The sequence below is a fragment of the Aquimarina sp. MMG016 genome (genome assembly GCF_018100805.1).
In the GTDB taxonomy this organism is placed as follows: domain Bacteria; phylum Bacteroidota; class Bacteroidia; order Flavobacteriales; family Flavobacteriaceae; genus Aquimarina.
Genome location: NZ_JAGJEA010000010.1, coordinates 57672 through 167499, shown reverse-complemented (window position 1 = coordinate 167499; position 109828 = coordinate 57672). Strand labels below are relative to the sequence as shown.

At 32.8% G+C, this 109828-nt stretch carries 95 protein-coding genes and 1 pseudogene; 53 read left to right on the top strand and 43 right to left on the bottom strand.

Going from position 1 to position 109828, the window contains the following annotated elements; translation table 11 throughout:
• Positions 1–123: 123 nt before the first annotated feature.
• The 4 genes from J8M14_RS17510 (at position 124) to J8M14_RS17495 (ending at position 3243) form a co-directional block, all read left to right on the top strand.
• Positions 124–813: an ankyrin repeat domain-containing protein gene (locus tag J8M14_RS17510; protein WP_211076110.1), complete on the top strand. Its 690-nt coding sequence runs from the start codon at positions 124–126 to the stop codon at positions 811–813.
• Between the two features lie 88 nt (positions 814–901).
• A complete protein-coding gene (locus J8M14_RS17505; RefSeq protein ID WP_211076109.1) occupies positions 902–1420 on the top strand; it encodes a GNAT family N-acetyltransferase in 519 nt (172 codons plus the stop codon).
• A 202-nt stretch (positions 1421–1622) separates the two neighbouring features.
• Positions 1623–2024 carry a hypothetical protein gene (locus tag J8M14_RS17500; RefSeq protein ID WP_211076108.1) on the top strand — a complete coding sequence of 134 codons (402 nt, stop codon included), beginning with the start codon at positions 1623–1625 and terminating at the stop codon, positions 2022–2024.
• A gap of 172 nt (positions 2025–2196) precedes the next feature.
• The gene (locus J8M14_RS17495) at positions 2197–3243 is read left to right on the top strand and encodes a M14 family metallopeptidase (RefSeq protein ID WP_211076107.1); all 1047 of its coding nucleotides are present in this window, start codon (positions 2197–2199) and stop codon (positions 3241–3243) included.
• Positions 3244–3462: 219 nt separating this feature from the next.
• Here the strand turns inward: J8M14_RS17495 and J8M14_RS17490 are convergent, their stop codons facing one another.
• Positions 3463–4353 (bottom strand): LysR family transcriptional regulator, encoded by an 891-nt coding sequence (locus J8M14_RS17490; protein WP_211076106.1) that lies wholly within the window; start codon positions 4351–4353, stop codon positions 3463–3465.
• Positions 4354–4488: 135 nt separating this feature from the next.
• Between J8M14_RS17490 and J8M14_RS17485 the strand changes: the two genes are divergently transcribed.
• The 15 genes and pseudogenes from J8M14_RS17485 to J8M14_RS17410 all read left to right on the top strand — a co-directional run bounded on the left by J8M14_RS17485 (position 4489) and on the right by J8M14_RS17410 (position 14487).
• The gene (locus J8M14_RS17485) at positions 4489–4878 is read left to right on the top strand and encodes a nuclear transport factor 2 family protein (RefSeq protein WP_211076105.1); all 390 of its coding nucleotides are present in this window, start codon (positions 4489–4491) and stop codon (positions 4876–4878) included.
• A gap of 209 nt (positions 4879–5087) precedes the next feature.
• Positions 5088–5507 carry a helix-turn-helix transcriptional regulator gene (locus J8M14_RS17480; protein ID WP_211076104.1) on the top strand — a complete coding sequence of 140 codons (420 nt, stop codon included), beginning with the start codon at positions 5088–5090 and terminating at the stop codon, positions 5505–5507.
• A gap of 91 nt (positions 5508–5598) precedes the next feature.
• Positions 5599–6132 (top strand): DUF4199 domain-containing protein, encoded by a 534-nt coding sequence (locus J8M14_RS17475; protein ID WP_211076103.1) that lies wholly within the window; start codon positions 5599–5601, stop codon positions 6130–6132.
• 160 nt (positions 6133–6292) lie between these two features.
• Positions 6293–6496, top strand: coding sequence for a DUF1801 domain-containing protein (locus J8M14_RS17470; protein WP_211076102.1), 204 nt, complete (start codon positions 6293–6295; stop codon positions 6494–6496).
• Positions 6493–7353: an NAD(P)H-binding protein gene (locus tag J8M14_RS17465; protein WP_211076101.1), complete on the top strand. Its 861-nt coding sequence runs from the start codon at positions 6493–6495 to the stop codon at positions 7351–7353. Before J8M14_RS17470 ends, J8M14_RS17465 begins: the two co-directional genes overlap by 4 nt.
• A gap of 161 nt (positions 7354–7514) precedes the next feature.
• Positions 7515–7853: a hypothetical protein gene (locus J8M14_RS17460; protein WP_211076100.1), complete on the top strand. Its 339-nt coding sequence runs from the start codon at positions 7515–7517 to the stop codon at positions 7851–7853.
• A gap of 177 nt (positions 7854–8030) precedes the next feature.
• Positions 8031–8732 carry a hypothetical protein gene (locus tag J8M14_RS17455; RefSeq protein WP_211076099.1) on the top strand — a complete coding sequence of 234 codons (702 nt, stop codon included), beginning with the start codon at positions 8031–8033 and terminating at the stop codon, positions 8730–8732.
• Positions 8719–9477: a hypothetical protein gene (locus tag J8M14_RS17450; protein WP_211076098.1), complete on the top strand. Its 759-nt coding sequence runs from the start codon at positions 8719–8721 to the stop codon at positions 9475–9477. The genes J8M14_RS17455 and J8M14_RS17450 overlap by 14 nt, the downstream gene beginning before the upstream one ends.
• A gap of 106 nt (positions 9478–9583) precedes the next feature.
• The gene (locus J8M14_RS17445; RefSeq protein WP_211076097.1) at positions 9584–10009 is read left to right on the top strand and encodes a GNAT family N-acetyltransferase; all 426 of its coding nucleotides are present in this window, start codon (positions 9584–9586) and stop codon (positions 10007–10009) included.
• A 218-nt stretch (positions 10010–10227) separates the two neighbouring features.
• On the top strand, positions 10228–10605 hold the full coding sequence (locus J8M14_RS17440; RefSeq protein WP_211076096.1) for a DUF2200 domain-containing protein: 378 nt from the start codon (positions 10228–10230) through the stop codon (positions 10603–10605).
• Positions 10606–10772: 167 nt separating this feature from the next.
• A pseudogene (locus tag J8M14_RS23115) lies at positions 10773–11276 on the top strand (GrpB family protein).
• A 137-nt stretch (positions 11277–11413) separates the two neighbouring features.
• On the top strand, positions 11414–11884 hold the full coding sequence (locus J8M14_RS17425) for a cyclic nucleotide-binding domain-containing protein (protein WP_211076094.1): 471 nt from the start codon (positions 11414–11416) through the stop codon (positions 11882–11884).
• A 79-nt stretch (positions 11885–11963) separates the two neighbouring features.
• The gene (locus tag J8M14_RS17420) at positions 11964–12509 is read left to right on the top strand and encodes an NAD(P)H-dependent oxidoreductase (RefSeq protein WP_211076093.1); all 546 of its coding nucleotides are present in this window, start codon (positions 11964–11966) and stop codon (positions 12507–12509) included.
• Between the two features lie 6 nt (positions 12510–12515).
• Positions 12516–12974, top strand: a complete 459-nt coding sequence (locus J8M14_RS17415; protein WP_211076092.1) for a hypothetical protein — start codon at positions 12516–12518, stop codon at positions 12972–12974.
• A gap of 160 nt (positions 12975–13134) precedes the next feature.
• Positions 13135–14487: an alginate export family protein gene (locus tag J8M14_RS17410; protein ID WP_211076091.1), complete on the top strand. Its 1353-nt coding sequence runs from the start codon at positions 13135–13137 to the stop codon at positions 14485–14487.
• 530 nt (positions 14488–15017) lie between these two features.
• On the opposite strand, the gene mog is transcribed toward J8M14_RS17410, so the two are convergent.
• Entirely contained in the window at positions 15018–15545 is a 528-nt protein-coding gene (gene mog / locus J8M14_RS17405; protein WP_211076090.1) for a molybdopterin adenylyltransferase, read from the bottom strand.
• 148 nt (positions 15546–15693) lie between these two features.
• On the opposite strand from mog, the gene J8M14_RS17400 reads away from it, so the two are divergent.
• From J8M14_RS17400 to J8M14_RS17365, 8 genes are all read left to right on the top strand, one after another.
• Positions 15694–16407 (top strand): hypothetical protein, encoded by a 714-nt coding sequence (locus tag J8M14_RS17400; RefSeq protein ID WP_211076089.1) that lies wholly within the window; start codon positions 15694–15696, stop codon positions 16405–16407.
• A 47-nt stretch (positions 16408–16454) separates the two neighbouring features.
• Positions 16455–16952: a hypothetical protein gene (locus tag J8M14_RS17395; protein ID WP_211076088.1), complete on the top strand. Its 498-nt coding sequence runs from the start codon at positions 16455–16457 to the stop codon at positions 16950–16952.
• A gap of 7 nt (positions 16953–16959) precedes the next feature.
• Positions 16960–18624: an alkaline phosphatase PhoX gene (locus tag J8M14_RS17390; RefSeq protein ID WP_211076087.1), complete on the top strand. Its 1665-nt coding sequence runs from the start codon at positions 16960–16962 to the stop codon at positions 18622–18624.
• A gap of 626 nt (positions 18625–19250) precedes the next feature.
• Positions 19251–19772: a DinB family protein gene (locus J8M14_RS17385; RefSeq protein ID WP_211076086.1), complete on the top strand. Its 522-nt coding sequence runs from the start codon at positions 19251–19253 to the stop codon at positions 19770–19772.
• A gap of 401 nt (positions 19773–20173) precedes the next feature.
• Positions 20174–20647 (top strand): DinB family protein, encoded by a 474-nt coding sequence (locus tag J8M14_RS17380; RefSeq protein ID WP_211076085.1) that lies wholly within the window; start codon positions 20174–20176, stop codon positions 20645–20647.
• 107 nt (positions 20648–20754) lie between these two features.
• Positions 20755–22905, top strand: a complete 2151-nt coding sequence (locus J8M14_RS17375; RefSeq protein ID WP_211076084.1) for a molybdopterin-dependent oxidoreductase — start codon at positions 20755–20757, stop codon at positions 22903–22905.
• 59 nt (positions 22906–22964) lie between these two features.
• Positions 22965–23702: a class I SAM-dependent methyltransferase gene (locus J8M14_RS17370; protein ID WP_211076083.1), complete on the top strand. Its 738-nt coding sequence runs from the start codon at positions 22965–22967 to the stop codon at positions 23700–23702.
• A gap of 11 nt (positions 23703–23713) precedes the next feature.
• Entirely contained in the window at positions 23714–24754 is a 1041-nt protein-coding gene (locus tag J8M14_RS17365; protein WP_211076082.1) for an MBL fold metallo-hydrolase, read from the top strand.
• Between the two features lie 13 nt (positions 24755–24767).
• Here the strand turns inward: J8M14_RS17365 and J8M14_RS17360 are convergent, their stop codons facing one another.
• Both J8M14_RS17360 and J8M14_RS17355 read right to left on the bottom strand, forming a co-directional pair.
• Complete coding sequence (locus J8M14_RS17360; RefSeq protein WP_247672685.1) at positions 24768–25697, bottom strand: alpha/beta hydrolase-fold protein; 930 nt, start codon at positions 25695–25697, stop codon at positions 24768–24770.
• Positions 25698–26025: 328 nt separating this feature from the next.
• A complete protein-coding gene (locus J8M14_RS17355; protein ID WP_211076081.1) occupies positions 26026–27366 on the bottom strand; it encodes a M28 family peptidase in 1341 nt (446 codons plus the stop codon).
• A gap of 418 nt (positions 27367–27784) precedes the next feature.
• On the opposite strand from J8M14_RS17355, the gene J8M14_RS17350 reads away from it, so the two are divergent.
• Genes J8M14_RS17350 through J8M14_RS17335 form a run of 4 tightly spaced genes read left to right on the top strand, consistent with a single transcriptional unit; the run spans position 27785 to position 34385 of the window.
• On the top strand, positions 27785–28534 hold the full coding sequence (locus J8M14_RS17350) for a hypothetical protein (protein WP_211076080.1): 750 nt from the start codon (positions 27785–27787) through the stop codon (positions 28532–28534).
• A gap of 4 nt (positions 28535–28538) precedes the next feature.
• On the top strand, positions 28539–31304 hold the full coding sequence (locus tag J8M14_RS17345; RefSeq protein ID WP_211076079.1) for a carboxypeptidase-like regulatory domain-containing protein: 2766 nt from the start codon (positions 28539–28541) through the stop codon (positions 31302–31304).
• 6 nt (positions 31305–31310) lie between these two features.
• Complete coding sequence (locus tag J8M14_RS17340) at positions 31311–32540, top strand: DUF4249 domain-containing protein (protein WP_211076078.1); 1230 nt, start codon at positions 31311–31313, stop codon at positions 32538–32540.
• A 54-nt stretch (positions 32541–32594) separates the two neighbouring features.
• Positions 32595–34385 (top strand): hypothetical protein, encoded by a 1791-nt coding sequence (locus J8M14_RS17335; RefSeq protein WP_211076077.1) that lies wholly within the window; start codon positions 32595–32597, stop codon positions 34383–34385.
• 14 nt (positions 34386–34399) lie between these two features.
• Here the strand turns inward: J8M14_RS17335 and J8M14_RS17330 are convergent, their stop codons facing one another.
• The 3 genes from J8M14_RS17330 to J8M14_RS17320 are packed head-to-tail and all read right to left on the bottom strand — an operon-like array spanning position 34400 to position 37939.
• The gene (locus J8M14_RS17330) at positions 34400–36121 is read right to left on the bottom strand and encodes an amidohydrolase family protein (RefSeq protein ID WP_211076076.1); all 1722 of its coding nucleotides are present in this window, start codon (positions 36119–36121) and stop codon (positions 34400–34402) included.
• Between the two features lie 24 nt (positions 36122–36145).
• A complete protein-coding gene (locus J8M14_RS17325) occupies positions 36146–37666 on the bottom strand; it encodes a nuclear transport factor 2 family protein (RefSeq protein ID WP_211076075.1) in 1521 nt (506 codons plus the stop codon).
• 51 nt (positions 37667–37717) lie between these two features.
• A complete protein-coding gene (locus tag J8M14_RS17320; RefSeq protein ID WP_211076074.1) occupies positions 37718–37939 on the bottom strand; it encodes a hypothetical protein in 222 nt (73 codons plus the stop codon).
• Positions 37940–38287: 348 nt separating this feature from the next.
• On the opposite strand from J8M14_RS17320, the gene J8M14_RS17315 reads away from it, so the two are divergent.
• Positions 38288–40408, top strand: coding sequence for a lantibiotic dehydratase family protein (locus J8M14_RS17315; protein WP_211076073.1), 2121 nt, complete (start codon positions 38288–38290; stop codon positions 40406–40408).
• Entirely contained in the window at positions 40395–41261 is an 867-nt protein-coding gene (locus tag J8M14_RS17310; protein WP_211076072.1) for a thiopeptide-type bacteriocin biosynthesis protein, read from the top strand. The genes J8M14_RS17315 and J8M14_RS17310 overlap by 14 nt, the downstream gene beginning before the upstream one ends.
• 177 nt (positions 41262–41438) lie before the next feature.
• On the opposite strand, the gene J8M14_RS23320 is transcribed toward J8M14_RS17310, so the two are convergent.
• From J8M14_RS23320 to J8M14_RS17300, 3 genes are all read right to left on the bottom strand, one after another.
• Positions 41439–41573 carry a hypothetical protein gene (locus J8M14_RS23320; protein WP_282100266.1) on the bottom strand — a complete coding sequence of 45 codons (135 nt, stop codon included), beginning with the start codon at positions 41571–41573 and terminating at the stop codon, positions 41439–41441.
• 14 nt (positions 41574–41587) lie between these two features.
• Positions 41588–41800, bottom strand: coding sequence for a class I lanthipeptide (locus J8M14_RS17305; protein WP_211076071.1), 213 nt, complete (start codon positions 41798–41800; stop codon positions 41588–41590).
• 133 nt (positions 41801–41933) lie between these two features.
• On the bottom strand, positions 41934–43631 hold the full coding sequence (locus J8M14_RS17300) for a helix-turn-helix domain-containing protein (RefSeq protein ID WP_211076070.1): 1698 nt from the start codon (positions 43629–43631) through the stop codon (positions 41934–41936).
• 301 nt (positions 43632–43932) lie between these two features.
• Between J8M14_RS17300 and J8M14_RS17295 the strand changes: the two genes are divergently transcribed.
• The 5 genes from J8M14_RS17295 (at position 43933) to J8M14_RS17275 (ending at position 47280) form a co-directional block, all read left to right on the top strand.
• Positions 43933–44145 (top strand): hypothetical protein, encoded by a 213-nt coding sequence (locus J8M14_RS17295; protein ID WP_211076069.1) that lies wholly within the window; start codon positions 43933–43935, stop codon positions 44143–44145.
• Positions 44146–44389: 244 nt separating this feature from the next.
• A complete protein-coding gene (locus J8M14_RS17290; protein ID WP_211076068.1) occupies positions 44390–44875 on the top strand; it encodes a hypothetical protein in 486 nt (161 codons plus the stop codon).
• Between the two features lie 793 nt (positions 44876–45668).
• Positions 45669–45902: a hypothetical protein gene (locus tag J8M14_RS17285; protein ID WP_211076067.1), complete on the top strand. Its 234-nt coding sequence runs from the start codon at positions 45669–45671 to the stop codon at positions 45900–45902.
• 144 nt (positions 45903–46046) lie between these two features.
• The gene (locus J8M14_RS17280; protein WP_211076066.1) at positions 46047–47105 is read left to right on the top strand and encodes a hypothetical protein; all 1059 of its coding nucleotides are present in this window, start codon (positions 46047–46049) and stop codon (positions 47103–47105) included.
• 7 nt (positions 47106–47112) lie between these two features.
• The gene (locus J8M14_RS17275) at positions 47113–47280 is read left to right on the top strand and encodes a hypothetical protein (RefSeq protein ID WP_211076065.1); all 168 of its coding nucleotides are present in this window, start codon (positions 47113–47115) and stop codon (positions 47278–47280) included.
• Between the two features lie 187 nt (positions 47281–47467).
• Here the strand turns inward: J8M14_RS17275 and J8M14_RS17270 are convergent, their stop codons facing one another.
• The 15 genes from J8M14_RS17270 to J8M14_RS17200 form a co-directional block, all read right to left on the bottom strand.
• Positions 47468–48784, bottom strand: a complete 1317-nt coding sequence (locus tag J8M14_RS17270) for a DUF4302 domain-containing protein (protein WP_211076064.1) — start codon at positions 48782–48784, stop codon at positions 47468–47470.
• Between the two features lie 12 nt (positions 48785–48796).
• Entirely contained in the window at positions 48797–49693 is an 897-nt protein-coding gene (locus tag J8M14_RS17265; RefSeq protein WP_211076063.1) for a substrate import-associated zinc metallohydrolase lipoprotein, read from the bottom strand.
• A 10-nt stretch (positions 49694–49703) separates the two neighbouring features.
• The gene (locus J8M14_RS17260; protein ID WP_211076062.1) at positions 49704–51185 is read right to left on the bottom strand and encodes a RagB/SusD family nutrient uptake outer membrane protein; all 1482 of its coding nucleotides are present in this window, start codon (positions 51183–51185) and stop codon (positions 49704–49706) included.
• An 11-nt stretch (positions 51186–51196) separates the two neighbouring features.
• Positions 51197–54655, bottom strand: coding sequence for a SusC/RagA family TonB-linked outer membrane protein (locus J8M14_RS17255; RefSeq protein ID WP_211076061.1), 3459 nt, complete (start codon positions 54653–54655; stop codon positions 51197–51199).
• A gap of 613 nt (positions 54656–55268) precedes the next feature.
• Positions 55269–56396: an MFS transporter gene (locus J8M14_RS17250; RefSeq protein WP_348772857.1), complete on the bottom strand. Its 1128-nt coding sequence runs from the start codon at positions 56394–56396 to the stop codon at positions 55269–55271.
• Between the two features lie 99 nt (positions 56397–56495).
• A complete protein-coding gene (locus J8M14_RS17245) occupies positions 56496–57284 on the bottom strand; it encodes a CBM9 family sugar-binding protein (protein WP_211076060.1) in 789 nt (262 codons plus the stop codon).
• A gap of 131 nt (positions 57285–57415) precedes the next feature.
• The gene (locus tag J8M14_RS17240) at positions 57416–59692 is read right to left on the bottom strand and encodes a starch-binding protein (protein ID WP_211076059.1); all 2277 of its coding nucleotides are present in this window, start codon (positions 59690–59692) and stop codon (positions 57416–57418) included.
• 723 nt (positions 59693–60415) lie between these two features.
• Positions 60416–62227, bottom strand: coding sequence for an acyl-CoA dehydrogenase family protein (locus J8M14_RS17235; RefSeq protein ID WP_211076058.1), 1812 nt, complete (start codon positions 62225–62227; stop codon positions 60416–60418).
• 33 nt (positions 62228–62260) lie between these two features.
• A complete protein-coding gene (locus J8M14_RS17230) occupies positions 62261–63451 on the bottom strand; it encodes an acetyl-CoA C-acyltransferase (RefSeq protein WP_211076057.1) in 1191 nt (396 codons plus the stop codon).
• Between the two features lie 80 nt (positions 63452–63531).
• Entirely contained in the window at positions 63532–65937 is a 2406-nt protein-coding gene (locus J8M14_RS17225) for a 3-hydroxyacyl-CoA dehydrogenase/enoyl-CoA hydratase family protein (protein WP_211076056.1), read from the bottom strand.
• Between the two features lie 17 nt (positions 65938–65954).
• Positions 65955–66410 carry a MarR family transcriptional regulator gene (locus tag J8M14_RS17220; protein ID WP_211076055.1) on the bottom strand — a complete coding sequence of 152 codons (456 nt, stop codon included), beginning with the start codon at positions 66408–66410 and terminating at the stop codon, positions 65955–65957.
• A gap of 193 nt (positions 66411–66603) precedes the next feature.
• Positions 66604–68376, bottom strand: coding sequence for an AMP-dependent synthetase/ligase (locus J8M14_RS17215; RefSeq protein ID WP_211076054.1), 1773 nt, complete (start codon positions 68374–68376; stop codon positions 66604–66606).
• A 237-nt stretch (positions 68377–68613) separates the two neighbouring features.
• Positions 68614–72285 (bottom strand): phosphoribosylformylglycinamidine synthase, encoded by a 3672-nt coding sequence (gene purL / locus J8M14_RS17210; protein ID WP_211076053.1) that lies wholly within the window; start codon positions 72283–72285, stop codon positions 68614–68616.
• A 142-nt stretch (positions 72286–72427) separates the two neighbouring features.
• Entirely contained in the window at positions 72428–74344 is a 1917-nt protein-coding gene (locus J8M14_RS17205; protein ID WP_211076052.1) for an endonuclease, read from the bottom strand.
• A 23-nt stretch (positions 74345–74367) separates the two neighbouring features.
• A complete protein-coding gene (locus tag J8M14_RS17200) occupies positions 74368–75579 on the bottom strand; it encodes a methyltransferase domain-containing protein (protein WP_211076051.1) in 1212 nt (403 codons plus the stop codon).
• A gap of 76 nt (positions 75580–75655) precedes the next feature.
• Here J8M14_RS17200 and J8M14_RS17195 point away from each other — a divergent pair, with 76 nt between their 5' ends.
• Complete coding sequence (locus J8M14_RS17195; RefSeq protein ID WP_211076050.1) at positions 75656–76732, top strand: oxidoreductase; 1077 nt, start codon at positions 75656–75658, stop codon at positions 76730–76732.
• A 42-nt stretch (positions 76733–76774) separates the two neighbouring features.
• Here J8M14_RS17195 and J8M14_RS17190 read toward each other — a convergent pair whose 3' ends face one another.
• The 7 genes from J8M14_RS17190 to J8M14_RS17160 form a co-directional block, all read right to left on the bottom strand.
• A complete protein-coding gene (locus J8M14_RS17190; protein ID WP_211076049.1) occupies positions 76775–77221 on the bottom strand; it encodes a sensor of ECF-type sigma factor in 447 nt (148 codons plus the stop codon).
• A gap of 10 nt (positions 77222–77231) precedes the next feature.
• The gene (locus J8M14_RS17185) at positions 77232–77750 is read right to left on the bottom strand and encodes a hypothetical protein (protein WP_211076048.1); all 519 of its coding nucleotides are present in this window, start codon (positions 77748–77750) and stop codon (positions 77232–77234) included.
• A gap of 31 nt (positions 77751–77781) precedes the next feature.
• A complete protein-coding gene (locus J8M14_RS17180) occupies positions 77782–78327 on the bottom strand; it encodes an RNA polymerase sigma factor (protein ID WP_211076047.1) in 546 nt (181 codons plus the stop codon).
• 1566 nt (positions 78328–79893) lie between these two features.
• The gene (locus tag J8M14_RS17175; protein ID WP_211076046.1) at positions 79894–81621 is read right to left on the bottom strand and encodes a phospho-sugar mutase; all 1728 of its coding nucleotides are present in this window, start codon (positions 81619–81621) and stop codon (positions 79894–79896) included.
• Between the two features lie 119 nt (positions 81622–81740).
• A complete protein-coding gene (locus tag J8M14_RS17170) occupies positions 81741–82685 on the bottom strand; it encodes a glycosyltransferase family 2 protein (protein WP_211076045.1) in 945 nt (314 codons plus the stop codon).
• Positions 82686–82691: 6 nt separating this feature from the next.
• Positions 82692–83216, bottom strand: a complete 525-nt coding sequence (locus J8M14_RS17165; RefSeq protein WP_211076044.1) for a DUF4199 domain-containing protein — start codon at positions 83214–83216, stop codon at positions 82692–82694.
• Between the two features lie 106 nt (positions 83217–83322).
• Positions 83323–83826, bottom strand: a complete 504-nt coding sequence (locus J8M14_RS17160) for a DUF4199 domain-containing protein (RefSeq protein ID WP_211076043.1) — start codon at positions 83824–83826, stop codon at positions 83323–83325.
• Between the two features lie 321 nt (positions 83827–84147).
• On the opposite strand from J8M14_RS17160, the gene J8M14_RS17155 reads away from it, so the two are divergent.
• The 3 genes from J8M14_RS17155 to J8M14_RS17145 all read left to right on the top strand — a co-directional run bounded on the left by J8M14_RS17155 (position 84148) and on the right by J8M14_RS17145 (position 86297).
• Positions 84148–84624 carry a hypothetical protein gene (locus tag J8M14_RS17155; protein WP_211076042.1) on the top strand — a complete coding sequence of 159 codons (477 nt, stop codon included), beginning with the start codon at positions 84148–84150 and terminating at the stop codon, positions 84622–84624.
• A gap of 139 nt (positions 84625–84763) precedes the next feature.
• Complete coding sequence (locus tag J8M14_RS17150) at positions 84764–85015, top strand: type B 50S ribosomal protein L31 (RefSeq protein ID WP_211076041.1); 252 nt, start codon at positions 84764–84766, stop codon at positions 85013–85015.
• A 106-nt stretch (positions 85016–85121) separates the two neighbouring features.
• Positions 85122–86297 carry a GlmU family protein gene (locus J8M14_RS17145; protein WP_211076040.1) on the top strand — a complete coding sequence of 392 codons (1176 nt, stop codon included), beginning with the start codon at positions 85122–85124 and terminating at the stop codon, positions 86295–86297.
• A gap of 93 nt (positions 86298–86390) precedes the next feature.
• Here J8M14_RS17145 and J8M14_RS17140 read toward each other — a convergent pair whose 3' ends face one another.
• Positions 86391–87482 carry a hypothetical protein gene (locus J8M14_RS17140; protein WP_211076039.1) on the bottom strand — a complete coding sequence of 364 codons (1092 nt, stop codon included), beginning with the start codon at positions 87480–87482 and terminating at the stop codon, positions 86391–86393.
• A gap of 128 nt (positions 87483–87610) precedes the next feature.
• Positions 87611–89242, bottom strand: a complete 1632-nt coding sequence (locus J8M14_RS17135; RefSeq protein ID WP_247672684.1) for an ABC transporter substrate-binding protein — start codon at positions 89240–89242, stop codon at positions 87611–87613.
• Between the two features lie 104 nt (positions 89243–89346).
• On the opposite strand from J8M14_RS17135, the gene mtaB reads away from it, so the two are divergent.
• Entirely contained in the window at positions 89347–90657 is a 1311-nt protein-coding gene (gene mtaB, locus J8M14_RS17130) for a tRNA (N(6)-L-threonylcarbamoyladenosine(37)-C(2))-methylthiotransferase MtaB (protein ID WP_211076038.1), read from the top strand.
• A gap of 79 nt (positions 90658–90736) precedes the next feature.
• On the opposite strand, the gene J8M14_RS17125 is transcribed toward mtaB, so the two are convergent.
• Positions 90737–91039 (bottom strand): N-acetyltransferase, encoded by a 303-nt coding sequence (locus J8M14_RS17125; RefSeq protein ID WP_211076114.1) that lies wholly within the window; start codon positions 91037–91039, stop codon positions 90737–90739.
• 226 nt (positions 91040–91265) lie between these two features.
• Here J8M14_RS17125 and J8M14_RS17120 point away from each other — a divergent pair, with 226 nt between their 5' ends.
• The 3 genes from J8M14_RS17120 (at position 91266) to J8M14_RS17110 (ending at position 93425) form a co-directional block, all read left to right on the top strand.
• The gene (locus tag J8M14_RS17120) at positions 91266–91994 is read left to right on the top strand and encodes an alpha/beta hydrolase (RefSeq protein ID WP_348772856.1); all 729 of its coding nucleotides are present in this window, start codon (positions 91266–91268) and stop codon (positions 91992–91994) included.
• Between the two features lie 64 nt (positions 91995–92058).
• Positions 92059–93006, top strand: a complete 948-nt coding sequence (locus J8M14_RS17115; RefSeq protein WP_211076112.1) for a lytic transglycosylase domain-containing protein — start codon at positions 92059–92061, stop codon at positions 93004–93006.
• 50 nt (positions 93007–93056) lie between these two features.
• On the top strand, positions 93057–93425 hold the full coding sequence (locus tag J8M14_RS17110; RefSeq protein ID WP_211076037.1) for a sulfite exporter TauE/SafE family protein: 369 nt from the start codon (positions 93057–93059) through the stop codon (positions 93423–93425).
• 5 nt (positions 93426–93430) lie between these two features.
• On the opposite strand, the gene J8M14_RS17105 is transcribed toward J8M14_RS17110, so the two are convergent.
• Positions 93431–94297, bottom strand: a complete 867-nt coding sequence (locus J8M14_RS17105) for a redoxin domain-containing protein (protein ID WP_211076036.1) — start codon at positions 94295–94297, stop codon at positions 93431–93433.
• Positions 94298–94435: 138 nt separating this feature from the next.
• Complete coding sequence (locus J8M14_RS17100) at positions 94436–94951, bottom strand: DUF2892 domain-containing protein (protein ID WP_211076035.1); 516 nt, start codon at positions 94949–94951, stop codon at positions 94436–94438.
• A 170-nt stretch (positions 94952–95121) separates the two neighbouring features.
• Between J8M14_RS17100 and rpmH the strand changes: the two genes are divergently transcribed.
• The 6 genes from rpmH to J8M14_RS23110 all read left to right on the top strand — a co-directional run bounded on the left by rpmH (position 95122) and on the right by J8M14_RS23110 (position 101795).
• Positions 95122–95280 (top strand): 50S ribosomal protein L34, encoded by a 159-nt coding sequence (rpmH, locus tag J8M14_RS17095; RefSeq protein ID WP_073314535.1) that lies wholly within the window; start codon positions 95122–95124, stop codon positions 95278–95280.
• A 99-nt stretch (positions 95281–95379) separates the two neighbouring features.
• Entirely contained in the window at positions 95380–98232 is a 2853-nt protein-coding gene (gene carB, locus J8M14_RS17090; protein WP_211076034.1) for a carbamoyl-phosphate synthase large subunit, read from the top strand.
• Between the two features lie 282 nt (positions 98233–98514).
• Positions 98515–99492, top strand: coding sequence for a hypothetical protein (locus tag J8M14_RS17085; RefSeq protein ID WP_211076033.1), 978 nt, complete (start codon positions 98515–98517; stop codon positions 99490–99492).
• A complete protein-coding gene (locus tag J8M14_RS17080; RefSeq protein ID WP_211076032.1) occupies positions 99492–101240 on the top strand; it encodes a carbamoyltransferase N-terminal domain-containing protein in 1749 nt (582 codons plus the stop codon). Before J8M14_RS17085 ends, J8M14_RS17080 begins: the two co-directional genes overlap by 1 nt.
• On the top strand, positions 101227–101634 hold the full coding sequence (locus J8M14_RS17075; protein WP_211076031.1) for an SxtJ family membrane protein: 408 nt from the start codon (positions 101227–101229) through the stop codon (positions 101632–101634). The genes J8M14_RS17080 and J8M14_RS17075 overlap by 14 nt, the downstream gene beginning before the upstream one ends.
• Positions 101635–101636: 2 nt before the next feature.
• Positions 101637–101795, top strand: coding sequence for a DUF5989 family protein (locus J8M14_RS23110; protein ID WP_247672682.1), 159 nt, complete (start codon positions 101637–101639; stop codon positions 101793–101795).
• Here J8M14_RS23110 and J8M14_RS17070 read toward each other — a convergent pair.
• The 3 genes from J8M14_RS17070 to J8M14_RS23405 are packed head-to-tail and all read right to left on the bottom strand — an operon-like array spanning position 101792 to position 105122.
• Positions 101792–102943, bottom strand: a complete 1152-nt coding sequence (locus tag J8M14_RS17070) for an SGNH/GDSL hydrolase family protein (RefSeq protein WP_211076030.1) — start codon at positions 102941–102943, stop codon at positions 101792–101794. The genes J8M14_RS23110 and J8M14_RS17070 overlap by 4 nt on opposite strands.
• On the bottom strand, positions 102927–103601 hold the full coding sequence (locus tag J8M14_RS17065; protein WP_211076029.1) for a methyltransferase: 675 nt from the start codon (positions 103599–103601) through the stop codon (positions 102927–102929). The genes J8M14_RS17070 and J8M14_RS17065 overlap by 17 nt, the downstream gene beginning before the upstream one ends.
• On the bottom strand, positions 103602–105122 hold the full coding sequence (locus J8M14_RS23405; protein ID WP_211076028.1) for a radical SAM protein: 1521 nt from the start codon (positions 105120–105122) through the stop codon (positions 103602–103604).
• A 134-nt stretch (positions 105123–105256) separates the two neighbouring features.
• On the opposite strand from J8M14_RS23405, the gene J8M14_RS17055 reads away from it, so the two are divergent.
• Entirely contained in the window at positions 105257–106261 is a 1005-nt protein-coding gene (locus tag J8M14_RS17055; RefSeq protein ID WP_211076027.1) for a hypothetical protein, read from the top strand.
• 54 nt (positions 106262–106315) lie between these two features.
• Here J8M14_RS17055 and J8M14_RS17050 read toward each other — a convergent pair whose 3' ends face one another.
• Genes J8M14_RS17050 through J8M14_RS17040 form a run of 3 tightly spaced genes read right to left on the bottom strand, consistent with a single transcriptional unit; the run spans position 106316 to position 109825 of the window.
• Entirely contained in the window at positions 106316–107815 is a 1500-nt protein-coding gene (locus J8M14_RS17050) for an arylsulfotransferase family protein (RefSeq protein ID WP_211076026.1), read from the bottom strand.
• Positions 107816–107834: 19 nt separating this feature from the next.
• Entirely contained in the window at positions 107835–108914 is a 1080-nt protein-coding gene (locus tag J8M14_RS17045) for a radical SAM protein (protein WP_211076025.1), read from the bottom strand.
• 17 nt (positions 108915–108931) lie between these two features.
• The gene (locus J8M14_RS17040; RefSeq protein ID WP_211076024.1) at positions 108932–109825 is read right to left on the bottom strand and encodes a glycosyltransferase; all 894 of its coding nucleotides are present in this window, start codon (positions 109823–109825) and stop codon (positions 108932–108934) included.
• Positions 109826–109828 lie beyond the last annotated feature (3 nt).

Genomic DNA, 109828 nt, shown 5'->3' with positions numbered 1-109828 from the left:
ATGCATTAATGCATATGCACCCTTCGGGATGCAAACACACCATACAATAGCCGTTATATGCAATTACGAGAATATAATAATGTGTAATAAATTTGACTAATATTAAGAACTACATCATAGGAAATGAGTGAAAAAATTGAACAGTTGACTGAAATGGTTTATGAACAAGATTATGGTTCATTAAAAGAAGAAATTAAAAATACTAACATAAATCTATTTAATGAAGGAGGGCAAACTTTACTTCATATTGCATCATCAATTGAAAACTCTTCAGAAATAATTAGGATTCTTGTTAATGGTGGAATTAATGTTAATACACTTGATAAGGATGGGTGTACTTCATTGCTAGAGGCTGTGAAATATGATTGTCCTAATAATTTGAAGGTGCTTTTTGACCTTGGGGCTGACCCTCGAATTCCAAATTCGGAAAAACAATCACCTCTTCAAATTGCTTGTGCGGGAGATAATTTGGAGTGTGTTCAGACTTTAATAGAAAACGGCGTTTCCGTTAATGATGATTCAGAAACAAATAAAACACCTTTGCATTATGCCGTTTATAGCAGATCAAGTATTGATTTAATCGAATACCTATTAGATAATCGCGCAGATATTAACGGTGGAGATGGTTATGGTACGCCATTAATGAGTGCGATTTCTCGTGAAGATACAGAAATGGTCAAATATTTAATTGGAAAAGGAGCCAAAGTCGATGGCCCTAAAAATCTTAATGGAGAAAGTACGATTGAGTTTGCAAAACGAGTGGGTAATGCTCAAATAGTTAAATATCTTGAAAAAATAGAAAAAAGCATATAACACTGCATAAAAATGCATTAAAACGCATTTTACACTAAACGTTGTGCGTCATACCCGAAAAACTGAATTATAAGAAGCAAACTTCAAAATGACAAAAATATCATACGGAAAAGCTAAACTTTCGGATTCGTTGAGAATATCCGTTTTATTGAAAACAGTTTATATCCAAACTTATGCGGTTGATGGAGTTACATTTGAGTTTGCAAATTTTATTACAAAGCGTTTTTCACCTGAACTCATTGAGAATATAATAAAGGAGAATCCTAGCCGACTAATCATTGCTTATCAAAATGGAAATCCTATTGGAGTGGCTGAAATAATTTACGATAGTAATTGTCCAATTAGAAAAATACCTGTTCCCGAATTAAGTAAATTGTATGTATTGGAAAGATTTTACGGAAAAGGAATTGGGTACGGACTTATGAATGAAGCGGAGAAAGAAGTACGTGAAAATGGATTTTCTGAATTTAATCTTGAGGTTTATATTAATAATGCGAGAGCAATCGCTTTTTATAAAAGACAAGGTTATGTTTCATTAGGTAATGTAGATTTTCCAATGGAATTTAATACCTATGAAAATTTGGTAATGAATAAAGCGCTGAACTGAAAAATTACGAACGCACAACACTATCTATGTGATCATAGCAGTAAAGTGATAAATCGAATGGTTGTTGTATTTTTAGTAAGGCGCAATGCTTGCAGAAAGTAAAAGTTAGGAACCATTGTGCAGAAAGATCGAAAAGCAAGGTAACATTTTGCTCTGCTACGACACATATATTAAACGTCGTCTACCATTAAACCAAAAATTATTGAAACTCAAAATTCTATCTTTTATAGTTAATAATGGACTTGTTTTCGGAGGGTTTATTATGGTTCTTGTTAGCGGAATAATAATTAGAAATGGATTCATTGATAAAAAAATAACGGAACAAAATATTTTGGTTGAAGTAACTGTTATAGACTGCTCCGAATTCGGAAAACGGAATTACTTTCTTGATTTAGAATACAACGGTAAAACTTTTACGAAACGAACAAAAAAACAATATTGTGAAAGGCTAAACAAAAGAGATAAGATAGAAATGCTAGCCAACAAAACCAAAGATGAATTTATTTTTATTAATGAATATAAAAATGATAATGATTTTGTCTATGGTTTTATTTTGTTGGGTATAGGATTAATAATCACTTATAAAGGGTGGGCAAAAAAATAAATATTAAAAACAGTAGACAACACGGTGTATAGCAAATCTGCAATGAATTCCTTAACGGAATTCATTGCAGATTTGCTACCTTGGTGACTTATCGGAATGTTTCCTTCGGAAAATTCCGCAACAAGCCATACACAGAACGTTAGCGAAAATCTTAAACAGAATTTATAATTAAATGAGAAGAATTATTTTATCCTTTTTGATGTTTTTTGTGGTTCCGTTTATTTTTGCACAAAATTCCTTTCAAAAAGCTTTCGATTCCAAAAGTAAATCAACAAAAGAAAATATTCGGATAGAGTTTTCTGATGATTTAGGAAATTCTGGTCACTTGCCGATATCCATTATAAAGGGTAAAACTCAAGGACCAGTTTTCACAATTATTGCAGGCGTCCATGGGTATGAGTACCCACCCATTGTGGCAACACAAGAAATACTAAAGGAAATCAATCCAAAGGAGCTCAAAGGAACAATCGTTATTATTCCAATTGCTAATATGGTTTCTTTCTTCACAAGAACACCTTTTATTAATCCTCAGGATCAGAAAAATTTAAACAATGCTTTTCCTGGAAAAAAAGATGGTAGTATAACAGAACAAATAGCTTTTTTTATTACAGCAAATATAATTGCTGTTAGCGATGTTTTTTTGGATGTTCATGGAGGAGATGCCCCTGAAGATTTACTTCCCTTTGTTTGTTATTACGACAACAACAAAAAACCAAAGCAAACTGCTTTAGCAAAAAAGCTTTCTGAAAATAGTGGATTTCAATATGTCGTCTCCTATCCATATACCATCTCAGAAACTGAGCCAGCAAAATATACCTTCAAACAAGCTGTTCAAGATGGAAAAACTGCAGTAAGCATTGAATGTGGTAAGTTGGGTAATGTACAAAACGAGAATGTCTATTTGATTAAAAAAGGGGTATACAATATGCTTGAAACTATGGATATGTACTCTAATGGAACGGGAGCCCATAAAAATGTAATTTACCGTAATAGTCAGACTTATATAAAGGCTAATGTAATGGGTATTTTTTATAGTAAATATAAAGCGGGAGATATGGTGAAAAAAGATGAGGTTGTTGGTTACACTACTGATGAATTTGGTGTTATTCTGGAGGAATACAGAGCAACTAATGATGGTATTATTTTGTATATGCTCGCTACACCTCCTATAAATGTTGATGATACCGTTATGTGTATTAGCGCCTATATAGATAACTAAACTTTTGCTAACATAGGGTATAAACATAGCTAAGTAGCTACTAAACCAATAAGGACGTGCCTATTTACAGGGTTCACCAAGTTTTTAAAATTACCATTTACAATTGATAAGTTAAAAACAAAATATAAAAATTCAGTTCTGTGTTTATCCGAAAAATTAGCGGCTTTTTTGCACGCTACAAAATCATACATTAAACGTTACCTGTAAGCTGTAAATTATTCAAACCTTCGAAAAATTATCTTCAAAGTTTGAAATAAAATCATTAATATATTTCTTTGCTTTATCAGATTTACGAAAAACTAAATGATGTACTCTTTTTAGTCCACTTCTACCAATTCGTTTGAAAATCAAATCATCAGATAACTTAAATGATTTTAAAGCCCATTTAGGCATACACATTATTCCCATATTTGCGTTGACCATTTCTAGGGCAACTTCGGTAAGAGGGATAGCGGAAATCTTGAGAGGAGTAATTTTATTAGGTTTTAAAAATTGGTCATATACCGAGACCGTTTCCAAAGGAAAAGAATGGATTATCAAATGTGTTTCTGAAAAATCATTTGGATCTAAAAAATCAGTTTTATTCAAGGTATTTTCTTTATGCATAATTGCAAAAATTTCATCTTCGTAAATTTCAATACTTGATAAAGTTTCATTTTCAGGTTTTGAAGTAATTATTGCTATGTCAATTTCATTAGATAAAATTTTTGGTATTGGTTGGTGCGTTGCTTCAAGAATTAAATCAACATTAATACCAGGATATAAAAGCCCTATTTTTTGTATAAAAGCAGAAAGGCCTTGATAAAAACTATAACATTCTGTACTTACTTTGATAGTGCCAACAGAACCAGTTCTCAACTGCTCAATATTTTGAAAACCTTTTTCAATACTTTTAAGAATTGTATTCCCTAATTTATATAATTCAATACCTTCATCTGTCAATTTCCATTTATTTCGGGTTCTAAGAAAGACCTTAAATCCCAATCTTTCTTCCAGTTCTCTTAATTGGTGACTCAAAGCCGATTGCGTTAAAAACAATTTCTCAGCAGAATTAGCAATACTACCTTCTTCTACAATAGTCTTTATAAGTCTAAAATATTTGATTTCCATAAGTAACAAAGTTAACGATTTGTGGTTATGGCGTAGTTGATAAAATTTCAGCTAAAAATTAAAAAAGCTCAATTTCAAGATTCTAAATAGTACAATACCTAAACTAATTTTGACAAAAAACAAATTCTAAAAATTATGCAAAAACAAAAAATGAATTCAACTACCGATTTACTAAGTGCAGTACAAACTTATTTCGATGCCCTTTATTATTGTGATACTGAAATACTCAATAAAATATTTCATAAAAGTTCTAGTCTATTTGATGTCGATGAAGGAAAGGTTTTCGTTGAACCCATAGATAGTTTTAGCAAAGATGTTGGAGGAAGAGTATCACCTGAGAGCAAAGGACAGGAACCTGAAGCAGAAATTTTATTGATTGATTGGCTATCACCTTCTTGTGCAACAGTAAAAATAAGAATTAGAGCACATCAGAATGTGTTTGTAGACCATCTTGGCTTTGTTAATGGAGAAGATGGATGGCAGATAGTTTCCAAAATATGGCATTTGGAAAAAGTAATAGCCTAAGCCTTTAATCATTTTTGACTTCATTTTTATGAGCATCTAACAGAAAAAGTCAGCAGGTAACAAAGTATAAAAGTAATAGCAATTTAAGTGCAAACACGAACTGTTTTTTGTATTTATTTAATTATATTATAATCGATACGTAAGAGAACCTAAATTCGCTATTGCTTTTATACAAACCGTTAGGTTCATTGCAAGTGACAAAGAATAAAATGACAGATATAATCAAGAAAAACAGAGTTTTAATAATCCTAACAGTTGTTGTGGTGTTAGGAGTACTAATTTTTAATGTTTTTTACTTCTCATCAAGCTATGGAATTGTTGAAATCAACAATGTGAACTCCTTGTTTTTAGTTCCGTTTATACTTTTAGTCTGTTGGCTTGGGATGATACTTGGGACCACAAAGAAAAAGGAAGATTTTGAACTAGCATATAATAATCGGATTACCGAAAGAGAAAAGAACGTTTTAGAATTAATTGCCTTAGGTAAAAAGAATCAAGAAATTGCAGACCAATTATTCGTTGATATTTCTACTATTAAAACACATATTAACAATATTTACAAAAAAACAGGTCTTAAAAACAGGAAAGAACTTTTTTCATTGAGTCAAAAACTATTAGAAAAAGGTTGAGACCATTAAATCCACCTTTTTTTCCATCCTTGTATGCTTGGGATATTATAGGATTACATTGATTTTTGTTTAAGATTTAAAACAAATGAAAATGATGAAATTCAAAACACCAATAATTTACGGATTTGTGGTTGCCCTTGCTGGCAGTATATTAATGCTTACACTTATTGAGCTTAAACTACTTGGGCCTAAAGCTATTTTGTTAGACAAGGAAATGGTGGGAGGTACTGTTCTATTCCTAATGCTTTATCTTTTTTTACTGTTTGCTATTTATTTCGCAATCAGAAAGAGAAAAGAATTGAATGGGCAAATTATATCCTACAAAGAAGCTCTTTTACAAGGACTTGTCTTAAGTTTATCAACAGCGATATTTAGTATACTATTTACGTATCTTTTTTATGAATTACTCTACCCGAACTATGTTGCGGATGTACTTAATGCTCTAAAAATAAAAATGGAAGACACAAATGTTCCATTAAAAAAACTTGAAGCAAAACTATTGGAAAAACAAGAATATTACAGTACTTCAACGCAAAGCTTTTATTCCTTTGTTGGTAATCTCATTACAGGAATAGCTTTTACACTACTATTAAGTTTCTTTTTAAAGTCAAGTAATAGAAAATGAATCTAAATAAAAAAATACAGATTATATTCGCAAAGCAACTGAAGACCAAATTCCGTTACTTGAAGAAATCAGACGACTTATGCATATAACGATTGACGAAGTAGGTGAAGAAATGAAATAGGGTTTCCCAGTTTTTTCGAATGGAAAAGATTTTGCTTATTTGCGTTTTGCAAAAAAACACATCACTCTTGGTTTTTATAACATCGACAAAATAAAAGCCCCAGATAATTTATTAGAAGGTAAGGGTAATACCCTGAAACACATAAAAATAAAAAGAGCAGAAGACATAAAAATAGAAATGTTTATCAATTGGTTAAACAAATTACAGACTAAAGAAGATGATAGAAAATGGAAAGGAATATGAATATAATAGTTGGAGCATCAGGACAAGTAGGTACACATTTAATTAATAGACTATCACAAAAAGGTGTCCCCACAGTGGCAGTTGTTCGTGACCCAAACAAAGTTAAAAGTTCTAATATTCAGATTAGACAAGCAGATTTATTTGTTACAGACCAAGTTGTGAATGCTTTTGAAGGAGGAACAACAGCATTTCTGTTGACACCTGAAAACCCAACTTCAAATGATATCATAGGAGATACTAGCAGAATAGTTGAAAATTATAGAATAGCTGTTGAAAAAAATGGAATAAAACGAATAGTTTGCTTGTCTAGTATCGGTGCTCATCTCGAAGGAAAAACGGGTAATCTGTTAATGTCAAGAATTTTAGAGCAGGGTTTTAATGAATTGAACATTGAGAAAATAATTGTCAGGCCGTCATATTATTTCAGTAACTGGCTTGGTTATTATGATACAGTCGAGCAATATGGCGTTTTACCAACTTTTTTCCCTGGAGACTTAAAAATTTCGATGCATTCGCCTATTGATTTAGCAGATTTTCTTGCTAATATCATAGCTAAACCAGATCAAACAGGGACTACTAAGGTATACGAATTAGTAGGACAAGAAAAATACAATTCGCAGGACATTGCTAAAGCTTTTTCAACCATATTAAGAAAAGATGTATTTGCACAATCTATTCCAAGTCATAAATGGAAAGAAACACTAATGTCAGTAGGTTTTACAGAAAACACTGCCAATAATCTCATAGATATGACACAAACAGTAATTGACGGACGGACAATTCCAGAATTTCCGAATGAAACAATAGAATTAAATACAACTATTGAAAGTTACTTAAAGACACAACTTAGGAAATAATAACAAATGCTAACAATGACTCCTATAGTTAATACGGGTTTTGGAGTTTAATTCAAAGTGTAACCACAAAGCAAAGGTCGGAGCAAAACAGAAAGGTTGGTGATTAGCGATCCCGTACTACTCATATATGAGACCGTTTTAGTCTATTAAAAACAAGAACTATGCTTAACCTCAATGACAAAAAATCTGTAACTACTGAAAATAAAAGTGGATTATCATCAGATGAAACGATTTTTCATTATTCTCAGAACGGAACTACGATTACTGGAAAATATAAAGGAGGTTCGATACTGGAGGGACTTATAATCGGAAAGCAAACTCAAGATTCAAAAATTGAGCTCTTGTATCAGTGTCTTACAACCGAAGGTGAATTGAAAGCGGGTGAATCAAAAGGGACGATTTCAGAAACTCAAAATGGAAAACTGAAATTAGCATTTGACTGGAATTGGCTGAATGGAGATTTATCGGGAGGAAAATCGGAATATATAGAAATTGAATAAAACTGGATACAACATCAAATATATGATGATAGTAGCTAAGTGATTTATCTATTGGTTGTTGTATTCCTGCCTGCCTAGTACCAAATAGATAAGAAAAATTGGAAATTAAGGTAACATTTTACCCAGCTAAGACACCTATATAAAAGTTGTAGTCAATTATGAAAAATAAAAAGACGGATGAATGAAAATTTAATAGCTATCATAATTTTACTTACTTATTTTTCACCTGTTTTTTATCAATTAGGAATAGTTATAAAGGAGAACAAAAAAGGAAACAAAATACCGTTAAAAAAATTCAAAAAGTTTCTAAGGTATAGTAGTGCTATTTTAATACCTGCAATAATTGGATTTGGGATCTTAAGTCATACGAATTTTTTAAACTATGAGAAGCCTTTGACCTTTGACAAATACGACCAAATAACGTTTGAGAATTTTAGAGGTTTAGAATTTTTCAAGAAATCACTTTATGGTAACGAAAGATTTGCTTACGTCGTTACTTCTATAGAAAGTGACATTGATAAAAATTTTGTTATGGTTCAATCTCTTTTTTACCCATCTCGTTCATTCGTTTATAAAAAAAATACAAATAGTAAAGAATTGCTAACTCATGAGAAGTACCATATAAAAATAACTGAGCTCTTCGCTCGTAAAGCAAAAGAAAAAATATCAAAACTCGATAGGTTTGAAAAAGATAAAATCGAGGAAATAATTCGACAAGCTGAAAAAGAAGAACGAAAATTTCAAAGAGAATATGATTACAATACCTTCCATAGTTATGTTTTAAGTGAACAAAAAAGATACGAGAAAGAAGTAGATAGTTTACTAAATTTGCTAACCGATTATGAAAAACCAAAAATTCGATTTAATGACAAAAATTAGACTTATCATCTTCGTTTTAATAAGTATAGCATTAACAAACTGCAAACCAGAAAAACGCGAATTCCCCATTGATAAACGATATTGGGACTTAAACGATTATGATAAAGTGGTTTTGGAATTGAATTATGGTTACAAAGCGGATGAAAAACTTCCAACTTTTGATGACCCTGAAACGAGAATTATTATTGAAAAACTTACTGATCAACAAAATTTTAATGTAGTACTTGAGGACAATGAATTAGGACTTAAACATAAAAACAATGTAGCAGAAAAATTCTTTAGTGAATGGAAGGATATGAATAATATCTATGATGCTCTAGACAGGAAAGATCAATATCTATACGACAAAGAAATGCTTGCGGTTTGGCATTTTGGATTAGGACTTCAACTAAAATATTTTAGATTAGGAAATGAACAGATAAAAGAAAGTGCTGATGATCCTAACTCTTCAGTAGTTAAGAACAATATTAATTCGAATGTAAGAACTCTAATTAAAAATTATTTGATCTATCTGGATGAAATAAATAACGAAAAAGCCTTTACGGAAGAGGGAAAGACAAAACTTGCAGGTGGTATTGATAAATATTTTTCCGCATTAATTGAACTTTATCCAGAAGCTAATTACAGCGGAATGAAAAACAAAGCTGAGTTAATGATAAAAAAAAGTAAATCGGATAAAATAAGATCTTCGCTTAACAATTTAATAGAATTAATTGATTCGAAAAAAGAAACCGAAAAAAAATAAACGCCTACAACACAGTTTGTATCATGCATATACTACCTTCGGGAAACAAACGCAATAGACAAGATACTTTACAAGCGAGCAGAAAAGTAAAATTCGAACTAAAAGAATGCCAAATAAATTATTGAAACCTGTTGAATACAAAATTACTAAACCTGGTATTGATCAGTATTGGACTTTATTTGATTCAACCGGTTGGAATGATGTATGTAAATTCACAATCGAAGAATTGGATATTGCCATTGAAAATAGTTGGTATTCTGTTTCTGCATATTTAGAAGGAATTTTGATTGGTTTTGGTCGAATTATATCCGATGGAATTCATCACGCACTAATTGTTGATTTAATTATATCTCCTGATTACCAAGGAAAAGGAATTGGAAGTGAAATATTGAAAAGATTATTGGAGAAATGTACTGGAAATAACATTCGAGATATTCAATTGTTTTCAGCTAAGGAGAAGTTTAAATTTTATGAAAAGTTTGGGTTTCAAAAGCGAGCCGAAAATGCTCCTGGAATGGAATATAAATATTGAATACTGAAAATTGCAAGCTTGTAACATTATCATATAAAAAATCAGAGCAAAGTTTAGTGGCGAAATCGAGAAATTATTTCCTTTTTGTAATAACGCTCAATTTTTATAAATTGAATAAGAAATAAAATGAGCAAATAAATCAATTGGCTCAGGTGTGTTTACCTTGCTCCAATTCATATCTTTGGTGTTAGTGACAATCAATTCAAAATCGAATAAAAATGAAAGTTACAGCGGAAAAAAATGAAAAGGTTGCCAATATGATATTTGCATCCATTTATCCACATTATCTGAATAGATTAGAGAAAAATGGTAGAACAAAAGAAGAGCTCAACCAAGTAATTAAATGGTTCACTGGTTTTGATCAGGATGCTTTACAAGCACTTATTGATGAAAAAGCAACTTTTAGAACATTTTTTCAAAAAGCCAAAATAAATCCAAACGCCCACTTGATTAAAGGAGTCGTTTGTGGTTATCGAATTGAAGAAATAGAGGATGAATTTGAATTGTATAAACAATGTAGGCGTATGGAAAAGTTGATTGATGAATTGGCAAGAGGTCGTAAAATGGAGAAAATTTTGCGTGAAGAAAAAAAGTAGAAACAGGTGCTAACAAAACCTAAACTACGTTAAAACGCAGCTTAGCCAAAACGTTGTATACAGCGAAAATTTTGAGATTAATGAGGATAAACATTCAAAATTATAACCCGAAATGGAAAGAACAATTTGAAAGTTTGCGAGAATACCTATTCCCACATTTTAAGTGAATAGTTTCAAAAATTGAACACGTTGGAAGCACTTCAGTACCGGGAATGGCTGCAAAACCGATTATTGATTTAGACTTAATTATTGAAAATGATAAGGAGGTTTTAAAAAAGGTAATAAGTAAACTTAAAGACCTTGGATATACTCACTTGGGAGAAATGGGAATTTCTGGGAGAGAAGCATTTAAAAGGAATAGTTGTCAAACACCATTTACCAATTCTAAAAAAGAATGGTTTGAACACAATCTTTATGTATGTAAAAAAGGAAGTACAGGATTAAAAAACCACTTAGCTTAAAAAAACCATCTTTTAGAAAACCCGGAAAAAATAATAGAATATAGCAATCTGAAAAATGTTCTTGCGAAAAAATTTCCCAATGACATTAACTCTTATATTGATGGAAAAACTGATTTTATTTTGGACATTCTGAAAAAAGAAGGAATTAAAAATTCCGAAACCGAATTAATTGAAAATGAAAACAAAAAGCCAACGCACAGCAATATATAGCCGTAATTACTGTGGATTCGACTACATCCGAATTTACGTGGATTTGCTAAGGCCAATACCAAACCAAGAATTAAATTAGATTAACCCGTAGCAGACGGTTATACGAGACCGTGGTACGCCATTGAGAAATTAAAATTTTGAAAGAATTATTAATAAAAAAAGGAGAGATATTGCAACGAAGTGGTGAACTAAACACAAAAGTTTACCATGTCAAGTCTGGTTTACTAAGAAGCTATTCTATCGACAAAAACGGCAAAGAAAATATTTTCATGTTTGCTCCAGAGTCATGGGTGATAGCAGACAACTGTAACCCGGAATCACCTGCAGATCTATTTATAGATGCTTTAGAGGATTCAAAAATAATTGTTCTACAAAAGGACCTTGAAAGAGAAAGACAGAATGTAGTTGCTTTTACGAAAAGGTTAAACGCATTGCAAAAACGAGTTTTAATGCTAATCAGTACGAATGCCATTGAACGTTACGAATTTTTTGTTCAAACCTATCCTGACATAGCTCAGCGGGTACCTCAGCGAATGATCGCTTCATATATTGGTGTTAACCCTGAAACTTTGAGCGCTGCTAAGTCAAAACACCTACAAAAAAAATAGCTTTTTTCATTTCTTATGAAATCATAATGCAAAGCATTTTTGAATACTAGACATTTGTTTTTGAACAAAGTACGAATCAATGACTCAAAATGTTATTGCCTTTGGGGCTTCAAACAGTAAACAATCCATTAATAAGCAATTTGCTCAATTTACAGCTAACAAATTAAGAAATACAGAAGTAATTATTCTTGATCTAAATGATTTTGAATTACCTATTTATTCAATTGATTTAGAAAAAAAGTCAGGCATACCCGACAATGCAATTAGATTTTCAAAATTTATTAAAGAATCTGATGCCATAATCATTTCACTAGCAGAACATAATGGCCTTTACACCAGTGTGTTTAAAAATTTATTAGACTGGATTTCAAGGATTGATGGTGTGAATATCTGGAGTGACAAGGCTATGTTTCTTCTTTCTACCTCACCTGCTAAAAAAGAAAGAAACTATGTGATGAAAGTTTCTCTAGATCTATTTCCGGCTTTTGGAGCTAATATTATTGCCAGTTATATCTTACCCTCATTCAATCATTATTTCAAAGACAATCAAATAATAGAAAAAAATCATGCTCGAAAATTTGATTCAGAACTACGCAAATTTCAGGAACATATTAATCAAATATAATTTACTATGAATTACAAGACTTTTTTTAAAATCGCCACAGTACTATGGATCATTTGGGGTTTGGTGCACATGTTTGCAGGCATTATGACCATTTATTTTATAACGTCTGGTAACATAAGCGGAGCAGTAGGTGGAATAGCAGATGCTGTTGATCCTAATACCCTACAAATGGATTATCCAACTGCATCTGGGGCAATTATTGGTCAACATGGTTTCAATCTTCTTTGGGTAGGTACTGTGACACTTATTTGTGCATTTTATATCTGGAAAGGCAATAAGAATGCTATCTTCCTGGCAGCTATTGCCGGTGGTTTAACCGATTTAGGATACTTCATCTTTTTAGATTTAGGAGGTTTTGTACACTTTGTTCCGGGAACTGTCATGACCTTGGTCTCTTCAGCGGCTATTGTTTTAAGTTTTGTAGCTCACTTTAAAACCAAAATTTCGACAGATTCCAGTTCCTAAAAATGAGTTAATGAGATCAGTATTTAGTTTTTCTCTTAATACTGATCTTATTGATTTTAGGTTGTGTCATCTTTTCTGATTTATTCTCAACTGGCAAATTATCATGGTAAAAACTTTTAGTATATTCTTTATTATTACATTTTGTTTGCCTTATAACATCATGACACAAGAGGAAGAAAAGGAAACCCAAAAAGTACCTGCTATTAGCATTTTAAGAGCAGAGGAGTCATACATATATCTAGATTCAATAGAGAAAAATCTTTTTTTTCTGCAACCTCTTAAACTATTAACCATTAATAGGAAAAATAATATTTTTCTTACATTGGGTGGAGAATATCGTGCAAGAGTAGAACATTACACAAACGAGAATTATACTGACAGAGACCTGACATATTATTCTCAAAGAGTCAATTTACACGCCTCTTTAATGCTAGGTACTAAGTTTCGCCTTTTTGGCGAACTATACAGTGGTTACGTAACGGGTAATGAAAACTTATTTCTCGAATCTGATGAAATTGATGTTCATCAAGGTTTTTTGGAGTGGAAACCTATCAATTCTTCTGGCCTTAAGACAACCATCAGATTGGGAAGACAAGAAATTGGATATGGTGCTTCTCGTATTGTTGGCATAAGAGAAGGACCTAATATGAGAAGGACTTTTGATATGGTAAGAGTTATTGCTCAAAAAAACAGTTCGTCTATGGATCTGTTTTATGGAAAAGAAGTCAACATTTCTCCTTTCAGTTTTGACAATAAATCCAATATTTTTAAAGGTAATAAATCCAATCCTGTTTTTTGGGGAGCATACTATAGACGTCCTTTTTTAAGCGGTAAAGGTAAATTAGATTTTTACTACTTTGGCTTTTATGCTAACTCCTCCCGATTCAATGATGTTTTAGGTAAAGAAACTAGACATTCTATCGGGGTTAGATCATTTGGCACTAAAGGTCGATTATCCTACAATACCGAAATCATCATACAATGGGGCAAACTTGATAACAGTGATATTTTTGCTTATAACATAGAAACTGATTGGAAATACACGATTATCAAAAATGACTGGAAACCTAAACTAGGAATTAAAACGGACTGGTCAAGCGGTGACCAACATGTTGGAGATGGAAAAGTAGGAACATTTAATCCAATATTCGTCAATCCGGCGATTTACAGTCTTGCTGCGGTAAATACACCGGCAAATATCACAAGCCTGCATCCGAACTTCACTTTTTATCCTTTAAGAGATTTAACGATTTACTTGGATTACGCCTTCTTCTATAGAACTCAATCAAATGATGGTTTGTACACTCCGCCACGCTTTTTAACACGAGAAGCAAATGGAATTCGTACAAAACATGTTGGAGATGTATTTGGTTTGAAAGTATCATATGAGGTCAATCGCAATATTTCTTTTGATCTGCGGAGCTCTTATTTTATAGCTGGCGAATTTATTAAAGCGTCAGGCGATTCAGAAAATACTTTCTACATAGCTCCAACAATGAGTTTTAAATTCTAAGTTTCCCACTTAATGAATAAAAAAACAACATACATTATTATGATGAAAGCCAAGATTCATTTTTACACAAAAGTGTTTACAGCGAAAAAAATACAACGCACATCATTGATCTTTTAATCGAGAAGGGGTTTCGGTTAACGTTCAGAATTTATCCGGTTATACACCATTATCTCTTGCAGCCTATAGCGCTGACGTAAAAACATTAAACTATTTGTTAAATAACAAAAAAGTTGATGTATCTATCTCTATTAACCATCCAAAGAATCAATAATCAGTTATAAAAAAAATATAATTGACTTTATCTTAGTCAACTATAGTTTATCAAAAAATTAGATGCCTTATTATTCTAAATACATAATAAAGTAGAGATATTATCTAAATAAAAACGGTTTACAACAAAGATTTGTATGATGCATATGCACCCTTCGGGATACAAACCCAACATATAATAGATGTTGTATCCAATACTAACTAGGGAAATTATCTAAAACCTTCCCTTTTTTCATATAGGTTATCGACGAATTAGAATATCATTTAGGTCTAAATACTTTAATATTCTTTTCATTTGTATTCAAGATATATTCACCGATCAATTCCAAACAATATGGAATTGCTGGAAATACGGCTTGAATACATTCTCGTATTGATTTAGGCTTTCCAGGAAGATTTACAATTAATGTTTTATTACGTATACCCGCAGTTTGTCGAGACAATATAGCTGTTGGGACATAATTCAAACTTTCTTGTCTCATCAACTCTCCAAATCCTTGGAGTATTTTATGACACACTCTTTCAGTTGCTTCAGGCGTAACATCTCTTGGCGCAGGCCCAGTCCCTCCAGTTGTAAAGATGAGGCAGCAACTCTCTTTATCACTAAGCATTATTAGTTTTTGTTCGATAATATTTTGCTCATCAGGAATTATCTCGTATACAGCATTCCACTCTGAAGAGATATACTCATTTAAAACATTGATAATCTCCTTGCCAGATACGTCTTTATAAATCCCCTTACTAGCCCTATCTGAAACTGTAAGTATTCCAATCTTTATTAAGTTCATTGAGTTGTATTGATTCAGTTTTGCGACAATGATAAGAAGATATTAAATTAAAAGCAACAATGTTGCATTAATAAAATTATCTATTATATTTACACATAAAGAAGTATTAAAACTCACAAATATATTTCACTCTAAATTCAATAGTATTATGCTGCAAAGAAAATTCGACCAAGTTGTAAAAAAATATTTTCCTAATGCGATGGATGCAAAAGATACGTCTATTCATTATTTAGGGAAAATGCAAAATGATCACAAAATTGATGTTTCAAAAGTATTGATGGCGACATCTGTATGCTCAGATGATATCAACGTTCCTTCTACAACATTCTTTAATGTATTGTTTGGTCCATTTATTATGGGAGGATTAGGAGGCTTACCTTTTGCAGGGCAGACCGGTATGACTGCTTTTGCACATCACATTCCTGATGAAGGTAGTGCATTCATATTTTATGGCCCTCATATAGGACTTACCCTTGAAGGGGATTTGGGTAAAATGTATAGACCCCGTCAAGAGGAAACCGGTAACTCCTGCGGAGCACTCATGTTGGCATTAAGCCGGCTCAAAGATGATAATTACAAACCTATATTGAATGAAAATGACTATCAACAAATGAAACTTGAAGAAAGTTTGCTTCCTCACCGTAAACAAATATTGGATAGTGATCATCCTCAAAAAGCGATTACCGAGGCAACATACGAAATCATAGACAAAAAGGTTCACGAATATATTAAAACCTGTAAAGATGAATTCCATGTTGAAAAGGTAGCCCTTTTAGGAGGAATTATTATCAATACCGATTATGGATTAGATGATTATTTTGATACTAGAAACTTCGAAATTATTGATGTCAAAAATCTTTAATCTTACTCTTATTGATATCATTCATCTTTTTATCTATATTAAATATAATGCAGAAGCGCCTATATTTTATTTGCCCTACTGATCATCTTGAATCTGTTATAAATAAAGCTTTCAAACAAGAAAACTACTATTGTACCTCGTTGGGTAATTCTATTAGATTTACTTCAGAAATGGTAGGACAGATAAATGCTTTAATAACGACAAAAGAGATTAAAGAAATTACGTTTGTATTATCGAGTAACAATCACATCATTACAGATGCTTTAAAGAATCATGATTTCATGAATATAAGAGGGCTAGCTAATTTTTATAATGAAATTCATAAACAAAAGTTGCATTCTGAAGTATTATGGCAGACCAATCATCGTCAATTTTTAATTCTTTCATATTATTTAAATATGAAAATAAAAGAATTGCATTTTGAATTAAGTAATCTGTCATGTATTCCTGTCAAAATAAATGGTAAGATTTATAGTAGAGAAGAGAATGTTTTTAAGAATATATATTCTGATCTGATTTGTATAGAAAAGCATTACGTTAATTAAGAATGGTATGAAATACAATCGAAGAAAATTTATTTCTTTTATAGGAAAGGCTAGCTTGGGTACAATGATAACTCCACCTTTTTTAGTTGGCTGTGGTAATACCAGCAACCCTTCTGGCTTGAAGGAAGAATCTAAACAAAACCTTGACTCTCTAAAGCAACTAATACTAAAAGCTTTACCGGCATCTGATCAAGATGACTTACTGCTTACCAAAGGGTTGGATTATCACGTTATCATAAAATGGGGTGATAAAATCAACGACGAAGATACTTTTGGGTTTAATAATGATTTTACTTGCTTCATTCCTTTTGATGAAAACAACCCTAAAGATGGATTGTTATGGGTAAATCATGAATATATTAATCCGCTTTTTGTTTCTGACTATAATAAAAACCTGAAACAGCATCGTACTATAGAACAGATAAATAAAGAGATGTACAATGTTGGGGGAACGATCATTAGAATTAAAGAAGAAAATGGAAAGTGGAGCGTCGTAGAAAATGATCCTCATAATAGACGAATTACTGCTCAAACACCCATTCAATTAAACTGGGATAGTTCGATTAAAGAAACATCTACAGTTATGGGAACACTCAGTAATTGCTCAGGTGGTATTACACCTTGGAATACTTTTCTGACTTGTGAAGAAAACTATGATGCATTTTTTGGCGAGACCGTATACGATGAAAACAATGTAGCTACACATAAACCAAGTTGGTATGGTTGGGAAAATTTCTATGATTACCCTCCAGAACATTATGGTTGGGTGGTAGAAGTAAATCCAAAAGACGGAACAGCCCAAAAACATATTGCTTTAGGTAGATTTGCACACGAATGTTGTACACTGTATGAACTAAGTGATAAGAGAGTGGTTGCTTATACGGGAGATGACAAAAACAACGAACACTTGTATAAATTTATTTCTTCAGAACCTGGTTCTTTAAAAGAAGGAACGTTATATGTTGCAGATACCAATAAAGGGAAATGGCTAGCTTTGGATTGGGAAAATCAATCTGTTTTAAGAAATAAATTTAAAGATCAGACAGAGGTACTAATTAGAGCAAGAGAAGCTGCAAAACTATTGGGCGCAACTGAGTTAAATCGTCCTGAAGATATTGAAATTGATCCAATTACGGGAAATATATTGGTTTCATTAACTAACAACAAGAGTAAAAATGATTTTCATGGTTCAATTCTAAAAATTGAAGAAACCAATGGAGATTTCGATGCTTTGAGCTTTAAAGCTTCTACATATATGGCTGGCGGTGAAGAAAATGGATTCTCTTGCCCGGATAACTTAGCATTTGATTTATCCGGAAATCTCTGGATTACTTCAGATATTTCAGGAAGTAGTATGAATAAACGGGATAAACCTTACATGCCTTTCAAAAACAATAGTTTATTTGTAATTCCTAGATATGGCCAAGATGCAGGAAAAATAATCCGAGTTGCCTCTGCTCCCAGAGATGCAGAACTCACAGGTCCTTGGTTCTCTCCTGATGGAAAAACTTTATTTTTAAGTGTTCAACATCCTGGTGAACAAACTATGGATTTAAACAATCCCAATAGTACTTGGCCTTTTGATAAGGATAATATCCCAAAACCTGCAGTCGTGGCAATTACAGGTGATTTAATTGAAAAGATAAATAAACTAAAACAAATCGAAGGTTAACTTCTTAAGCAAAGAAAAGTTATAATATTTCACCCTAATTAATTTTGTGCCTCAAATGAGATTATGTAGGATCTAAAGTCATTTAATTTGGATTTGTATTGTAATTTGTATAAAAAAAACACTGGACAAACGGTGTATATGGAATCATAGCCTCCTTCGGGAAGCAAATGTATCATTCAAAGACCGTTCGTAAGAACAGAAGGCCATAATTCAATTAAAAAGCTGTTTAGCATCATTAGGGAAATAAACCGATTCAATAGAATACGGTTATAAAAAACAATTACGAATTTGGTTTCATTAATGGCATGGTAGTACAAAATTGCATATATTTACTACACATAAATAATTCATATTTTGAGAGTGATTTTGAAATTTATAGTAGCTTAATAATTAGCCATTAAACTCTAAGGCTAATAATTCTTTGTTCGGATATTCTTCCGAATGAATTTTCATTTAATCAATTTATTCGTGTGTTGTTTTATCGTTACTGATAACGGCTTTCTAGGTTTTTTAGCTTAGTTATTCATATGCTTTATCACTATAGATGACTAGCTCTGAATTAATAGGGTTTAGACCTACTATCACATACGAATCTTACACCAATTAAATATAAAATATAATTATTCGTGAAAAATCAAGAAGTTAAAAAGAACCCGGAATTTTTAGAGTACGTTTTGAAATTGAATGGAGGCATAGAACTTAATAAAGCATTACAAATAAGCCTGAATCAAATTAATGAATTAGATATAGCTCAATTAAACAGAATTGGCTTGAAAACTTATAAAGAAGGCAAATGGACAATTCATAAAATATTACAACATCTCATAGATTGGGAAAGAATTTGGTGTTTTAGAGCTATAATTTTTGCTCGAGGAGAGGGAACCGTTCCTGATGCGCATGACCAAGAAATAATGGGCGAAAATTCAAATACAGATGAACTGTCAATTGATCAGTTGATAAATGAACTTCGAATTGTACGCCAATCGACAATGATGATGTTTGAATCTTTCAATAAGAAAATACTTGAAACCAACTGTAAGTTTTTTGAATATGAAATGCCTTTGTACACAATTGGATTGACAATAACAGCACATCAAATCCATCATTTTAGTATAATAAAAGATAGATATATTCCTTTGTATGGATAAATGGTAAACTTCAAGTGCTTTTTTAGATTGTAGACAATAGCAGATAAAGGAATATATAAGCTTCCCCTAATTATTTGCCTGAATTTATTAGGATTGAAGTCAATAACCGTAACAAATAGCAAGATTTCTTGATTACAATTTGTATGTGTTTGATAAAGAAAGCAAGGTTGTCCATATTAACTTTTGAAAAAATACCTTGTATACATTATCAGTTTATAATGGTAGGGCTTTATTCAGTAATCCAACAAACAGAATAAGCTTGTGCGGTTACTCATTGCTTTATATTCAAAACCTTAGCTGTTTTTTATTAACTTAGTTCCTAATACTATGATCCCACGAGGTTGTTTTTATTAATTAAAGAACTATCAATGGTTGTAAACTGAATATATAATTTATAATACATGGAACGAACAAAACAAATTGCAGATCGATTTAGAGAAGTTATTTTGGATGGTAAATGGGTTGTAAATACTAATTATAAAGATCAGATAGTAAACTTATCCTGGAAACAAGCTACAAAAAAAGTAGGGTCTTTAAATACAATTGCAGCACTTACTTTTCATATCAATTATTACATAGCAGGTGTACTAAATGTTTTAGAAGGGGGAGCTCTGGAAATTAGAGATAAATATAGTTTTGATATGTCTCCTATTACATCACAGGAAGACTGGGAGAAACTATGCGGAACTCTTATGAGCAATTCGGAAAAATTTGCCGATTTAGTTGAATCTCTGCCAGATAAAAAACTGGATGAAGTATTTGTTGATCCTAAGTATGGAAGTTATGAAAGAAATATTGAAGCTATGATTGAGCATAGTTATTATCATTTAGGGCAGATTAGCTTAATCCATAAGATGTTGTTAGAAACCGATTGATAAATGATGAAAGTATTGGAGATATTATCTGGATTACGATTAGCATAATATAAATTATGTGAATACATATGTAAATATGATTTCATTAATAAATACCAACACAAATCATGTCAGAAACAATAAAATACCGTACGTGTCACTTATGTGAGGCAATGTGCGGCTTAGAGATTGAGGTAAAGAATAATGAAGTAATCGCTATTAAAGGGCATAAAGAAGATGTTTATAGCCGTGGACATATTTGTCCTAAAGGAGTAGCGCTTAAAGATTTGCACAATGATCCAAACCGATTAAAACGACCTGTAAAAAAAACAGCGGAAGGTTGGCAAACAATATCTTGGGAAGAAGCCTTTGATATAGCAGAGCAATCTTTTAAAAAAATCCGAAAAAAATATGGTAATGATGCAATTGGTACCTATACCGGAAATCCTACAGTTCATAATACAGGTACCGCAATAACATTATACGACACGATCAATGCTTTGAATACCCGAAATCGTTTTGCATCCCATAGCCTGGATTCTGTTCCTGTTTTTTTAGTAAATCAAATGATGTTTGGCCATGCAATGATGGCTCCAATTCCGGATATAGATCATTTGGACTACCTGCTTATTATTGGAGCTAACCCTATGGCATCTAACGGTAGTTTTATGTCTACACCTAATATTAGAGAAAAAATAAAGGCTATCCAGGAAAAGGGTGGGAAAGTGGTGGTTATTGATCCTCGTAAAACAGAAACGGCGGATAAAGCTAGTGCACATTATTTTATTCACCCTGAAAAAGATGTGTTGCTACTATTATCAATTATAAATGAATTGGTATTACGTAATGCAATCCCGAATTCTAAAGCGCTTTCACTGGCAGATCATTTAGATGAACTAAAAGAAATGGTTCAGCCATATACCAAAGAAGTAGTTGCTCCTATGACTGGTATGAGCACTGAACAAATAAAAAATGTTGTAGATGATCTCATAAAATACCCTCATAGTGTGGTTTATGGAAGATTAGGCGTCAATACTCAATCTTATGGTACGCTATGCCAATGGCTAATTACTAGTATTAATATTTTGCTTGGGCAATTAGATATAAAAGGAGGGCTCCAGTTTACTTTACCAGCTATTGATTATGTGACTTTAATGGCACATGAGTCAAAAATGTTTCGTTATAGTAGCAGAGTTAAATCTTACAAAGAGATTGTTGGCGAATTTCCAACCGCTACATTAGCGGATGAGATATTGACTAAAGGGAAAAATCAAATCCGGGGCTTTATCAGTATTGCCGGAAATCCTGCTCGTTCTGCACCTAATTCACAATTGGTAGAAAAAGCATTGGCTGATCTGGAATTTATGTTGGCAATTGATATGTATGTAAATGAGACGACACAGTATGCAGATCTTATTATGCCTCCTGGAGTAGGGTTGGAAACTATGCATTACTCCTTTGTACTTCATATGATCGCGACCCGTAATACGACTAAGTTTAGTCCAGCTCCTTTACCAATTTCTAAGGATCAACGCTATGATTGGCAAATTATGGGCGAGTTACAACGACGTTTGTTTACGGGTAACCTATTTCAGAGAATAAAGAGCAATATTATGTCTAGGATTCATCCTAAAACGAAATTAGATTTAGCTTTAAAAACTGGTCCTTATGGAGTATGGGGCGGTCGCTTTTTGCGAAAAGATGGGTTAAGTTTAAAACGTTTAGAGAAGCATCCTGGAGGCATAGAATTATCAGAATTAAGCTCGGTTTTACCCAAGCGATTATTCACCAAAAACAAACGTATTGAATTGATGCCAGAAATTTTTGTTAAAGAAATGGAAAAAGTAAAAGAGCTTTTAATTCCAGAAAAAGTGGAGCAATATCCACTAAAACTAATTGGGCGAAGACATTTACGCAGTAACAATTCCTGGATGCATAACTTACCGGTTTTAGAAGGAGGTTCTAGAACCTGTACCATGATGATACATCCTGATGATGCCACAACTCATGGAATCCAACCGGAAGAGGTGGTAGAAGTATATTCTGAATTCGGTTCCATCTCTATTGAAGCAGAAGTCACTACAAATATTATGCAGGGCACCATTAGTATTCCGCACGGTTGGGGGCATGATAGTGAAGGTGTACAAATGCAAACTGCAAAACGCAATGCCGGAGCTAATATTAATCAACTCATGGATCATGATCGATTAGACCCATTGTCTTATAATATGGCATTTAATGGTCACCCGGTAGCAGTTAGGAAAATAGAATCTGTATAAACAACTTTCTGTAGAAAAAATAATTATGATTTATTAAAAATAAACCTATAAATAAGGAGATGGGAAAGTTATATTCTGATTTAGCTGTAGTTTATGAAGCAATGTATGCGACCTTTATTGACTATTTAGAGGAGTACAATTTTTATAGTAAAATCATTAATAGATATAATAAAAAGAATCTTTTGGAGATCGGAAGCGGAACAGGTAATCTAGCTTCATATTTTGTCAAAAAAAGTTTTGATTATCAAGGGTTAGATTTTAGCAAAGAAATGATTGCTATAGCAAAGGCTAAAGTTCCTAACTGTAAATTTATTGAGGGTGATATGCGGAATTTTAAGCTAGAAAAACCTATTCAGAGTATTATCATGACTGGTAGAACGATTAGTTATCTAGTAACCAATGAAGATGTGAAATCAACTTTTTTAACGGTAAATAAAAATTTAGAAAAAGGAGGGGTTTTTTGCTTTGATTTCATAGATGCTTATCGGTTTATACCTGAAATTTTTAATGAAAAAAGGATTACACATAAAGCAACTTATAACAATATAAATTACATGCGGAAAAGTATTTGGGAGTTGAACTTAGAATCTGGAATGGATGTTCAATGGACTTCAAAATACTATAAAGAAGTAAAAAATGAATGGATAGAAATAGGTGAAGACCATGCTAATGTTCGGACTTTTCTAAAAAGTGAACTAGAGATTTTTCTAACCATCAATGGTTTTGCAATCAAAGATATTATTGAAAGAAAATCTTACTTTTTCCCTACATATGTTATTGTTGCAGAGAAAAAATAATTTACAGATATATGAGAAAACAATTTGGTGGAAGAATTACTAAGGCACATATAGAGAAATATAGCCAATCTAGGAATTGGGATGGTAAGAAATTTGTGAACCTGGAAGAAACTACGATGGATATTAATATTCAGAAATTACCGAAATTATTATATAAACAGTTTTGCGAAAAAGAAAACAGAGAACCCAAAGAAAAACTTCCCATTATTCAATTCGATAAAGATGAATTTTTGAATCAATCTGAAGGAGCTAAATTTATTTGGTATGGACATTCGGTAGTATTAATGAGAATAAATGATCAGACGATTTTAATAGACCCTATGTTAGGAGGTAACGCTGCTCCTGTTTCTCCTTTTGCTATGAATAGGTTTAGTGAAGATACCTTAGATTTGATTCATGATTTTCCTGAAATCGATATATTGTTGCTTACTCATGATCATTATGATCATTTAGATTATGATAGTATTCAACTACTTAAATCTAAAACAAAAAAATACGCGGTTGCAATGGGTGTAGCTCGTCATTTGGTGAAATGGGGAATTCCGCAAGATGATATTGTGGAATTCGATTGGTGGGATGATATGAGTTTTGGAGATATCAAAATTACTTTTACACCGACTCGTCATTTTTCTGGACGTGGATTGACCGATCGAGCAAAATCACTTTGGGGTGGTTGGGTGTTTAAAACATCAAAAGAGAATATTTGGTTTAGTGGGGATGGTGGTTATGGAGAACATTTTAAAGAAATAGGAGAGAAGTTAGGACCGTTTGATTTTGCATTTTTAGAATGTGGGCAATACAATGAAAACTGGCATCAGATACATATGTACCCTGAAGAATGTATACAAGCTAATTTAGATACAAAAGCACAAATAATAATGCCTGTCCACTGGTGTGGTTTTGCGCTAGCACAACATTCTTGGAAAGAACCAGTAGAACGGTTTGTTACAGAAAGTAAAAGAATGAATATGCCATATATGACCCCTAAATTAGGGCAGCTTATCACTATAAACAAGATACCGGAAAATGTTTCGTGGTGGAAAGAATATTAATTTGCTAAATTCTTTATTTCAAAAGAAACTCCAGAGGGATATGAATTCTGGCATTCCAACTCTTTTCATCATGAGAAGCTCCTTCAAATTTTTTAGTAACCCAGTTATTTCCTTTAACATATCCTTTAGCAACCATCATTTCATCTACCTTTATTTGAAAGGGTTCATATTGAGCATCTAAAGTTTTTGTTCCGAAGTCAAAATATATTTTATGCGTACTTGGATCAGGAAGAGTAGCTGGTAGCGTATTCATATAGGCTTCTCCTAATATTTGAATTGGCCAATGTGTAGATACGCAACCTGCAGCTCCAAATACTTCTGGATATTTACATATAGCGTATAAAGAGATTAACCCTCCCATAGAAGATCCCATTACTGCAGTATCCTCTGTTTTAGTAGATACATTATAAGTTTTGTCAATGAATGGTTTTAACTCTTCTACTAAAAACTTAAGATATTCATCAGAAAATAGAGAGTCAAAACCAGTGAACTCTTTTAACCCTTTTTTTGCCTCAGCATTCTCAGTAGCTTCAGCAGGAGCTTTTGGCATATATTCAGAAAAGCGTTTTTTTCCATTATTCCAGGCAGCGACAACGATAGTGTTTTTGATTTTATCACCTTTAATTAAACTGTCCACTGCTTCATCCACACCCCAATCAATACCTGTATAAGATGTTTTAGGATTAAATACATTTTGCCCATCGTGCATATATAATACTTTGTATTTTTCCGGAGAAGCGGCTTCATATCCTGTAGGTAAAAAGACTTCTACATTACGCGCATCCACATATTTTGATGGAAAATTTTCGTGTAGTACAATTTTATGCCCTTCAATAGTTGAGCTTGGCGTGATTACCTCGGCGGTCTTACTTGTTTTAGCTTGTTGATTACATGAAAACAACATAGGAATAATAAGGACTAAAACGTATTTATATATATGCATAACTATAATTTATATTACCCTAAAAGTAGGTAAATAATTGAATATTGTATCTTTTATGAATGAGATTTTAGATTATTTTCATAAAAACAATAACCCATAATGAGTATAAAAAAATCAAGAAAAGATGTAAACTATATTGGCGTATTATTTTCTTCATAGGCGATCTGTATAAGGGGAATGAAGCTTTGGTATAAAGTAGGTTTTGTTAGAATATTGAAATATAGTTATTTATGAGCTTTTAAAGCGTTGGCGAAATTACAAGAAACAAAGATTCCATAAATAGAAGCTGTTATTAAGGTTGTGTTAAAATTACTGGTGTAAAACCAAATTATTTCCTAAATATTCCTGTAGGAAACGCAACTGGGCTTTCGTGTCCGTTTTTACTAACAGTTGCAATTCCGAATAAATAGTTGTCAATTACAATTCCTTTCAGGACAAAATTATTAACATCACCCACAAATCTGCTGTGATCCCAGGTTGGAGAAGTAGTGTCACGCCAATATATTTTATATCCTGCTATGTTTTGATCCTTAACTTTCTTCCATCTGAATTTTGCCGAAGGTTCTACGATACCTCCAATTTCTAGCTCAGTCACAGTCGGTGGTGCCCAGGCAATACTGGCCATATTGATAGCATTTACTGCGGTGAGCTTTGCAGCATAGTCAAAGTTAACGTGTTCCACAACATCACCATATTTGATTCCGTTTTCTTCTCTAATATCCTGATGCTGCTGAGTATAATTTTCATGGGCTTCCATAATTCGAATACCGGCAAAACCAGCATCATTAAATGGTCTATGATGCCCACCACGGCCAAAACGATCTAATCGGTATACTAACATCGGGTTCATCTCAGGCATATAGGTTTTAGTAGTTTTATGAACATATCTGGCTAATTGTCTGGAGATACCGTCTACCTCTCCTCCATAAAAGCGTCTTCCTCTTCTTTGGCTATCAGTCTCGGTTGGAGGAACAGGTTCTGAGAATATTCTGAAGGTTCTGTTATCAATTACACCATCAACACCTTTGATATTACCTATCATATCATTGTTCATCACCCCAATGATATTCCAGTTATTTTCTTTGGCATATTTTGCTAATCCTTGTCCACCGAATAATCCTTGTTCTTCTCCTGATAATCCAACATAGATAATACTGCTTTCGAACTGATATTTGGATAATACTCTGGCAGCTTCAATAGCTCCAGCCATACCACTAGCATTATCATTAGCACCCGGAGAATCATCGGTATAGTTTGTTGGATCAGTAATACGAGAATCAATATCACCGCTCATGATTATAAAACGATTTGGATACTTTGTTCCTCTCTGAATTGCAACTACATTTACTACCCAAACGTCTTTTACAATTCGTTGATTAGCACCTTTTTTTACTAGATCTTTTTGATAAAAAACTTCCAGGCAATTATTACAGTTTGCTGAGATTTTATCGAATTCTGATTTGATCCATCTTCTGGCAGCACCAATCCCTCTGGTTTTAGACACAGTATCACTTAGCGTATGACGAGTACCAAAATCCGCTAACGTTTTAATATCTTTTTCTATACGTTCAGCAGAAACAGCATCAATAATATTATATATTCTTTGATCAGTCTGGGCTATTAAAATTGTAGATAGTAAAAGTAAAGCAGAGGTAAAAAATGTTTTCATCTGTATGATTTTGATCGCCTAATTTAGATAAAAGAGACAAAGTAGTAAGGTATCTTAACAAATTTATAAGACGATGTATCACAGAATATTTTTGAAACAAAAATCAATTTATCAGATTTAGATTTGTTATTGTTGCTAGAAATCGAGTGTTATATAATATTTTAACTATTACTTATTAACACGAAAACGTTGTAGTACAATCAGTGAATGGTCTAGCTATATAATTCCTTATATATTCGATAAAATAAATCATACTAGTAAATAGTAAGGAATACATTAAGAATACTATGTCCCCGGTTTTCTTAACTGATTTATAGGAAAGCGACACCCCACCAAGTAAAAGTTTTATTCTTCATGAATCTTGTTTTATACAATGTATTTATGAACGGTATAATGCTTGTAAATAGACCTTTAAAGTATGAGAAAAACTAAAAAAGCTAAAATGTTATTGTTATTTCTTTGTTTACCCCTTCTTTTTTTTGGGCAACAAAAAAATGAAAGTGAATATTATAATTGGTTTGACACTATTATAGGAAAAGAGCATACCGGTTTATATAATGGTAAACAGTATGTAGATCTGGACATAAATAAAATACTTAACAATAAACATGCTTTTTTCTTTTCTGATGAAGTATTAACAGGATCTGTTATTTATGATGGACAACCATACTATAATGTAGGAATAAAATACAATTTGGAACAAGATAAACTTCTAATAGCCTTAAAACCTGGTTCCTCTGCTTCGGTAATGCAATTAATATATGATAAAGTAGAAGAGTTTACTATTAATGATTACAGGTTTATAAGAGTTGAAAACATTGATAAGAAAAATTATACTAATGGATTCCATCAGGTTCTTTTGGATGATAATGAAATTTTGTTATTAAAAAAACATACGAAGTCAAAAATTAAAAGTGCAGATGATCTTGAAGGTAATAAGCAGTATTATGAATATAGAAGCAAAAGTAAATATGTACTTTATTTTGACCAAGACTATAAAGGGGATATAAAATCTAAAACTGATATTATTACCATTTTTCCCGAATTAAAAAAAGAGATTAAGCAGTTTTATAAAGCACATAAACTACTAAGACGAAAGAACCCTGATGCCTTTATGAAAAAAATATTTGCTGAGATAATTAACCCATCATCAAAAAATGAATCATAGTACTATGAAGAGATATCTCATTATTGTTTTTTTATTTTGTTTTAAGGTTATAAATGCTCAAGAGACTGAGACACAATTTTCCATTTCTTACGATGCTTTAGATTTAAAATCTGTACTATTGAAGATAGAAGAACAAACGGATTATAAATTCTTTTTTCAGGATTCTTGGGTAAAAGAATATACTTCAATGTCTGGTACTTATGAAAGCACAGATATTAAGGCGTTACTTCAAGATCTTTTTAACAATACAGTTATTAACTTTTATATTACCGATGATAAACGAGTAATTCTTACTCCAAATACTATTATTTATGATAATTTACCAAAAGGTTTTTTTGGAAAAGAACCTAATGATACAATAGTAAAAGAACGTTTATCAAGAAAAGCAGTTTCTCCGGTCTTTAGAAATCCACCAAGATCATCAAATCAAAAAATTGAGACTATAACTATCGGTAAAGCATTGAAGAATACTTCTAGGCGTAATTTCACCTTATCCGGATATATAAAAAACCAGCAAACCGGGAAGCCTGTCCCAAATGTTCTAATAGTAGTTAACGGAGAAAATATTGGAGAGGAAAGTAATACCGATGGTTTTTATGAAGTTCAATTACCTATTGGATCTAATCTCATAGAGATGAATTCTATGGGAATGGAGAATATAAAAAAACGTGTTGTTATTTATAATGATGGAAGCTTAAATATCAATCTTAATGAAAGTATAGAGCTTTTGGATGAAATATTACTAGAAACTGAGATTAATAAAAATGTAGAAGAAGTAGTTACTAAAACAGAAGTGGATGTTGAGGAGTCTAAGAATATTCCATTAGCGTTAGGGGAGCGAGATGTGCTTAAAGTAGCGACAGCATTACCTGGTATTACTACGGCCGGCGAAGGAGCAACGGGTTATAATGTAAGAGGAGGTAAGTCTGATCAAAACCTGATATTATTGGATGATGCTGTTGTTTATAATCCGCAACATTTTTTCGGAATTTTTTCAGCGCTTAACCCTTTTGCCTTAGGTGATGTAAGCATATATAAAAATGGAATTCCGGCAGCTTTTGGAGGGAGGCTATCTTCCGTTTTTGATCTTAAAACCAAAGATGCCAGTGTAGATAAATTTAAAGGAGAAGGATCTATTGGCCCGGTAACGGGTAATCTACTTCTGGAGACTCCTGTAGTTAAAGAAAAATCCGGTTTGATGATAGGAGGTAGAGGCGCGTATGCTAATTGGATTTTAAGCTCCTTAGATGAAGAATCTTTGAATGATAGTGAAGCTTCTTTTTATGATGTTGTAGCTAAGTATAATCATCAGATTGGTAAAAATTCTAAACTTGAAGCTACAGCATATTGGAGTAGAGACGACTTTAGCATTACCTCAGATTCTTTATATGTGTATGGAAACAGAGCCTTATCGTTAGGATGGAATTATAGATTTAATGATAAAAACTCAGGAAAGTTATCTTTATCTAATAGTCAATATAATTTTGATATTGAGTTTGATGGAGATTCTGATGATGATTTTGAATTAGGTTATCGTATAGATGAAACAGAATTAAAACTTAGGTTTAAATACTTGTATAGTGATAGAATTAAGTTTGATTATGGAATATCTAGTAAATTATATAATGTCCGCCCTGGAAATATTAAACCTTTAGGAGCAGAGTCTGTAGTTACTCCTTTAGAAATAGAAAAAGAAAAAGGATTAGAATCGGCGGCGTTTTTAGCTGCAGAAATAGATCTAACTAAAAAAATAACCCTGGATGCTGGTATTAGATATTCTATGTTTAATGCATTAGGTCCTGGGAATCAAAATGTATATCAAGAAGGAGTTCCCAGAGATGAAGGTACAGTAAGAGAAACTATAAACTTTGATAATAACGAAAACATAAAAACCTATGGTGGACCGGAATTTAGGCTCTCAGGTAGATATTTGTTAGGAGAAGACTTTTCTTTAAAAGCTGCCTACAATAAAACTTTTCAGTATATCCATATTTTATCCAATAATACTACGGTATCTCCTATAGATACTTGGAAGATTTCTGATCTTAATATAAAACCTCAAAGTTCTCAGCAATATTCTATTGGATTGTATAAGAATTTTGATAACGCCGCTTATGAACTAAGCCTGGAAGGTTTTTATAAACGTTCAAAAAATATTCTGGATTTTAAAACAGGAGCAGAGGTATTACTTAATGAGAATATAGAAACAGAAGTATTACAAGGAAACGGAAAATCATATGGAGTAGAATTTCTATTAAAGAAGCAAAAAGGAAAACTATACGGTTGGTTAGGGTATACATACTCTCGTTCTTTCCTTCAATTAGATAGTCAATTTAATGAAGAACGTGTGAATAACGGAGATTTTTTTCCATCAAATTTTGATAAACCTCACGATTTTAGTTTAGTTGCCAATTATAAATTGACTAAGCGATTTAGTTTAGCAACTAATTTTGTGTATCAGACAGGAAGACCAGTTACCGTTCCTGTAGGGAGTTTTACTTTTGACGGATCAGAGTTTGCCGTCTTTAGTAATAGAAATGAATTTAGGATACCGGACTTTTATAGGCTGGATATAGGATTAAACATAGAAGGAAACCATAAACGAAAGAAATTAGCACATAGTTTTGTAACTATTTCTGTTTATAACGTATTAGGAAGAAACAACCCCTTTTCGGTATTTTTTGTAACCGAAAATGGTGAAGTTAAAGGGTATAAAAGTTCAATATTTTCGGTACCTGTTCCATCAATTACCTACAACTTTAAATTCTAAAAGATTATGAATCTTTATATGATGATATCAATGCATAAGGGAATAAGCCAGCGATTGTTGGCGATATTATTTTTGATCATAGTATCTGGTTGTGTCGAACCTTTTGAGATCGAAACTAATAATTTCGAAAGTATATTAGTAATTAATACAACAATTACTGATGAAATGAAGAATCAACAGATATTGTTATCCAGAACTTTTAAAGCTGAAGAAGAAATAGATTCCAGAGAAAGAAATGCAAGTGTCATTATTAGAGATAATAATGGTATTGAATATAATTTTGAGGAGGTAGATCCAGGTAAATATATTTCAGAACAGGAGTTTAGTGCTGTTCCGGGACGAGAGTATCAGTTATTTATTAATACTCAGGATGGGCGGTCATACATTTCTGATAAAGCTATTTTACCTCAGCAAACATCAATAGAAAATGTATATCCAGTACGAATGTTTAATAATAATGGAGAGGAAGGTGTTGGAATCCTTGTGGATAGTTTTGATCCTACAGGTAATTCAGTTTATTATCGCTATGAATATGAGGAATCCTATAGGATAAGAGCTCCTTTTTGGGTTCCTGTAGATTTAAACTCGGTTTCTTTTGATGTTGTGTTTGATTTTGAGTTTTCCGAAAGATCAGAACGTCAACGAATTTGTTATAATAATGGTTTTTCTAGTAACATCAATGTAACTAATACGACAGCTGTTGCAGAAGATAGGGTAACAGGTCATCAAGTTAGATTTATTGATGCATTGGATATTAGGGTAGCTGATCGTTATAGTATTTTGGTTAGACAATTTGTTCAGTCCAGAGAAGCAAATGGCTTTTATCAGACATTGGCAAGTTTTTCTGAATCCGAAAGTTTGTTTTCTCAGGTGCAACCCGGATTTATAAATGGTAACATTGTTTCAGCAATTGATTCTAATGAAAGAGTGTTAGGATTTTTTAATGTTTCTTCTGTATCTACTAAAAGAATATTTTTTAATCGCGAGGATATTATTGGTGATCTACCAAGATTTAATCCCGGATGCGATAGAATATCTCCAATTCCTGAGCCTGATGAAAGCTTTGAAGAGTTTGCAGGACGATTACAAGCCTTGATAAATACCGGAAGAGTCAAGTTTTTAGAAGAAAACAGAATGCCCGTATCAGGAGAAGGACCTCTCGTTTTTATGGATCGTCCTTGTGGAGATTGTACCGCTTTTGGAAGAAGTGATCCTCCAGCATTTTGGGTTGATTAAGTTCTGTTTTAGTACTTATTTATTGAATTATATGACTTTTAAAAAAATATCTCAGTGAACATAAAATCTTTAGTATACAGTCTATTTATTCTTACTTCAATATTGCAGGCACAAAGACAATCTGTTTTAAATAATGCTGAAGAATTATCAGGCTATAATCAGATTCCTCAAGAAAAAGTATATATACATTATAATACAACAGTATTATTTGCAGGTGAGTATTTACATTATAGTGTGTTTTGTTTTAATACCGTTGATAATGCTATAAGTAATATTAGTAAGATTGCATATGTCGAGTTGGTTAATGAGAAAGGAAAGGCTGTTTTTAAGCATAAGATAAAATTGGAGAAAGGTTTAGGTCAAGGAGATTTCTTCCTTCCTGTAGCAGTCCCTTCTGGTAATTATAAGCTAATTGGGTATACCCAATGGATGCTTAATGCGGATAATAACTTTTTTTATGGAGATATCAGTATAATAAATCCTTATCAAGGAGATCAAAAAGAAATTCTTTCTGCTCAGCAGCCCTTGGATTCTATAACTGAATCCAGTTTAGTATCTACACAAACTAATCCATTAGAAAATGCAAGTATCAGTGAGAGTAATGGAATTAAATTATCCATAAACGCTAAAGTTTTTCAAAAGAGAAGCCATGTGGTATTGACTATGGGGCAAACCAATTCTTCTAATAGATCGGGTAGCTATTCGGTTTCTGTTAGAAAAAAGAATGCTTTTAATACTGCCAAATCAATTACAGCAAAAGATTTTTCTGAATTGTATGCTACAGATAAAAAAAGTGGACCCAAAAGCTTAGGTGCATCTGTTTTTTTACCTGAAATGCGAGGAGAACTACTTTATGGTAGAGTTATACCTAAACAAACAGACCTAAAAGAAAAGCTGGTTAATGTCTCATTGTCCATACCAGGTAAAACTAATGATGTAAAAGTTGTATCTACTGATGAAAAAGGTGTTTTTGTTTTTAATATAGATAAGGTTTATAAAAGCAATGAAGTCATACTACAGGTATTGGGAGAACAAAGAGATAAGTATACGATAACACTTAGTGAGGCTCCGGAAGCGAACTATCCTAAAATGGAGTTCTATAAATTTAAGATTACAAGAGCAGTAGAGAAAGATATTGTTAATCGAAGTGTTTCTAATCAGGTAGAGAATAGTTTTTTTAATATAAAACCAGATACGATTCAGGAACCCAAAGAAGGGATCTCTTTTTATGGTAGTAAGTTAGAGACATATCTTCTGGACGATTATACCAGGTTTTCAACAGTAAAAGAAACTATTGTAGAAGTAGTGAATGGGGTGTTTACAAGAAGAAATAATGCAGGAGAGAAAGTATTTGCTATACGTGGATACTATCCAACTCAGGAGAATTATGATTTTGTGCCGCTTCTTATTGTTGATGGTGTTGTTGTACAAGAACATGAGGATATCATTAATTATGATGCCCGAAAAGTAAAAAGTATCAGTTTTATCAGAGATCGTTATTTCTTAGGGACTAAAGTTTTTGAAGGCATCCTTATTTTGGAAACTATCGATGAGGATTATACTGAGACATTGAATAAGTCTTATATTCTGAAAAAAGAATTGATACGCCCTCAATTACAAAAAAAGCACTATAGACAACAATATACTGCAGAAAGTAAGGCCTATGATCGTATTCCTGATTATAGATATCAATTATTATGGAAACCAAACATTACTATTGAAAAGCAAAAAACTACTCATAAGTTTTTTACATCAGATATTACAGGAGATTTTGAGATATGTATAGAGGGGTTCGAAAATGACGGAACCCCTATTTCTATAAAAGAATATTTTACGGTAGAATAGCTGTTATATTAGAGCTATCTCAGAAAAGTAACTTTAGAAATTTTATCATCTGTTACTTCGTATATTGCAATTACGCTAGAATATTTATCATTAAATCGTACATATTCTCTATCTACTACTTTATTGCCTAATACAATACGATTTTTGATCTCGCAATATAGATTCGGTACTCGTTCGAACATACTTTTGAATTGTTCCCTCATTTGTGATTTTCCATCCATAGAAAGCTCATCCGGAAAGTTATAGATCTTGATATCATCTGCATAGGTATCCATAAAAGCATCTATGTTTCTGGCATTATATGCATTTACCTGTCTTTGTACCACCTGTTCCGGAGTTTCCTTAATCAAATCTAATACATTCAGAGCTTTTCCATCTTTGATCACTTCGTGAATTGTGTTCAGGTTTTGAAGATCCTCAAGAGGGTCTTTATCCAAGATTACTAAATCTGCTATTTTACCTTCAGTAATTGAGCCTAATTTGTTGCCCAACCCAAATCCTTTAGCAGCATTGATGGTAGAAGCTTTTAGAATTTCAGCATTTGATACACCAGATTTTAACATAGCTTCTATTTCTTGTATGTAAGAAGAAGCGTGAACCGTGCCAATATTTCCTGCATCGGTTCCTGTGGCAATATTAACACCATTATCGACAAGCGTTTTTAGATTACTAAGCATAATACTATCTCCTTGTTTGTATCTCTGTTGTAACCATTCACTATCTTTTCTTAGATTTCTTATCCTTTCTGGTACCTGTTCGTCAGATAGTTTCTTCATATCAGTCAGAGACCTATATACCGTAGGATGAGCAAAAGCCAAATCCTGAGGATGATTATCAGGTTTACCTAAGAAAGCTTTGCCATAATTTTTGCCCACTATCAATGTAGGTATATAGGTAACATTGTTTTTCTTCAGAAGGTCAATAAATTCTTTATCCACCAAGGTATCTCTTACACTATGTACTAATATATCCGCACCTGCTTTTACAGCAAGCTTAGCAGTTTTCAGATTTGTGGCATGTACAGTAAGTCTTAGATTGTTTTTGTGAGTTAAGTCAGAAATATGTTTTACTACAGGATAGGTTTGTTCTGCAGGCATATCTTTACTTGTGATATACCATATTTTTATAAAATCGGGTTTGTAAGGAAGCATTTTATTAAAAAGAGCAGTAGCTTCTTCCACAGTAGTAATTTTTTCAATAGGAATATCCTTTAATTTAGAAAATGCTTCAGGTTGGTAAGGAGAAAACAAGGGTCCCGTTACATAGACATTAGGAGAAAGATTGTTTTTGGCAACACTATCCCTAATCGGGAAATTAGAAAAAGGTCCTCCAACATCCATCACAGAAGTGATGCCAAGCCTTAGGTATCTCTTGAAATTATCAGGGACAATATCTTTAGAAAATTGTATCTCATCTTCATAAGAAAAGATATGTTTTAGATCCAATGCATCCGGACGGGTATACAAACTAGCCGTTTGGAAAAAATGAATGTGTGTATCGATCATTCCCGGTATTAAAAACTTCCCGGTTCCATCAATTGTTTTCTTAGCTGCAGAGGAAAGTTTTTTTGAGGAAATTCTAGAGATGTTTTCTCCTTCAATTAATATGTGTTGATTTGATTTAGTTTTTCCTGTTTCTACATCAATGATAGAAATATTTTCTATTAAGATGGATTGCGACACTAAGTTTGTATAGCTTAATGTCAAGCAGATAAGTATGACGATTAGTTTTTTCATTGTAAATATTTGTGTGATATTAGTTTATAGTATATAGGTCAATGTTTTGATCTTTCCATTTGTTACCTTATATATTGCTATAATTCTAGATTTTTTTCCATTAACAGTAAGGTATTCTTCATTAATTATCATTTTTCCATAAACAATTCTGTTTTTAACGTTACGATTCAAGTCAGGAGTCTTTTCTAATAAAGAAGCAATCTCATTTTTTAATTGTTCTTTTCCTTTGTATAGCGTTTGATCTGGAAAATTGGATACTTTGATATTATCAGCATATTTGGCAATATATGCATCTATATTTCTGGAATTGTATGCTGCTAAATGTTCATCTACAATTTTAGCAGCACCTTGTTCTGGTTTTGATTTATCAAAATGAATAATTTTTGAAACTTTACCATCGGTAACCTCATACATTTTTATAATGAGGTAGTTATGATTAGCAAAAGTCATTTCTTCCTTATTAATTACATAATTACCTATAATTATTTGTTCCCTCACTTTTGTATTTAAGTCTTTTACTTTGGTAAACGTTTGTTTGTAAAATTTTTTGAATGAAGAAAGATCATGAGAGGTTTTATAATTTGGATAATTATATAACGCTACATCCTTTGTACAGTTATTAAGAAATGCATTAATATCTTTTTGGTTATAAGAATCTAATACATCCCTTACAGCTAGTTCTGCTGGAGTATCAGATACCACAGCCAGCAAGGTTGAGGTGGCATTGGTCGCAATCCTGGTAATATTACCTAGTTCTCTATTCTTAAAAGTATGAAACACACGCCAATCTGTATCCGTTTTGGGGTTGACTATATAGATTTGATTTCCTTTGCCCATAAGGATACTACCGTTAATCAACCAGCACATATCTTCTGCTTCCGGGATTGTATTGACAATTTTTTTGGTCGCTCCACTAATTGGATTCAGTGATTTAATCTCCCATTGCTCTTGTTCTTTACTAATATAACTTATGAGCTTACTGTTTGGGATTTTATGTAGAGACCGACCTATTTTTTTCTGCATTGTATGATTAGAGTTATCCAGGAGGTTAGAAACCACTAGTGATAACCCTCCATCTTCTAGTACAGAAGACACGATCATATTCTTAGTAAACCAGGTATGATATCCTACTTTCAGATTTTCTAATAAAACCTTTGATTTACCCGTTTTATAATTATATGTATACAGCAATTGCTTGCCCGTTGTATCTAGTCTAATAGCGGATACCGCCTTTTGGTTTGGGATTTTAGTAGGGGAGTACTCGCTACCGATCGTAGTATTAGAGATCCAGTTTACTTTAGCGTCTCTAATATTATAGGCCGCAATATCGGTTTGCTCATTTCTGGTAGAGGAGAATAAAATGATATTATCATTATAAAAAGAAGGTTGATTGTCATACCCCTTATTGTTCGAGATGTTACGTTGATTACTTAGTACCAGCCCTTCTTTTGTAGTATTAAGATCAAAAAGATATACCTCTGTGTTAGATTGTGCAATACCAGATGTAGTAATGCATAGCAGTACAAGAATTAGTAAGCCCTTCATAATGTTGGATTTGATATGCTCTAATATATGAAGATACTATGATATAGTTTTTTACTCTTCTCCTAATCTTGCTTTTAAATCCTTAATTATTGTACTCTTCTCATTATTCTCTATTTTATAATAACTCAGACTTGTGAAGAGGTAAATAACAACAAATAAACTTCTGGTATCTGTGGTATTGAGTGTGTTTGGATCCATGAATTTACTAGAGATTAATGAAACCAAAAATATAAGAATAGAGATGGTAGAAATAATTTTTAATGCTTTTTTCATGTTTTTTTTGATATACCTATGTTTTATAAATTTGTATAGTAATATATAGGTGTCCTCAAGTTGCAAAATGTTACTCTATTTGTGTTTTTTTTGTAGCAAGCAGTGTATTAATGGCCGAAAAAATTATTTAGTAAGATTGAGTTTAACATAAGATAAAATTCTGATTTTATGAAAAATCTAAATATGCAATGAGATTATTTATAGTATCTTTCGGATATGTAAAACATAAATGCTGATCAGTATACCTTGATTTCTAAAAATCCCTACACTTTTTTTGACCGCTTTTGTTTAAGAACTCCAATTTTACCATTGGAATATTATAAAAACCTTATATCCAACGATGATTTTTTGACAAACTTATTTCAAGTATGGGAAAACCCCATCGTCAGAGAAGCTATTTTTCTAGCCTCACCTGAACTATATACAGAATTGGATAAAGGTTTAGCAATAGGGGTAACAAACAATAGATTAAACATATCATTAAAACATGCTTTACTAAAATACCTATCACGTATGACTTCTCGTTGTACTCCGTTTGGAATATTTGCAGGTTGTGTTTTAGGGAGTTTTGATAAGAATACCCGTGTAATACTTGAAGATTTGTCTAAGTATAAAAGACAAACCCGATTTGACATGAATTTTTTGGTTGCCTGGTCTCAGAGACTATCAGAAGAAAAGGGAATTAGAAAACAATTATTATGGTATCCTAATACAAGCCTATACAAAATAGGGAATCAATATAGATATATAGAATATACATATACAAAACACAATAATAGAAGCCATGCCCTGGAAGCGGTGACTTATTCTCAATACCTACAAACAGTTCTGGAACGAGCTAAACAAGGAGCTAATCATGGAGATCTTGCTTTAGTACTTGTTGACAAAGAGATTAGTATAGAAGAAGCGGAAGATTTTATAGATGAACTTATTGATAACCAAATATTGATAGGTGAACTAGAACCCACGGTAACAGGAGAGGATTTTTTATTACAGATACAAAAAGTACTTAGTAGGTATGTACATACTGAACAGTTATGTACCTTTATTTCTGATGTAAATGATGTAATTTCTACTCTTGATACCCAGATAGGAAACACTATACAACCTTATAATGAAATATGTGAGATACTTACAAAAAAAGAAATCACGTATAAATCAAAATATCTTTTTCAGACAGATTTGTATCCTAAGTTGTCAGAAAATCAGTTAGATATCAAATGGGGATATAAACTCAAACGATTATTACCTGTATTGAATAAAATAACACCTACATATCAGGATACAAATTTGGATCGTTTTATAACAGCTTTTTCTAAACGATATGAAACCAGAGAAATCCCTTTGACGATTGCATTGGATACAGAAATAGGAATAGGATATTTACAGCATCAGAGCGCATCGGATTCAACCCCTTTCTTAGAAGACCTACTAATACCATCAAAAGTAACACAACAGCAACAAATAAGTTGGCACCCTTTTTATGAGGTATTGGATAAAAAACTTCAGGAATCAAAGTATATATTAGAGATAGAAGATAAAGACCTGACAAATTTTACCGAAAACTGGAATGATCTCCCTGATACTATGTCTGCTATGGTAGAATTAGTAAAGCTCAATAATGAAGAAAAAATGGTGTTATCATCTGTAGGAGGCACTTCTGCAACTAACCTTTTAGGTCGATTTACAACCGGGGATACCGAATTGAATAAGCTGGTAACAGAAATAGCAGAGATCGAACAACAAATGAACCCAGATATGATTCTGGCAGAAATAATCCACCTACCAGAGTCCAGAACAGGAAATGTAATCCGAAGAACTTCTATTAGAGAATATGAGATTCCATATCTGGGAAAATCCAGTGTACCTCAGAAAAACCAGATTTTGATAGATGATTTAATGATATCTATAAAACAAGGTAACGTTTTATTAAGATCAAAGCGATTAAACAAATATGTTTTGCCAAGATTGAGCAATGCTCATAATTATAGTGCTAATGCATTACCTATTTATCATTTTTTATGTGATCTGCAACAACAAAAAACCCGTTCTGGTATTGGATTTTATTGGGGTGCAGTATTCCAAAATAAATCATTTCTCCCCAGGGTAGTGTATAAAGATTTTATCCTTGCCAAAGCAAGATGGAAGATTCATAAAGAAGAGATACAGGATTTTTTAACCTATACACCGCAACAATTATTAGAACATATTGACTCCTGGAGATTGAGACATTCAATACCCGCAATGGTACAATTAATAGATGGTGATAATACCTTATTAATCAACTTAGAAAGTCCCAATGCTATACAAATGTGGTTGGATACCATAAAAAAGAGGTCAGAATTTATCATAGAAGAATTTTTGTTTGTAGAGGACAGCATTGTAAAGAGGGGGATACAAGATTTCACCAATCAATTTGTTATTTCCTTTTATAATGAAGAAAAGTTAAAAAAGAGTGGAAGAAACTAAGAGGATATTTGTCACCGGTGATGAATGGCTATACTACAAACTATATTGTGGCGCCAGGACTGCAGACTTGATATTAACAGATACTATGAAACCATTTATTACATCTTTACAGAAAAAAGGATGGGTTGATCAGTGGTTTTTTATCAGATATCAGGATCCGGATTTTCATTTACGAATACGATTTCATTTAACAGATATAAAGCATATAGGAGAAATAATTTTATACTTTCATCAATCAATACAATCGTATGTAGCAGATGATATCATGTATAGGGTACAAACAGATACTTATATTAGAGAGTTAGAAAGATATGGCAAGCATACTATCGAGTTATCAGAAAAGCTTTTTCATCTAGAGAGTGAAATGATATTACAAGCGATTGACTTTATAGAAGATGAAAATGTATACTTCTTATTTGTTCTGAAAGCTATTGATCAACTTTTGGGACATTTTAGATATGAATTAACAGAGAAGTTAGATATAGTAAATAGAAACAGAAGTGCTTTTTGGGCAGAATTTGAAGGGGATAAATACCTCACAAAACAACTAGATAAAAAATATAGAAAAGTAAAAAAGCAATTAATAGAATTCCTTCATTCTCCCTATGAAAACGGTGAATATAAGATATTGAATCAAGTATTGTCTCATAAATTAGAAGAATCAGATATGTGGGTAAAGACCATATTAAATAATCTGATCAATATTCAAGAAATACAAAAAGATGATCTGATTACTAGTTATATTCATATGCTGGTTAATAGGGCATTTCGTTCAAAACAACGATTTTATGAATTGGTTTGTTATGATTTTTTGATGAAGTATTATAAAAATTTGATGTTTCAAAAGCAATAGCTCGTGGTTCATAGGAAGTGTTGTAATAATCGTAAGCAGCGATTTCCATAAGTAGATTCCGAATCCTTGCCTGCCAGATGGGTAGGGAGTACGGCATGATAAGGAAATGCAGGAACAAATCAATAAAAAAGCCCATATAGCTATACTATATAGGCTTTTTAATCTCTTTACAGATAATTACCTTTTGTTCTTGATCTTATCCATCGCTATTTTATAACTATCCGTTCTTTGGATACCATAATGTCTTAAAAAACGACGTATTACGTAATTTAGCAATACCATTACTGTAATAATCCATATCCATTTTGTCATAATTGGATGCTTATTTAATTACCTCCATCTGTAGCGTACGATTGATGACCATTACCTGTACCTTGAGGCGTAGGATCGCTAGCAGTAATAGTTTTTGTTGTTCCAGTAGTATTGGTAGTTGTAGTATCTGTTAAAATACTTCCTCCTTTAATCAAAGAAAGATCAGAGAGTTTAGCTATTTGAAATTTTTCTAAACTTAGTTTTCCAGATGTTGTTTTTTTCTTCATTACATATAATTTTTATTTTCCGCATCAAACATAGAAATAATTATCAAAAAATATGAGTTTCTTATATAAAAGCTTACGTGTTTTCAGGAATTGCGGTTTTTAAAAAATTGATAATTAGGTAGTTGTGTAGTTTTTAAAAGTTTTGTTTTTCCCCTAGTTTTTTGATAAAATACGAGGGTTGTATGCCATGAATCTTATAAAAAGACTTAGAAAACGCATCAGCAGAGTTAAAACCACATTCTCTGGCAATCGCTATAATGGTGTAATTTCTAAACTTGGGATCGGTTTTTAGTCGTGTAACTGCATGTTGGATACGTAGCTCATTAATATATAGACTTAGGCTTTTTTGTTTATAATGATTGACCACTTTAGATAAATACTTAGAATTGGTATTTATTTTTTTGGACAAATCATTACTGGTGATATTTTTTTGTAGATAGTCCTGGCGCTGTTCGAATTTGTCTAGTTCATCCAATATTTTCTGAACAATATCTTCAGAAATCCCCAGGGATTTGGACTCAGTTTTGTTTTCTGATAGGGATTCGATCTTTTTATCCCTTTTAGGCTTGTCTTGGTATAATGCGTCAAACCGTCGTTTATATACTTTTCTTTTATGATAATTAAGGATTAATAAGATAAAAAATAATAGAGCAACCATAACCAATATGACAATCCATATAACTGATGATTTTTTATCGGTTTCTAAGGAGTCTATGATTTCTTGTTTTTCTGATAATAATCTGGGGGTATCATAGTTTTGTACAATCTCACTGATCAGGTATTTATAGTTGCTATGGATAGTGCTGTCTACTTCGATCAGGCGTTCTATATACTTTAATTGATTTTCTTTATCCTTAGTTTTTTTATAATGATCAATCAAGACTTCATAACTTTCTCTGTTTTCGGGCATGATATCATGAATTTCCTGAAATAGTTCATCTACTCTTTTATGATATTCCAGAGCTCGGCCCTCATTACCCAGGGCAGTTTCGGTTTTGGCCAGATAAAAGTAAGCCATACTCTCATTGGACTTGTCGTTTTGTTCTTTTAATGCCTGGATGGCTCGCTGCAGGCTATCTTTGGCAATGGTATATTTTTGTTTACTATATAGATTAATCCCTTCATTAAGGGTAAAATAATGAGTAAAACCTTTTTGATCATATTGTATCGATTCTTTATATCCTTTGGTATTGATAATGCTAGCAGAGTCTAGTTTTTTATTAAGGTGGTAGCTATCGGATAAGGCAAAAAGAGCAGAGAAATAATTAAAAGACCCTTTTTCTTTCGGTTTTGCATAGTATGCATAACTTGTTCTTAATGTCTTTAGCGCATTTTTATGATCCCCAAGCCTACTCCTTAGAATCCCAATATTAAGCTCACTCCAATAGATAAAGTAGGTGTTATCATATTTTTTGGCCTCTTCATTTATCTTGATGTAGTACTCAAAAGCTTCTTTATAATTAGATATATTATAATAAACAGTAGCTTTTACAATGTATGCATATGTTGGATATATCTTTGAAGGATAGTTTTTGGTTACGTTTAATATACTATCCCCATATTGTAGAGCGATGGTATTATTATTAACCCACGATAAGTAGTAGTACCCATCCGCAATCTTAATGGAATCTTTTTCTTGCTTTGCTTTAGCAAGATACATTTTTGCATATTCACTAGCTTGTAAAGTATCTTTTCCTTTATAATCGTAATACCTCTCTTTTAGGTATTGATAGTCATTTTTTTTAGAGGAGGTAGTATCTACCTGATATGCAACAAGAGATTGTAATGGAAAATATATACAGCAACATATAATAAAAAAACGTATCGACATTATCTTTTTTGGGATTAAAATTAGGTGGAAACTATCAGTTAACAAAACGCAAAGATACTATTTTATGTTAATGCTCTTTTTGTCTGTTGTTAAGTATTTAAATATTTGTTTTTCAGTGTTTTGTGGTTTATTTGGTTAATCCGTGATTCATAGAATCGCGGCTGCGTTTTCATAGAATCCACGATAGATTCCCTTGTTTTTAGGAATCTGCTCCCACTATATTTGCCCCGATAGATTAAGTAACAAGTAGCATCGTTCTGGTGCTAAAAATTTCAACATTTTTTTTAAATCACTTTATCTCATGTTTAAAATAGCGATGATTAGTAAAACCATTATTTTTTTAATGCTCTCCATATTCCTGGGGAGTTGTACCCCGGATGCAATCAATCCTCCGGATATACTACGTCCTACAACTCCGCAATCTCTACCACTCATATTGCCACTATCACCAGATACGATACCTACGCGGGATATCCCTGTGGATTCATTAGTAGTGAGTGGGCAAGTTTTGTAGTATGGGAGTTTGTGAGTATGTGAGTGGATTAGTAGGTTGTACACATTGATCAGAAAAGAACTCTTACTGTAAAAAACATCCCTCTAAATCTCCCTTCCACTTCGGCAAGCTCAGCGACTCAAGGGAGACTTTCGGACCCTCTTACAGGCTAACAATGAACAATACATACTATTGATAGGAATAAACAACAGCAATAAAAAATTATAATAAACAATAACAATACATAATACATAATAAAAAAACCATGATAGAAAACAATAGAATTAGCAAGGTATTGACCACAGAAGAAGTAACCGCTATTAAGGATAGCGTTGCTACCCTAAAAGGAACCTTTGATTTCCTACAAAACCTAACGCCTAAAGAGCGTAAAAACTTACCCAAGATCAATAGCGCCAATAAAATCTTCGCAGAAGATAGCATCCATATCCTGGAGGGCGCTCCCAAGTGGATTCCAGAAGCATTAACCGCAGACGAAGCCCGAAAAGACTTACGATTATACGAACAATTAGACCCGGTCATCCTGGAACTGGAGGGATTGCTACGCCAGATGAAAGATACACAGATGCTGGCGGGTAGTGAGGTATATCGTGTGGCATTATCCGTATACAGTCTGGCAGATGCCGCAAGAAAAATGCCTATGGAAGGCGCACAGAGTGCTTATGAATTGCTCAAAACCCGATTTACCCAGAGTATAAATACAACGACGAGTACTACGGATGGGGATAGTTAGTTGGTGAGTATGTGAGTATGTGAGTATGTGAGTATGTGAGTATGTGAGTATGTGAGTGTGTGAGTAGGTGAGTGGTCAGCAACCTTGGTCTTAACTGGGAGGCACGATAAAAAAGCAATATAAAACCAAAGTATATTGTGATAGGTATACATTTTTATATGGATTTTTTGTCCTCCCGGGCATACCTACCGATTTGGCAGGCAGGGATCCGGAATCCAAAACAGAAGTAATAGGATTTATAGTAAGTAGTGTGTTAAGAACAATTTCTGTCACACCGAGTGTAGTCGAGGTTCACGCTCAAGATGACAGTGCGTATAGATTATGCAATATGACACAACAAAAAAAGATAAAGCGATGTATAAAAAGGCAAGATCATTATTAAAAAAGACAATACCACACACAACAAATTGATGTGGAAGTATAAAAAACTTGGAATCACATATAAAACCAGTGGATCAACTGACTATGATACCAGCTCGACTCGCAAACTATAGTAGGTACACTGACAAGATTACCACAGCCTATAAGAACATAAGTACCCTAACTGACAAATGTACGTGGATCTTTAACAGATTTTCCTAAAGCTTTAACAACTGAAGTACCCCAGGGGTACTGATGAAGTGGTTTTCTAGTTTGTGAGTAGGTGAGTGGATGAGTATTTGAGTTAGTGAGCGTATGAGGTTTCTGGTTGGGGAGTGGGTTGGTATGTGAGTATTTGAGTTGAGGAGTTTTTGGGTGGATTAGGTACTTGGAGAAAAGCTAATCATCAAATGAATTAAAAGCTGTAGTAACAATGATAATAGATATAGAAGAAGATCAAAGACATTTTGCTTTCTACTTACAGATGCTACAAGTGCTTCATATAGACTTTCTGGAGTTTTTTATAGCGGTAGCCAGAACACAACACTATGAACAGATGATTATAGAGTGGATAGAAAACTTGTATCAACAAGGAGCAACGGTTGAGGAATGCAAAAAGATCATATACCAAAAGAGGCATCACTATTTTTTTACTCGTGATGAATAACCAAGCAAAACATAATAATAAAACAAGGCGGAAACCGAAAAGCCTGACAATAGAGTAGGTACCATAGTATAGGTGATATTATATAATCAACAAAAAATCACCTAGTAGAAACAGAGTAATAACTAAAAATTAAATTTTAAAATCATGAAAAAACATCTTAAAAAATTCGGGAAAGGCTATTTTGCTATTTTTTTAATTAAAGTAATATTATTTAGTGGTAGCTTTCTAGTACAATCTTGTCAATCATCTGATGATGAAACTATATTGGATATAGAAAAACAAGATGCCTATGATGAGCTGGAAAAAAATCTTAATAAGGCAAATACCATAAATAGTAATACTTTTAAAAAGTTTCAAAATAAATCAGGAGATCTAACCCAACAACAGGTAGATGTATTGGCTGATTCATCATCAGAACTAGCAGTACAGCAAGCACTTGCACCGGTTATGGTATCTAGTAAAAACCTTTTTGCCTTATATGGTGTTTCTGAGTTTGATTTGGCTACCATATTTGGTGACGCTAATGATCCTCGTATAGCTATTTTAGGAACTATAGTTGCAGAAGTAGAGAGGGAGTATAATCAAGCTCCGGTTGGATTATCACTTAGTTTTCAGGATTTGTTAGTAAATAAATTACATGCGCAATCCGGAGGACCAAATCCGTGGGTGTGTGCTGGGCAGGCTTTTGGTATAAATACAATAGCACAATTATTTGCAGGTGTAGTGAGTAGATCAGCTATTCTAGGTGCAGCTAGAGTAATTGCCAGTAGATTACTGGGTTGGGTTGGTGTAGGATTAGCTATTTATTATTTTGGTAAATGTATGGATTATTGGTCAGAATCTCCTATAGGAGATAGTTCACAAAACTTGGATGACTATATAAACATTAGTATACCATCATTAGATAAAACATACATTCTTCTAAAAAGTGATATCAATTATGTGTCTAACTCAGAATATGAATTTAGACAATATGGTAGTTATGCTATTTATGAAATTAATGAAGGGTTTAATGGGATATGTGAAATAAAAGTTAAAAGTCAAACAATTGGAGGGGGTATGTTTATAAATCGTAATCTATTTTTCTCACCAATTACCGGATGTAGTATATTGGAGGATATAGGATTAAATGGGGGTGGACCATTAGGGAATAGGCTTATTGGAAATGGATCTGTAGGTAGGTTTGACTTAGGGTCTAACTAGATATTTCATGAATATTTTACTATTAATCATGTCCATTTGTGGATTAGGAAGTGTGATTTATCAGCTTTTTGTATACTATAAAAAAGATAAAGAACTGTTTAAGGTATATAGTTATGTATTGGTATTTATGTGCTATTTTATATATGATGTGATCATCAAAAGATTTCTGGATTAAGACCACTATGATGATTTGATAACTAGATTTGATAGTTTATTTGCTTTCAAATCTAGTTTTGTTTTAGGGAGCGGATTTTTAAAAAGTTTGAAAAACACCACCACTTGACTTAATCATATTAAGATTTTAAACAAAAAAACCCATAAAATTAATTTTATGGGTTTTAAAATTATATTATGATTTTCACTTAAATTCCGTAAACAGAAAACCTGTAATTAGGATATGTTACGTTAGTTAATGAAAATGACGGATTATTAATAAATCTACTTTCATCTGTACCTTGTACATACCATCCATTAGCGTCTACGATTAGAATAAGTGTATTTAATATTGGAGTAATATCTGCTGTTGCTCCTAAATATGAGAAGATTATTCGTTCTCCTTCAATTCTTTGTACATCGAAAATAGCAAATATTGAACTTCCGTTAAATACAAATTCCATTGATGTAGGGCTTCCAGGAAATCTAGCATCATCAAATATTATATCTACAATTCTAAAACCAGATCTTTTCCCAAGATTTAGAAAGTCTTGTGAAGTTTGAGCTAGAAAATTTCCAGAAGAATTGTCAAAATATAAATACCTTCCAAAATCAACCCCAAATCCATCTACGTCGTCTGAAAACAAAGCTGGAACAAGACCAGTTGTTATAGGCGCTAAATCATATCCAATAATTGTAGTGACTCCACCATCTTGTGATGTATAAACATTATTAATTTCATCATAGGTAAATGAAGATATCTCATTTCCATCTACAACAAGTGGTTCAAGTAAATCAAAACCAGCTTCGGTAACCGCTAGAGGATGAATTGTAGAGTTTAATTCCCCAGTAGTAGAATCAAATTCTGATATATTACCTCTTCTGAACTCATCATTTAAAAAAGTAAAAGTAGCACTGTAAGTAATCTCATTACTACTATTTAAAACCACAAGATTTCTTAAAAAACTAGGGGTGTTGAATCCGTCCTCAACGCGAGGGTATAAATTTCGGATATTTTCGATGGCTTCCTTATCTGAACTTGTAGCCTTCTCAAATACTATAGTAGATTTATCTCCTGAGTCCGTTTTACTTCTAAATGTAATAGTGTCATCAGTAACTTCCTCGAAGATAAATTCAAACTCAGCTCCAAGACTAAATCCATTAGATTCAAATAAAAAATGAAATGTAGAATAATTTTCAAAGACTAGCTCTGGGAATTGTGCAATACCTACTCTATAAGAAGTTTCATAGTCATTAATTCCTCCTAACAAGTCAGATGTTATTTCTACTGAATTATCTTCATTAAATTTTAAATAGATATTATATGCACCAATTGTGCCTTCTGGTTGATATCTGGTTTTCCATCCAAACTCAGACTCTACTAAAGTTTTTCTATATCCATCTAATAATGTGTTAACACGGGTATCTACATCCGTATCAAACAACGGCTCTACATCATCATTACTACAGGCTACCAGGCCTATAGCAAGAAAAGCTAGTATATATGTTTTTATATTTTTTAACATCGTAATTCGTTATTAGTTAATACTGTTTAAAAACTCATCTCTTAGCGTTAAAAGATCAATTCCTACATCTTCTTTCATATACTTAACCACTACATCATATTTTTCCTGGATACGCTCACGCCCTTTGTTTCTATCCAGACAATCTTGTCCCTGACCGGTACAATCCTCTGGAGTAATATACGTAGCTTCGAATACCGCAGGATCTGTAGTAATGATATAGGCAATAAGTTCGGCAAAATCCTCACCTACTGCAGAAGTACCATAAGGAGTAACCATACCTCTGGATATAGCACTACCAAGGTTTTCTTGTGTCCACGTTCCCGGAGATGTATAATCATCACCAGAGATGTTATAGAACGCCTCTACATCAAAGTTAAAGTTCTGATCCACAATATGAGCAAACTCGTGGTGTAGGGTTCTAAACGTTTGTACAATCCAAGCGGTATTACCCGGCGCATAATCATTAGCCTGAGTTAATGTTACTCGTACTCCAGAATCTGCAATTCCTAATGTAATAGTCCCATCACCATTAAATAGAGGAGAACCCAGGATCACAATTTCTCCAGGAAAATAGGTCTTTAAAAACGCTTCTCCCTGATCAGAAGCCTTGTTATAAGGCTCAATCCAGGCTTGTTTGATCAATTCTGCCACAGGTCTTACAACCTCTCTTCTTGGGGGTACTGCAAATCTGTTGGCAGCAATGTATCGATCTACAAACTTATAGATGATCACACTACCATAAGGGTCTCTAAACTCCTCCTTAAGATAGACATCTAATGGATCTGTTGACTCTGGTTCTAGTTCAAAAATTGGAGTCGCTTTAATACTCTCTTCTCTTTCACACCCAGAGAATAAAACTCCAATAAGTGCTAAAGACAAAATACTTTTTAATATGATTGCTTTTTTCATAATATTATTTTTATCTAGGATTTGGTGATATTCCGAAGGATTGTGCATCTTGTGGAATTTGTACAGCTTTTCTTAGGTCATTGGCAGTTAACTCCAGTGTTCCACCACCTTCGCTTACTGGCAATACGTGGGTTACAGGGATATTATATCTCTTAATATCAAACCATCTTAGTCCGTGGTCCCAGAATTCTTTTGCCCTTTCATCCAGAATTAATGCTAATAAACCTGTAGCTTCATCCGGTGCACCATAAAAAGCTGCCACCGCCGCAAGATCAGTAAATTCTGCATCGTTATAACGCTCTCTGGCTAATACATTGATGTCTGCTAAGGCAGCAGCTTGATCTCCTAATTGTAGATTAGCTTCGGCTCTGTTTAATACTACTTCTTCTCCTTTAAGCTCTACCCCAATATGATATGGTGTTCCTGAGTTAGAAGAAAGATTTTCTCTAAAGAAAAATTCTCTAAGTCTGGATAAGTATCTGGCATCTGTACCAATTCTCCAGATTCCTGTAGAGGTTCTTTCGTCTCTGGCACCTAGCGGATTAGCAAATAATCTATTTACATCTGTATTGTTAAGTCTATAACCAGTTCCTCTACGCTGATGGTTACTGATCTTAGTCATTACTAATACATTGCTCTCATCAGTAGGATCTCCATACTTATCTGCAATGTCATTATATCCCGATCCTTGTAAATCGTCATAATTCTTTACATAAATACTTGGTGATCCATCAAGAAACAGGTCACTGTATTTTTTACAGTTGGTATAATCTCTTTTCCATAGATAAAACCTAGATGCAAATGCTAAACCTGCTTTTCTGGTAAAGTGATATTTTTTGGTACCAGAAAAGAAACGATCATCAATTAATGATAGGCCTTTTAATAAATCAGCTTCTACCAAATCATATACTTCTTGTACCGTATTACGGGTGTACGATGGTAAGAATTCTGTTTCTGGAGATGATATATAAGGAATACCAAGATTAGACCCTGCATTACCATCATAATGTAATCCAAACATATTTACCAACATAAAATGGTTATATGCTCTGGATAGTAATGCTTCTCCTATAATAGCATCCTTAAAATCCTTGTCACCTTCTAAATCATCTATAACCGCTAGTACCTCATTGGCGTGAGCAATAGCTTCATAACTTTGATCCCAGAAAAATGTTGGAGTATCCTGAAATATGGCATCTACTTCATCCCAGGTATATACTTGTTGGTCCTGGATACGGATAAAGTTACCACCAGCGGTTTGTACGATACCATTACCATCAGGGTTACCTGTAGGACCTGCAAGATCAGTATAGATATCTGTAAAAGCATAACTAGCTTGAGAGTAAGAATCAGCTACTACCTTAGCAGCTTTCTCTAAAGTGTCTAGTTCTAATCGGTCATCCGGAGATTCATCCAGATAGTTATCGCAGGCAGTAAAAGCAAGAGCCAGTGATAGGAGTGGAGCAAATATTTTTAGTTTATAGTTTTTCATCTTTCAATTTTTTAAAATCCAACATTAAGAGAAAAGGTTACTGATTTTGGAACCGGTAACGCCGCACCACCTGCATTAAAGAATTCAGGATCTTGTCCATTTAATTTATCATCTGAATATAACAAAAATAAATTTTCTCCTTGTAAACGGAAGGTAGCGGAAGCTATTCCAAGTTTTTTAGCATAATTACTTGGCATGTTATATCCTAGTGCAATAGATCTCATTCTGGCATAGCTACCATCTGCTACTCTTTGATCACTATTGTTGTATAATTGGTAAGCATTATCTCCACCTAGTTCGGTCAGGGCAATTCTGCTATCCAGGATTGCAGGAATATTTGTTATATTCTCATCTCCTGGTAGTGCCCATCTATTGATTAACTCTCCCGGTAGTGAGTTAAAGTCAGTATAAGATGAATTAAAATTACTGTTCAATCTGATCTTATAATCAAACTTAAATGAGATGTTAGCAGATAAAGTTAGGTTTCCGTAAGTAAACGTATTACTAAACCCACCGGCACCACGTGGTTGTGTTGGTCCTTCGTATTTTAGGATTTGTTCGATATCCTCTCTGCTCTGCAAGTCAATATTAGTTACGATATTATTGTTTGCATCAAAGAAAGTAGGAATACCAAATTCGTTAAGTCCTGCAAATCTGGTAGAATATAAAGCAGAAATCTCACGTCCTGTAAATGGAGACCCCTGAGACTGTACTAAGTCTACTAAACGAGGATTAAATCTCAACTCAGTAATTTTTTCTGTGTTATATCCAACATTAAGATCTGTAGACCACTCAAAATTACGAGTCTTTACATTTACTGTAGATATAGAGAATTCATAACCGTCGATTTTCATATCGGCATAGTTACCGGTCTTAAACGCTTGACCACCAACACCACTAGTCTTAATAGTACCGATCAGGTCAAATGAGTTACGCTTATAGTATCCAAGTTCACCAGCAACACGATTATTGAATAAAGAGTACTCCATACCAACACTAAATTCCTTTAGTTTCTCAAAGGTTAAGTCATCATTTTCTAATGAATTAATATTGATTACTGTTTCTACATCATCAGGTCTTAATGGTACTCTACTTCGTAGATCCAGAGAAGCACTAGTAAGTGGACCTCTACCACCGGACAGACCATAAGTAGCTTTTAGTTTTAACAAATTAATAGCATCGATACTCATAAAGTCTTCGTTATGAATATTCCATGCACCACTAATATTATAGTTAGTAAGATATCTTGCTTTACTACTACTACCTTGCAAGTTAGATCCATCATATCTTAATGTACCGTTTAAAGTATACTTGTTTTTTAAGCTATACCCGGCATTAAAGAAGAATCCAGTGAAACGATCTCTAAAGTTGGAAATATCAAAATATTGATCATTTTGGTCTGTAAGCTGATCAATAGCATCGGGATCAGTATTTACTAAGTATCCATTATCATAAGAGATACCAATACCGTTATACTCTCGTGCAGTTCTGGTAGAAGATTTGATTTCCTGACCTAATAAGAAAGTAAACTTATTATCGTCATTAATCTGTGGATCCCATGTTATTGCATTTCTCCAATATACATAATCCAAAATATCTTCATTATAGATATTGATACCACCTTCTGGTAAAATAGAATAAGGAGGTCTAGTAGGATTGTCCTGATCTTGGTATAAGAAAGGATTTACCTGTGCTAATACACCTTCATCTGCTCTAAAAGCTTCCGCCTGGTTAGATTTATCACCAATAACGTGTTCTCTTTGAGTAATAGCCTTTCTATAGTTAAAAGTAGAATTAAACTTTAGTTTATTAGCTATTTTATAATCTATATCAGTCTGAAAAGTGATATCAGATACATCGATATTGATCAGGTTATTGTCTAATTCGTGGATGATATTAAATGGCGCATAGTTTTTTCTAAAAAATTCTAATTGTCCATTTTCATCATATGGAGTAACACTTCTACTATTCGTTAACGAGAAGCTATATGGGTTGATGTCGAATTCACGCTCAAAATTACCGGTAAGAGGATCTAATCTTCTGTCATTAGTACCTGGAGCTATTTGATCTCTAATACTAGCTGTAATGTTGGTTGACACCTTTAATTTCTCAGATAAATCAAATGAGTTTTTTAATCTTGCAGTATATCTTTTGGCATTATCTCCAATCGTTAATCCCTGATCGTTAAGGTAACTCAATGAGAAAAGATAGGTAGATTTATCGCTACCACCAGAAATGTTAAGAGAATGATTCTGTTGTACAGAGAAATCATTGAATAATACCTTAAACCAATCTGTATTAGCTCTCTGATACCTTGTAAAGAAGCTATCTGCTAATTGACCATTAGCTCCGATTTCTACATCATTAGTAGCTCTTAAGTTATAATATTGTCCTAGAACACCATAAGATTCTGCTCGTTGTGCTGTAGTAAGGTCAATTAATCCTTTATTCACTAACTCTGCATATACGGATAATTCCTGCTGCGAGTTTAGTACGTTAAAGTTTTCATATCTAGGTCTAAGTCTATAAGAGAAATTACCGTTGTAACTAACTCTCATACTTCCTTTTTTACCTGATTTGGTAGTGATCACAATAACACCATTTTTGGCACGTGCACCATATAATGCAGTTGCAGAAGCATCTTTAAGTATAGAAAAGGACTTAATGTCATCTGGATTTAGACCTGCAATAGAAGATCCGATTAATGAGTTAATGTCTCCAGATGCCAAATCACCCTGAGCTAATTCTACGTTATCTTCTAGAATAACTCCATCAACTACCCAAATCGGGTTATTGTTACCATTAATAGAGGTGTTACCCCTAATTCTAATTCTTGGAGAAGCTCCAAAAGAACCAGATAAGTTATCCACAACAACTCCAGAGTCTCTACCCTCCAGTAATCGAGAAGCATCAGAAACTCCATCAATTTTTACATCATCTAGGTTAAGTACAGTAGCAACACCGGCAAATAACCTTCTGTCACTTTTTCTATATCCATCAGTAATAACTACTTCTTCTAGTGATTCTACAGATTCTTTTAATTCAATATTTAAACTTTTCTTATTCTTAATCTCTATAGTTACCGTCTCAAAACCTAAATTTTGGACTTGTAAAACATCGTTTACGGATACGGTAATCGCAAAATTACCATCAAAATCGGTAACGACACCATTATTGGTGCCTTGTACAGAAACAGTTGCGCCGGGTATAGGAAAACCAGTTTTATCGGTTACAGTACCAGTAAGTTCGAATTTTTCTTGCAACATTTCTAATGCAATATCAGTCTTAGAAGAAAGTAACGCATCTTTAATTAAAGCAATTTTAGTATTGTTGATCTCGTTAGAGATATTAGCTGCATTTGCGTTAAGCACTGTAAGTGATAACAAAAACAGCATTACTTTGAGTTTAGTTTGAAGATTAAACTCCGGGGTTATTATGTATCTAACATAACCCTGTCCATTTTTTTTCATATTTTGATAGGATTTAATAATTGGACTAATTGTTTGATTGAATTAAAATCGTGGAATACTAATGTGTTTCCCGATTTAAACTTTGTTCTGGGCAGGTTTAAGAGAATTGTACTTTTTTTACATATAAATCATTTTAGTTATTTCAGCATTTTAATAAAAGAGTAAATATTTGTTGTGATCAATTAAGGAATAGAGTACACTATGAACTTATAATATATAAGTCCACCAAATCAATTATTCACATATAAAGACTATGTAAATGAATTAGTTAATAGTGTAAGATTTTCCCTTTTTTTTTGTCAATGGCAAATATATATTAATATTTTGTTAATTGGTGAAGTATTTTTAACTAATTTTTGATTTTGGTAGTTAAAATTCATGTTTTTGGCCTGTTCTACTTGTTTTTTTTGGTTTTGTTCACAATAAAATTGTTTTATTAAGCTTTTTTTAACTTCATAAATCGAAGCTATATGCCTTTTAACGAAGTTATTCGTAAGATTTCTCCCTGCCTTTCTAATAGGTTGATTATTAAACAATTGTTAAAAATGAAGCGGGAAGGTATTGTTCATTTATTATTGTATAGCTAATGATATACCTCTTGTTAGAAAAGAAATTAGGTGTTTCTTCTTAATAAGATAATTCCCATTATAGGGCCAATTCCTAGAAATAAATATAATAATGTAGGGTCTAGATAATCTAAAAGAAAAGATAATAATTGTATGCTGATTATGGTAATCGCAAATCCAATACAATTGACTATAGTTAGTCCTGTGCCCCTTAGCTCTGGTGGAGCTGCTGCGGCAACCATAGTAGAGAATTGTGGGGAGTCTGAGATGACGAGCATTCCCCAGAGGCATAAGCATACAATGAATATTTGTGGAGGAAGTTGAAAGAGTAGAGGAGAGCTAAGACAAAATAAACCTGAAATAAATAATGAGTTTCTGGCTACTTTTCTACTACCTACTTTAACAGAGATATACCCACCAAGTATACAGGAAATAGTACCAATACCAATAATAATAAAGGACCAGAATGAAACTTGTAATTCGATAGATTGAAGATCTGCATAGGTCTTAAGGATTATCGGTACGAACCCCCAAAACGCATATAGTTCCCACATATGTCCAAAATATCCAAAAGCAGCTTTTCTAAACCCTATAATACTAAAAAGTTGTGTAATTACTCCTAGTTGTAGTCTGGATACTGGTTTTCTGTATGGGCCATCAGGAACTAATAGCCACATGACTAATCCTCCAATACTGGCTAATGCTGATGTAAATATGATTACCATTCGATAATCGCTACTCCAGGAAAGTTCTTTTATTAAATGAGGAATTGCTGTTCCTAGTACTAGAGCTCCAACCAGGAAACCTAAAGCTTTTCCTAATCCATCTTTATAATAATCAGATGCAATTTTCATACCCACTGGATAAATTCCAGCAAGAAAAAAACCAGTACCAAATCTGGCTGTTAGTAAATTAAATATTGCAATATTGGGGATTAATAGTGATAGGTTTGACAATGCTCCAAGAAATGCACAAATCATAAATATCCGTGATGGAGAAAACCGATCAGAGATAGTTAATAGTGCAAATGTCAATGTGCCAACAATAAAACCGAATTGTACAAAAGATAGTAGATATCCTAAAAGATTAAACTTTACAGAAAACTGTGTTGCCAGATCATCGATAATTGCATTACCAGCAAACCATAAGGAAGTACAAAGGAATTGCGAGACAATAATTACCGGGAGTATATAGAATTTTGGTTTCAGGAGTATCTGGGGTTTATGGAAATATACATATTATTTTAGACAATTGATTTGTTAAGAATTAAAATATTATTCTGATAGAATAATGGTACCGAACACATCTGCATTGATCCAACCTAGATTTTTTTCTTCTCCGGGAATAAAAACTGAACCCATAAAATTTTCCCTTTCTTTACTACCATCATTATCATTATATGCAATAGCGAAGCCTAGTTTATGACCCTTTTTAAGAATGACTGCGTCATTTGTTTTTCCTTCTTCATAAGTTTTATCATAGATTATGATTTCGAATTCCCAAACAGAAATATCGTTTTTAGTAACTCTTTTTGTGGCAACATGACTGTTATAAAGAACAGGCTTTTTATCACTAGCCAAATCCACCACATTTCCATCTAAAGCTATGTGATATGCAAAAGCGTTATTATTATATTGGTGATTTCCTCCGGAATTATCTGCATCTATAAATATTTCAACACAATCATCATCCCACCAAAGTTTTAAAGGATCGTCATATTGATCATATAAAACATCATCCTTTATTTCTACTAAGACATAAAGAGCTTCTGGAGTCCAGGTGATTTTATATCTTCCAAAAAAGTCATTAAACTTGGGATACTCTCCGATCCATCTCTGGTCCATTGGATACCAAGTCGCTTGTTGCCATGCAGGATCATTCATATTTCCATCTAATGATGGGGTGATCTCAGCCTTTATAACTTCTCTGATTTGATGTTCTTTTTTTACGTTTTGAAAATCTTCAACACTTGTGTTTTGCCCCAGGTTATTATGGTTGTAGTTTTTTTTACAGCTTAAAATAACCAGAGAGAAGAAAATAAAAATTAGGTGTGATCGTATCATCAAGCATTATTTGTTGTCTGATAAAAGTAATAAAGAAAAATTAAAAAACGGTTGCTACTTATTTAAAAGTAACAACCGCTCTAACCTTTATTACAGCAGCATTGCTGAAAGTGAAAATAAAGGGTATGTAATTATTTGTTTATTGCTTTTATTTGACTCAATGTTTTTCCGCCTAATGATACTTTGTAGAAATAGATTCCTTGTTGGCCTATCTCATTACTGATAATATCAATTTCCTGATTTCCAGCTTGAGTATTTTGGTTATAAATGGTCTTAGTCTGTCCTAGAATGTTAGTAACGGTTACAGTTAAGATACCATCATTTGGAGTGGTAACACGTAAAGTTGCGCGATCTTGAATTGGATTAGGAAAGATTGTTGCTTTCATGTTTTCTGCAATATCTTTATCAGTGTTTTCTAATAATCTTGCCGCACTACTAGATGGACATCCCGTTGTGCAATTGTTTGACCAGGTTCCTGTTCGTTTACCGTTACTGCTTCCTGTAACTGTAAACCATCCATCGGTTCCTCTTGTTAGATCCACTGTTTGTTGTCCATTACCATTGTTAAATACTACACCAACATTATTTGGGGATACTCCGTTTGGTAAAGTAAATGTGTTAGCACACCATGTGGTACCACTTAAATTTGTCATGCTTTCACCAGGCCAACCCGATGTTCCTGAAAGGGTCTGATTAGTAGCTTTATTATATAAATATAGATTTGTGTTGTTCCCCCATCCACTTGGTTTTCTAAAGTTAAGGGTAACCTGAGAAGAATTAGAAGAACCACTACATTCTGATGGACAGTTATCAGACCAGGTTCCGTTAGTATACCATCCATCACTGCTACGTGATAAATCTCCGGTTTGATTATTTCCGTCATTGAATATCACTCTGATATTTGCTGCAGAAATCCCGGCAGGAGGTGTTAGTGTATATGAATACCAAGGAGTACCAGAAATATTAGTTGTTTGTTGTCCAGGCCATCCCGATGTGCCAGAAATTGTAGCATTGGCCGCAGCATCATAGAAATATGCATTAACAGTATTACCCCATCCGGAAGGTTTTTTGAAATTTACTGTAAAAGGAGCAACAGTTTCTCCACCACCAGTGTTTCCTCCCTGTGTCCATACGGCATAATCATTACCAGAAGTCTGCAATACCCAGCCACTACCATTTGGAGACCAGTTGCCACTACCTAATTTCATTGCCAGTGTACCACTTTTTCCGTCTATATATGCTGCATATAAATCATTTCTTGCTTCTGCTATGTTAATGGTAGAGGCAGAGTGTACTCTTACACTTTTTCTTGCTGCGATAAGGTCCTTGATTGCATTACGAACACCAATGCCACCATCAAAAAAGTGTGTCCAGAATACTGCCGGATTACCTGGGTGAGTCAATATATATGCATATCCTTTTCTAAGATTGGTCTCTCCTCCAGGAAATACATATCCTGATCCACAACATTGTTGTGCAAATCCGGTATCGTGATTGTCCAGGAAGGTAACAGACTTTGATGGATTAATACCAATCATTCCTGATGGTCTTCCTTGTCCATCTCTTAAATATGATAAGTTATTGTCTCTAATCGCGTTTTGTAAACTAACTTTAGTATTAAAATCAAAAGCAGAAGAAGATTGTTGTGCAAAATTAACCCAGTTATTAGTCTGTACACGACTACTTTCTAATAATTCACCTACGGCAAAATATGGACTGGTTGCATCATTATATTCTTTATTATAAATAGGATCATATCCGTGAACGAAATCATATCTCCAGCCATCAAAACCAATGTCATTTTTTAAGAAATTCATCCATCTAATGATTTCAGCTCTTACAGCAGGGTTTTTATGATCCAGATCCCTTGCAGCAGCAAATGTACCATTTGATCCGTCTGATTTTAATGCTGTCCCCGGAACATAATCTCCGTTGATACTAAATTCTACAGGACCATTAACAAAGTTTCTTCCTTCATCATCAGCAGTGATATAAAAAGTAGGCCAATCCGGATTTTCAAAAGTTACGGCATCATTAGAACCTACACGGTGATTAATTACAACATCACTCAAAACCTTGATATCGAGAGCATGGAATTGATTGATCAGATTTACTAATTGTGCTTGTGTTCCATATGCACTATTTAAGTCATACAACTCTCTTGGTAAATACCCCTGGGGTGCAGCCGAATTACTTGGTGGTGGCATCCAAATCATATCTATACCAGCATCTTTGATGGCATTTCTATTTTGCGATACTACATTATACCAGGTTTGTCCAGCTGGTTGGTTTTGTACATTCCAGTCAAAAGCCTGAAACAATACATCTTCATCCTGTGCTTGAATGCTTAGTAGAGGTAAACAAAAAAGAAGGATTAGTAAAAAGTAATTTTTCTTCGAATTTTTCATTTTGCAATTTGTGTTTTTGTTATAAACGAGTTTGTGTTATCACATAATACAATGAATTGTACCATGAGTTGGGATCAATTAATTTTCAAGAGGATATGAATATTGCTTCTTACGAATGATTATTACGTAATTAGGATATACTCTAAATAGAATAAAGAGTTATATTTTAATCAAATTTGATAAGAAAAGTTTTCTGACGACTATAATTATACTATAACTTCTGTTATATCCTGAATTTTCATTTAAATCTGAAAAATGTGCTCGGGCTTATTATTGCTCTATGACCAAAAATGTATTTTTTAGTTAAAGTAACTCTAATAAAAGACTTGTTTTCGTTGGAGGGGAATTTGATTTCATAAAAAGTAGTTTTTTGTTTGTAATAGTGTTTCTTGTGTTAAATTTTCACTAAGTTATTACGAAATATTCATATTTGTAGGACGAATCTTAAACTACAACGTTTTCGTGTTAATAAATTAATCTTGTTTTATAAAATATTATAAAGGTTTAGTATAAAACTGTGAGTTTTGGCTTATCAAAGCGAAGATTTTATGTAATTTTTAGAAAAATGAAGATTTATTCTTTTCTTACATAACTTTTTTACGAAAGGTTGTTGTTTTTGTAGTAATTAAAAAACCGCCTTTTTATACCCAAAAAGACGGTTTCTTAAATCAAAATTAAACAACTCCCTAGTTTAATGCCATAGGGAAGGCAGTACGGTATGTATTAACTAATAAAATATCCGTTTTCTTCTGAAATTTTATCAGCAATTTTAGTTCTCAGTGCGACTACGTTAGGTTGATTCGTATACTTCGTAAAACGCTTAAGACCCATAAGCATCATTCTCTGTTCATCACCTTCAGCAAAAGAAACGATAGCTTCTTTTCCTTTTTTAATAGCAATATCTACAGCGTTGTATAGATATAATTGAGACATTGCAATCTGAGTTTCTTGAGAAGCTTCTCCAAAACGTTTAGCATTTTTCTCTGTACGTAAAATTGCAGATTCTGCCATATAGATTTCGATTAGAATATCTGAAGCAGCCATTAATAATTGTTGGTGCTCTTCTAATTTAGGTCCAAATTTCTGAACTGCAGAACCAGCTACCATTAGGAATACTTTCTTAAGTTTAGCAACGATTTCTTTTTCTTCAGCAAATAACTCAGAATAGTCAGGAGTATCAAAAGAAGGGATACCTGTCAATTCATCTGCAACTTTCATTGCAGGTCCTAAAAGATCTACATGACCTTTCATAGCTTTTTTTACAAGCATACCAACAGCAAGCATACGGTTGATTTCATTAGTTCCTTCGTAAATACGAGAAATACGAGCATCTCTCCAGGCAGATTCCATCGGAGTATCTGCAGAGAATCCCATTCCTCCAAAGATTTGTACACCTTCATCGGTACAATTCTGAACGTCTTCAGAAACTGCTACCTTAAGAATAGAACACTCAATAGCATATTCTTCAACTCCTTTAAGTTCTGCTTCCTGGTGTGAGTTTCCTTCTGCTTGTCTTAAAGCAATTCTATCTTCAATGTTTTTTGCAGCACGATAACTAGCAGACTCATCTACATAAGTGTTAGTTGCCATCTCAGCAATTTTAGACTTTATTGCTCCAAAGTTCATAATTGGAGTTTTAAACTGAATACGCTCATTAGCATATTTAGTAGCCTCATCAATTACTCTACGTTGTGCATCTAAACAAGCCGCTGCTAATTTGATACGACCTACATTTAACGCATTCATTGCAATTTTGAATCCATTACCTCTCTCTGATAACATATTCTCCACCGGTACTTTAGTATCACTAAAGAATACCTGACGGGTAGAAGAGGAGTGTATACCTAATTTCTTTTCTTCATCACCTAATGTGATACCATTAGAAGGATCATGTTCAACTATAAATCCTGTAATGTTTTTATCATCTTCAATACGTGCGAATACAATCATCACGTCACAGAACCCAGCATTAGAGATCCACATTTTCTGACCAGAAATCAAATAGTGTTTTCCGTCATCAGATAAAACAGCTTTTGTTTTTCCTGAGTTTGCATCAGATCCAGCACCAGGTTCAGTCAAGCAATATGCTCCCATCCATTCACCTGTTGCTAATTTAGAAACGTATTTTTTCTTTTGCTCTTCGTTACCATATAATGAGATTGGCATAGTACCAATACCAGTATGAGCACCAAAAGCAGTACTGAATGATCCTGTAGCTCCAGAAATGTAGTCACATACAAGCATAGTAGAAACAAACCCCATTCCTAAACCTTCATAATCTTCAGGTACAGCAACACCGAGAAGGCCTAGTTCTCCGGCCTTTTTCATACAGGCTTCAGTATAGGCATAATCTTTAGATTCAAACCTTTCCCAATGTGCCCATAGCTCACGATCAACAAATTCTTTTGCACTATCGCGCATCATTTTTTGCTCCTCAGAAAAATCTTCTGGAGTAAATACATCTTCTGCCTTAGTTTCTTTTACAAGGAACTGTCCTCCTCTAAGAATGTCTTTGTTTATAGTTTCTGTACTCATCTTTATTAGTGTTATTTTCTTATTCTATTTTTATTAATTCAAAAATTCATAAATACCTGCGGCACCTTGCCCTGTTCCAACACACATAGTGACCATACCGTATTTACCTTTCATATCTCGTTTACGCATTTCGTCAAATAGTTGTACCGATAGTTTAGCTCCTGTACATCCAAGTGGATGTCCTAATGCAATAGCTCCACCATTAACATTCACGATATCTTGATTGATATTTAGCTCACGCATTACAGCCAAAGACTGAGAAGCAAAAGCTTCATTCAGTTCTATCAATTCAATATCATCTTGTTTTAATCCAGCTTGTTTTAATGCTTTAGGAATAGCTTTTACAGGTCCAATACCCATAATTCTTGGCTCTACACCAGCTGCGGCATAATTAACTAAACGTGCAATAGGTTCTAGATTAAGCTCTTTTACCATTTCCTCACTCATCACCATTACAAATGCTGCACCATCACTCATCTGAGAAGAATTACCCGCTGTTACACTACCGCCAGCAGCAAATACAGGTCTAAGTTTAGCTAATACTTCTTTTTTAGTACCAGCTCTTGGTCCCTCATCTTTAGTTACTGTATATGACTTTGAAGCTTTTTTACCGTTCTCATCAACATAAATTTGCTCTACATTAATAGGAACAATTTGATCTTGAAAACGATTTTCAGCTTGAGCCTTTAATGCTTTCATATGAGAATTATATGCAAATTCATCCTGGTCCTCACGAGATACTTTAAACTGATCAGCAACAGCTTCAGCAGTGTTACCCATTCCCCAATAATAATCTGCATGACCAGAATTGGCAAGATCGTAATTAAGTTCTGTTTTGTAACCTGTCATAGGAACTGCACTCATACTTTCTGCACCACCTGCAATAATACAGTCAGCCATTCCTGCTTGGATTTTTGCCGTTGCAATACCAATAGTTTCAATTCCTGAAGAACAGAATCTATTTACGGTTACTCCGGGAACATCAATAGAGTCCAGACCCATTAATGAGATTAAACGAGCCATATTAAGTCCTTGGGAACCTTCTGGCATTGCATTACCAACAATTACATCATCAATACGCGCTTTATCTAATTGTGGCAGTTCTTTCATCATGTGCTGAATAGTTTCAGCTGCAAGTTCATCAGTTCTTTTAAATCGGAACACTCCGCGAGGAGCTTTTCCTACGGCTGTTCTGTATGCTTTTACTATATATGCTGTTTTCATTTTTTTAATAGATTTTTAGATTATTCGATTTTTAGACTAGTCGGATTTCTAATATTCTAGTAATCCAACAATCTAGTAATCTAATTACGTAATGGTTTTCCTTTCTTAAGCATATGCTCGATACGCTCAAGAGTTTTACGTTCTGTACATAAAGACAAGAATGCTTCTCTTTCTAGGTCTAATAAATATTGCTCAGTTACCAAAGTTGGTTCTGATAAATCTCCACCAGCCATTACATACCCAAGTTTATTTGCTATTTTGTGATCGTGCTCAGAAATATATCTACTAGCTTCCATAGAATCTGTACCTACTAAGAACATTCCTAAAGCTTGTTTACCAAGCACCTTAATGTCTTTGCGACGAGGTGGTTGAGTGTATCCTTGATCAGCCATTAATTTAGCATAAGCTTTTGCAGTGGCAATTTGTCTGTCTTTATTGACAACAACAATATCTTTTCCTTTCTGAAGTAGATTTGTATCAAATGCTTCATAAGCAGATGTTGATACCTTAGCCATACCTATAGTTAAGAAATGTTCCTGAAGTATATTTAGTTCTACATCATCTTTCTTGAAAAGATCCGCTGCCCTTAAAGCCATTTCTTTAGAGCCACCACCACCTGGGATAACTCCAACACCAAACTCAACAAGTCCCATATAAGTCTCTGCGGCAGCTACTACTTTGTCAGCGTGAAGTGAGATCTCACATCCACCACCAAGTGACATTCCGTGAGGTGCTACAACAGTTGGGATTGCAGAATAACGCATACGCATCATTGAATCCTGGAAGTATTTTACTGCCATATTCAGTTCGTCATACTCTTGTTCTACTGCCATCATAAATATCATACCTATATTGGCACCTACAGAGAAGTTAGCAGCTTGATTACCAACAACTAATCCCTGGAAATCTTTTTCGGCAATATCGATTGCTTTATTAAGTCCTGCAAGAACGTCTCCACCAATAGTATTCATCTTGCTTTGGAATTCTACGTTTAGGATTCCATCGCCTATATCTTCAACAACAACTCCACTGTTCTTGAATACCTCTGCAGATTTTCGAATATTATCTAAAATAATAAATGCGTCTTGTCCAGGTATTTTTGTTTGTTCTTTTTTAGGAATATCGTAAAAATATGTAGCTCCATCTTTTACAGTGTAAAAAGAAGTATTTCCTGAAGCAATCATATCATTGACCCAAGCTGCTGGTTCAAGACCTTCAGCTTTCATCATTTCGATACCTTTTTCTACACCAACAGCATCCCAAATCTGGAATGGACCGTGTTCCCAACCAAATCCAGCTTTCATAGCATCATCGATTTTATATAATTCATCGGTGATTTCTGGGATACGATTAGATACATATGCAAAAAGAGCAGATAATGTTTTGCGATAAAACTCTCCAGCTTTGTCTTTTCCTGATACTAATACTTTAAAACGATCTACAACTTTATCAATGGTTTTAGTCATTTCTAAAGTAGCAAATGATGCTCTTTTGTTTGGTCGATACTCTAAAGTATCTAAATCAAGAGAAAGAATTTCTTTTTTACCTTCTGCAGTAACGTTTTTCTTATAGAACCCTTGTTTGGTTTTACTTCCTAGCCATTTATTTTCCATCATAGTATTGATGAAAGCCGGAAGCTTGAATAATTCAAGACGTTCGTCATCAGGACAGTTTTCTGCAATACCATTAGCAACATGTACCAAAGTATCTAACCCCACTACATCAACTGTTCTGAAAGTAGCAGATTTAGGACGGCCAATAACAGGCCCTGATAATTTATCAACCTCTTCTATAGTTAATCCCATTTCTTTTACCATATGGAATAAACTCATTATACTAAAGATACCTATCCTATTACCAATAAAAGCAGGAGTGTCCTTAGCTATCACAGAGGTTTTACCTAAATATTGTTCTCCATATCCATTAAGGAAATCCAGAACTTCCTGAGAAGTCTGAGGTCCAGGGATAATTTCGAATAATTTTAGGTATCGAGCTGGGTTAAAGAAGTGTGTTCCACAAAAATGCTTTTGGAAATCTTCGCTTCTACCTTCACTCATGAATTTTATAGGAATACCAGAGGTGTTTGATGTAATCAAAGTACCTGGTGTTCTATGTTTTTCTAAATTTTCAAAAACTTGTTGTTTAATATCAAGCCTTTCTACAACCACTTCGATAATCCAATCTACATCAGCAACTTTAGCAATATCATCTTCCATATTTCCGGTAGTGATACGATTTGCAAATTTCTGATGATAAATAGGAGAGGGTTTGGATTTAAGAGCCGCGGTAAGTGAATCATTTACCAATCGGTTACGGACTACCTTGTCTTCTAGGGTTAGTCCTTTAGCTTTTTCTTTGTCGTTTAGTTCTCTGGGAACGATGTCTAATAATAGTACTTCTACACCAATATTAGCAAAATGACAGGCAATACCCGACCCCATAATTCCTGAGCCGACGACTGCAACTTTCTTAATGATTCTTTTCATTTTTTAACTTCGGGTTGTTAAGATGTTATAGATTCTTGTTTTGTGTAAATTTTCTTAGATGAAATAAGGTCATTAATTATCTGAAAAACCTCTAAGAAGGTGTCTAGCTTTTCCTTTGGAATATGCTTTCTTACAGTGCTATCAAAGGTAAATACAACTTCTTTAGAAAAATTTCTCATTTCTACTCCAAAAGGAGTTAAGTATATTAACACACCACGGCCATCCATTGGATTTTTCTTTCTAAAGATTAATCCTTTTTCTTCCATGGTTTTCAAAGTACGCGATAAACTCGTGGCTTCCATTCCCATTTTAGGGCCTAGAGAAGTGGATGGAGTTCCATTTTCAGGATCTATACTTAATAGTGCAAATCCAGTTGCCATTGTACTCCCTTTTTTACTTGCTTCTTCGTTATACATTTTGGCTACAGCCATCCAAGTAGCACGAAGTGCATAATCAATTGTTTTTTCCCTCATTCAAAAACTTTATTATGAATGTAAAGGTAAGAAAATTTATTATGCATGCATAATAAATTGAATAAAAAATTAGGAAAAGTTGAAGTAATTTACGTTTTTATGTTGAATTAATAAAAAAACTCCCCATAAAATGAGGAGTTTACTGATTAATAGTTAAGGTTATAAACTATAAAATTGTAATCAGTACTTTGAATTAGCCATAAATTTTAGCATATAATGCTGAATATTTTTCTTTGATTATTTTTCTTCTAAGCTTCATAGTGGGAGTTAAGTGCCCTGCATCAATACTCCATTCATCGGCGGTAAGTTCGAATTTTTTAACGCGCTCCCATTTTCCAAACTTTTCATTGTGTTCATCTATTTCCTCTTGATAACGATCGATAACTGTTTGATTACTGATCACTTCTTCCATAGAACCGCCAATACTGATTCCTTTTCTTTCTGCCCATTCTGTTAAAAATTCAAAATTTGGTTGAATAAAAGCTGCTGGCATTTTTTCTCCTTCTCCGATTACCATAATTTGTTCAATAAATCTAGACTGTTTCATGGCATTTTCTATCAATTGAGGAGCAACATATTTACCACCTGAGGTTTTGAACATCTCTTTTTTACGATCTGTAATTCGTAAAAACCCTTCGCTATCAATTTCTCCGATATCACCAGTATGGAAATATCCGTCCTTTAAAGCGTCATTAGTTTTTTCTTCATCTTTATAATATCCTTGCATCACTTGTGGACCTTTGACAAGAATTTCTCCATCTTTAGCAATTTTCACCTCAGTTTCAGGAAGTATTTTTCCAACGGTTCCAATCTTAAAACCTTTATTTCTTACATCATTAACTGAGATCACAGGAGATGTTTCAGTAAGACCGTATCCTTCCATAACCGGAAGTCCTGCGGCATTAAATACTCTAGCAAGTCTGGGTTGCAAAGCAGCACTTCCTGATGCAATTACTTTCATATTATTTCCCAGGGCTTCTTGCCATTTACTAAAAATAAGTTTTCTGGCGATTCCTAATTTCTTTTCATACCACCATCCATTAGCACCGTAGGGTTCATATTGTAGCCCTAATTCAACTGCCCAGAAAAATAGTTTCTTTTTTATACCAGTAAGATCAGCACCTTTTGCAATAATTTTATCATATACTTTCTCTAGCAATCTTGGTACTGCCGTCATTACATCCGGCTTTACTTCTTTTAAATTATCACTAATCGTTTCCAGAGATTCTGCGAAGTAAATTGAGACACCACAATATTGATAAAAATACATGGTCATTCTCTCATATATGTGACAGACCGGTAAGAAACTCAAAGCTTTACTATTTCCACTTTCTAGTGGAAATCTGGTAGAACTAGCCAAAGCATTACTCACAATGTTTTTATGACTTAACATCACACCTTTTGGTCTTCCGGTAGTTCCTGAAGTATATATTAAGGTGGCAAGGTCTTCTTCTTTAATAGAAGCCATTATTTTTTCTACTTCTTCTTGATTGCTATCGTCTTTTCCTAATTCTAATACTTCATTCCAGCTTTTGCAACCATCTATATCATTAAAAGAATATACTTCTTTTAATGAAGGTACTTTATCTTTTATGTTTTTTACTTTTTGACATACCTCTTCGTCAGATACAAAACAATATACAGACTCAGAATGATTAAGAACGTATTCATAATCTTCCTGAGAAATTGTAGGGTAAATAGGTACATCCTGGGCTCCGATTTGAAGAACACCTATATCCATGATATTCCATTCTGTTCTATTGTTAGAAGAGATTATTGCGATCTTATCATTTGGTTTTACTCCTAATTTTAATAAGCCTCGACTAATTTGGTTAGCTTTCTCAACATATTCTTTGGAAGAAGTGGCAACCCATTCTCCATTATATTTTGTTACTAAAGCTTTTTCTAAATTAAATTTTTCTAATTGATAGTGTGGAAAATCAAATAGTCTAGTAATTGTTGTCATAAGTTGTTTTAGATATTTTTCAATAATATTTTTGACTCTAAATAACTATATCGTTAGAGTAAAAAATAATACTATGCGTGCATAGTTTTGCAAATTATAAAAAATCTTATAATACGCAACTCTAATATATAAAAAAACGAGCTATCTTTTAATAACTCGTCAATATTTTATGATTTTTGGCTAAAGAATAGTTTTGACCTATCTATAAAATCATTTTTATACTAATTCGGCTAAAAATTATTTTTTATAGTTCTCTATCCATAATCGGGCATTTACAAAAGCTTCTAACCATGGTGAAACTTCATCTTTCCTTCCTTTTGGATAATTCGCCCAGTTCCACTGGAATGTTGAACGCTCAATATGTGGCATCGTCACTAAGTGACGACCAGTTTTATCGCACATCATTGCTGTGTTATAATCAGATCCGTTAGGGTTGGCTGGATATCCTTCATATCCATATTTTGCGACAATATGATACTGATCTTCTGGCATTGGTAAATTAAATTTACCTTCTCCGTGAGAAATCCAAACACCTAATGTACTTCCCGCTAAGGTAGAGAGCATTACAGAATCGTTTTCCTGAACTTTTACTGATGTAAATCCGCTTTCGTGTTTATGAGAATCATTATGAAGCATTTTTCCGTGCACTTTGTGATCAGGATTGATCACTTCTAGCTCCATAAATAATTGACAACCGTTACAGATTCCTACAGAAAGCGTATCTTCTCTTTTGAAGAAGTTTTTAAGGGCAGTGTTTGCTTTTTCATTATACAAGAAAGCGCCGGCCCAACCTTTTGCAGAACCTAAAACATCGCTGTTAGAGAAACCTCCAACTGCACCAATAAATTGAATATCTTCTAAAGTTTCGCGACCAGAGATTAGATCAGTCATATGCACATCTTTTACATCAAAACCTGCTAAATACATTGCATTAGCCATTTCGCGCTCAGAATTACTTCCTTTTTCACGTATGATGGCAGCTTTTGGCCTCTCGACTCCGCTCGAGGTGACAAGAAGTTTTCCGGTGAAGTGCTTTGGAAATTCGTATTGTAAAGGTTGATTTGCATAATTATCAAAACGATCTTTGGCTAAATCATTAGCGGTTTGCTTTTGATCTAAAAGAAATGAGGTTTTGTACCAAGTATTTCGAAACTCTTCGATATTCAGGTCAAATACATCACTATTATTTTTGATATGTAAAGTTCCTTTTTCCGAAACCTTACCAATAGTAAAGAATTCAATTTCATTTTGAGATAAAATGGCTTCAATATCTGAATTGGCAGTACTTTGGAAAACAATTCCGGAATTTTCTGCAAAAAGCAATTTAATAGTATCTTCTTCTCCAATCAAAGTCAGGTCTAGATTAGCTCCAAGATTAATATCAGCAAAACATAGTTCTAATAATGTGGTTACTAAACCACCTGAAGCTACATCGTGACCTGCAACAATTTTATCTTCTCTGATTAAATCCTGAATGATATCAAATGTTTTCTTCAAGTTTGCAGCACTTTTTACATTTGGTGCTTCGGTACCGATTTTATTAGTGATTTGCGCAAATGAAGAACCTCCCAGCTTATAGTTATCTTGAGATATATTGATATAATAAATATTTCCACCATTTTTCTGAAGCACAGGTTCTATTACTTTGTTGATATCATTACAGTTACCAGCAGCGGATATAATTACAGTCCCTGGAGCAATAACTTCTTCATTAGGGTATTTTTGTTTCATAGAAAGAGAATCCTTTCCGGTAGGAACATTTATCCCTAAATCAATTGCAAAATCTGAAATCGCTTGCACTGCTTTATACAATCGTGCATCTTCACCTTCATTTTTACAAGGCCACATCCAGTTAGCGGATAAAGAAATAGATTTCAATCCATCCTTAAGGGGTGCCCAAATGATATTGGTTAATGCTTCTGTAATAGAATTTTTACTTCCAGCTTCCGGATCAATTAATCCTGAAATAGGGGAGTGCCCTATCGAAGTAGCAATTCCTTCCTTGGAAGTATAATCTAATGCCATTACACCACAATTGTTTAATGGTAATTGCAGAGGTCCCGCACATTGTTGTTTGGCAACTTTTCCACCTACACATCGATCAACTTTATTTGTCAACCAATCTTTACAAGCTACGGCTTCCAGTTGTAATACCTTATTCAGATATTCTTTAAAATGGTTTATGTTATAGTTGATTTCTGCATAATTACGATTAATGGTTTTGTCAGTCATTATCGTTTTTGGAGAACTCCCGAACATATCTTCAAGAGCTAGGTCCATTGGTTTGTCACCTTTTGTTTTTGATTCAAAAGTAAATCTATCATCACCTGTTACATCACCAACCTGATACATTGGAGAACGCTCGCGATCTGCAATACGCTGTAAGGTATCAATATCTTTTTGGCTAATAACTAATCCCATACGTTCCTGAGATTCATTACCAATAATTTCTTTAGCTGAAAGTGTTGGATCACCAACAGGTAATTTATCTAAATCAATTTTTCCTCCGGTTTCTTCAACTAGCTCGGATAGACAATTTAGGTGACCACCGGCTCCGTGATCGTGGATAGAAACTATAGTGTTTTTTTCACTCTCTACCATACCTCTGATTGCATTCGCAGCACGTTTTTGCATTTCGGGATTAGAACGTTGAATAGCATTTAATTCAATACCACTGCTGAATTCTCCAGTATCAGCGGATGACACTGCAGCTCCACCCATACCAATACGGTAGTTCTCACCGCCGAGAATCACAATTTTATCTCCTGCTTCAGGTTTATCCTTGATAGCTTGCTTGGCTTTTCCGTATCCGATTCCTCCGGCTTGCATGATTACCTTGTCAAAACCGAGTTTACGAGCAGCCTCTTCATGTTCAAAAGTTAGTACAGATCCTGTAATTAGTGGTTGTCCAAATTTATTCCCGAAATCTGATGCACCATTAGATGCTTTGATCAAAATATCCATTGGAGTTTGGTATAACCAATCTCTTTCTTCCATAGCTTCTTCCCAAGGACGATTATCTTCTAATCTAGAGTAAGAAGTCATATACACTGCAGTTCCTGCTAATGGTAAAGAGCCTTTTCCTCCGGCTAATCGATCTCTGATCTCACCACCTGAACCGGTAGCAGCTCCATTAAATGGTTCTACTGTAGTTGGAAAATTGTGAGTTTCCGCTTTAAGCGAAATAACACTTTCGAACTCAGTTTCTTGATAAAAATCAGGTTTATCAGCACGTTTTGGTGCAAATTGAGTCGCTTTTGGACCTTTTATAAAAGCTACATTATCTTTATATGCAGAAACAATATCATTAGGATGAGTTTCTGAAGTCTTTTTAATCAGTTTGAATAGGGAAGTAGGTTGTTCTTCTCCATCAATTACAAATGTGCCATTGAATATTTTATGCCTACAATGCTCCGAGTTTACCTGAGAAAAACCAAATACTTCAGAATCGGTAAGTTTTCTACCTATTTTTTCAGCAACACCTTCAAGATATTGGATTTCTTCATCGCTTAATGCTAAGCCTTCTTGTTTGTTATAAGCTGCAATATCATTAATTTCCAAAATGGCTTCCGGTTCAATATCTATAGTATAAATATCTTGATTTAAGCCTTGATACTTTTGTGAAAGCATAGGATCAAAAGCTGTAAAATCATTTTTTACAGCTTGAAATTCTTCGATACGAATAATTCCTTCGACCCCCATGTTCTGAGTAATCTCAACTGCATTGGTACTCCAAGGAGTGATCATTGCGGCTCGCGGACCAACAAAAAAAGCGTCAATAGACGCCGAGGATATTTTAGGTTGGTTGCCGAATAACCAGGTTAACTTTTTGATGTTTTCTGACGAGATTTCATTGGTTGTCTGTACTGCAAATACTTTCTCGTTTTGGTTTCCGAAGAAATGGATCATTTTTTGGATAATTGTGTTGTGTTGAACAAGCAGCAAATTTACTATTTTTCTATATAATATTTGATATAAATCAATAGTAGAATACTAGAGTTATTCACTGAATTTTGAACAATAAAAAAGCGACCGAAGCCGCTTTTATAATTTATTTAATGATTACTTTTCTAAGTATGCTTTTTTGTGGAGTTGATAATTCGAGAAGTAACATCCCTTTTGGTAAATCAACTAACATTGTGTTTTCTTTTGTAGGTGAGATATCAGTAATCAATATTAACTTTCCTGTAATATCAAACAACCTAACTTCTATGTTTTCAGTAACATTTTTTGCATTAATAAATATGGTTCCGTTAGATGGGTTAGGGTAGATGGAGAATGACTCTTCTGATATATCAGGAGTAGATAATACTGAAGCATCAATTATTTTAAAACTATCTACAGTCCATCGAGTGGGCGATCCATTTGAATAATATTTGAAAGCAAAATGTACTGTTCCTGAAATACTACTTATATCAATATTTTCGAAGAAAACTTCCTTTTCTACACTATTAGATATGTCTGTAGGAATTGTAATATTAGGGACATTGATCCATGTTGCAGCGGTAGGATCTCCTGTACCAGAATAATTATTTGAGTATACTAATTCTAATATGGTTGAACCAAAACGATAATCTAAATAAAAACTTAGTAATTCTGTGCCAGAAGCATCAAAATCAAAGCTATTAGTAGTTATTAGCCAATCTCTACTAGCTACATCTTCTAGAAAACCATTCATCTGATAAGCTCCAGAGTTATTTTGTCCAAACGAAGTTTCACATGTCCAACTTTTATCACTGGCTTCGTCATATGCTGTGAAATTGGCTGATACTGTAGCACAATTTTCAAAATTTTCCTCGATAATAATATTATTGATTAATGTAGTTCCATTTACTGAAGTACTTAGAGTAGAAGTATTCCCAGATGTATCTCTTGCCAAAACAGAAAATGAGTAGGTAGTTTCTGGAGTCAGACTAACAACGGTTGTAGAATTAGAAGTAGTGGTAGCATTGTAAACTCCATCTACATAAATATCATAGTTGAGTACTTCTACATTGTCAGTGGAAGATGTCCAAGAAACATCAATAGAGGTAGAGGCTTCATTAGAAACTATAATATTGCTAGGGACTGTAGGAGCTTCAGTATCAGGAGGTGTTGCCGTCCATATCATTTCTACATATTCGGGATGATTGATAAATGGATTCGCGTTACCCTGAAAGTTATATGATGCATCATTTCTATCTAATTCTTTTTGAGATACAGGGTCTGCATTATGCCAGGAAATCAAAAGATTGATAAACCAGCTCTCATAAAATTGATCTGTAGATCCATCCATTGGATTATTTGTAGCTGTATGTGGATCCCAAGTTCCGCTACCATCTGTAGGAGCGTTAACAGCTTCATCTTCATATCTAGTTGCAAAATATAGTAAACATCTTGCAATATCACCTTTGAACTCATCAATAGGTTCGAAGACAGTCCCTACATAGCCAGGAAAAGTATTACTCCCAAGTTTTGAGCCGTTGTCTGATGTTTCTGTAGCAGTGGTAACTTCTCCAAATGGGAAGTTACTTCTAAGACCATTAACATATCCATCAGAAGGAATTACATGATGAACATCTGTTCTCATTGGATTTATACTGTTGAAAAAACCTTGAGGAAATAAATGTTCTCTATTATAACAATCTCCTTCCATGCTAAATCCAGAACCTCCACAAGCATCCCCAGGATCTGTACCCCCATTAGTATCGTGGGCATAATTATATGAATCTACTCCTGCAGGATTTTCAGAATACATATCCAAAACTGAATTGTCATTTTCAAAATAAGTATCATTGTCTGTTGTTTGATAGGCAGTATACAATGCTCCGTAACCTTGATCGACATGACCGGTAGAGATAATGTTTTTTAATTCAGTCTTTAATGTATATCCGGTCAATCCATCAGCTGAATCGTAGTAGTTGGCTGGTACTTGAGCAAGGCCAATAAAACTAGTTAAAAATAATAATGTGAGTAGTTGAGTTTTCATTTTAAATACAATTTTCCTTTTAGTTATAGTTTACGTTCCAATTTTGCCATATAAAATCCATCAAAACCGGATTCATGTGACAGTATTTTTTTGTCTTTTGTAAAAGTAAAATTCTTACCGATCTCTGAGGTTAAGAAATCTTTAACTTGATTTTGATTCTCAGAAGGTAAAATAGAGCAAGTAGCATATACCAGTTTTCCTCCTGGTTTTACCATTTTTGCATAACTTTCTAATATTTCGGCTTGTGTTTTTCTAATGGTATCCAGAAATTCTGGTTGAAGTTTCCATTTAGCATCAGGGTTACGACGTAAAACGCCTAAACCGCTGCATGGAGCATCTATTAGTACTCTATCAGCTTTGCCATATAGTTTTTTTATATCCTTTGTGCTTTCTATTACTCTTGGTTCGATATTATGTGCACCAGCTCTTCTAGCTCTTCTTTTAAGTTCTTTGAGTTTATTGCCATAGATATCCATAGCAATAATTTGTCCTTTGTTTTGCATTAATGCAGCTAGATGTAGTGTTTTTCCACCGGCACCGGCACAGGTGTCCACAACTCGTTGGCCAGGTTGAACATCCAAAAACTCTGCAACTAGTTGAGAAGAACCATCTTGCACTTCGAATAAACCATTTTTGAATGCTTCCGTAGAAAATACATTTGCTCTTTCTGTTAGTTGAAGAGCATCAGGATACCCTTTTACAAATTCTGTATCTATATTTTCGTCTTCGAGTAGACCTCTAACTTTATCTCTCGTACTTTTTAATGTATTGGCGCGTAGCACAACAGGGGCTTGTTGGTTTAAAGCGCTAATCTCTTTATCCCATTGTTTCTTGAGCTCTTTTTCGCCAAGATCATCCATCCAATCAGGAATTGATTCTCTGAACTTTCTAATTTTGCTCAATTCATCAAACTTGCCTTTGATACGTCTAGTAGGAGTAGGAGCAATTTGTTTCCAATCTGGCAGTATGATTCCTCTTAAGGTTGCCCATACCGCGAATAGCCGCCATAGTTTTTCTCTGGAGAAAGGTTCTTTTACTTCTGCAATTTCTGCATAAAGACGTTTCCAGCGTACAATTTCATATACTGTTTCTGCTATGAAACTGCGATCTCGAGACCCCCATCTTTTATCTCTTTTTAATAATTTTTGAACAACCTTATCTGCATAATCACCTTCATTAAATATCTCATGTAGTCCATCAATTACCGCAAAAACCAGATTTCTATGTAAACGCATCCTATTAATTTTTAAAGGAGTGCAAAGGTAATTTATTGTTATAAAATACTGCTATATTTGATCAAAATTATTAAGAATGAGGATATTCTATATCGTATTTGTGATTTCATTTTTTGTTTCTTGTACTAAAGAAAAAGTAATTGAGCATAATTTTTCTAAGGTTAAGGTTGATACCATTTTTCAGGACTCTATTAGTATTAGAGCGATAGCGGTTGATGAAAATTTGATGATATATACAGGTACTAATGGTAAATATGGTTATTTTGAATTTAATAAAGATTTTAAAAATGGAAATCCATTGTACTCATTTTTTACTAAGAAGAAAAAAGGGATTCTCAATTTTGAAGATAAAAAACCAAGTTTTAGGGCAGTAGCAAATACTGAAACAGATTTTTTTGTAATGAGTATAGAATCACCTGCATTGTTATATAAAATTAATAAACAGTCAGGAAAGGTGAAATTAGTATATACCGAAAAGCATGAGAAGGCATTTTATGACTCAATGGCTTTTTGGAATGATAGAGAAGGTATTGCTATGGGCGATCCTACTGAAGGTTGTTTATCAATTATTATTACTAGAGATGGAGGAGAGCGTTGGAATAAGGTTTCCTGTGATAACTTACCCAAAACTATTGAAGGAGAAGCTGCATTTGCAGCGAGCAATGGTAATATTTCTATAATTGGTAATAAGGCTTGGATTGTAACAGGAGGTTTGAAATCCAGGGTTTTTTATTCTGCTGATAAAGGAAATACATGGGAGGTTTTTGAAACTCCGATTATTCAAGGAACACCAACATCAGGAGCATATTCTGTTGATTTTTATGACGAAGTTAATGGAGTCATATTTGGAGGAGATTATACAAAACCAGATAGTAATTCTGCCAATAAAGTAATTACTAATGATGGAGGAAAAACCTGGAAGTTAATAGCTGATGGAGTTACACCGGGGTATAAGAGTTGTATTAGATATATTCCTCATTCCGGAGCTAAAGAAATGATAGCTGTTGGGTTTACAGGAATTTCCATCTCTAATGATTATGGAGAACATTGGAAGGAGTTAAGTAAAGAATCGTTTTATACCTTGAGGTTTATTAATGATAGTACTGCTATTGCAGCAGGTAAAAATAGAATTGCAAAACTAGTATTTAAATAAAAAAAAGAGGCTTTTTGATAAGCCTCTTTTACGGTGATTTAATTAGTACTTTCGCATTCGTCTTTCTCGTAATTGTTGCATAAGACGTTTATTAAAATCTGTTTCCGCTTTTATGAGTTTTAGTATCTTTTTATTTGATAAAACTTTTTGTAAGTCAATAATTAGTTTCTTTCTCGATTGTGCTTTTTTATCTTCGGCATCCAGATAATTATCTAAAAAATCTCCAGCTTGCTTATCACTTAATCCATCAGGACCGTTATTAGCGTCTTTTAGAGATCTTATAAGTTTACGTTCTTCTTTCTTAAGATTTTCGACTGTTTCCTGGTGTTCATTATAAATAGGCCAGAATTGTTGAGCTTCTTTACTGCTTAAATCTAATTGTTCTGTAATATAAGCAACCTTAAAAGCTTTTACCTTTTCTCTTTGCCCTTTTTGAGCATAAATCTGAAGAGTAAAAGTGATACATATAAGTAATAGTATATTTTTCATAAAGTTCATTTTATTCACTAAATATAATTTCATCATCTAAATCTTCATCAGATAAGTATTCTAAAAGAGCATCATCACTAATAGATTTTTCTTCAAAGGGACTTAAGTAATTTACCTCTTCCTCTAATAAAGAAGCTATTTCTATACTACTAAGTTCAATATTTCCTTCATCATAATATGCCTGAATATCTGCAATTGCAAGGGTATTGAAATCAAGAGAATCCGATTGTTTGGTAACGACTACTGAGAATATAATAGCTATCATTGCAGCAATACCAGAGAAATAAAAAATATTTCGCTTAGAAAACAAAGAAATTACCTTACCCTTTGGTTTTTCATTACTTATCTTTTGAAACAAACCATCCTCTAAAGATTCGAAATAGTCATCAGGAACTTTGAAACCAGTTTCAGAAGTATTTTTTGACATATCAGCATCTATGTGATTCATTAATTTCTTTTCGAAATTATCAAAGTAACCTTCAGGTATTTTAAACCCATTATCGTTTGTATGTAAATTATCTTTTTTCACTACTAATAGGACTTGTCAAATGTAAAAAGGTTTAATTAGATTTTAAAAATTCTTCAATTTTTTTAGAAGCTAAATGATAAGAAGCTTTTAGAGCCCCTTCGCTAGTTTCTAATATCTCTGAGATTTCTTTGTATTTTAACTCCTGAAAATACTTCATATTAAATACTTGCTGTTGTTTTTGAGGAAGGGTAGCAATTGCTTTTTGAAGTTTCAATTGTATTTCATCTCCTTCATAATATACGTCGGCTTCCAGGTTTTGGATCAATCGCATACTTAGTTCTTCATTACTTATTTTATATTTCTTTGCTTTTTGATTCAGAAAAGTAATGGATTCATTGGTTGCAATACGGTACAACCAGGAATATAGTTTACTATCACCTTTAAATTTTTTTATATTCTTATACACTTTTATAAATACATTTTGTAAGATATCATCAGTGTCTTCATGGTTTTTTACCATATTTCTGATATGCCAATACAAGCGCTCCTTATATATTGATACAAGTTTGCTGAAAGCAATATTGATATTATCATCAGATTGCAAATCCTTAAGTAAGTACTCTTCTGTTATTTTCAAAAGCTAAAAAGTATTATTTAGAGTTAGAAAATGTTTTCTTCATATGGATTAGACTAATGTAATTAAAAAAGGTTTAATTAAGAGGAAAAAATATGTGCAAATGACTTATTTGTAAGAATATTGTAGGAATAAATGTTAAAAATAAGATTAAAAACAATATATTTTAGATAAAAAGCAATATTTATTTGGTGGATTAAAAAAAAATGGTATCTTTACATCGTAATAATGAGTTAGCGCTTTCATTTCCCCCAAGATGAAAGTTTTTAATAAAAGTGAGTTTTAATTTTAGAATAAGCCCCTAAATTAAGATGATTTGTGTGAAGAAAAAGAGTGCGAAAGCGCTCTTTTTTATTTTTATAATACTTTCCGAAACATAAATATAAATAATTATTAAGTAAGAAAAAGACTACATAAATATAATTTATTTATATTTTATTATTGTTAAAATATTATTTTTAACGATAAAATGCAGTTTTTGCTTTGAGAATTGAAAAATTGTAGTATCTTTACATCGTGAAAATGAGTTTGTACTTTCATTCTCCCCAAGATGAAAGTTTTTTAAAAGTTGAATTTTAATTTTAGTTAAGCCCTAAAAATTAAGATGATTTGTGTGAAGAAAAAGAGTGCGGAGGCACTCTTTTTTGTTTATACTGTTTCTAGGTTTACTGCAGGGAATTTTTAGTTGAGTGAAATTATAAATCTAAATATTTGTAAGTTTTTTACTACAATATTTAGTTTAAAAACGTTTTTTTAATGATTAAATGCTTTTTTTTTAGATAAAAAACGATTTTTATTTGGTTTATTAAAAATATATAGTATCTTTACATCGTAATAATGAGTTAGCGCTTTCATTTCCCCAAGATGAAAGTTTTTAATAAAAGTGAGTTTTAATTTTAGAATAAGCCCCTAAATTAAGATGATTTGTGTGAAGAAAGAGAGTGCGAAAGCACTCTTTTTTATTTTACATTATTGTGTCAGATGTAAGTTTTGTATTACTAAGTATTTATTTTTGTTGTTTTTTAATGGTAAAAAACATTTTTTTTCGATAAAGTACTTAAAAAGCCTTGTTGAGTTTAAAAATAGTAGTATCTTTACACCGTAATAATGAGTTAACTCTTTCATTTTCCCCAAAATGAAAGTTTTTAATAAAAGTGAGTTTTAATTTTAGAATAAGCCCTTAAATTAAAATGATTTGTGTGAAGAAAAAGAGTGCGAAAGCGCTCTTTTTTGTTTATAATATGTTGATTTGCATACTAATTAGTATGCAGATATTTAGTTGAATTACTTAGTTATTTGTTGGACTTACTTCAATATCTAGCAGGGATTTTGGTTTAACCGACGTATTGATTACAGGTATCTCTGTCCTTGGGGCGACTTTTAATTTTAACACATGGTATTATGTCGACTATTTCTGAGTTTTATAGGGCTTTTGTGTTATAGATTACTTTATTTCACTTTTAAGAAGTTTGTTATATAAAATCCTAAACAATCTTTATTTGGATAAAAGAGTTTTGTTAATATTTGAATTATCAAATTAATTCTAGTAATAAAAGTTCTACAATGTATTTATACTAGTTTTAGATCTTTTTTAATTAAGATTATCTTCTTATCCAATAATTCATTGATTGTTTCAAAATTTATAACAGATTTTAATGGTTCTTGTACACTGATGTAGAATTTTATTTTTGGTTCAGTACCACTTGGTCTGGCTGCAATTTTACTTCCTAATTCTGTATAGAATATTAAAACGTTGGATTTAGGAATATCAATTGTAGACTCTGTATGATCTTGAAGATTTTTGGCAATGCTGGTTTGGTAATCCTCTATTAATACTATTTGTTCTCCATTTAATTCTTTTGGAGGGTTCTCTCTAAGATCTATCATAGTTTGTTTGATCTCAGCTGCTCCATCAATGCCTTTCTTGACTAGAGAAACCAGATTTTCTTTATAAAAACCGTGATCTGTATATAATTCTATGAGTTTATTATAAAAAGAACTTTTATTTGCTTTGGTATACGCAACAATTTCGCAGGCCAATAGGGTAGAGGTTACTGCGTCTTTATCTCTAACAAAATCTCCAACCATAAACCCAAAACTTTCTTCACCTCCTCCGATAAAATGTTTTTCTGGGAAATCTTTGATCAACTTTGCAATCCATTTAAAGCCTGTAAGAACCTCTTTATATTCTACATTATAAGCTTCTGATAGAGTTTTCATCATAGGTGTAGAAACTATTGTAGAAGCTATAAATTCATTGCCGTTAAGGCCTTTTTTGGTTTTGTAATATTCTAAAAGAAACCAAGTCATCACAATCATGGTCTGGTTTCCATTTAATAATTGTAGTTCTCCCTTATTATTTCGAACCGCAATTCCTAATCGATCGCAATCCGGATCTGTTCCAATAACAATATCGGCATTTACCTCTTTAGCAAGTTCCATTGCCATTGCTAAGGCTTCCGGTTCCTCAGGGTTTGGTGATTTTACAGTTGGAAAATTACCATCTGGTTCTGCCTGTTCTTTTACGATATGAACATTAGTATACCCGGCTTTTTCTAAGGTTTCCGGTACTGCAGTGATTGATGTTCCATGTAATGATGTGAAAACGATAGTCGTATTATCTTTGGCTTCCTGAGTAGCTGCAAAGCTTCCGTTTTTTACACTTTGTTCAATAAAAACTGTATCAATTTCTTTATCAATATATTGTATCAGTTCTGAATTTGTTTCGAATTTGACATCAGCATATTGTAATGAATTTATTTCTGCAATAATTTCCCCATCTTGTGGCGGTACTAATTGTCCACCATCTTGCCAATATACTTTATAACCATTATACTCGGGGGGGTTATGACTAGCGGTTAATACAATACCACAATGACAATCCAATTCTTTTACCGCAAATGATAATTCCGGGGTAGGACGTAGGCTGGAAAAAAGAAAAACTTTAATTCCGTTAGCAGAAAATACATCGGCCACTATTTTGGCAAGTGTATCACTATTATTTCTGCAATCATAAGCAATTACAGCTTTTGGCTGTTCTTCTGAGAATTGTTTAAGAAGATAATTACTTAGTCCTTGAGTACTTTTTCCTAAGGTATATTTATTAATTCTGTTAGTGCCTACACCCATTACACCGCGCATACCTCCGGTACCAAATTCTAAGTCTTTATAAAAACTTTCTTTTAGATCTTCTGGACTACTTTGTAACTTTTGAATTTCTTTTTGGGTATCCTGATCAAAAACTGGTGTTAACCATTCTTCTACTTTATTTTTTATACTAGAATCTGTGATTTGCATGCGCGTGATTTTAACTACAAAAATAATATATTTTCAATATTGATTGTAGATATATGATATTAACTTTATTGAAAATACTAGTTCAGATATATTGAAGGGTTTAATCAAAATCCAGAATACTATTCTATAGTTTCAGCTATATTGTATCTTTCCTTATTACGTTTGCTGGTTAAAATAATTTCACCAAGAAATCCTGCAAGAAAAAACTGAGTCCCTAAGATCATGGAAGTTAGTGCTATATAGAATTCAGGACGCTCCGCAATTAATCGTCCTTTTATTTCTATGAACAATTTATCAATTCCCAGGTATAATGAAAAACCTAAGCCCACTATAAATAAAATGGTTCCAATTAATCCAAAAAAATGCATCGGTCTTTTACCAAAACGAGACATAAACCATATGGTTACTAAATCAAGGAAACCATTAATAAATCGGCTCATTCCGAATTTGGTTTTACCATATTTACGAGCTTGATGCAGAACCACTTTCTCCCCAATCTTAGAAAAACCTGCATTTTTAGCTAGGACAGGAATATACCGATGCATCTCTCCGTGTACATCTATATTTTTAACGACAAGGTTTTTATAAGCTTTTAACCCACAATTAAAGTCGTGTAATTTTACTCCGGAAGTTCTTCGTGCAGCTGCGTTAAATAGTTTTGACGGAAGGTTTTTGGCAATAACAGAATCATATCGCTTCTTTTTCCAACCGGAAATCAGATCAAAACCTCCTTTAGTAATAAGATCATACATCTCTGGGATTTCTTCTGGATTATCCTGCAGATCGGCATCCATAGTGATAATAACATCTCCCTGAGCAGCTTTAAAACCGGCATGTAATGCTTGAGATTTACCAAAGTTTTTAAGAAAACGAATTCCTTTTACGTTTTGATCTGTTTGAGATAGTTCTTTGATCGTATCCCAAGATCCGTCATCACTACCATCATCAATAAATAAGATTTCATAAGAAAAGGAATTGGATTGCATAACTTTTGCAATCCAATTATATAATTCATTAAGCGATTCCTGCTCATTGAGCAGTGGTATGACAACAGATATATTCATATAATATTAAAATAAATCCTTCTTCTTTTGAATAATTAACCCTCCAATTAATGAAATGATAAACCCAAAGAAAAGGTTACCAATTAATGCAAAAGCAGAAATAATATATGGAGATGTGAATTTTGCAGCCATTTCGATACTTTGATTCAATTGTTCTTCTGGCATATCCGGAAAACGTTCGATCATTTGGGTACGCTGAGCTTCTGTTATCTGGTTAACCATATCCGGTTCAATAACATTCATGAGTAGAATTGTCCATATGACTCCTACGATTCCTCCAATTAACGAAATACCTACTCCAATTTTTAAAGCTTCTCCCAGAGTAATGTATCCTTCATTAGCTTTTTTAAAGGCAGTTAATCCATACATAATGGTTCCTATCAATATTACAAAACCAATTAGAGAGTGTACCCAATTCTGCTCTGTATAGCTATTAGTAACGTATATTACAACTCCAAGTCCTACGGATAAAATTCCAAGAAGCAATCCATAATTTATAATATGTTTTTTTGATGAAGCAGTATTTTCCATAATTAATGATATTTTGGTTAGTTATAAACCATAAGTACACAAATGTACCAAATTGTTACACTTGTTTGTTAAAAAAGAAAATTAAATAGAAAAAGGAGATTTTAGGTTATTCAAATGGATCCTTGTTTTTCTGCATAATAGCACCTGCAAAAAGTGCGATAATAGTCCCTAATACTAAATTAAAAACTAAACCAAAAATATTAATTAGATAGTTGTTCTCTTTGTTTGCAGTTTTGTTAGATTCTTGTAATTCTTTTGCTGGTAGCTTATCTGTCGAATTAATAATTTCTTGGATGGTTTCTGGAGAAACTACTTTTACCAAAAAAATATCCCAAGTTGTTTGCATAACGACGCTGATTAAAACAATTCCAAATCCTACTTTTAATGCTTGCCATAAGGTTAAAAAACCATCATTTTTGGATTTGTATTTATAAATACTATAAAATATAAACCCTATATACAGAGATAATTCAAAAATAGAAAACCCCCAATGTATTGTAGTTCCATTATCTGTTATATGGCGAAGAAAACCATAAATAACCCAAATAAAACCAAGAATTACTCCATAGGTTAGGATATGTTTTTTGGTAGAAATAGTAGTTTCAGCCATGTATAAATATATTTTTTGGTTGTAATTAAACCATAAGTATACAAATATAAAAAAATGTTACAGTTGTCAAAAAAAATAGCATTTTATCGGGATAATTCATGTTTTTATCGTATATTTAACAAAATTTTACGGTTTTTCCGTAAGACTTATATGGTCTAAGGCATCATAAAATATGGGGATTTACTCAATTTGGGTAGTAGTGGTTAAAATGTTGGAATATTGTGATTTAGGAGTAAGTTTCTTTAAAAAATAAATTTTAAAATTAGTGTTGAAACACCCCAATTTTTAAAATTGTATAACATATAACTAAAAAAATCACGCATGAAAAAATTATTACTTTTATTATCTATTATAACCTTTGTAGGTTTGTCATCCTGTTCTAAGGATGAAGACGTTGGAATCTCTCAGGAAGAAAAGGAATTTCTTGTTAAGAAAACTTTAATTGAGTTGAATAAAAGTGTCATTAAAACAGGCAAGTTCGAACAATTTCAAAAGTCCTTACTTCAAAAAACTGCTACCGATAACCTAAATGGATCAGATATAGAAGCTTTGTTTTTGGAGTTTTTAGGAGATCAATCACAAACCTTTTTGGATTTATATTATCAACTCGAGGCTATGAATATGACAGGTGAAGAATTTACTCGTATTGCGGATCAGTATGAATATCTAATATTAGGTGTAGGAAGTAATCTTCAGAAGAGGTCATCTGATTGTAGTATCAGTAGCCTTGCTTGTTCCATTTGGGATTGGTTCAGACGAGCCCAAGAAGTAGCTAATGATGAAGGTGTTAAGCAGTGATGAACTCTTATATGGATTTTACTAACATTATAATTATTTATAGAATACTTAAATAAAATGTATTTCTTTATTTCTAAATGTTTTGTAATTAAAAAATAAGTCTTAAATTTGCACCTCGAAAAACGAAAAGATTAATACGATGAGAAAAGGTATTCACCCAGAAAATTATAGATTAGTAGCTTTTAAAGATATGTCAAATGACGAAGTGTTTTTAACTAAGTCTACTGCGAATACTAAAGAGACTATCGATGTTGATGGTGTTGAGTATCCGTTAGTGAAGTTGGAAATTTCTAGAGCTTCTCATCCATTTTACACTGGTAAATCAAAACTTATCGATACTGCAGGACGTATCGACAAGTTTAAAAATAAATATGCTAAATTCAAAAAGTAATTTGGTATTAAGATTTTAATCTAAAGCCTTTCTTTACGGAAAGGCTTTTTTGTTATTACTACTTACTGTACTTTTGAACCAAATCACAAAATATAATAATAGGGCTATGAATTATATTCTTTTTGATGGAGTTTCACGTGACTCATTATTACCGTTTACATATACCAGACCGGTTGCTGAAATCCGCATAGGAATTCTAACAATACGAGAAAAGTGGGAAAAATATTTAGGATCTACAACATCTACGGTTACAGAAGATTATCTGAGTGAAAAGTTTCCGATGGTAGAGTTAGAAGAAAATGTGATGCTCAATGCATCATACCTACCTACTGCTAATCTTGTAGAGATGGTAAAAAACTTACAGCCGGAGCAAGCGGTTTTTTATCAGGATGAACCTATCGCATTTTATGTAAAAGAAGGACAAGAAGTTGATTTTGATACCTATGATGTTATTCAATATGACTATGATGTTTTTAATGTGAAAAATACCTGGGATATTTTTTCAAAAAATGAACGAGCTATCCAAGAAGATTTTGAACTATTGACTAAAGGTAGGAAAAGCCAAGCTATTCCGGATAGTAATAACATCATAGCTGCAGAAAATATTTTCCTTGAAGAAGGTGCTAAACTGGAGTTTGTAACGCTTAATGCTAGTGGTGGCCCTATATATATTGGTAAGGATGCAGAAATCATGGAGGGGAGTATTATTAGAGGGCCGTTTGTGCTGTGTGATTACGCAACTATAAAAATGGGAGCCAAAATCTATGGCGGAACTACTGTGGGCCCATATTCTAAGGTAGGAGGAGAGGTGAATAACTCAGTGATTTTTGGGTGTTCTAATAAAGGTCACGATGGTTTTTTGGGTAACTCGGTATTAGGTGAATGGTGTAATCTTGGCGCGGATACTAATACTTCCAACCTAAAAAACAACTATGCTCCTGTACGTTTATGGAGTTATGAAACCCAAGGTTTTGCTAAGACCGGATTACAATTCTGTGGTCTAATGATGGGTGATCATTCTAAATGTGGAATCAATACGATGTTTAATACAGGAACTGTTATTGGAGTGAATGCAAATATTTTTGGTAGTGGTTTTCCTCGTAATTTTGTGCCAAGTTATAGTTGGGGAGGAAGTGGTGGTTTTACCACATATCTAACCAAAAAAGCTTTTGAAGTAGCTAAAGTGGTAATGTCTCGAAGAAATATAGAATTCACAGAACAGGATGAAAAGATTCTGGAACACGTTTTTGAAGAAACCAAGGAGTGGAGAAAGAGTTATTAGTGGTAAAATAAAAACATCACCTATTGTTTAATAATAGGTGATGTTGTATTAATTTAGGTTAAGATTTTTTTAGTACGCAATTGGTTTTAGAGTTTATTTGGTAAAATGATATTCTGTAACATTAGTAAAATCATAATCCAAACCACTAATTACTAGACTAGAACCATTAAGTAAAGAGAATCCACTCATTTGATGTAGTTCTCCAAACTCTTCGGTATAACTATCTTCAAAATTATCATCAAAGTAAAAAGTTGTGTTTTCAAATTCTATGAGGATTATCTCTTCTTTTTCTTCATTATAGGCCCAATATCCTTTAGATGTTTCTTTGGAACCGAACTCATCATTTACAGTTTCATTTACTATTGTGCATGTAGATATGCTTTGATCAAAGATGAAGCTTTGTTTTTGAAATTGAAAATCATTTATCACGTATGTACCATCTGCATTTAACTCTAACTTTATTTCAGTCGAAGCATAGCACCATCCTTTATCTTCTGGAACAATTAATGTTTCTTGGTTATTACAATTTATAAAGCCTGGACTTTCACAAAAATTAATTTCTCCTACTGGAGTTGTTATTCCGTTAGCGACTTGCTTGGTATAGTTCCAAGTACCAATCAAATTAGGATTTCCTCCCCAAGCTTCAACTTCTACACAGATTTCTTCAGCTGGACTAATATTTCCTTCTTCATCATAGATACATATTACATAGCAGAATCGACCTGCTGTAACACTATCTTCAAAATCAACATCGATTTCTATATCTCCATCATTATTTTTGTTCGAAACCTTTCTTTTCTTATGATTTGATTTAGAAGATTTTACTCCTACCGGTACATCCCAGTAATCAGGTGCGAGTGTTCCGTCCTCATTTTTTATCTGTATATATGATCCTGCGTAGTTAGTTGGAGCATTTAATAAAATGCTGAAACCATTCTTTTGAAAAGCAGATTGCTCCTCTTTATTAATCGTAAAAGATAAACTCCCATTAGAAGAAGGAGCATTTCCAGTTATTCTTGATCCACCATCAATAATTAGATTTTTAGATATTTCTGTTGGATCTAAAAATACTTCTTCTGAAGGATCAATATTGACAGGAGTTAATCCAATTGCAGAATCATCATCTCCACAGGATAAAATTGTTAAAAAAACAGATGCTGTTAGGCATAGTATAACTTTTTTCATAGGATTTGGGTTAATTATAAAATGTTAGTATGCTGTTATAAGAATTAACGGCGAATATAGGGAAATAATCGATTAAAAGACGTTAATAGACGACGAAGTGTGTTAATTTTTTGAAATAACTAAAAAAATCACTTTACTTTCTCCTTCCAAACACGTTTTAGGATCAAGAAATTCTGAGGATTATTAGTTAGTCCTCTTACATTTTTTTGAGTAAATCGAACCACTTCATCATAATATAAAGGAACAATAGGAGCGTGAGCTACAATAATTGAATCCATTTTTGCATACTGTTTTTCACGTAATTTAGTATCCTTTATCAGAAAACTTTCTTCATAAAGCTGATCAAAAACTTCATTTGAAAAGTGAGTATAGTTTGGTCCGTTAGGAGTGTGGTTTTTACTGTAATATGGAGACAGAAAATTTTCTGCATCGGGATAATCGGCTATCCAACTAGCTCTAAAAGTATCTAACTCACCGCCCCATTTCTTCTTACGTATTGTAGCCGGTGCCATAACATCCACAATAATATTGAGTCCAACTTTTTCCAACTCTCGCTGGATAAATTCACAGATACTTTGATAGTTACCATCTGTGGCAATTCTTAGTGTAGGGTTTGAATTTCCTGTTTCTTTAATATATTGCTTAATTAGTTTTCTAGATTTCTCGGGGTTATAGTCATAACCGGGTATATTGTCAAAACCAGGTAAACCTTTCGGGATGAACCCGTTTATAGCTGGTGTTCCGATTCCATTTTTGAGATACGTAATCATTTTCTCTCTATCAAAACCGTGATTTACGGCCTTTCTAAGTAATATTGACTTTACTTCTTCTGTATCTCCATCAAGATAAAATCCCAGATACTCTGAGTTTAAATAAGGTCCTTTAGAAATATTTATTCGATCTTTATATTGTTCTCTTAGTTTTCCGGTTGGTGTAAGTAGCTCATCTTTGTAGGATGCATCCAGACTGTTGAGTAGATCAATATTACCTTTAGCAAATTGTAAAAATTCACTTTGTTTCTCCGGTAAAAAAGTAATAGCAACAGCTTCTAGATAGGGTAATTGCTTTCCTTTTTCATCTTTTTCAAAGTAAAGTTCGTTTCTAAGAAATACTAATTTTACATTCTCTTCCCATAATTTGAATTTAAAAGGTCCTGTACCTATAGGGTTTGATCTGAAACCATTTCCGTAAAATTCAACAACTTCTTTTGGAACAACAGAGCAGTAACGCATACTCATTAGTCCTAAAAAAGCTGGTAAGGGCTTTTTTAATTTAATCCTGAATATTGTGTCATTCTTGGCTTCATATACCTGAACATTTTTTAGTACCCAATTTCCGGGAGAAGCAACTTTTGGATCAATAAGTCTATCAAAGCTATATTTAAAATCTTCTGCAGTTACTATTCGGGTACTGTCCTTTGTTTTGAATTGTGAGTGTTTATGAAACTTTACGTCATTTCTAAGAAAAAAAGTATAGGTAAGATTGTCTTCAGAAATATCCCAGTATTTTGCAATATCAGGCTGTACGTGTAAAGAATCGTCTAATTGCACTAATCCGTTAAATAACTGGTTTGCAGACCATATATTGGCTACATTTCTTGCAAAGGCGGGGTCTAGTGAGCTAATATTATCAAATTGATTATATCTAAATACCTGATGGTCTCTATCTTCTTTTGAGGAGCTTCCGCAGGATAAGAAGCAAAGAATGGTGTAAGCAGCTGTTAAATAATGAATTATGTGTAAGGGTCTAACGAATTTCAATTTTAGTAAACGAATTATTGTTGGTATATTTGCAGCCTTAAAAATTTACTCTGCATCTGCTCAATCTTTTTGAGCTATTGTTATGGGTAAATATAATGAGTTTTATGAGAAAAAAGGTTGCTTTTTATACGCTTGGTTGTAAACTGAATTTTTCGGAGACATCTACTATTGCCCGAAATTTTAAAGATGAAGGTTTTGACCGTGTAGATTTTTCTGAAAATGCTGACATATATGTGATCAATACGTGTTCTGTTACAGAAAATGCTGATAAAAGGTTTAAAACCATTGTAAAACAAGCTCAAAAAATAAACTCGGAGGCTTTTGTGGCTGCCGTGGGTTGCTATGCACAGCTGAAACCTGAAGAATTAGCGGCTGTAGATGGGGTAGATCTTGTATTAGGAGCCACAGAGAAATTTAAAATTACAGACTACATTAACGACCTTTCTAAGAATGATTTTGGAGAAGTACATTCTTGCGAGATCGAAGAAGCTGATTTTTATGTGGGTAGTTATTCTATAGGAGATCGTACACGTGCTTTTTTGAAGGTTCAGGATGGATGTGATTACAAATGTACGTATTGTACAATTCCTTTGGCTAGAGGGATTTCACGAAGTGATACTTTAGAGAATGTATTAAAAAATGCTAAAGAAATCTCTGAACAAGATATTAAAGAGATTGTACTCACTGGTGTTAATATAGGTGATTATGGCAAAGGGGAGTTCGGGAATAAAAAACACGAACATACTTTTTTTGAATTAGTACAAGCTCTGGATCAGGTTGATGGTATTGAGAGATTACGTATTTCTTCTATAGAACCTAATTTGTTGAAGAACGAAACCATTGATTTTGTATCGCAATCCAGAACATTTGTGCCACATTTTCATATCCCACTACAATCCGGGAGTGATGAGATATTAAAACTGATGAGACGCAGGTATCTTAGTGGATTATATGTGGATCGTGTTAAAAAAATAAAAGAGGTAATGCCTCATGCATGTATCGGAGTTGATGTTATCGTAGGATTTCCTGGTGAAACAGATGATCATTTCTTAGATACTTATAATTTTTTATCTGAATTGGATATTTCTTACTTGCACGTTTTTACGTATTCTGAGAGAGACAATACCGTTGCGGCTGAATTAGAAGGTGTTATTCCAGCTGATGTAAGAAAGAAAAGAAGCAAAATGCTTCGTGGGTTATCTGTAAAGAAGAGAAGAGCTTTTTATGAAAGTCAATTAGGGACAGAAAGAACGGTTTTATTCGAATCTGAAAATAAGGAAGGTTATATCCATGGATTTACTGAAAATTATGTCAAAGTAAAAATGCCTTGGAATCCTTCTTATGTAAACACGCTTCGCAAAGTAAGACTTACGGAGATTGATGAAGATGGAATGGTGAGGTTTGATTTATTGTAACAAAACACTTAACTAATTAAGATAACACATAAAAAAATCTGCACTAAGGCAGATTTTTTTATACGATTCTGTTAGGAAGCTATAAATTAATCCCTACAGGAAGAAGATCTTTGTATTTTCTTCTATTTTTTCTCATAAACTTTGCAATAATAGGGCTTGTGGGTACTAACCTAATATTGCGCTCTTCGATGATATTGAATACTGCAACTATAAAATCTTCTGCATGTCCTTTTTCGAGTAGTTCATCACTCATAATAAGTTTAGTTAAGAAGATTTTTCTTTCTTGTTGAGAATACTCAATTTTTGCTTTTTGACCTTCAATAGTAGTTTCGAACTGTCTTAGAAATTCATTGTCAATCACTTCTAATCCGACATCACTTATGTTCTCCATATTATTTTATCAAGTGTTTATGTTAATACTTTTGTTGGGTATATCCCCAACTTATTTCACTTTTTTGAGATAAAAACTCAAAAACTAACTTCAGTGTAATGATTAAAAAAATCACACTATTATATTACTAACTAAGATTTGTTAGTATAAAATTCCCTTTTTACAATTATTTAATATAGAATTTCCTTTCAAGTGAAATGGGAATACTATAATTTTGATGCGCAAAGATAACAAATTTAAAGCTTTAAACTCAATATTCACTGTTAAAATACCTATGTCGCAGGAAGTTAGCCATGTTTATTTTGTACCAGGAATGGCAGCAGATGTTTCCATTTTTGAGTATATAAAATTACCTGAAGAAAAATTTGAGACACACTTGATTCCCTGGAAAATTCCTGAGAAGAATGAATCCATTGAAGATTATGCAAAACGTATGTGTAATGAGGTACAACACGATAACTGCGTTTTGATTGGTGTTTCTTTTGGAGGAGTAATGGTACAGGAGATGAGTAAATATCTTAATGTAAGGAAGCTAATTATCGTTTCTAGTGTTAAGAATAGATTTGAGCTTCCGAAACGAATGAAAATTGCGAGAAAAACCAAGTTCTATAAGCTTCTTCCTACTTCTGTAGTTTCTAAAATTGATAATTGGGAAAAATTAGCTTTTGGAGATTTTGCAAAAAAAAGAGCAGCAATGTATCAGCGTTATCTGTCTATTAATGACAAAAGATATTTGGATTGGGCTATAGAAAATATGGTGTGTTGGGATCAGGAAGAAACTTTAGAAGGATTAGTTCATATTCATGGAGATAAAGACATTGTTTTTCCGATATCAAATATTAAAAACTGTATCACTATTGAGAAAGGAACCCATGTAATGATCATCAATAGAGCAAGATGGTTTAATAAACATTTACCTCAAATAATAGAGGATAACTTGCATTAGTCTAACTTTTTACGTTATATTGTAACAATAAAGTTTTATTCCCCCAAATAAAATCTACTTAATGATGAAGATGATAAGAAAAGTATTGGTTGTATTAGGTGTATTATTCACCTTTGGAATATTGATAAATGCAACTCAGGAAGATCCTGTAAAATCCTTAGTTCAAGAATCCCTTGAAGAAAAATTGATAAACGACTATAACGTTTATGCAATTCCTATGCCTGATAATTTAAATTTTTCAGGAGAATTGGTTCCTATAGAAAATCCTGATATTAGAGAACGTATGGACAGAGAGCTTTTGGTTAATACCTATTGGCAATCTAATGGTTTGTTACTTTTTAAACGAGCAAACAAATATTTCCCTATTATAGAACCTATTCTTGAAGAGGAAGGTGTTCCTAATGATTTTAAGTATTTAGCAGTAATCGAAAGCAGTTTAACCCAAGCAGTTTCTCCAGCTAGAGCTACCGGTTTTTGGCAAATACTAAAGGGAACTGCAAAAGAATATGGTTTAGAGGTAAATGCTAATGTTGACGAAAGATATCATATAGAAAAATCTACTAGAGTAGCTTGTAAATACCTGAAAAAAGCCAAAGAACGTTTTGGTTCTTGGACTCTGGCAGCAGCGGCGTATAATGCAGGTAGTGCTGGGGTTAATAGAAGATTAGAAAAGCAAAATGTAAAAACATATTACGATTTGCTATTAGGTGAAGAGACAGGTAGATATGTGTTTAGGATTGTAGCGGTTAAAGAGATTTTAAGCAACCCAAAACGATATGGTTTTAATTTTAAGAATGAAGATTTATATGGACATATTCCTACATTTAATGTTTTGGTAGATGAACCAGTAACAGATTTTACGGAGTTTGCCAATCAATATGGAATCAATTACAAGATTTTGAAACTTCATAACCCTTGGCTTAGAGAAGCTCATCTTAATAATGCTGCGGGAAAAGAATATCTTATCAAGATACCTAGAGAAGGGTATTACAAAACTACTGTTGGACAATAGTATTTTATAATAGATTTTTTGGTTAAGTTAGCTGCTAAAATCTTTTTAGCATGAATACTTCTGTACTTATCTCATTAATCTTAATTGGGTTATTAGCTGGTTTTTTTAGTGGAACTCTTGGGATAGGAGGTAGTGTGGTTATGATACCATTGTTGATACTTTGGGTAAATTTTTCACAGCATGAAGCTCAGGGTACTAGTTTAGCCGTATTAGCAGTTCCTGTTACATTATTGGCAGCATATAACTATTATCAAGAAGGTTATGTGAATTGGAAATACGCCGCGATAATTGCGGTTACCTTTATTATTGGAGGGTATTTAGGAAGTAAATTGGCAATTTCAATAAACCAAGTGCTACTCAAAAAAATCTTTGGTGGGGTATTGTTACTAGTAGCTTTGAAAATGATTTTCGGAAAATAAGTATGCTATAGTTTTCTCTTTCTGGTTCTTTTTTTCTTTTTCGAGTTGTTTATAGAATCTTTTTTCTTTTCCTGACGATACCTTTCATATTCTTCATCAATTCTTCTTTCTTCTTCTGTTCTACCGTCTTCATCAACTTCTTCTTCCTCTAATGGATTAGTCAATTCTTCTGGTGTTTCAGTATCTCCTGCTAATAGCCCTTTAGCATCTAGATCTGCAATAAGAAGAGAGACACCTTTGGACAATGAATTAAAATGAATGTTGTAAGAATTACTAAAAGTTTCTGTAGAGTGATGTGTAACAACTTTTTGAATATCAAGAAGTTTTTTCTCTTCGTCAATAAAATAAGTCATAGGAAACCCTAATGCGTGCTTAAGTTTATTGATGATATAAGAATCCTGATTTGTTCTTTCATCTACATATACTAATTGAACATTTTCGCTATATTCTTTTGCTTTTCCTTTTAGGTTTTCTTTAGAGTCCCAAAATAAGAATACAAAATCTATTTGATCATGAAATCTATCTGCCAGATCATTAAAAGCAGGAATCATTCCATCACCTGGCATACACCACGAAGCAAAAGACACTAAGAACATGTGTTTTTCAAAATCTCGTAACGGAATAGGATCACCCTTTAAAGGATTAACCGTAAAGTTGTCTACATAAGTTCCTTTAAGATGGTTATTCACTAAAGAATCAAAAAGAAATTGACCTCGTTCTATATCATTTTCTCTATACGCTTCATCAATCTTTTGATTATATTTCACAATATGAGCTGAAATGGCAACAGAGAAAGGTATTCTAACTTCTTCCTGAGAAAATGTATGGGTAAAGTGTAAAAAGAGTATTCCTAAAACTAATAATTTCTTCATTATAGATCAATTACAATAGCTAATGTACTATAAAGTCTTTAAAAAAATGTTTTTTGCTTCAAAAAACTTACCAAGTTTAAGCCTTACTTTATAGTGATTATCTATTAGATAACGTAACTTAATAAACAATTAGTGTGCCTAAATCTTTTTCATTTGCTGTTTCATCATGGTGATTTGATCTTTCAGCATGTTATGCTTGTCTAATTTTTTAGCTTCAGTAAGTAATGTTTGAGCTTCTCTTTTACGGCGTTTGGTCATAGCGATCCCAGCAAGATTAAGTTTGGCAACAGCTAGGTCTTGATTCATAGATAAACCAAGTTTGATTGCTTTTTTTAGATATTTCTCTGCTTGAGTAATATTGGTTTGTGATAGCATAATACCAAGCAGATAATTATAATAGCCTTGTTGTTTTGTAGTTAAAGCGCTTTCAGGATTTTTTATTTTATTTAGCCATTTTTTAGCTCCATCAAAATCTTGTTTACGTAATCTAAGAAAAGCCAGAAGAATTAATTCGTTTTTAAAATATAGAAAAACAAAAATCAAGGATAGAAGAATAAGCATAATCCCATTGCCGATATACCCTTCAATCATCTGCCATACGGCTACTCCTATAATGATTGCTGCAATTACTAATTTTATATTTTTATTGTACATTTATTTGTTTGATTTTTGAGTCGCGGCAAAGGTAATAAAAACAAATAAAAATATTTTGATATTTAGGTTTGTGAAAGTAAAAACTCTTCGTATATTTGCCCGCAGTTTTGAGCAGATATACTCAAAGAGATCAATTTAGACATTTTTCAAGAAGATAAAGATAGATAGCAATGAAAAGAACGTTTCAACCATCAAAGAGAAAGAGAAAGAACAAACACGGTTTCAGAGAGCGTATGGCTTCTGTAAATGGAAGAAAGGTGTTAGCTCGTAGAAGAGCTAAAGGGAGAAAAAAGCTATCTGTTTCATCAGAGTTAAGACACAAACACTAATGATTTTCGTTAGTTAAAAATATTAAAGGTGTTACTTTTAGAAGTAACGCCTTTTTTTATATCAATTCATTAAAATTCATACAACACAATTTTAGATACATGCCAAAAAGAGAAGACCTTAAAAGTTTATTGATTATTGGATCTGGCCCAATCATTATTGGTCAGGCCTGCGAATTTGATTACTCGGGATCACAAGCATTACGTTCTTTACGAGAAGATGGAATTGAAACCACTTTGATCAATTCTAATCCGGCTACTATTATGACGGATCCTTCTATGGCGGATCATGTTTATTTGAAGCCGCTGAATACAAAATCTATTATAGAAATTCTTAAAGAACATCCTCAGATTGACGCTGTTTTGCCAACAATGGGAGGGCAGACTGCTTTGAATCTTTGTATCGAAGCGGATGAAAAAGGTATTTGGAAAGATTTTGGTGTAGAAATTATCGGTGTAGATATCGACGCGATTAATATTACTGAAGATAGGGAACAGTTTAGAGAGCTAATGCTGAAAATAGGAATTGGCATGGCACCACAAGCTACAGCCGGATCTTATTTGAAAGGAAAAGAAATAGCCCAGGAGTTTGGTTTTCCATTAGTAATTAGGGCATCTTATACATTAGGAGGGGCTGGAGCATCTTTTGTATACAAAGAAGAGGATTTTGATGAGTTATTGACCCGAGGACTGGAAACTTCGCCAATTCACGAAGTAATGATCGATAAGGCTTTGATTGGCTGGAAAGAATATGAATTAGAATTGCTAAGAGATGCCAATGACAATGTGGTGATTATTTGTGCAATAGAAAATATGGATCCGATGGGTATTCATACAGGTGATTCTATTACTGTTGCACCTGCAATGACCCTTAGCGATAAAACATATCAGCGTATGCGTGATATGGCAATTCATATGATGCGCAGTATTGGAGACTTTGCTGGTGGTTGTAATGTGCAGTTTGCAGTGAGTCCAGATGAACATGAAGAAATCATAGCGATTGAAATTAACCCTCGTGTTTCTCGTTCGTCAGCATTAGCGTCAAAAGCAACGGGATATCCTATTGCCAAAGTAGCTGCTAAACTTGCTATAGGATATAACCTGGATGAACTAGACAACCAAATTACAAAATCCACTTCGGCATTGTTTGAGCCTACATTGGATTATGTGATTGTAAAAATTCCACGTTGGAACTTTGATAAGTTTGAAGGATCAGACCGTACGCTAGGACTTCAAATGAAGGCTGTGGGAGAAGTGATGGGTATTGGTAGATCTTTTCAAGAAGCACTGCACAAGGCAACACAATCTTTAGAAATTAAGAGAAATGGTCTCGGAGCTGACGGAAAAGGGTATAAAGATTATGACCAAATCATTAGTAAACTAACATATGCAAGCTGGGATCGAGTATTTGTAATTTATGATGCAATACAGATGGGCATACCATTAAGTCGTATCCACGAGATTACTAAAATTGATATGTGGTTCTTGAAGCAATATGAAGAGTTATATAACCTGGAAAAAGAAATTTCTACATATACAATTCAATCTCTTACCAAAGATTTGATTTTGGAGGCAAAGCAAAAAGGTTTTGCAGATAGACAGATTGCGCATATGGTGGGATGTTATGAAAGTGAAGTGTACAATAAAAGAGATGAGCTTGGTATAAACAGAGTCTATAAGTTAGTGGATACCTGTGCTGCCGAGTTCAAAGCGGTAACTCCTTATTTTTATTCTACATTTGAGGCTGAAATTGAAACTCCTGATGGAACTGTCTCTGTACATAATGAGAGTGAAGTGAGTGACCGAAAGAAAATTGTAGTATTAGGATCAGGTCCGAACAGAATTGGTCAGGGTATAGAATTTGATTATTGTTGTGTACACGGAGTACTTGCCTCTGCCGAATGTGGTTATGAGACTATTATGATCAATTGTAACCCTGAGACTGTTTCTACTGACTTTGATACAGCTGATAAATTATATTTTGAGCCTGTTTTCTGGGAACATATCTATGATATCATCAGACATGAAAAGCCGGAAGGAGTGATTGTTCAGTTAGGTGGACAAACGGCCTTGAAGCTTGCAGAAAAACTAGACCGCTACGGGATTAAAATCATCGGAACAACCTATCAATCCTTGGATTTAGCAGAAGATAGAGGGAGTTTTTCTAAATTGTTAAAAGATAATAATATACCTTATCCGGAGTTTGATACTGCCGAGACTGCGGATGAAGCTCTGGAGGTAGCTGATCGATTAGATTTCCCAATTTTAGTACGCCCATCATATGTGTTAGGAGGTCAGGGGATGAAAATCGTAATTAACAAGCAAGAACTAGAAGAGCACGTTGTTGATTTACTACGTAAAATACCAAATAACAAGTTACTCTTAGATCATTATCTGGATGGAGCAATCGAAGCTGAAGCAGATGCAATCTGTGATGGTGAGAACGTATATATTATAGGTATTATGGAGCATATTGAACCTTGTGGAATTCACTCAGGTGATTCTAATGCAACATTACCTCCATTTAATCTTGGTGAGTTCGTGATGCAACAGATCAAGGATCATACACATAAAATTGCCTTAGCACTGAATACTGTAGGATTAATCAATATCCAGTTTGCGATTAAAGATGATACAGTGTATATCATAGAAGCCAATCCTAGAGCATCCAGAACAGTACCTTTTATTGCTAAAGCCTACGGAGAGCCTTATGTAAATTATGCGACAAAGGTAATGTTAGGAGAAAAGAAGGTTACAGATTTTGATTTTAAACCTCACTTAGAAGGTTATGCAATCAAACAACCAGTGTTTTCTTTTAATAAATTTCCAAATGTAAATAAGAAACTAGGACCAGAGATGAAGAGTACAGGAGAAAGTATTTTATTTATTGATGATCTTAAAGATGATCAGTTTTATGACTTGTACTCCAGACGTAAGATGTATTTGAGTAAGTAAATTACTTTATAATATTAATTTAAGATTCCATTGGATACTCTGTATTTAATGGAATTTTTCTTTAATAGGAAATTAAATTAGTTTAGATTTAACTTGTCCTAATTTGATTTAAATTATTATTGATTTTATTGGAGAAAACTACAGACCACAAAAAAAGCTAGAATCACTTAAAATCCATTAAGACGTTGTTAAAAAATACCTGTCATTAACTAATTTGAAAGAATTAACAAAATACTAAAGGGGAACTTTTGTGGTAGAAAGTAAAATTAAATGATATATTAATTGAAAAAAACTCTAAAATATTCTTATCAAATTATAATAGTTCTAACTATTACTATTTTTGTTTTTGAAGTTTCATATCGATTTTATGTAATTGATTTTTATAAATTAGAGTTTAGTAGCTTAAACAAAAATGTAGGAGATATTTCAAAGAATGTCGATTATCTGATTATAGGAGATTCATTTTCTACATATCCCGACAATTATGTAGATCTTCTGCGAGCAAAGTATCCTGAGAAAAAAATTATAAACCTAAGCATACCGGGTATCGGAATAAAACAGGTGAATAGTTTTGTAAGGTCTAAGATTAAAAAGTATAATCCAAAAAACATAATATATCAGGTCTATACGGGTAATGACCTTATCGATGTAAAACATTTATCTAATTGGAAAGAACTGTCAATACCAAGAAGTTTGTATTGGAAATTAACTGATTATTTTATGTCGGGAGTTTATTTAAATCAACGCCTTAAAAAATACAATCCCAATATTAAAACATCATATTCTGATAAAAGTGAGTTTTCTCCTGAACTCTATAATCAAAGGGAAGTGTTACTTTTCAAAACAAATAATGAGTTTCTTTATAAAAGTATCGTTTTAAAAGATGATTTTATAGATAGATATGACACTTGGAAAAAAGAGATGAATATTTTCTTAAACAAAATGCCAAAAAATAGCAATGTATTTGTCTTTTTCATTCCCCACTGTTCTCAACTTAATAATTACTATTTAACAAATATGGAACAACTAAATGGGGTGTTTGAGGATGTTGATTCTTTTCAGAAAACGGATTATCAATTTTACATTAATGCCAAACAGGATTTACAGAGTTTTGAAAATGTAACATTTCTAAATCCAATTTTATATCTTAGGCAAAAGGATCAAGAATTGAATCGATTGTATTTTAAGAATGATTCACATTTAAATGCAAGTGGACAAGTGGAGATTTTTAATTTTTTGGACAATTCAATTTTTAATTAATGTATATACTTGGAATTTCTGCATTCTATCATGATTCTGCCTGTTGTTTGCTTAAAAGTGGTAAGATTATAGCCGCTGCTCAAGAAGAACGTTTCACCAGAAAAAAGCACGATCCTTCTTTTCCACAAAGAGCTGTTGAATTTTGTCTTAAAGAAGCTGGGATAGATGTATCGGCAATATCATTGGTAGTATTTTATGAAAAACCATTTCTAAAATTTGATAGGATTATCAACTCTATTCAGGCGAATGCACCATTTGCTTTTGATTTTTTTAGAAAATCGATAAAAGCCTGGACTAAAACAAAACTTTGGATTCCTGCTATCATTAAAAAAGAATTACAATATTCAGGAAAAATTTTATTTTCAGAGCATCATGAATCTCATGCAGCGGCTACTTTTTTCACATCACCGTTTTCAGAAAGTGCGATTGTAACTATTGATGGAGTAGGAGAAAAGACCTGCACGACAATAGCATTAGGGAAAGGAAACCAGGTTACAATTTTAAAAGAGCAACATTACCCACATTCTTTTGGATTGTTATATAGCGCATTTACCCAATATTGCGGTTTTAAGGTAAATTCAGGTGAATACAAATTGATGGGATTAGCTCCTTATGGAAAACCAATATATAAAGAATTGATTTTGGAACATTTTGTTTCTATTTCAGATCAAGGCGAAGTGCGCCTTGATCTAAAATATTTCTCTTTTGATAAAGGAAAGTCAACAATTAATAAAACTTTTTGTGAAGTATTAGGAAAAAAAGCCAGAAAGCCAGATGGAGAAATGACTTCTTTTTATTGTGATATAGCTAGCTCAATACAGTCTATTACCGAAGATTTTTTGAAGATTATAACCAGTTACTCGCAGAAAGTGACAGGAATGAAAAATTTATGCCTTTCTGGTGGAGTAGCATTAAATTGTAAGGCAAATGGTGAGCTGATTAAAAATACAAATTACGAGGATATATGGGTGCAACCAGCATCTGGTGATGGAGGAGCTGCCGTTGGAGCTGCTTTTATTGGATATTATCATTATTTAAAAAATGAAAGGCAGTATGTAGCAAATGATTTACCAAGCCAGGCTTATTTAGGGGTTGGTTATACCGATGATGATATTATTGCCGTATTGCAGAAATATGATATAGAATATACAATACAGGATGATGATCAACTTTGTGATAATGTGTCAACTGCTCTACAGAATAAGAAAATAATTGGTTGGTTTCAAGGTAAGATGGAATTTGGCCCCAGAGCTTTAGGAAACCGAAGTATTTTGGCAAGTCCTTTATTTGAGGATATGAAAAAACATGTTAATATGAGTATTAAGAAAAGAGAAGGTTTCAGACCTTTTGCACCTATTGTGCTCGCTGAAAAAGCACAAGATTGGTTTTCTAATATAATACCATCTAAATATATGTTGTTTACTTTTAGTAGCGATAAAAAAAAAGAAATCCCATCGTGCATTCATGAAGATGGAACAGCCAGAGTACAAACTTTAAATAAAAAAGAGCACCCATTATTACACCAATTAATTAGTTCATTTGATCAAAAAACCTCTTGTCCTGTGTTGATTAATACTTCTTTTAATGTAAGAGGAGAGCCTATAGTAGCTTCGCCATTAGATGCACTGAAGTGCTTTTTTCAGACCGAAATGGATGTGCTTGTACTAGGGAATTACCTGATTGAAAAAGGTAACAATATGAATGCAAATGCTATTCTTACTAAACAAATACATTATGAATTGGATTAAAAGTAATTTTAATACTGTAAAGAAAAATAGTTTAGATAAAAAAAAACAAAGACAATTTGGGGTATTGGTTATTGCTTTGCTTTTAGCGATATTTTTTGTGTCAGTTTATAAGGATGGATTAATATTTAATAATAAGCAGATCATTACAGTAGTAAGCTCTTTAGTGTTAGGTGGATTGCTATTATTACTCCCAATACTTATTTTTCCTTTTTTGTTTATTTGGTTATTTGTAGGCAATATTTTGGGAGAGATCAGTTCTTTTGTTATTTTAGGGATAGTCTATTACCTACTTTTTTTTCCAATTACTTCTGTTTTAAAAATAACGAACAAGAAAAAAATAACTACTGGATGGATAGATAAAAAAGAAAGTATAGATTATGAAAAACTATATTGATCATGAATAAATCAGGGATATTTTTAGAGTTTTTGAAGTTTTTAATACGCCAAAAAAAATATTGGTTGATCCCCATTATTATTGTCTTGGTTTTACTGGGTGCTTTATTAGTTTTTACAGAAAACTCTGTAGTATCACCTTTTGTATATTCCTTGTTCTAGTTGTCAATCGTTTCAATATTTTTTTCAAAATAGGATTGTATGAATTTAAATATATTTTTAGATATTATCGTATTTCCTTTTTCTGCTATGTGACAAAAATCCGTATATATAGTCTCTGTGTTTTTATTGAAAGCATTGCTAATGTTATGAAAAGTAGAGTCTTTTTTTATCAAATCATTTTCTAAAATAAGATCATAAGAGTTAATGTATAATCTCTTATAATATTCATTCTTTTTAGCCATTATTTTTTCATGCTCCGAAAGTGTTTTATGTGAATATATGTTTGGCTGTAAAAAATTAAAAACTTTAAAGTTATATTGCATACTTAATGCATTAGTTATTTGTAAATTTCTAATGTAGTTATTTGCAATGTCTTCTGATAATTGATTGGACAGGTCAGGGGTAAAGGTTTTTTGCTTAAAAATTTTGTTTTGTAAATATTTAATAAATCGACTTGTATAGCTTGTGTTTAATAATAATTTAATTTTCCGAACATAATTAAACCTAACTTTAGATTCTTCTTTATTCAATTTTGCATTTGTAGGTAATCCAGCTTTGTTGTTTAAATATCCAGAAATCACCTCATTTACTCCATCATAAAAAATAACCATATCCGGTATGTTATTAGCTAGTAACTCCTTTTGCAACTGTATGTTCTCTACACTTCTATTATATCCGTGACACCCCAAGTTTGTAATTTCAATATTTCGTTGTGGAAATTTTTCATAAAGTAACTTTGACAGTTGTGATGGAATTGATAGAGAATCTCGAGCTCCAGTACTATACATAGTAGAACCTCCTAAGCAGAAAATCTTTAATGGATTAGAAGGGGTTTTTAAATTTAGGTTGATTGTTTTTCTATGCCCTTTTTTATCTATAGTATTATGTTTTGTGGATTTTTCTCTTAATTTAAAATGTACATAAGATTCCCATTCTGTGTCCAAATAGTATAATTCGTCATAAATTTCTTTTACAATTAAGGGATCTACATTTTGATAAGCTCCAGAGGATATTTTAAACTCTACATTTTTGTCGTATCGCCGTTTGTCATTATAATTAAATACAACAGAAAGAATCATTTCTAATATTAGAATCAGAAGGACTGTATTTCTAAGACTAATTAATATGGGTTTAATTAAACTCTTCATTTATGGAAATTTTAAAAATAAAATTTGTTTCACCCACTACTTTTTTTTCAAGAATACTTTTAAAAGATAGGTTGTTTTTTGAAGCGATAGATTCTATATGTTTTATTTCACAATCTTGAGACAATATCATTAAAACACAATTGTCCTTTTTTACATATTCGGGTAACTGAAAGAATAATTTTTTGAAATACTCAAAGTTTGATCCACAAAACCACGCCTCTTCTTTTATGTTTTTTGGTTCCTTAGGGTAATAGGGTGGATTAATAATAATGTAATCAAACCTCATATTTGTTAAGTTCTCAAATAGATCTGAATATCGGATAGAAATATGTAAATCACTTTTTGAGGAGGATACTTTTAATCCTTGTAAAGCAGAGGGATTAATGTCTGATGCGGTCACAATTGCTCCTTGATAAGCTGCAAATAATGAGATAATGCCTGAGCCGCAGCCTAATTCTAATAAAGTTTTATTTTTTAAGGATTGCGTTTTGAGATAATTCAGTAAAATTTTTGTGCTAATGGTTAGATGTGGCGGAAATACACCTGGATGCACAATAGCTTCAACGTTTTCAAACTTATATTTTCTCGGTTTTGAAAAATAAGTTTTAAAGCCTATTTTAGCAATGGGATGAATAATTCGTTTAATAATATTTCTCATCTATTCAGAATAAAACCCTTGGATTTCAGGTTGGCGATATTTCCAGATTTTATGCAGTGCTTTGATCTCGTAAGGAAATTGATACCACCCCAGTTTAAATCGATAACCAGATATTAATTTTAACATTTGTTTTTTATATCCTTTAATTCTAAAATCCGAAACTGTTGGGTAATATCCATTGAGTACGGTTTCAAAGTTTTTTATAGTGTCTACCATTTTTGGAGTGAGCCAAGGAGTTAGGGGGTTTTTGCGAAGATCAAATTTTTCCCAACTGGGAGAAATCCAATCTTCCAAGTTTTGGGGAAAAGAGAAACCAGCATCAATGATTTGTTGGTATAGTTCTGATCCTTCTGTGGGAACTGGACTGTATAGGTAAATAATTATTTCAGCATTAGGATTGATTTTCTTAATTTTTTTAATGAAGTTAATATCCCACAGAATTTGGTCATATACTTTCTTTTCATTTTCGGCAGGTAGCCCTAATACAAATGATAGCTCAGGAATAATATCTACTTTTTTCATACGCGCTACAAACTCTTCAATCATTTTACCGGATTGAGTGCCGCCTTTATTCATTTGTTTTAAGACTTCATCATTCCCTGTTTCGGCTCCCAGAAAAAACATGACGCATCCAGCTTTTCTCATTAAAAGTAAGTCTTCATCACTATACTTATTAATTGTGTCGATTCTTCCTTCTCCCCACCATTGTATATCATCATCCTTTATCAATTCAGAAAATTCTAAAACACGTTTCTTAGAGGTGAAAAAATTATTATCATGAAACTCAATTGCATCGATGTTATATTTTTCTTTAAAATATAAAACATCCTTATACACATTCGCTGCAGACTTTGCTTTCCATCTTGCATTATAAATTGGTACTACAGCACAGAAGGAACAGGTAAAAGGACATCCCATACTGGAATGATATGCTAATGTCTTGTTTCCTAAAAAAGTTTTGGATAGATAATTTTCTAAAGGATAAAAAGAATTTAAATATTCATAAGGCAAAGGAGGTAAACCGTCCTGATCTAATAATGCTTCTTTAGAAGTTTGTACGATCTTTTGATCTTTATTAAGATATATAAGATTTTTGATAGTATCGACTTGATCTAAATCTCTTCTTTCTAATGTATTTATAAGTTCTGGAAAAGTATTATCTCCTGGGCCAGTAACAATATAATCAACATACCCAGAAGTTATAGAAACTTTATATTGGTTTGATGCAAAATAACCACCCCAAATTATAATACTATTTGGATATTTTTCTTTCACCTTTTTTGAAAAAGGAATAGCTTGTTTCAATTGCGGACCAGGCATTACAGTTGAACAAAAATATTTGAATTCTCCCGTATCAAAATAGGAACTAATTGTTTTCCAAGGATCAGTTTCCAGGTTTCCATCTACAAAAACATAGTCATATTGTCCATGGATAGAAGCCCCAACTTGCAAAATTGTATTAGGAATCCTGTGTTTGGCATTTGCACTTCTGGGGTTGAATATTAGAATTTTGCTTTTCACAGGATAAAAATTACAGATTTTTTGCTTGTATTATGATTATTTCGACCGTATCGATTAGTTGACTCAGTTTTTCCCTGAAAATAAATAAAAATTCTAAATTAGTTCTTATATATTCGTTTTTTTATATGTATCCTATGATATCCAAGATTAATAGATTAAATTATTTGACTACTATTATTTCGGTAATCCTGGCAATATTTATATTTGAATTTGGCTTAAGGCTATTTATAGATAATCCTATTATTCATATTCCAGAAAATGAACCTGTTATATTTGAATATGATCCTAATTTAGGATGGAAGGGAAAGAAAGGACAATATATATTTCCGCCATATAGTCTTTCTGGTAAAGAGACCCAACTTTCAATTCTCGAAGATGGGGCAAGAATAACTTCGATTACACAAAATAGTGTTAGAAATACCTTACCAAAAATTGTTTTTTGTGGAGGCTCCTTTGTTCAGGGTTGGGGGGTGGATGATTGTGAAACCTGGGCATGGAAAGTGCAGGAAAAATTAGAAAACTTCGAAGTTTTGAATTATGGGACTAGTGGATATGGAACTTACCAGTCATTGCTAATGCTCGAAAGAAATTTACCACTTTTGAATAAAACAAAGGTTGTATTTTATGGATTTATAGATCATCATGAATTAAGAAACATAGCTGGAACTATATGGATTAAAATTCTTAATCGATCTTCTAAAAGAAAACAGGTATATGTTCCATATGCTACAATTGATAAAGACAGTGTTTTAAAGCGAAACTCTCCTGAAAAGTATGATAATTTTCCATTTCATAAACATTCCCGGGTGATACAACTATTAGAAGATGTTAGAGATAAGTTTGCTGGGGATGATAGAATTTATAATAAAAGAGTAGTTACTGAAAAAGTTATTTTAGAAATGAACAAACTATGTGAATCGAATGGAGTGACATTTGTTTTTGTGATATTATCTGCTTCTAAAGAAGTTAAGGATCATTATATTAAATATTCCGATAATAATCATATAAAAGTAATCGATGCCAATGTTGAATTAAGTGAAGATATGATTGTTGAAGGAGATGGTCACCCAAATGAAAAAGTACATTTGGAATGGGCAAATATTTTTTTAAAAGAGTTTAAAAAAATAGAGATTGACTAAGATTCTTTAGGCAATGTGTTAATTAGGTGTTGGCTAAGATTATTATTGATGTCATTAGAAATCAATATTATATTTTAATGCTCTATAGGAATACGTGAATTTTTCAGAATCATTTGTGAAATTAATGTCTAAAAGAATATTTCCTTGGCTATCAATTTCTATAATATCCGATTTATTGGCTTGTATCTGAGAAGATGTGTGGCCTCCCCAGCCGATAAAAAAATTGTTGTTATTTAGTTTCTGAACAGAACCCATGATATTCATAAATAAACCATCTTGATGATATTCTTTTATAATGTCAATGTCAAAGTTATTTTGGTCTATTTTGTACTCTAAAATTCGCGTTTTCTGATTTTGAGTTACATTGTTATCAAATAGTAACAACGTACCATCCTTGCTTATGTTAGCATGATGTTGATGAGAAAATATTTCTTGTTCATTTAAAATAAAATTACTGTTAGAGCCACCTAATTTCCAAATGATTTCACCACTGGTTCTATGAATTTTGTAAAGCTGATCGGTATGACGGGCAGATACAATAAAATGATTGTCTGATGGATCAATGCTAAAAGAATTAAAATGAAAATAATCTACTGGACCGAGAGTATTGAACTGATTTTGGAATACTGGACTTACCGAATCAAATATCTCTGGATAATCAGCACTATTCCATTCGAAAATCACCTCATTATTTTTGATTTCTTGAAAAACAAAGTCAATAAGAGAAACTTTTTCAATACCTCCATAAGCCGTCATATCCACATTTTCTCTGGTAACGTAAGCTGGAATTATATAGTGATCATCACTAAAATAAATGAAATCATGATTATCAGCTGGATATGCACCATGCCCATTATTTGGTAAGAGCATTGCTCTTTTAATTTCTTCAAAATTTTCATTCATCACAACGACCTCATCATCGTTAATGGTATAAGAAAAACGCTTTTGATTATTTCCAATTTTATGATAGTCAAAATTTCCGACTCTTGGATGGGGTACTTTATTATAATAAACAGGAAAGCCCGAATTATCAAGAATAGCTATGTAGGTATGATCTTTAAATCCTGAGGCTAATGAAAACTCATAATAATTGACAAAAATATATCCTTCAGAAGGATTGTTACTTGCGATAACATTAGCTTTTGGTAAATCTTGGGGAATATAATGTAGTGTATAGTTTATAATTTTTCCTTCATCATCCAAAGTAGATATGATAATATCCTGTCCATTTTCTAAGTTAATAATAGCTTCAAAGTTTTCAACAATATTGCCATTTACAAAAATAGAAGGTGAACTATTTGATCTTTCAAATGTTATAGATATATCACTTAATGTATTTAGAGAACTTACAAAATAGTCTGTGATAGATTTGTCAAATTCTGGAATTAAATCTCCGGAGGAGATCTTAAAAGAAAAAACCGGATTTTTTATTATTGCATTATCATCATCATTAGAACAGGAAATTGTAATACTAGCAATTAGCAATAAAAATATAATTTTAAGGTATGAAAATCTAATTAAATTTAGTCTTTTGAAATTGAGAGTGGAAGACATTAAGTTTTGATTTTAAAAGTTAAAAAGCACTACAACAACGACTACAAGCTGGAAGTAATCCATCATTATTCTTTAAATCCGATCTAAATTTATTTAAAACTTTAGAGTTCCATATCTTTTTTAAAGAAGTATCATAGAGATTTCCTAATGTTAAATTATAGCATCTTCCATGTGCAGGAATAACACTTCCATCAGATTTTATCATAATATTTGTAAATATGTCATTACACATTTTACCAATTATTTTTTCCGGTTTATGATAAAATTCATTTAGTTTTTCTTTTGACATAATTTCGGGAGAAAAAGTTATTGGGAATGGATAGTTATTATTTTTGATTTCATTAATTTCTTTTAGAAGCAATTCTAAATCAAAGTTTTCAATATTCACTTCTTCTACATTGGAAGCTGTTGCAGGATAGATGTTAGCCCATAATTCATTATGAGTATCTGCGACATACTGTGGTGTAAAATTAGTGTGCATAAAACCTAATTGCGTTAAAGGATAGTTTTTGAAAAAATCGGCAAACTCCTTTAGGTATCCGATGTTCCATTCTGTAATTACACAGAATACAGAAATGGGAAGTTCCGGTCTTAAGTTCAGTACTTCTTCGATACCTTCTACAGCTTTTTGAAAAGATTTTTTATGTCCTCTAATTTCATTATGAATATCTTGCGGACCGTCTAAAGAAATAAAAAGACTATCTAATCCACCGTTTATCAAAGTACTTGCTTTTTGTTTTAACGTTAGTGCATTGGTTGTTATTGAAGTTTTTATCTGCTTACTTTTTGCATATTGCAAAGAAACTTCCAGATGCGGGTATACCAATGGCTCGGTAAAAGCATATCCCAGTTTAGACTTCGGATAATATGCTGCCATTTGATCTATAGTTTTCTGAATAAGCTCTAATGGCATATTAATGGGATGAGTACCAACTAGATTCTGTGCAAAATTGGTTTCCATTGTTTTGGTGCCAACGTCACACATTTTACAATGTAAATTACATACATTATTAACTCCAAGAATAATCCATTCAGGGGCAAAAAGAAATTTTTGAGGAAAATATCGTTTATTTACTGTTTTTAATAATGAAGTATACATTAATTCAATTAAGTTAGTTATAAAGATCGCAAATAATATTTTAATTTTAATATTCTGGATTTAATATTCCATATATCAAAAAAAGAAGTTTTTTCTAAAATTGAATTCAAATATTGGACCCCTTCTTTTTTATCATGATTCTCTAAATAGTATTTAGCAATTTTATAACATATAAAACTATAGGCTCTTAAATATAGACCGTTTTTTAAGTCATATTCTTCTTTAAGCGTTTGTAAAGTCCTTATAGCATCTATAGAATGGACTATGTCAAAGTTTTTGGTGTAATTCCCTCCGTGCCTCCTCATTAGGGTAAGAGGCTTGTCTACATAATATATTGGATATCTAGATGCTACTTTTAAATAATAATCATGTTGTCCTTCAATAATTCCTTCATCAAAAAGACCAATGTCGTTTAAAAGCGATTTCCGCATTGAGAAAACCGGAAAGGCCAAAATATCGCCAAATAACAATTCTTGGAGGATAGGCTTATAAAAATCACCATCGAATTTATAAAAAGGTTCTTTCAAATTATCCCTAGTAACAAAGTGTTTTAAATTATGTATTACAAAGTACGCATCTTTTTGAGTAGAAAAGATCGAATGCATCTCAAAAAGTTTTTCCGGTAGCCAAATGTCATCAGAGTCTAAAATGGAAATTATATCTCCTATTGAGTTCCGTAAACCTATATTTCTTAGTTTGCTGGGGAATCCAATTTTTTCACTATAAAAATATTTAATTTTATCAGGGTTAGTTTTGATAAATTCATTCACGACATTTTTTGTGTCGTCTGTAGAACCATCATCTATGATTAACAATTCATAATTAGAATAAGTTTGATATAAAACACTCTCAATAGTTTCTCCAATCAAATGAGCTCGATTATATGTAATAGTAATAATACTAAATTTCATTTA

Excerpts from the sequence above, each read along its gene's own strand:
- J8M14_RS17510 (WP_211076110.1), top strand. The coding sequence starts at position 124 with ATGAGTGAAAAAATTGAACAGTTGACTGAAATGGTTTATGAACAAGAT.
- J8M14_RS17505 (WP_211076109.1), top strand. The coding sequence starts at position 902 with ATGACAAAAATATCATACGGAAAAGCTAAACTTTCGGATTCGTTGAGA.
- J8M14_RS17495 (WP_211076107.1), top strand. The coding sequence starts at position 2,197 with ATGAGAAGAATTATTTTATCCTTTTTGATGTTTTTTGTGGTTCCGTTT.
- J8M14_RS17490 (WP_211076106.1), bottom strand. The coding sequence starts at position 4,353 with ATGGAAATCAAATATTTTAGACTTATAAAGACTATTGTAGAAGAAGGT.
- J8M14_RS17485 (WP_211076105.1), top strand. The coding sequence starts at position 4,489 with ATGCAAAAACAAAAAATGAATTCAACTACCGATTTACTAAGTGCAGTA.
- J8M14_RS17480 (WP_211076104.1), top strand. The coding sequence starts at position 5,088 with ATGACAGATATAATCAAGAAAAACAGAGTTTTAATAATCCTAACAGTT.
- J8M14_RS17475 (WP_211076103.1), top strand. The coding sequence starts at position 5,599 with ATGATGAAATTCAAAACACCAATAATTTACGGATTTGTGGTTGCCCTT.
- J8M14_RS17465 (WP_211076101.1), top strand. The coding sequence starts at position 6,493 with ATGAATATAATAGTTGGAGCATCAGGACAAGTAGGTACACATTTAATT.
- J8M14_RS17460 (WP_211076100.1), top strand. The coding sequence starts at position 7,515 with ATGCTTAACCTCAATGACAAAAAATCTGTAACTACTGAAAATAAAAGT.
- J8M14_RS17455 (WP_211076099.1), top strand. The coding sequence starts at position 8,031 with ATGAATGAAAATTTAATAGCTATCATAATTTTACTTACTTATTTTTCA.
- J8M14_RS17450 (WP_211076098.1), top strand. The coding sequence starts at position 8,719 with ATGACAAAAATTAGACTTATCATCTTCGTTTTAATAAGTATAGCATTA.
- J8M14_RS17445 (WP_211076097.1), top strand. The coding sequence starts at position 9,584 with ATGCCAAATAAATTATTGAAACCTGTTGAATACAAAATTACTAAACCT.
- J8M14_RS17440 (WP_211076096.1), top strand. The coding sequence starts at position 10,228 with ATGAAAGTTACAGCGGAAAAAAATGAAAAGGTTGCCAATATGATATTT.
- J8M14_RS17420 (WP_211076093.1), top strand. The coding sequence starts at position 11,964 with ATGACTCAAAATGTTATTGCCTTTGGGGCTTCAAACAGTAAACAATCC.
- J8M14_RS17415 (WP_211076092.1), top strand. The coding sequence starts at position 12,516 with ATGAATTACAAGACTTTTTTTAAAATCGCCACAGTACTATGGATCATT.
- J8M14_RS17410 (WP_211076091.1), top strand. The coding sequence starts at position 13,135 with ATGACACAAGAGGAAGAAAAGGAAACCCAAAAAGTACCTGCTATTAGC.
- mog (WP_211076090.1), bottom strand. The coding sequence starts at position 15,545 with ATGAACTTAATAAAGATTGGAATACTTACAGTTTCAGATAGGGCTAGT.
- J8M14_RS17400 (WP_211076089.1), top strand. The coding sequence starts at position 15,694 with ATGCTGCAAAGAAAATTCGACCAAGTTGTAAAAAAATATTTTCCTAAT.
- J8M14_RS17395 (WP_211076088.1), top strand. The coding sequence starts at position 16,455 with ATGCAGAAGCGCCTATATTTTATTTGCCCTACTGATCATCTTGAATCT.
- J8M14_RS17390 (WP_211076087.1), top strand. The coding sequence starts at position 16,960 with ATGAAATACAATCGAAGAAAATTTATTTCTTTTATAGGAAAGGCTAGC.
- J8M14_RS17380 (WP_211076085.1), top strand. The coding sequence starts at position 20,174 with ATGGAACGAACAAAACAAATTGCAGATCGATTTAGAGAAGTTATTTTG.
- J8M14_RS17375 (WP_211076084.1), top strand. The coding sequence starts at position 20,755 with ATGTCAGAAACAATAAAATACCGTACGTGTCACTTATGTGAGGCAATG.
- J8M14_RS17370 (WP_211076083.1), top strand. The coding sequence starts at position 22,965 with ATGGGAAAGTTATATTCTGATTTAGCTGTAGTTTATGAAGCAATGTAT.
- J8M14_RS17365 (WP_211076082.1), top strand. The coding sequence starts at position 23,714 with ATGAGAAAACAATTTGGTGGAAGAATTACTAAGGCACATATAGAGAAA.
- J8M14_RS17360 (WP_247672685.1), bottom strand. The coding sequence starts at position 25,697 with ATGCATATATATAAATACGTTTTAGTCCTTATTATTCCTATGTTGTTT.
- J8M14_RS17355 (WP_211076081.1), bottom strand. The coding sequence starts at position 27,366 with ATGAAAACATTTTTTACCTCTGCTTTACTTTTACTATCTACAATTTTA.
- J8M14_RS17350 (WP_211076080.1), top strand. The coding sequence starts at position 27,785 with ATGAGAAAAACTAAAAAAGCTAAAATGTTATTGTTATTTCTTTGTTTA.
- J8M14_RS17345 (WP_211076079.1), top strand. The coding sequence starts at position 28,539 with ATGAAGAGATATCTCATTATTGTTTTTTTATTTTGTTTTAAGGTTATA.
- J8M14_RS17340 (WP_211076078.1), top strand. The coding sequence starts at position 31,311 with ATGAATCTTTATATGATGATATCAATGCATAAGGGAATAAGCCAGCGA.
- J8M14_RS17330 (WP_211076076.1), bottom strand. The coding sequence starts at position 36,121 with ATGAAAAAACTAATCGTCATACTTATCTGCTTGACATTAAGCTATACA.
- J8M14_RS17325 (WP_211076075.1), bottom strand. The coding sequence starts at position 37,666 with ATGAAGGGCTTACTAATTCTTGTACTGCTATGCATTACTACATCTGGT.
- J8M14_RS17320 (WP_211076074.1), bottom strand. The coding sequence starts at position 37,939 with ATGAAAAAAGCATTAAAAATTATTTCTACCATCTCTATTCTTATATTT.
- J8M14_RS23320 (WP_282100266.1), bottom strand. The coding sequence starts at position 41,573 with ATGACAAAATGGATATGGATTATTACAGTAATGGTATTGCTAAATTAC.
- J8M14_RS17305 (WP_211076071.1), bottom strand. The coding sequence starts at position 41,800 with ATGAAGAAAAAAACAACATCTGGAAAACTAAGTTTAGAAAAATTTCAA.
- J8M14_RS17300 (WP_211076070.1), bottom strand. The coding sequence starts at position 43,631 with ATGTCGATACGTTTTTTTATTATATGTTGCTGTATATATTTTCCATTA.
- J8M14_RS17295 (WP_211076069.1), top strand. The coding sequence starts at position 43,933 with ATGTTTAAAATAGCGATGATTAGTAAAACCATTATTTTTTTAATGCTC.
- J8M14_RS17290 (WP_211076068.1), top strand. The coding sequence starts at position 44,390 with ATGATAGAAAACAATAGAATTAGCAAGGTATTGACCACAGAAGAAGTA.
- J8M14_RS17285 (WP_211076067.1), top strand. The coding sequence starts at position 45,669 with ATGATAATAGATATAGAAGAAGATCAAAGACATTTTGCTTTCTACTTA.
- J8M14_RS17280 (WP_211076066.1), top strand. The coding sequence starts at position 46,047 with ATGAAAAAACATCTTAAAAAATTCGGGAAAGGCTATTTTGCTATTTTT.
- J8M14_RS17275 (WP_211076065.1), top strand. The coding sequence starts at position 47,113 with ATGAATATTTTACTATTAATCATGTCCATTTGTGGATTAGGAAGTGTG.
- J8M14_RS17270 (WP_211076064.1), bottom strand. The coding sequence starts at position 48,784 with ATGTTAAAAAATATAAAAACATATATACTAGCTTTTCTTGCTATAGGC.
- J8M14_RS17265 (WP_211076063.1), bottom strand. The coding sequence starts at position 49,693 with ATGAAAAAAGCAATCATATTAAAAAGTATTTTGTCTTTAGCACTTATT.
- J8M14_RS17260 (WP_211076062.1), bottom strand. The coding sequence starts at position 51,185 with ATGAAAAACTATAAACTAAAAATATTTGCTCCACTCCTATCACTGGCT.
- J8M14_RS17255 (WP_211076061.1), bottom strand. The coding sequence starts at position 54,655 with ATGAAAAAAAATGGACAGGGTTATGTTAGATACATAATAACCCCGGAG.
- J8M14_RS17245 (WP_211076060.1), bottom strand. The coding sequence starts at position 57,284 with ATGATACGATCACACCTAATTTTTATTTTCTTCTCTCTGGTTATTTTA.
- J8M14_RS17240 (WP_211076059.1), bottom strand. The coding sequence starts at position 59,692 with ATGAAAAATTCGAAGAAAAATTACTTTTTACTAATCCTTCTTTTTTGT.
- J8M14_RS17235 (WP_211076058.1), bottom strand. The coding sequence starts at position 62,227 with ATGAGTACAGAAACTATAAACAAAGACATTCTTAGAGGAGGACAGTTC.
- J8M14_RS17230 (WP_211076057.1), bottom strand. The coding sequence starts at position 63,451 with ATGAAAACAGCATATATAGTAAAAGCATACAGAACAGCCGTAGGAAAA.
- J8M14_RS17225 (WP_211076056.1), bottom strand. The coding sequence starts at position 65,937 with ATGAAAAGAATCATTAAGAAAGTTGCAGTCGTCGGCTCAGGAATTATG.
- J8M14_RS17220 (WP_211076055.1), bottom strand. The coding sequence starts at position 66,410 with ATGAGGGAAAAAACAATTGATTATGCACTTCGTGCTACTTGGATGGCT.
- J8M14_RS17215 (WP_211076054.1), bottom strand. The coding sequence starts at position 68,376 with ATGACAACAATTACTAGACTATTTGATTTTCCACACTATCAATTAGAA.
- purL (WP_211076053.1), bottom strand. The coding sequence starts at position 72,285 with ATGATCCATTTCTTCGGAAACCAAAACGAGAAAGTATTTGCAGTACAG.
- J8M14_RS17205 (WP_211076052.1), bottom strand. The coding sequence starts at position 74,344 with ATGAAAACTCAACTACTCACATTATTATTTTTAACTAGTTTTATTGGC.
- J8M14_RS17200 (WP_211076051.1), bottom strand. The coding sequence starts at position 75,579 with ATGCGTTTACATAGAAATCTGGTTTTTGCGGTAATTGATGGACTACAT.
- J8M14_RS17195 (WP_211076050.1), top strand. The coding sequence starts at position 75,656 with ATGAGGATATTCTATATCGTATTTGTGATTTCATTTTTTGTTTCTTGT.
- J8M14_RS17190 (WP_211076049.1), bottom strand. The coding sequence starts at position 77,221 with ATGAAAAATATACTATTACTTATATGTATCACTTTTACTCTTCAGATT.
- J8M14_RS17175 (WP_211076046.1), bottom strand. The coding sequence starts at position 81,621 with ATGCAAATCACAGATTCTAGTATAAAAAATAAAGTAGAAGAATGGTTA.
- J8M14_RS17170 (WP_211076045.1), bottom strand. The coding sequence starts at position 82,685 with ATGAATATATCTGTTGTCATACCACTGCTCAATGAGCAGGAATCGCTT.
- J8M14_RS17165 (WP_211076044.1), bottom strand. The coding sequence starts at position 83,216 with ATGGAAAATACTGCTTCATCAAAAAAACATATTATAAATTATGGATTG.
- J8M14_RS17160 (WP_211076043.1), bottom strand. The coding sequence starts at position 83,826 with ATGGCTGAAACTACTATTTCTACCAAAAAACATATCCTAACCTATGGA.
- J8M14_RS17155 (WP_211076042.1), top strand. The coding sequence starts at position 84,148 with ATGAAAAAATTATTACTTTTATTATCTATTATAACCTTTGTAGGTTTG.
- J8M14_RS17150 (WP_211076041.1), top strand. The coding sequence starts at position 84,764 with ATGAGAAAAGGTATTCACCCAGAAAATTATAGATTAGTAGCTTTTAAA.
- J8M14_RS17145 (WP_211076040.1), top strand. The coding sequence starts at position 85,122 with ATGAATTATATTCTTTTTGATGGAGTTTCACGTGACTCATTATTACCG.
- J8M14_RS17140 (WP_211076039.1), bottom strand. The coding sequence starts at position 87,482 with ATGAAAAAAGTTATACTATGCCTAACAGCATCTGTTTTTTTAACAATT.
- mtaB (WP_211076038.1), top strand. The coding sequence starts at position 89,347 with ATGAGAAAAAAGGTTGCTTTTTATACGCTTGGTTGTAAACTGAATTTT.
- J8M14_RS17120 (WP_348772856.1), top strand. The coding sequence starts at position 91,266 with ATGCGCAAAGATAACAAATTTAAAGCTTTAAACTCAATATTCACTGTT.
- J8M14_RS17115 (WP_211076112.1), top strand. The coding sequence starts at position 92,059 with ATGAAGATGATAAGAAAAGTATTGGTTGTATTAGGTGTATTATTCACC.
- J8M14_RS17110 (WP_211076037.1), top strand. The coding sequence starts at position 93,057 with ATGAATACTTCTGTACTTATCTCATTAATCTTAATTGGGTTATTAGCT.
- J8M14_RS17105 (WP_211076036.1), bottom strand. The coding sequence starts at position 94,297 with ATGAAGAAATTATTAGTTTTAGGAATACTCTTTTTACACTTTACCCAT.
- J8M14_RS17100 (WP_211076035.1), bottom strand. The coding sequence starts at position 94,951 with ATGTACAATAAAAATATAAAATTAGTAATTGCAGCAATCATTATAGGA.
- rpmH (WP_073314535.1), top strand. The coding sequence starts at position 95,122 with ATGAAAAGAACGTTTCAACCATCAAAGAGAAAGAGAAAGAACAAACAC.
- carB (WP_211076034.1), top strand. The coding sequence starts at position 95,380 with ATGCCAAAAAGAGAAGACCTTAAAAGTTTATTGATTATTGGATCTGGC.
- J8M14_RS17080 (WP_211076032.1), top strand. The coding sequence starts at position 99,492 with ATGTATATACTTGGAATTTCTGCATTCTATCATGATTCTGCCTGTTGT.
- J8M14_RS17075 (WP_211076031.1), top strand. The coding sequence starts at position 101,227 with ATGAATTGGATTAAAAGTAATTTTAATACTGTAAAGAAAAATAGTTTA.
- J8M14_RS23110 (WP_247672682.1), top strand. The coding sequence starts at position 101,637 with ATGAATAAATCAGGGATATTTTTAGAGTTTTTGAAGTTTTTAATACGC.
- J8M14_RS17070 (WP_211076030.1), bottom strand. The coding sequence starts at position 102,943 with ATGAAGAGTTTAATTAAACCCATATTAATTAGTCTTAGAAATACAGTC.
- J8M14_RS17065 (WP_211076029.1), bottom strand. The coding sequence starts at position 103,601 with ATGAGAAATATTATTAAACGAATTATTCATCCCATTGCTAAAATAGGC.
- J8M14_RS17055 (WP_211076027.1), top strand. The coding sequence starts at position 105,257 with ATGATATCCAAGATTAATAGATTAAATTATTTGACTACTATTATTTCG.
- J8M14_RS17050 (WP_211076026.1), bottom strand. The coding sequence starts at position 107,815 with ATGTCTTCCACTCTCAATTTCAAAAGACTAAATTTAATTAGATTTTCA.
- J8M14_RS17045 (WP_211076025.1), bottom strand. The coding sequence starts at position 108,914 with ATGTATACTTCATTATTAAAAACAGTAAATAAACGATATTTTCCTCAA.
- J8M14_RS17040 (WP_211076024.1), bottom strand. The coding sequence starts at position 109,825 with ATGAAATTTAGTATTATTACTATTACATATAATCGAGCTCATTTGATT.